At 73.1% G+C, this 115343-nt stretch carries 96 protein-coding genes (2 of these 96 running past the window's edge); 47 read left to right on the forward strand and 49 right to left on the reverse strand.

Annotated features, from left to right (window positions below; all coding sequences use genetic code 11):
• The 4 genes from ACQEUR_RS13715 to ACQEUR_RS13730 form a co-directional block, all read left to right on the forward strand.
• A protein-coding gene (locus tag ACQEUR_RS13715) for an NUDIX hydrolase (RefSeq protein WP_433030442.1) crosses the window boundary here: on the forward strand, positions 1-395 show its 3' portion. 130 nt of this gene lie to the left of the window's left edge; 395 of the gene's 525 nt are visible here — the last part of the coding sequence; the start codon falls outside the window, past its left edge; it ends in the stop codon at positions 393-395.
• The gene (locus ACQEUR_RS13720; protein WP_433030129.1) at positions 392-1276 is read left to right on the forward strand and encodes a nucleotidyltransferase family protein; all 885 of its coding nucleotides are present in this window, start codon (positions 392-394) and stop codon (positions 1274-1276) included. Before ACQEUR_RS13715 ends, ACQEUR_RS13720 begins: the two co-directional genes overlap by 4 nt.
• A 145-nt stretch (positions 1277-1421) precedes the next feature.
• Positions 1422-1709 (forward strand): Lrp/AsnC family transcriptional regulator, encoded by a 288-nt coding sequence (locus ACQEUR_RS13725; protein ID WP_433030131.1) that lies wholly within the window; start codon positions 1422-1424, stop codon positions 1707-1709.
• Positions 1710-1755: 46 nt separating this feature from the next.
• Positions 1756-2616 (forward strand): alpha/beta hydrolase family protein, encoded by an 861-nt coding sequence (locus tag ACQEUR_RS13730; protein WP_433030133.1) that lies wholly within the window; start codon positions 1756-1758, stop codon positions 2614-2616.
• A 112-nt stretch (positions 2617-2728) separates the two neighbouring features.
• Here ACQEUR_RS13730 and ACQEUR_RS13735 read toward each other — a convergent pair whose 3' ends face one another.
• The 4 genes from ACQEUR_RS13735 to ACQEUR_RS13750 all read right to left on the reverse strand — a co-directional run bounded on the left by ACQEUR_RS13735 (position 2729) and on the right by ACQEUR_RS13750 (position 6134).
• On the reverse strand, positions 2729-3376 hold the full coding sequence (locus ACQEUR_RS13735; RefSeq protein WP_433030135.1) for a DUF4142 domain-containing protein: 648 nt from the start codon (positions 3374-3376) through the stop codon (positions 2729-2731).
• A gap of 126 nt (positions 3377-3502) precedes the next feature.
• Positions 3503-4561, reverse strand: coding sequence for an anthranilate phosphoribosyltransferase (gene trpD / locus ACQEUR_RS13740; protein ID WP_433030137.1), 1059 nt, complete (start codon positions 4559-4561; stop codon positions 3503-3505).
• An 83-nt stretch (positions 4562-4644) separates the two neighbouring features.
• The gene (locus ACQEUR_RS13745) at positions 4645-5055 is read right to left on the reverse strand and encodes a hypothetical protein (protein ID WP_433030139.1); all 411 of its coding nucleotides are present in this window, start codon (positions 5053-5055) and stop codon (positions 4645-4647) included.
• 125 nt (positions 5056-5180) lie between these two features.
• The gene (locus ACQEUR_RS13750) at positions 5181-6134 is read right to left on the reverse strand and encodes a cytochrome c oxidase assembly protein (protein WP_433030141.1); all 954 of its coding nucleotides are present in this window, start codon (positions 6132-6134) and stop codon (positions 5181-5183) included.
• A gap of 109 nt (positions 6135-6243) precedes the next feature.
• Between ACQEUR_RS13750 and ctaE the strand changes: the two genes are divergently transcribed.
• The 5 genes from ctaE (at position 6244) to ACQEUR_RS13775 (ending at position 12374) form a co-directional block, all read left to right on the forward strand.
• Entirely contained in the window at positions 6244-6843 is a 600-nt protein-coding gene (ctaE, locus tag ACQEUR_RS13755; protein WP_433030143.1) for an aa3-type cytochrome oxidase subunit III, read from the forward strand.
• 75 nt (positions 6844-6918) lie between these two features.
• Complete coding sequence (gene qcrC / locus ACQEUR_RS13760; protein WP_433030144.1) at positions 6919-7767, forward strand: cytochrome bc1 complex diheme cytochrome c subunit; 849 nt, start codon at positions 6919-6921, stop codon at positions 7765-7767.
• A complete protein-coding gene (qcrA, locus tag ACQEUR_RS13765; RefSeq protein ID WP_433030146.1) occupies positions 7764-8882 on the forward strand; it encodes a cytochrome bc1 complex Rieske iron-sulfur subunit in 1119 nt (372 codons plus the stop codon). The genes qcrC and qcrA overlap by 4 nt, the downstream gene beginning before the upstream one ends.
• Complete coding sequence (gene qcrB / locus ACQEUR_RS13770) at positions 8879-10501, forward strand: cytochrome bc1 complex cytochrome b subunit (protein ID WP_433030147.1); 1623 nt, start codon at positions 8879-8881, stop codon at positions 10499-10501. Before qcrA ends, qcrB begins: the two co-directional genes overlap by 4 nt.
• A gap of 319 nt (positions 10502-10820) precedes the next feature.
• A complete protein-coding gene (locus ACQEUR_RS13775) occupies positions 10821-12374 on the forward strand; it encodes a PLP-dependent aminotransferase family protein (RefSeq protein ID WP_433030149.1) in 1554 nt (517 codons plus the stop codon).
• 66 nt (positions 12375-12440) lie between these two features.
• Here ACQEUR_RS13775 and ACQEUR_RS13780 read toward each other — a convergent pair whose 3' ends face one another.
• Together ACQEUR_RS13780 and ctaC are read right to left on the reverse strand one after the other, a co-directional pair.
• Positions 12441-12866: a cytochrome c oxidase subunit 4 gene (locus tag ACQEUR_RS13780; protein ID WP_433030151.1), complete on the reverse strand. Its 426-nt coding sequence runs from the start codon at positions 12864-12866 to the stop codon at positions 12441-12443.
• Between the two features lie 10 nt (positions 12867-12876).
• A complete protein-coding gene (ctaC, locus tag ACQEUR_RS13785) occupies positions 12877-13848 on the reverse strand; it encodes an aa3-type cytochrome oxidase subunit II (RefSeq protein WP_433030153.1) in 972 nt (323 codons plus the stop codon).
• 167 nt (positions 13849-14015) lie between these two features.
• Between ctaC and ACQEUR_RS13790 the strand changes: the two genes are divergently transcribed.
• Both ACQEUR_RS13790 and ACQEUR_RS13795 read left to right on the forward strand, forming a co-directional pair.
• Entirely contained in the window at positions 14016-15194 is a 1179-nt protein-coding gene (locus tag ACQEUR_RS13790) for a cysteine desulfurase family protein (protein ID WP_433030155.1), read from the forward strand.
• A gap of 109 nt (positions 15195-15303) precedes the next feature.
• Positions 15304-15591, forward strand: coding sequence for a sulfurtransferase TusA family protein (locus tag ACQEUR_RS13795; protein ID WP_433030444.1), 288 nt, complete (start codon positions 15304-15306; stop codon positions 15589-15591).
• 34 nt (positions 15592-15625) lie between these two features.
• Here the strand turns inward: ACQEUR_RS13795 and ACQEUR_RS13800 are convergent, their stop codons facing one another.
• From ACQEUR_RS13800 to ACQEUR_RS13810, 3 genes are all read right to left on the reverse strand, one after another.
• A complete protein-coding gene (locus ACQEUR_RS13800) occupies positions 15626-16603 on the reverse strand; it encodes a carbohydrate kinase family protein (protein ID WP_433030157.1) in 978 nt (325 codons plus the stop codon).
• A 228-nt stretch (positions 16604-16831) separates the two neighbouring features.
• A complete protein-coding gene (gene erpA / locus ACQEUR_RS13805; RefSeq protein WP_433030159.1) occupies positions 16832-17200 on the reverse strand; it encodes an iron-sulfur cluster insertion protein ErpA in 369 nt (122 codons plus the stop codon).
• A gap of 211 nt (positions 17201-17411) precedes the next feature.
• Entirely contained in the window at positions 17412-18551 is a 1140-nt protein-coding gene (locus ACQEUR_RS13810; RefSeq protein ID WP_433030161.1) for a glycerate kinase family protein, read from the reverse strand.
• A gap of 69 nt (positions 18552-18620) precedes the next feature.
• Here ACQEUR_RS13810 and nadA point away from each other — a divergent pair, with 69 nt between their 5' ends.
• From nadA to ACQEUR_RS13825, 3 genes are all read left to right on the forward strand, one after another.
• Positions 18621-19790: a quinolinate synthase NadA gene (nadA, locus tag ACQEUR_RS13815; RefSeq protein ID WP_433030163.1), complete on the forward strand. Its 1170-nt coding sequence runs from the start codon at positions 18621-18623 to the stop codon at positions 19788-19790.
• Between the two features lie 231 nt (positions 19791-20021).
• Positions 20022-21377, forward strand: a complete 1356-nt coding sequence (murA, locus tag ACQEUR_RS13820) for a UDP-N-acetylglucosamine 1-carboxyvinyltransferase (protein WP_433030165.1) — start codon at positions 20022-20024, stop codon at positions 21375-21377.
• Positions 21378-21502: 125 nt separating this feature from the next.
• Positions 21503-22123, forward strand: a complete 621-nt coding sequence (locus ACQEUR_RS13825; RefSeq protein ID WP_433030167.1) for a DUF3043 domain-containing protein — start codon at positions 21503-21505, stop codon at positions 22121-22123.
• A 77-nt stretch (positions 22124-22200) separates the two neighbouring features.
• Here the strand turns inward: ACQEUR_RS13825 and ACQEUR_RS13830 are convergent, their stop codons facing one another.
• The 3 genes from ACQEUR_RS13830 to ACQEUR_RS13840 are packed head-to-tail and all read right to left on the reverse strand — an operon-like array spanning position 22201 to position 24888.
• On the reverse strand, positions 22201-23232 hold the full coding sequence (locus ACQEUR_RS13830) for an ABC transporter ATP-binding protein (RefSeq protein WP_433030169.1): 1032 nt from the start codon (positions 23230-23232) through the stop codon (positions 22201-22203).
• Positions 23229-24041, reverse strand: a complete 813-nt coding sequence (locus tag ACQEUR_RS13835) for an ABC transporter permease (RefSeq protein WP_433030171.1) — start codon at positions 24039-24041, stop codon at positions 23229-23231. Before ACQEUR_RS13835 ends, ACQEUR_RS13830 begins: the two co-directional genes overlap by 4 nt.
• On the reverse strand, positions 24034-24888 hold the full coding sequence (locus tag ACQEUR_RS13840) for an ABC transporter permease (protein ID WP_433030173.1): 855 nt from the start codon (positions 24886-24888) through the stop codon (positions 24034-24036). Before ACQEUR_RS13840 ends, ACQEUR_RS13835 begins: the two co-directional genes overlap by 8 nt.
• A gap of 2556 nt (positions 24889-27444) precedes the next feature.
• On the opposite strand from ACQEUR_RS13840, the gene ACQEUR_RS13845 reads away from it, so the two are divergent.
• Both ACQEUR_RS13845 and ACQEUR_RS13850 read left to right on the forward strand, forming a co-directional pair.
• Positions 27445-29400 (forward strand): WG repeat-containing protein, encoded by a 1956-nt coding sequence (locus ACQEUR_RS13845; protein ID WP_433030175.1) that lies wholly within the window; start codon positions 27445-27447, stop codon positions 29398-29400.
• A 64-nt stretch (positions 29401-29464) separates the two neighbouring features.
• On the forward strand, positions 29465-30463 hold the full coding sequence (locus ACQEUR_RS13850) for an aldo/keto reductase family protein (RefSeq protein WP_433030177.1): 999 nt from the start codon (positions 29465-29467) through the stop codon (positions 30461-30463).
• Between the two features lie 137 nt (positions 30464-30600).
• Here ACQEUR_RS13850 and ACQEUR_RS13855 read toward each other — a convergent pair whose 3' ends face one another.
• Positions 30601-31398, reverse strand: a complete 798-nt coding sequence (locus ACQEUR_RS13855; RefSeq protein WP_433030179.1) for a site-2 protease family protein — start codon at positions 31396-31398, stop codon at positions 30601-30603.
• A 5-nt stretch (positions 31399-31403) separates the two neighbouring features.
• The gene (locus tag ACQEUR_RS13860; RefSeq protein WP_433030180.1) at positions 31404-31604 is read right to left on the reverse strand and encodes a hypothetical protein; all 201 of its coding nucleotides are present in this window, start codon (positions 31602-31604) and stop codon (positions 31404-31406) included.
• A 147-nt stretch (positions 31605-31751) separates the two neighbouring features.
• Between ACQEUR_RS13860 and ACQEUR_RS13865 the strand changes: the two genes are divergently transcribed.
• From ACQEUR_RS13865 to ACQEUR_RS13875, 3 genes are all read left to right on the forward strand, one after another.
• The gene (locus ACQEUR_RS13865) at positions 31752-33911 is read left to right on the forward strand and encodes a bifunctional adenosylcobinamide kinase/adenosylcobinamide-phosphate guanylyltransferase (protein ID WP_433030182.1); all 2160 of its coding nucleotides are present in this window, start codon (positions 31752-31754) and stop codon (positions 33909-33911) included.
• Positions 33904-34674 carry an adenosylcobinamide-GDP ribazoletransferase gene (locus ACQEUR_RS13870; RefSeq protein ID WP_433030184.1) on the forward strand — a complete coding sequence of 257 codons (771 nt, stop codon included), beginning with the start codon at positions 33904-33906 and terminating at the stop codon, positions 34672-34674. The genes ACQEUR_RS13865 and ACQEUR_RS13870 overlap by 8 nt, the downstream gene beginning before the upstream one ends.
• Positions 34675-34739: 65 nt before the next feature.
• The gene (locus ACQEUR_RS13875; protein WP_433030186.1) at positions 34740-36029 is read left to right on the forward strand and encodes a DUF2314 domain-containing protein; all 1290 of its coding nucleotides are present in this window, start codon (positions 34740-34742) and stop codon (positions 36027-36029) included.
• A gap of 55 nt (positions 36030-36084) precedes the next feature.
• Here ACQEUR_RS13875 and gcvT read toward each other — a convergent pair whose 3' ends face one another.
• The gene (gene gcvT, locus ACQEUR_RS13880) at positions 36085-37266 is read right to left on the reverse strand and encodes a glycine cleavage system aminomethyltransferase GcvT (RefSeq protein ID WP_433030188.1); all 1182 of its coding nucleotides are present in this window, start codon (positions 37264-37266) and stop codon (positions 36085-36087) included.
• 162 nt (positions 37267-37428) lie between these two features.
• Here gcvT and ACQEUR_RS13885 point away from each other — a divergent pair, with 162 nt between their 5' ends.
• Entirely contained in the window at positions 37429-39060 is a 1632-nt protein-coding gene (locus ACQEUR_RS13885) for a leucyl aminopeptidase (protein ID WP_433030190.1), read from the forward strand.
• Between the two features lie 70 nt (positions 39061-39130).
• Here ACQEUR_RS13885 and ACQEUR_RS13890 read toward each other — a convergent pair whose 3' ends face one another.
• Positions 39131-39463 carry a hypothetical protein gene (locus ACQEUR_RS13890; RefSeq protein WP_433030192.1) on the reverse strand — a complete coding sequence of 111 codons (333 nt, stop codon included), beginning with the start codon at positions 39461-39463 and terminating at the stop codon, positions 39131-39133.
• Positions 39464-39727: 264 nt separating this feature from the next.
• Here ACQEUR_RS13890 and lpdA point away from each other — a divergent pair, with 264 nt between their 5' ends.
• The 3 genes from lpdA (at position 39728) to ACQEUR_RS13905 (ending at position 44096) form a co-directional block, all read left to right on the forward strand.
• The gene (gene lpdA, locus ACQEUR_RS13895; protein ID WP_433030194.1) at positions 39728-41116 is read left to right on the forward strand and encodes a dihydrolipoyl dehydrogenase; all 1389 of its coding nucleotides are present in this window, start codon (positions 39728-39730) and stop codon (positions 41114-41116) included.
• A gap of 71 nt (positions 41117-41187) precedes the next feature.
• Positions 41188-43068: a 2-oxoglutarate dehydrogenase, E2 component, dihydrolipoamide succinyltransferase gene (sucB, locus tag ACQEUR_RS13900; protein ID WP_433030196.1), complete on the forward strand. Its 1881-nt coding sequence runs from the start codon at positions 41188-41190 to the stop codon at positions 43066-43068.
• A 131-nt stretch (positions 43069-43199) separates the two neighbouring features.
• Positions 43200-44096 carry a TIGR01777 family oxidoreductase gene (locus ACQEUR_RS13905; RefSeq protein ID WP_433030198.1) on the forward strand — a complete coding sequence of 299 codons (897 nt, stop codon included), beginning with the start codon at positions 43200-43202 and terminating at the stop codon, positions 44094-44096.
• A 53-nt stretch (positions 44097-44149) separates the two neighbouring features.
• Here ACQEUR_RS13905 and ACQEUR_RS13910 read toward each other — a convergent pair whose 3' ends face one another.
• A complete protein-coding gene (locus tag ACQEUR_RS13910) occupies positions 44150-45352 on the reverse strand; it encodes an extracellular catalytic domain type 1 short-chain-length polyhydroxyalkanoate depolymerase (RefSeq protein WP_433030200.1) in 1203 nt (400 codons plus the stop codon).
• A gap of 425 nt (positions 45353-45777) precedes the next feature.
• Between ACQEUR_RS13910 and ACQEUR_RS13915 the strand changes: the two genes are divergently transcribed.
• Complete coding sequence (locus ACQEUR_RS13915) at positions 45778-46215, forward strand: hypothetical protein (protein ID WP_433030202.1); 438 nt, start codon at positions 45778-45780, stop codon at positions 46213-46215.
• A gap of 119 nt (positions 46216-46334) precedes the next feature.
• Here the strand turns inward: ACQEUR_RS13915 and ACQEUR_RS13920 are convergent, their stop codons facing one another.
• On the reverse strand, positions 46335-46727 hold the full coding sequence (locus ACQEUR_RS13920; protein ID WP_433030204.1) for an SCO5389 family protein: 393 nt from the start codon (positions 46725-46727) through the stop codon (positions 46335-46337).
• 50 nt (positions 46728-46777) lie between these two features.
• Complete coding sequence (locus tag ACQEUR_RS13925; RefSeq protein WP_433030206.1) at positions 46778-47800, reverse strand: ATP-binding protein; 1023 nt, start codon at positions 47798-47800, stop codon at positions 46778-46780.
• Between the two features lie 117 nt (positions 47801-47917).
• On the opposite strand from ACQEUR_RS13925, the gene ACQEUR_RS13930 reads away from it, so the two are divergent.
• Positions 47918-49747 (forward strand): DUF2079 domain-containing protein, encoded by a 1830-nt coding sequence (locus ACQEUR_RS13930; RefSeq protein WP_433030208.1) that lies wholly within the window; start codon positions 47918-47920, stop codon positions 49745-49747.
• Positions 49748-49854: 107 nt separating this feature from the next.
• On the opposite strand, the gene ACQEUR_RS13935 is transcribed toward ACQEUR_RS13930, so the two are convergent.
• Positions 49855-50355, reverse strand: coding sequence for a hypothetical protein (locus ACQEUR_RS13935; protein WP_433030210.1), 501 nt, complete (start codon positions 50353-50355; stop codon positions 49855-49857).
• A 92-nt stretch (positions 50356-50447) separates the two neighbouring features.
• On the opposite strand from ACQEUR_RS13935, the gene lipB reads away from it, so the two are divergent.
• Positions 50448-51101 carry a lipoyl(octanoyl) transferase LipB gene (lipB, locus tag ACQEUR_RS13940; RefSeq protein WP_433030212.1) on the forward strand — a complete coding sequence of 218 codons (654 nt, stop codon included), beginning with the start codon at positions 50448-50450 and terminating at the stop codon, positions 51099-51101.
• 67 nt (positions 51102-51168) lie between these two features.
• On the opposite strand, the gene aspS is transcribed toward lipB, so the two are convergent.
• Positions 51169-52476, reverse strand: a complete 1308-nt coding sequence (gene aspS / locus ACQEUR_RS13945) for an aspartate--tRNA(Asn) ligase (protein WP_433030214.1) — start codon at positions 52474-52476, stop codon at positions 51169-51171.
• 504 nt (positions 52477-52980) lie between these two features.
• Between aspS and ACQEUR_RS13950 the strand changes: the two genes are divergently transcribed.
• Positions 52981-54054 carry a lipoyl synthase gene (locus tag ACQEUR_RS13950; protein ID WP_433030216.1) on the forward strand — a complete coding sequence of 358 codons (1074 nt, stop codon included), beginning with the start codon at positions 52981-52983 and terminating at the stop codon, positions 54052-54054.
• A gap of 40 nt (positions 54055-54094) precedes the next feature.
• Here ACQEUR_RS13950 and ACQEUR_RS13955 read toward each other — a convergent pair whose 3' ends face one another.
• The gene (locus ACQEUR_RS13955) at positions 54095-54994 is read right to left on the reverse strand and encodes a MerR family transcriptional regulator (protein ID WP_433030218.1); all 900 of its coding nucleotides are present in this window, start codon (positions 54992-54994) and stop codon (positions 54095-54097) included.
• 405 nt (positions 54995-55399) lie between these two features.
• On the opposite strand from ACQEUR_RS13955, the gene ACQEUR_RS13960 reads away from it, so the two are divergent.
• Positions 55400-56878 carry an NAD(P)/FAD-dependent oxidoreductase gene (locus ACQEUR_RS13960; protein WP_433030220.1) on the forward strand — a complete coding sequence of 493 codons (1479 nt, stop codon included), beginning with the start codon at positions 55400-55402 and terminating at the stop codon, positions 56876-56878.
• 63 nt (positions 56879-56941) lie between these two features.
• Here the strand turns inward: ACQEUR_RS13960 and ACQEUR_RS13965 are convergent, their stop codons facing one another.
• The gene (locus ACQEUR_RS13965) at positions 56942-59848 is read right to left on the reverse strand and encodes a helix-turn-helix transcriptional regulator (RefSeq protein ID WP_433030222.1); all 2907 of its coding nucleotides are present in this window, start codon (positions 59846-59848) and stop codon (positions 56942-56944) included.
• Between the two features lie 65 nt (positions 59849-59913).
• Positions 59914-60108 (reverse strand): hypothetical protein, encoded by a 195-nt coding sequence (locus ACQEUR_RS13970; RefSeq protein WP_433030224.1) that lies wholly within the window; start codon positions 60106-60108, stop codon positions 59914-59916.
• A 271-nt stretch (positions 60109-60379) separates the two neighbouring features.
• On the opposite strand from ACQEUR_RS13970, the gene ACQEUR_RS13975 reads away from it, so the two are divergent.
• On the forward strand, positions 60380-61072 hold the full coding sequence (locus ACQEUR_RS13975; RefSeq protein WP_433030226.1) for a DUF4191 domain-containing protein: 693 nt from the start codon (positions 60380-60382) through the stop codon (positions 61070-61072).
• Between the two features lie 57 nt (positions 61073-61129).
• On the opposite strand, the gene ACQEUR_RS13980 is transcribed toward ACQEUR_RS13975, so the two are convergent.
• From ACQEUR_RS13980 to ACQEUR_RS13990, 3 genes are all read right to left on the reverse strand, one after another.
• Positions 61130-61369 (reverse strand): hypothetical protein, encoded by a 240-nt coding sequence (locus ACQEUR_RS13980; protein ID WP_433030227.1) that lies wholly within the window; start codon positions 61367-61369, stop codon positions 61130-61132.
• Positions 61370-61371: 2 nt separating this feature from the next.
• On the reverse strand, positions 61372-62439 hold the full coding sequence (locus ACQEUR_RS13985) for a LacI family DNA-binding transcriptional regulator (protein ID WP_433030229.1): 1068 nt from the start codon (positions 62437-62439) through the stop codon (positions 61372-61374).
• 219 nt (positions 62440-62658) lie between these two features.
• Positions 62659-63072 (reverse strand): RDD family protein, encoded by a 414-nt coding sequence (locus ACQEUR_RS13990; RefSeq protein ID WP_433030446.1) that lies wholly within the window; start codon positions 63070-63072, stop codon positions 62659-62661.
• Positions 63073-63366: 294 nt separating this feature from the next.
• Here ACQEUR_RS13990 and glnA point away from each other — a divergent pair, with 294 nt between their 5' ends.
• The 3 genes from glnA (at position 63367) to ACQEUR_RS14005 (ending at position 66526) form a co-directional block, all read left to right on the forward strand.
• Positions 63367-64791, forward strand: a complete 1425-nt coding sequence (glnA, locus tag ACQEUR_RS13995; RefSeq protein WP_433030231.1) for a type I glutamate--ammonia ligase — start codon at positions 63367-63369, stop codon at positions 64789-64791.
• Positions 64792-64952: 161 nt separating this feature from the next.
• On the forward strand, positions 64953-65375 hold the full coding sequence (locus ACQEUR_RS14000; RefSeq protein WP_433030233.1) for a PadR family transcriptional regulator: 423 nt from the start codon (positions 64953-64955) through the stop codon (positions 65373-65375).
• Entirely contained in the window at positions 65372-66526 is a 1155-nt protein-coding gene (locus ACQEUR_RS14005; RefSeq protein ID WP_433030235.1) for a GlsB/YeaQ/YmgE family stress response membrane protein, read from the forward strand. Before ACQEUR_RS14000 ends, ACQEUR_RS14005 begins: the two co-directional genes overlap by 4 nt.
• A 142-nt stretch (positions 66527-66668) precedes the next feature.
• Here ACQEUR_RS14005 and ACQEUR_RS14010 read toward each other — a convergent pair whose 3' ends face one another.
• The 4 genes from ACQEUR_RS14010 to ACQEUR_RS14025 form a co-directional block, all read right to left on the reverse strand.
• Positions 66669-68207, reverse strand: a complete 1539-nt coding sequence (locus ACQEUR_RS14010; protein WP_433030237.1) for a pyridoxal phosphate-dependent decarboxylase family protein — start codon at positions 68205-68207, stop codon at positions 66669-66671.
• 206 nt (positions 68208-68413) lie between these two features.
• Positions 68414-70147, reverse strand: coding sequence for a hypothetical protein (locus ACQEUR_RS14015; protein ID WP_433030239.1), 1734 nt, complete (start codon positions 70145-70147; stop codon positions 68414-68416).
• On the reverse strand, positions 70140-73250 hold the full coding sequence (locus ACQEUR_RS14020) for a bifunctional [glutamine synthetase] adenylyltransferase/[glutamine synthetase]-adenylyl-L-tyrosine phosphorylase (RefSeq protein WP_433030241.1): 3111 nt from the start codon (positions 73248-73250) through the stop codon (positions 70140-70142). The genes ACQEUR_RS14015 and ACQEUR_RS14020 overlap by 8 nt, the downstream gene beginning before the upstream one ends.
• 13 nt (positions 73251-73263) lie before the next feature.
• A complete protein-coding gene (locus ACQEUR_RS14025; protein WP_433030243.1) occupies positions 73264-74043 on the reverse strand; it encodes a type 1 glutamine amidotransferase in 780 nt (259 codons plus the stop codon).
• A gap of 156 nt (positions 74044-74199) precedes the next feature.
• On the opposite strand from ACQEUR_RS14025, the gene ACQEUR_RS14030 reads away from it, so the two are divergent.
• Entirely contained in the window at positions 74200-75075 is an 876-nt protein-coding gene (locus ACQEUR_RS14030; protein WP_433030448.1) for a S66 peptidase family protein, read from the forward strand.
• Positions 75076-75082: 7 nt separating this feature from the next.
• On the opposite strand, the gene ACQEUR_RS14035 is transcribed toward ACQEUR_RS14030, so the two are convergent.
• A complete protein-coding gene (locus ACQEUR_RS14035; protein ID WP_433030245.1) occupies positions 75083-76645 on the reverse strand; it encodes a N,N-dimethylformamidase beta subunit family domain-containing protein in 1563 nt (520 codons plus the stop codon).
• A gap of 337 nt (positions 76646-76982) precedes the next feature.
• Here ACQEUR_RS14035 and ACQEUR_RS14040 point away from each other — a divergent pair, with 337 nt between their 5' ends.
• Positions 76983-77534: a hypothetical protein gene (locus ACQEUR_RS14040; protein WP_433030247.1), complete on the forward strand. Its 552-nt coding sequence runs from the start codon at positions 76983-76985 to the stop codon at positions 77532-77534.
• 62 nt (positions 77535-77596) lie between these two features.
• On the opposite strand, the gene ACQEUR_RS14045 is transcribed toward ACQEUR_RS14040, so the two are convergent.
• Entirely contained in the window at positions 77597-78022 is a 426-nt protein-coding gene (locus ACQEUR_RS14045; RefSeq protein ID WP_433030249.1) for a DUF350 domain-containing protein, read from the reverse strand.
• 150 nt (positions 78023-78172) lie between these two features.
• Positions 78173-79525, reverse strand: a complete 1353-nt coding sequence (locus ACQEUR_RS14050) for a glutamine synthetase family protein (protein ID WP_433030250.1) — start codon at positions 79523-79525, stop codon at positions 78173-78175.
• Between the two features lie 256 nt (positions 79526-79781).
• Between ACQEUR_RS14050 and ACQEUR_RS14055 the strand changes: the two genes are divergently transcribed.
• Together ACQEUR_RS14055 and panB are read left to right on the forward strand one after the other, a co-directional pair.
• Positions 79782-81599: an NAD+ synthase gene (locus tag ACQEUR_RS14055; protein WP_433030252.1), complete on the forward strand. Its 1818-nt coding sequence runs from the start codon at positions 79782-79784 to the stop codon at positions 81597-81599.
• A gap of 113 nt (positions 81600-81712) precedes the next feature.
• The gene (panB, locus tag ACQEUR_RS14060) at positions 81713-82570 is read left to right on the forward strand and encodes a 3-methyl-2-oxobutanoate hydroxymethyltransferase (protein WP_433030254.1); all 858 of its coding nucleotides are present in this window, start codon (positions 81713-81715) and stop codon (positions 82568-82570) included.
• Positions 82571-82688: 118 nt separating this feature from the next.
• Here panB and npdG read toward each other — a convergent pair whose 3' ends face one another.
• The 4 genes from npdG to ACQEUR_RS14080 all read right to left on the reverse strand — a co-directional run bounded on the left by npdG (position 82689) and on the right by ACQEUR_RS14080 (position 86154).
• The gene (gene npdG / locus ACQEUR_RS14065; protein WP_433030256.1) at positions 82689-83387 is read right to left on the reverse strand and encodes an NADPH-dependent F420 reductase; all 699 of its coding nucleotides are present in this window, start codon (positions 83385-83387) and stop codon (positions 82689-82691) included.
• Between the two features lie 86 nt (positions 83388-83473).
• Positions 83474-84958, reverse strand: a complete 1485-nt coding sequence (locus ACQEUR_RS14070; RefSeq protein ID WP_433030258.1) for an RNB domain-containing ribonuclease — start codon at positions 84956-84958, stop codon at positions 83474-83476.
• Between the two features lie 214 nt (positions 84959-85172).
• Positions 85173-85862, reverse strand: coding sequence for a histone H1 (locus ACQEUR_RS14075; RefSeq protein WP_433030260.1), 690 nt, complete (start codon positions 85860-85862; stop codon positions 85173-85175).
• Positions 85863-85950: 88 nt separating this feature from the next.
• On the reverse strand, positions 85951-86154 hold the full coding sequence (locus ACQEUR_RS14080; protein WP_433030262.1) for a hypothetical protein: 204 nt from the start codon (positions 86152-86154) through the stop codon (positions 85951-85953).
• A gap of 156 nt (positions 86155-86310) precedes the next feature.
• Here ACQEUR_RS14080 and ACQEUR_RS14085 point away from each other — a divergent pair, with 156 nt between their 5' ends.
• Both ACQEUR_RS14085 and ACQEUR_RS14090 read left to right on the forward strand, forming a co-directional pair.
• Positions 86311-86955, forward strand: a complete 645-nt coding sequence (locus ACQEUR_RS14085; protein ID WP_433030264.1) for a hypothetical protein — start codon at positions 86311-86313, stop codon at positions 86953-86955.
• A gap of 33 nt (positions 86956-86988) precedes the next feature.
• Positions 86989-87498, forward strand: a complete 510-nt coding sequence (locus tag ACQEUR_RS14090) for an NUDIX hydrolase (protein WP_433030266.1) — start codon at positions 86989-86991, stop codon at positions 87496-87498.
• 42 nt (positions 87499-87540) lie between these two features.
• On the opposite strand, the gene ACQEUR_RS14095 is transcribed toward ACQEUR_RS14090, so the two are convergent.
• The gene (locus tag ACQEUR_RS14095) at positions 87541-87909 is read right to left on the reverse strand and encodes a DUF6968 family protein (protein ID WP_433030268.1); all 369 of its coding nucleotides are present in this window, start codon (positions 87907-87909) and stop codon (positions 87541-87543) included.
• Between the two features lie 17 nt (positions 87910-87926).
• A complete protein-coding gene (locus tag ACQEUR_RS14100) occupies positions 87927-91058 on the reverse strand; it encodes an NACHT domain-containing protein (RefSeq protein ID WP_433030270.1) in 3132 nt (1043 codons plus the stop codon).
• Positions 91059-91183: 125 nt separating this feature from the next.
• On the opposite strand from ACQEUR_RS14100, the gene ACQEUR_RS14105 reads away from it, so the two are divergent.
• Both ACQEUR_RS14105 and ACQEUR_RS14110 read left to right on the forward strand, forming a co-directional pair.
• The gene (locus ACQEUR_RS14105; protein WP_433030272.1) at positions 91184-92029 is read left to right on the forward strand and encodes an MOSC domain-containing protein; all 846 of its coding nucleotides are present in this window, start codon (positions 91184-91186) and stop codon (positions 92027-92029) included.
• Between the two features lie 136 nt (positions 92030-92165).
• Complete coding sequence (locus ACQEUR_RS14110) at positions 92166-93152, forward strand: alpha/beta hydrolase (RefSeq protein WP_433030274.1); 987 nt, start codon at positions 92166-92168, stop codon at positions 93150-93152.
• Between the two features lie 54 nt (positions 93153-93206).
• Here ACQEUR_RS14110 and ACQEUR_RS14115 read toward each other — a convergent pair whose 3' ends face one another.
• Positions 93207-94574: a lanthionine synthetase C family protein gene (locus tag ACQEUR_RS14115; protein WP_433030276.1), complete on the reverse strand. Its 1368-nt coding sequence runs from the start codon at positions 94572-94574 to the stop codon at positions 93207-93209.
• Entirely contained in the window at positions 94571-97705 is a 3135-nt protein-coding gene (locus tag ACQEUR_RS14120; RefSeq protein WP_433030278.1) for a lantibiotic dehydratase, read from the reverse strand. The genes ACQEUR_RS14115 and ACQEUR_RS14120 overlap by 4 nt, the downstream gene beginning before the upstream one ends.
• Before the next feature lie 195 nt (positions 97706-97900).
• On the opposite strand from ACQEUR_RS14120, the gene ACQEUR_RS14125 reads away from it, so the two are divergent.
• Positions 97901-98071 carry a hypothetical protein gene (locus ACQEUR_RS14125; protein ID WP_433030280.1) on the forward strand — a complete coding sequence of 57 codons (171 nt, stop codon included), beginning with the start codon at positions 97901-97903 and terminating at the stop codon, positions 98069-98071.
• Between the two features lie 195 nt (positions 98072-98266).
• A complete protein-coding gene (locus ACQEUR_RS14130; RefSeq protein WP_433030282.1) occupies positions 98267-100255 on the forward strand; it encodes an ABC transporter ATP-binding protein in 1989 nt (662 codons plus the stop codon).
• A 31-nt stretch (positions 100256-100286) separates the two neighbouring features.
• Here the strand turns inward: ACQEUR_RS14130 and ACQEUR_RS14135 are convergent, their stop codons facing one another.
• The 4 genes from ACQEUR_RS14135 to ACQEUR_RS14150 all read right to left on the reverse strand — a co-directional run bounded on the left by ACQEUR_RS14135 (position 100287) and on the right by ACQEUR_RS14150 (position 105219).
• Positions 100287-101135 carry an ArsR/SmtB family transcription factor gene (locus ACQEUR_RS14135; RefSeq protein WP_433030284.1) on the reverse strand — a complete coding sequence of 283 codons (849 nt, stop codon included), beginning with the start codon at positions 101133-101135 and terminating at the stop codon, positions 100287-100289.
• Positions 101136-102232: 1097 nt separating this feature from the next.
• Positions 102233-102970, reverse strand: a complete 738-nt coding sequence (locus tag ACQEUR_RS14140; protein WP_433030286.1) for a response regulator — start codon at positions 102968-102970, stop codon at positions 102233-102235.
• The gene (locus ACQEUR_RS14145) at positions 102967-104103 is read right to left on the reverse strand and encodes a sensor histidine kinase (protein WP_433030288.1); all 1137 of its coding nucleotides are present in this window, start codon (positions 104101-104103) and stop codon (positions 102967-102969) included. Before ACQEUR_RS14145 ends, ACQEUR_RS14140 begins: the two co-directional genes overlap by 4 nt.
• A gap of 384 nt (positions 104104-104487) precedes the next feature.
• The gene (locus ACQEUR_RS14150; RefSeq protein ID WP_433030290.1) at positions 104488-105219 is read right to left on the reverse strand and encodes a class I SAM-dependent methyltransferase; all 732 of its coding nucleotides are present in this window, start codon (positions 105217-105219) and stop codon (positions 104488-104490) included.
• Positions 105220-105710: 491 nt separating this feature from the next.
• On the opposite strand from ACQEUR_RS14150, the gene ACQEUR_RS14155 reads away from it, so the two are divergent.
• Together ACQEUR_RS14155 and ACQEUR_RS14160 are read left to right on the forward strand one after the other, a co-directional pair.
• Complete coding sequence (locus ACQEUR_RS14155) at positions 105711-106697, forward strand: MerR family transcriptional regulator (RefSeq protein ID WP_433030292.1); 987 nt, start codon at positions 105711-105713, stop codon at positions 106695-106697.
• Between the two features lie 225 nt (positions 106698-106922).
• Positions 106923-107561: a YdeI/OmpD-associated family protein gene (locus ACQEUR_RS14160; RefSeq protein ID WP_433030294.1), complete on the forward strand. Its 639-nt coding sequence runs from the start codon at positions 106923-106925 to the stop codon at positions 107559-107561.
• Positions 107562-107594: 33 nt separating this feature from the next.
• On the opposite strand, the gene ACQEUR_RS14165 is transcribed toward ACQEUR_RS14160, so the two are convergent.
• Positions 107595-108212, reverse strand: coding sequence for a VOC family protein (locus tag ACQEUR_RS14165; RefSeq protein ID WP_433030296.1), 618 nt, complete (start codon positions 108210-108212; stop codon positions 107595-107597).
• 129 nt (positions 108213-108341) lie between these two features.
• Between ACQEUR_RS14165 and ACQEUR_RS14170 the strand changes: the two genes are divergently transcribed.
• On the forward strand, positions 108342-109058 hold the full coding sequence (locus ACQEUR_RS14170) for an SDR family NAD(P)-dependent oxidoreductase (protein ID WP_433030298.1): 717 nt from the start codon (positions 108342-108344) through the stop codon (positions 109056-109058).
• A 222-nt stretch (positions 109059-109280) separates the two neighbouring features.
• Positions 109281-111278: a BTAD domain-containing putative transcriptional regulator gene (locus ACQEUR_RS14175; protein ID WP_433030300.1), complete on the forward strand. Its 1998-nt coding sequence runs from the start codon at positions 109281-109283 to the stop codon at positions 111276-111278.
• 159 nt (positions 111279-111437) lie between these two features.
• Here ACQEUR_RS14175 and ACQEUR_RS14180 read toward each other — a convergent pair whose 3' ends face one another.
• A complete protein-coding gene (locus tag ACQEUR_RS14180) occupies positions 111438-111692 on the reverse strand; it encodes a mersacidin/lichenicidin family type 2 lantibiotic (RefSeq protein WP_433030302.1) in 255 nt (84 codons plus the stop codon).
• 81 nt (positions 111693-111773) lie between these two features.
• Positions 111774-115040 carry a type 2 lanthipeptide synthetase LanM family protein gene (locus tag ACQEUR_RS14185; protein WP_433030304.1) on the reverse strand — a complete coding sequence of 1089 codons (3267 nt, stop codon included), beginning with the start codon at positions 115038-115040 and terminating at the stop codon, positions 111774-111776.
• A gap of 171 nt (positions 115041-115211) precedes the next feature.
• Here ACQEUR_RS14185 and ACQEUR_RS14190 point away from each other — a divergent pair, with 171 nt between their 5' ends.
• Positions 115212-115343, forward strand: the 5' portion of a protein-coding gene (locus ACQEUR_RS14190) for a M14 family zinc carboxypeptidase (protein WP_433030306.1). 2364 nt of this gene lie beyond the right edge of the window; the window shows 132 of its 2496 coding nt (coding positions 1-132); the start codon lies at positions 115212-115214; its stop codon lies off the right edge, out of view.

Here is a 115343-nt window from a genome sequence, read left to right on the forward strand (position 1 = left end):
ACGCCGAGGCGGCGGAGCCCGGCCGGCTGCTGCTGCTGCGCCAACCCCCCGGCCGCGGCTGGACGCTCCCGGCCGGCCTGCTGCAACGCGGTGAGAGCCCGGTGGTCGGCGCGGCCCGCGAGCTGCACGAGGAGAGCGGCATCGACCTGCCGCCGGAGCGGCTACGGCCGGCCGTGCCGAACGCGGTCGTGCACCTCAAGGGCTGGGTGGACATGGTCTTCGAGGTCTCCGTCCCGGCGTCGACCACCGAACTCGTCGTCGACGGCGCCGAGGTGTACGAGGCCGCCTGGCACCGGCTGGACGAGCTGCCCCGGCTCTCCACCGCGACCGCCCGGCTCCTCGCCCACTACGGGATCGGTCCGCTCGCCGACACCGGCCCGGACCGGTCGACGTGACCGCCGGCCGCGGCCCGACCGCCGGCCCCACTCCGGCCCGCGGTGGGATCTGCGCGGTCGTACTGGCCGCCGGGGAGGGCCGCCGGCTGCGCCCGCTCACCGAGCATCTGCCCAAGGCGCTCTGCCCGGTGGGGAACGTGGCGCTGCTGGACCGGGCGCTCGACCGGCTCCGCGGGCTCGGCTTCGCCGGCCCGGCGACGGTGGCGGTGAACGCCTGTTACCTGGGTGACCAGGTGGTCCGGCACGTCGGTGCCCGGGCGTGGCTCTCGGTGGAGCCCGGGGACCCGCTCGGCACCTCCGGCGGGCTGGCGCACCTGCGGGACTGGATCGACGGCCGCGACGTACTGGTCGGCAACGCGGACGCCTACCTGAGCGACCCCGCCCTACCGCCCGGCCCGGACATCGCCGCCCTGCTCGCCGGATGGGACGGCCGGACGGTACGGCTGCTCGGCCGGCCGGCCCAGGACCCGGCGGAGCCGGACACCTTCGGAGGACACCGCTTCGCCGGCTTCTCGTTGCTGCCCTGGGCCCGGGTACGCGACCTGCCGGTGGAGGTGTCCGAGCTGGTCCGGACGGTGTGGCGCCCGGCGGAGGCGGCCGGCGAACTGGAGGTGGTCGACTACCGGGGCACCTTCCTCGACACCGGCACCCCCGGCGACTACCTGGCGGCCAACCTGCACGCCGCGGGCGGCGGCAGCCTGGTGCACCGCACCGCGACGGTGACCGGCCGGTACGAGCGCGCGGTGATCGGCGCCGGTGCCCTGGTACGCGGTTCGGTCGGCCGGGTCGTGGTCTGGCCCGGCGGCGTGGTCGAGGCGGAGGAGCGGCTGACCGACGCGGTGCGGGTGGGCCGCACGCTGACCGTGGCGGCGGCGAACTGATCCCGGCGGCGGCGGTACGTGTCAGGCCGGGGCGGTGCGACCTCTAGCATGAGCGGGGCGCCCCGGCGCCCGGACGAGCACCGGCCCGGAGCCCGTACGGCGGCCGGGCGACCGGCGGCCCAACGTCGACGAGAGGAGTCCACCGGTGATCACCGCGATCGTCCTGATCGACTGCGCCACCGACTCGATCCCCGAGGTGGCCGAGGCGCTGGCCGCGCTGCCCGGCGTCAGCGAGGTCTACTCGGTCGCCGGGCACGTGGACCTGATCGCCATGGTCCGGGTACGCGAGTTCGACCAGATCGCCGAGGTGATCGCCGGGGGCATCTCCAAGGTGCCCGGGGTGCTCGGCACCGAGTCGCACATCGCCTTCCGGGCGTACTCGCAGCACGACCTGGAGCAGGCGTTCGCGATCGGCCTCGCCGACTCCGACTGAGCGCGCCTGTCTACCCACCGGTAACCGCCGCCGGTACGCTCGCCGGATGACCGCGACGCCCGGCTACCAGCAGTCCTTCGTGGAGCGCGGCGACGACCGGATCGGACTGCGGAGCTATCCGGAGCCGACCGGGACGCCGGAGGCGCCGCTGGTGCTGCTCTGGCCGGCGATGGGCGTCCGGGCCGGCTACTACCAGCCGTTCGTCGCCGAGCTGCGGGCCGCCGGCCTCGCCGTGGTCGTGGTCGACCTGCGCGGCACCGGGGCGAGCACCCCGCCGGCGAGCCGGGTCTCCCGGTACGGCTATCCGGAGCTGGTCGGCGATGTCGGCGCGGTGCTGGAGAGCCTGAAGGACCGGATCGGGGACCGCACCACGCTGCTGCTCGGGCACTCGCTCGGCGGGCAGGCCGCCCTGCTGCACCTCGCGCTGGGCGGGCAGCCGGTCGACGGGCTGGTGCTGGTGGCCGCCGGGATGCCGCACTGGCGGTCCTATCCGGGATGGCGGCGCCACCTGGTACGGCCGGCCGCGGAGTTCATCCGTGGCGTGGCGGCCGTGCTGGGCAGTTGGCCCGGCTGGGGCTTCGGCGGCCGGCAGGCGCGCGGGGTGATGCGGGACTGGGCGTACACCATCCGGACCGGCCGGTTCCCCCGGCTGGACGGCGTCGACGCCGAGGCCGCGGTGCGGACGGTACGCACGCCCGTGCTGGCGATCAGCGTCGAGCACGACCAGCTCACCCCGGAGCAGACCCTCGACCGCCTCTGCGCCAAGCTGACCGCCGCCGCGGTGCGGCGGGAGCGGTACACGGCGGCCGAGGCGGGCCTCCGGCTGGACCATTTCACCTGGGTACGGGCATCGGCCCCGATCGCCGCCCGGGTCGCGTCGTTCGCCGCGCGACTCCGCGCCGGCTGACCCGTCGGCCGGCGGGGCCGGGCGCGCCATGATCCTCGGTCCGCCACCGGTGGATCACGGTCCGGATCCATCGGTGCACGGCTGACGATCATGACGCCCCCGCCGGAGCGCCCTAGCTACGGGTCGGGCCGGGCGTGCCCGCCGTACCGCTGGGTGCCGGGGCGGAGCTGCCCCCCGGACTCGGCGCCACGGTCGTGCCACCCGGGATCGGCACACCCAGGTTCTGGGCCAGCGCCACCAGCGCATGGTGATGCGCCTGGAGCACCGGCGCCGCCTGCTGGGCGACCTGCTTGGCCGACGGGTCCGAGCCCTGCGTCAGTTCGGCCTGTACGAGCTGCATCGCCTGCGTGTGCGCGGTCAACTGGGCCGTCACCCACTGTGTGTCGAAGTCGGCACCGTTGACGTTCTGCAGCTGGTTCATGACCGCCTGTTGCTCGTTGGTCGGCTTGTTCGGCAGGGCCAGATTGGCCGACGAGGCCACACTCTGCACCCGCTGGTCCAGTTGGGTGTGGTCCGTGACCAACCGCGTGGCGAGCTGCTTCAGCTCCTGGTTCGCCGACTTCTGCTGGGCCAGGTTGCTGGTGGCGATCTCCGCGAGGTTCGACTGGTGGATCGACTGCAGGAACTGCTTGTCCTGCGCGGACAACGCCGCCGACGGTGTCGCGGACGGCGCCGCGACGGCGCTGTACGCGGCTCCGGCGGGTACGAGCCCGATCACCACCATCGAGACCAGCACACCCAGGCGTTTGACGCCCAACATGTTGTTCCCCCCTCTGTCGTTGAACTTCGGGGGTACCCGGTTGACCGGCGGACACTCGGGCCGGTGGGGTCCGGCGGCAGCGACGGGCCGCGACCCTCGGTTTGTCCGCCGGCCGGCGGGGAAGACCTACTCGGCGGCCTTCGCCGCCTGGGAGACGTCGATCCAGGTGTCGAGGACCCGCGCCGCGGCGCCGGAGTCGATGGACTCGGCCGCCCGGCGCAGACCGGCGCTCAGCTCCGGCAGCAGGTCGCCGGCGAGGCCGCTCTGCGCGACCAGCGCCGCCGCCGCGTTGACCAGCACCGCGTCCCGGACCGGTCCGGGCTCACCGGCGAGCAGCCGGCGGGTCACGTCGGCGTTGAACGCCGGGTCACCGCCGCGCAGGTCGCCGGGGGCCGACCGGGGCAGCCCGAGATCGGTGGTGTCGACCGTGGTCTCGGTGACCCGGCCCTGATGGGCGATCCACAGCCGGGTCGGCGCGGCCGTGCTGAACTCGTCGAGCCCGTCCTCGCCCCGCATCACCAGCACCGAGTCGCCGCGACCGGCGAAGACCTCGGCCACCACCTCGGCCATCCGGGGATCGAAACAGCCCACCGCACCGGCCCGGGGCCGGCCCGGGTTGGTCAACGGACCGAGGAAGTTGAAGACGGTCGGCACGCCGAGCTCCCGCCGGGGCACCGCGGTGTGCCGCATCCCGGGGTGGAACCGGGCGGCGAAGCAGAACCCGATGCCGGCCTCGGTGACGCACCGGGCGACCCCGGCCGGACCGAGGTCGAGCGGGATGCCCAGGTACTCCAGCAGGTCGGCGGCGCCACAGGACGAGGAGGCGGCCCGGTTGCCGTGCTTGACGACCCGTACCCCGGCGCCGGCCACCACCATCGCCGTCATCGTCGAGATGTTCACCGTGTGGGCGCGGTCACCGCCGGTGCCCACCACGTCGACGGCGCTGGCCCGCAGCGCGTCCGGCAGCTCCACCAGGGTGGCCTTGCCGAGCATCGCCTCGACCAGCCCGGCCAGCTCCGCCGGGGTCTCCCCCTTGGCCCGCAGCGCCATGGCGAAGCCGGCGATCTGGGCCGGGGTCGCCACCCCGGACATGATCTCCCCCATCGCCCAGGCGGTGTCGGCGGTGGAGAGCTCCTCGGCGCGCAACAGCGCGGTGAGGAGATTGGGCCAGGTCCGTTCCCCCATGCTGGCCTCCCGAGCGGGGCGGGTGCGGTGTGCGGATGCGGCGGTGGTGCGGCGGAGGGGCCGGACGGCGCCGGCCCGTCCGGTCAGCGCAGGGCGCTCGCGCCGTTGGCCCGGGCGTGCAGCAGCGCGGCCACGGTCCGGCCGGTGGTCACCGGGTCGAGCGGATGCACCAGAGTGGCGTCGACCTGCGCGTACGCGGCGAGCCACCGGTCCGCGGCCCGGGCGATCACCACGCAGGTCGGCGGCGCGTCCTCCCGCTCGTCCTTGATCTGCCGGGCGATGCCCAGACCGCCGCCGGGGCTGGCCTCACCGTCGAGCAGCAGCAGGTCGATCTCGTAGTCGTCGACCAGCCGGACGCACTCGGCGTAGTCGGACGCCTCGACGAACTCGACGGTCAGGTCGCCGGCCGGCCGGGTGCCGACGGCGAGCCGCATCCGGTCCCGGACCTCCGGGTCGTCGCTGTAGAGCAGGACGGTGTACTGACGATCGGTCATCGGTCGCTGGCTCCCACCTCGTAGCTGCCCGCCGATCGTACCGGTCCCCACCGCCGCCCTCCCGGCCCGCCCGCCCCCGGGTCCACCCCGGCCCGCATCCCGGGACGACCGGTCCGGCCGGCGGGTCAGGCGGAGGTGCCGGCCGCGCGTTCCCGGGCCTCCTGGCGGTCCAGCTCGCGGTCCACCCGCCGGGCCTCCCGCTCGGACTGGCGGATCCACTGCACCACCAGTACCGCGATCATGGTGATGCTGACGAACTCGCCGCCGGCCCAGAGGATCCCGCCGGCGACCTTCTGGTCGTTCCAGGGGTCGGCCCAGTCCAGCGCCAGCGACGGGTACCAGTCGCCGCCGAACAGGGTGGTGCTCTGCATGATCGTGAGCCCCAGCACGGTGTGGAACGGCACCGAGAGCACCATCAGCAGGGCGCGGGCCGGGTACGGCCACCGGCCCGGCAGCGGGTCCAGCCCGACCAGGGGCCAGAAGAAGAGGCAGCCGGTGAGGATGAAGTGCGCGTGCACCATCTCGTGCGCGAACGGGTGCTCCAGGGTCACCCGGTAGAGCCCGGTGAAATACAACACGAACGGGTTCACCACGAAGATCGCGTACGCGAGGAGCGGAAACGAGAAGACCCGCGCCACCCGGCTGTGCACCACGGCGAGCAGCCGGCGGCGGGGGGCGCCGGTGAGCGTACGCAGGGCCAGCGTGACCGGCGCGCCCAGCGCCAGGAAGATCGGCGCCACCATGGAGAGCACCATGTGCTGGACCATGTGCACCGACAGCAGGGTGGTGTCGTAGGCGCCCAGCCCGCTCAGCGTCACCGACGCGATCCCGCCGAGTCCGGGGCCGAGGAAGAGCAGGGTGCGGGCCACCGGCCAGTGGTCGCCGCGGACCCGCAGCCGGTGCACGCCGTAGAGGTAGCAGGCGGCGGCGATCACCAGACCGACGGCCAGCCAGCTGTTCAGCGTGCTCTCGGTGAAGATCGACGAGACGGTGAACGGCGGCGGCGCCGAGCCGGTGGCGGTCAGGGCGGCCGGCGCCGTGGCCGGGGCGGACGTGACAACGGGATCGACCTGGAGCACGCTTTTCAGGCTAGGCCAGGTGAACCGGGCGGGGCACGCGACCCCGTCCGACGAGGCAGTTGGGCCACCCCGACGATGGCCGATGCGGCTCGCGGGCAATAATGACGGCGTGACTGCGGCCTCAGCCATTGACAAGAGCCGGATCCACTCGCTGACCCGACCGAACATGGTCAGTGTGGGCACGATCGTGTGGCTCTCCAGCGAACTCATGTTCTTCGCGGCGCTGTTCGCGATGTACTTCTCCATCCGGGCGGCGGCGCCCGACCAGTGGGAGAAGCACACCGAGGTGCTCAACGTGCCGTACGCGACCACCTTCACGGTGATCCTGGTGCTCTCCTCGGTCACCTGCCAGCTCGGGGTGTTCGCCGCCGAGCGGGGGGACGTGCACTCGCTCCGCCGCTGGTTCACCGTCACCTTCGTGATGGGCCTGGTCTTCGTGCTCGGCCAGCTGAACGAGTACCGGGAGCTCGTGCACCACGGCGTGAAGATCAACGAGGACGGGTACGGGTCGGTGTTCTACCTGACCACCGGCTTCCACGCGCTGCACGTGACCGGCGGTCTGATCGCCTTCATCATCTTCATGATCCGGACCACGATGGGCCGGTTCACCCCGGCGCAGGCCACCTCCGCGATCGTCGTGTCCTACTACTGGCACTTCGTCGATGTGGTCTGGATCGCCCTTTACGGCATGATCTACTGGCTTCAGTGATCTTGGCGCTGTCACGTTCCGCCCCGCTGCCCCGTCCCTGACACAAGGTCGAGAAACCGTTTAAGGACACAGGCCATGACTTCTGACACCCCCGGCGGCGACCGCTCACGCGGTCTGCTCTCGCGGCTGCGCCGCGCGCGGTCGACGCCGCGCGGCAAGGCCCGTCGACGGCTGGGCGCCACGGTCCGGCTGCTGGCCGCGCTGATCCTGGCCGGCGGCGCCTACACCGTCTTCGCGCCGGGCCTCCAGGCGCAGGACACCCCCCAGCTGAGCGGGGGCGCGCAGGAGGGCAAGGCGCTCTTCGACACCAGCTGCGTGAGCTGTCACGGCCGCAACGCCCAGGGCATCGAGGGGCGCGGGCCGAGCCTGATCGGCGTCGGCGCGGCCTCGGTCGAGTTCCAGGTCACCACGGGTCGGATGCCGCTGGCCCGGCAGGAGGCCCAGGCCGAGCGGAAGCCTCCGGTCTTCAACGACGACCAGGCCCGGCAGCTCGGCGAGTACGTCCAGGAGCTGGGCGGCGGCCCGCAGGTGCCGGCCGGCGACGACCTGCACTCCCAGGGCGACGTCGCGGAGGGCGGCCGGCTCTTCCGGATCAACTGCTCCTCCTGCCACGCCTTCGGCGGCGGCGGCGGTGCGCTCTCCTCGGGCAAGTTCGCCCCCAACCTGCGGCCCGCCAGCGACCGGCAGATCTACGCCGCGATGCTGACCGGCCCGCAGAACATGCCCGTCTTCGGCGACAACCAGCTCCGGCCCGACCAGAAGGCCGACATCATCGCGTACGTCCAGGAGACCCTGGCCAAGGACAAGGACCCGGGCGGTCTCAACCTCGGTCGCTACGGCCCGTCGACGGAGGGTCTGGCGGTCTTCCTGATCGGCATCGTGGCGCTGGTCTTCGCCTCGCTGTGGATTGCGGGTAAGTCATGAGCACGGCACACGAAACGGAACACGACCGGCAGGAACGGGCCCATGGGAAGACCCGGGAGCCCCTCGACGTCAACGACCCCAACATCTCGGACTTCGACATCGTCCGGGAGGGCGCCCGCCGGGACGACATCGAGATCGTCCACTACGAGGCGCAGTTCCCGGTGCCGGGCACCCGGGCCGAGCGCCGGCTGACCCGGACCATCGCGTTGATGTTCCTCCTGGTGGGTCTCTTCTCGACGGCCTTCCTGGCGGCCTACATCTGGTGGCCCTGGAAGTACGAGCCCGGCAACGGCGCGCCCAAGTACTACACCCCGATCCTCGGGCTGACCCTCGGGCTCGCGCTGCTCCTGATCGGCTTCGGCATCCTCGCCTGGGGCAAGAAGCTGCTGCCCAAGGAGGTCTCGATCCAGGCCCGCCACGACGAGCCGGCCTCCGACGAGGAGCGCAAAATCACCGGCGGGACGCTGACCTACCTGTCCGACGAGCTGGGGATCCGGCGCCGGCCGCTGCTGGGCATCTCGCTGCTCGCCGGCCTGGCTCCGGTGGGCGCGGTCGCCGCGGCGCCGCTGATCGGCGGCCTGATCCAGCAGCCGCACAAGAACAACCAGATGTTCACCACCGCCTGGAAGCCGGTCAGCGAGGGCGGCAACACCCATCTCGTCAAGCTGACCCACCACGACGGCACCCCGGTACGCCCCGAGGACGTCAGCCCCGGCGGCATGATCACCGTCTTCCCCGGCGTCCCGGACGGCGCCACCAACAAGCACGCCGACGCCCCGGCACTGCTGATCCACCTGCGGGACGAGGACGCGCGGCGGGCACGCGAGGCGAACGCCCGGGCCGGCAAGCCCGACTTCATGTGGGGCAACCACATCGCGTACTCCAAGATCTGCACGCACGCCGGCTGCCCGGCCAGCCTCTACGAGCAGCAGACCAACCGGCTGCTCTGCCCGTGCCACCAGTCGCAGTTTCTCATCACCGACAATGCCCGGCCGGTCTTCGGCCCCGCTAGCCGGCGCCTGCCGCAACTGCCCCTCACGGTCGAGGGCGGCTTCTTCGCGGCGAGATCCGACTTCACCGAGACCGTCGGGCCAGACTTCTGGGAGCGGCCGTGAAGCGGCGTAGGTTCGACATGGCGGCGGTGCCGGGCAAGGCGGCCCGCGAGGTCGACGACCGGCTCGGGGTCAACACCCCGCTGCGTTCCCTGCTCAACAAGGTCTTCCCGGACCACTGGTCGTTCCTGCTGGGCGAGATCGCACTCTTCTCGTTCGTCGTCCTGCTGCTGACCGGCGTCTACCTGACGCTCTTCTTCGAGCCGGCGCTGACCGAGGTCACCTACAACGGCAGCTACGCGCCGCTGCGCGGCACCCACATGTCCGCGGCGTACGCCTCGACCCTGGACATCTCGTTCGACGTCCGCGGCGGCCTGATCATGCGGCAGATGCACCACTGGGCGGCGCTGCTGTTCATGGCCGCGATCGTCGTGCACATGATGCGGGTCTTCTTCACCGGCGCGTTCCGCAAGCCGCGTGAGCTGAACTGGATGATCGGCTTCCTGCTCTTCTGGGTCGGCTTCCTCGCCGGTTTCACCGGCTACTCGATCCCGGACGACGGGCTCTCCGGCACCGGCCTGCGGATCGCCTCGGCCATCATCCTCTCCATTCCGGTGATCGGCTCCTGGGCGTCGGCGGCGGTCTTCGGCGGCGAGTTCCCCGGCGACATCATCATCAGCCGGTTCTTCATCGCGCACGTGCTGCTGATCCCCGCCCTGCTGGTCGCCCTGATCAGCGCCCACCTCGGCCTGGTCTTCAAGCAGAAGCACACCCAGTGGCCCGGCCCCGGCCGGACCAACTCGAACGTGGTCGGCGAGCGGATGTTCCCGCGCTACGCGCTCAAGCAGGGTGGCTTCTTCATGATCGTCTTCGGCGTCATCGCGCTGCTGGGCGGTCTCTTCCAGATCAACCCGATCTGGCTGTTCGGCCCGTACGAGGCGGGTGTGGTCTCCGCCGCGAGCCAGCCCGACTGGTACGTGATGTTCCTCGACGGCTCGACCCGGCTCATGCCGCCGTGGCAGATCAACATCCCGATCGGCGACGGCTACGTGATCCCGCCGCTGTTCTGGCCGACGGTGGTGCTGCCCGGCATCCTGACCATGGTGCCGCTGTTCTACCCGTTCATCGAGGCCCGGCGGAACAAGGACCGGGAGATGCACAACCTGTTGCAGCGTCCCCGCGACGTGCCCGGCCGGACGGCTCTCGGTGCGATGGCGGTGTCGTTCTTCCTGGTGCTGACCCTCTCCGGCGCCAACGACGTGATCGCGGACAAGTTCTTCATCAGCCTGAACGCGATGACCTGGGCCGGCCGGATCGGCCTGATCATCGTGCCGCCGCTGGCGTACTACATCACCTACCGGATCTGCCTCGGTCTCCAGCAGCACGACCGGGAGGTCCTCGCGCACGGCGTGGAGACCGGCATCATCCGGCGGCTGCCGGACGGTCGGTTCGTCGAGGTGCACCAGCCGCTCGCCGCCCCCGGTGAGGACGGCCACGGCGAGCTGGAGTACGTCGGCTGGGTGGTCCCGAAGAAGATGAACCGGCTCGGCGCGCTGGGCCCGGCCATCAAGGGCTTCTTCTACCCGATCGAGAAGCCGGTGGAGGCGCCGGTCTCGCCCGGCCATCCGCCGGTCGAGCCGCGTGCCGAGCGCGAGGAGATCGGCAGCGGCGGCAGCCGCTGACCCACCCGCGACAGCAAGGGGCGTGGCGCCCGCCGGAGTTCCGGCGGGCGCCACGCTCTTTTCCGGCCCAGCGGGCCGCGAAGCCCCGCCCCGCCTTCGGGTAGAGCGGGGAGCCGGGGTGGCCCTCCCTCGGCCGGCACGGAACCGCTGAGCGGGCATGGGGCCGGACCCCACGCACTCGCCGCGGTCCACTGGGAGCCGGGTCCGGCGGACCGCCGCCGCCCGGACGAGGCGGGGCCAGCGGATGCCGCACCCGTACGAACTCCGGAAGGACCTGCGGGAGGTGTAACGGCCGGGGCCGCGCTGCGACAATGGCCCGATGGGCAGGGGGAAGGCCGGAGCGGATCACCGGGCCATGGACCCGGAGGTGGGACACCGGGTGACGACCCCGGGCTCGGACTTCCTGCAACTGGAGATCGGCGCCGCGCCGGTCGGCGGGCGCGCAGACTGGCTCGCCGCCCAACTCCGGCTGGCGATCGCCGACGGCCGGGTCCCGGTGGGCAGCCGGCTGCCGGCCAGCCGGGTCCTGGCCGGCGAACTCGGCGTGTCCCGGGGCGTCGTCACCGAGGCCTACCAGCGGCTGGTCGAGGACGGCCACGTGGCCGGGCGGGGGCGCGGCGGAACGGTGGTGCTCGCCGCCGGCCTGCCGACCGCACCCCGGTCCCGCCCGCCCGGACCCGTCGCCGGCCCCGCACCGGCCCCGGCCGGCTTCCCCGCGACCCCGTCCGGCCCGGGGATGCTGTTCGGCACCGCACCGGGTACGGACATCTTCGAGGCACTCCGCGCGGCGCCGGCCCGGATCGACCTCTCCCCCGGCGTACCGGACCTCGCCGCGTTCCCACGGGCCGCCTGGCTGCGCGCCGAGCGCACCGTCCTCGACGCGCTGGCGCCCGCCGACCTCGGGTACGGCGACCCGCGCGGCGCAGCCGCACTGCGCAGCGCCGCCGCCGACTGGCTGGCCCGGTTCCGCGGCATCCGCGCCGACCCGGACGAGTTGCTGATCGTCGCCGGTGTCTCCCAGGCACTCGCCCTGCTGGCCCGGGTGCTCGTCCGGGACGGGATCCGGCAGGTGGCGGTGGAGGACCCGGGATCGCTCGGCGCCCGCCAGCACCTGCGGAACTGGGGGCTCGACACGCCACCGGTCCCGGTCGATCCGGCGGGGTTGCGGGTGGACGAGTTGGCCCGCGGCGGCGCACCGGCGGTGATGGTGACGCCGGCCCACCAGTTCCCGACCGGGGTGGTGCTCGGCGGCGACCGGCGCCGCGCGCTGATCCGCTGGGCGGAGGCGGGCGGACTGGTGGTCGAGGACGACTACGACGCCGAGCACCGGTACGACCGGCCGCCGGTGCCCGCGCTGCGCGCCGTACTGCCGGAGGGGGTCTGCTACACCGGGAGCGTCTCCAAGCTGCTCGCCCCGGCGCTGCGGATCGGCTGGATGCTCGCGCCGAGCAGATACCGGGACGACCTGGTGGCCGCCAAGCGGGACGCGGACCTCGGCAACGCGGTGCTGCCACAGCTGGTGCTGGCGGAGCTGATGCGCTCCGGCGGGATGGAACGCCACCTACGGCTGCTGCGCCGACGGCACGTCCGGCGCCGGGACACCATGATCAGGGCGATCGCGACCCACCTGCCCGGCACCGTCGTGCACGGTGCCGCGGCCGGCCTGCACCTGATGGTGACCCTCACCGCCGACCTCGCCGACGTCGACCTCGCGGCCGCCGCCCTGGCGCGGGGGGTGAAGGTGCAGCCGCTGTCCTGGCACTGCCAACGCCCGTACCGGCCGGGGCTCGTCCTCGGCTACGCCGCCACCGCCGCCGGGGAGATCGAGGAGGGCGTCGCGGCGATCGGCGCCGCGCTGCGCGGGTTGCGCTGACCGCCACGACGCGACGACCCGCCGCCGGATCGGCAGCGGGTCGTCGAGGAGCCGGTACGGCCCCGGTCAGTGCTCGGCGGTGCGCCGGGTGCCGGAGTAGTACTCGAAGAGCAGGCCGCAGGCGCCGAAGATCACCGCGACCATGCCGGTGGCGATCAGCCACCACTGCCAGAAGACCAGCCCGAGCCCGGCCACCGTGGCGGCCAGGGCCAGGCCGAACGGCCAGTAGCTGCCCGGGCTGAAGAAGCCGACCTCGCCCGCCCCGTCGGCGATCTCCGCGTCCGCGCGGTCCTCCGGACGCGGCTCGATCCGGCGGGAGACGAACCAGAAGAAGCCGCCGCACATCGAGGTGAGCAGGAAGGACAGCGCCAGGGCGACGGTGCCGACCCACTCGATGTCGCCACTGTCGTACCAGGTCCACCAGCCGTAGACGATGCCCGCGAGCAGCAGGAAGATCGAGACGATGCCGAACAGACGCCACTCAGTCTTCATGTCCGGTGCCTCAGCTTCCCGCGCCGGCGGCGCTCGCGTTACCGAAGTTGTTGGTGTTCCGCCGGGTCTGGAACGGCCTCGTCGTCTGGGCCAGCGGCTCCTCGCCGATGGCGACCAGCGCGTCCTGGGTCGACTGGCCGGCCCGCTTGGCCGCGATGAACCGGTCGTAGCGGTCCGGGGAGACCACCCGCAGCTCGAAGTTCATCATCGAGTGGTACGTGCCGCACAGCTCCGCGCAGCGGCCGACGTACGCGCCCTCGGAGTTCAGGGCGGAGACCTCGAAGACGTTGCGGACGTTGCCGGGGAAGACGTCGCGCTTGAAGAGCAGCTCGGGCACCCAGAACGAGTGCACGACGTCCTTGCTGGTCTCCTCGAACCGGATGGTCCGGTCGGTCGGCAGGACCAGGATCGGGATCACCTCGGTGGTGCCCAGCGTCGAGGCCAGCGTCGTCGCGTCCGCGCCCGGCCGGTCCCGGTAGTTGAACTGCCAGTTCCACTTGAAGGCGACGACCTCGACCGTCACGTCGGGGTTGGGCCGCAGCTTGTTGACCCCGGTCTGCACGATCGCCGTGTAGTAGAAGAGCACGGAGACGATCAGGATCGGCGCGATGGTGTAGAGGAACTCCATCGGCATGTTGAACCGGGTCTGCACGGGCAGCGACTCGCCGCGCTTGCGGTAGCGGATCACGCACCAGAAGATCAGGCCCCAGACGAAGACGCCGACCGCCAGCGCGGCGATCGCGGAGCCGATCCACAGGTCGTACATCCGGTGGGACTCCGGCGAGATCCCGCCCTGCGGCCAGCCGAAACCGTCGACCGCCTTGCCGACGTCACAGCCGGTCAGCAGGACGAGCAGCACCGCGCCACCGAGCCCGAGCCCGGCCAGCCGGCCGGCCGGAGGCCGCGGGCCACGCCCGACGGCATCACGGGGAGTGCTGTGCCGTACGACCGAGGGCCGTACCTCCGAACCCCTTGCGACCACCTGGTCCTGCCTCCCTAGCGCGCCGCGGTGTCCGCTTTGTCGACACCGGCGGCAAAGGCGTCACCGACGGTCGCAGATTACTCGACCGGGACCGGCTGGACGGCCTTGGGGTCGGCGTCACCGGCCGCCGGGACACCCCTCGATCCGTCTCACGCTACCGTTTCCGAGTGGGCGGACCAGCGGATACCCCGGACGGCGGCGCGACGCCGGCATACTTCGACGCGGCCACGGCGGTCCCGCTGCACCCCGTGGCCCGGCAGGCCATGATCGCCGCACTGGGTGACGGCTGGGCCGATCCGGGCCGGCTCTACACGCAGGCCCGCCGGGCCCGCCAGCTCCTCGACGCGGCGCGGGCGGTCACCGCCGAGATTCTCCGGGTACGCCCCGACGAGCTCTCCTTCACGCCCAGCGGTACGGCGGCGGCGCACGCCGCGGTGCTGGGCGGCCTGGCCGGGCGCCGCCGGGTGGGCGCCACCCTGGTGCACTCGGCGATCGAGCACTCCGCGGTGCTGCACGCCGCGCAGCGGCACGCGGCCTCCGGCGGTGCCGTGACGTCCGTGCCGGTGGACCGGTCCGGTCGGCTCGACCTGGCCGCCTGGTCGGCCGCGGTCGGCGCCCCCGGGGTGGCGCTGGCCGCACTGATCAGCGCCAGCCACGAGGTCGGCACGACCCAGCCGGTGGCCGGGGCGGCCCGGGTCTGCGCGGCGGCCGGAGTTCCGCTGTACGTCGACGCGGCCCAGTCCGTGGGCCGGACGCCGCTGCCGGAGGGCTGGTCGGTGCTGTCGGCGAGTGCCCGCAAGTGGGGTGGGCCGCCCGGGGTGGGGCTGCTGGTGGTGCGCAAGGGCACCCGCTGGGAGTCGCCCTACCCGGCCGACGAGCGGGAGGCCGGCCGTACCCCCGGAATGCCGGACCTGCCGGCGGTCGTGGCGGCGGCGGCCGCGCTGCGGGCGGTGAGCGCCGAGGCGGACGCCGAGGCCGCCCGGCTCTCCGCGCTGGTCGACCGGATCCGGGCGACCGTGTCGACGACGGTGCCGGACGTGGAGGTGGTCGGCGATCCGGTCGACCGGCTGCCGCACCTGGTCACCTTCTCCTGCCTGTACGTCGACGGCGAGGCGCTGCTGCACGCGCTGGACCGGCGCGGCTTCGCGGTCTCCTCCGGTTCCTCCTGCACCTCCTCCACGCTGCGCCCCTCGCACGTGCTGGAGGCGATGGGGGTGCTCTCGCACGGCAACGTCCGGGTCTCGTTGCACCGGGACAGCACCGGCGCCGAGGTGGACCGGTTCCTGGCCGAGTTGCCGGGGATCGTCGCCGACCTGCGCGCGGAGGCCGGCGTGGTCGGCCTCTGACCCGGCCGGCGCCGCGGCGCGACCGACCCGGGCGGCGGGGCGGTTGGCCGCAGGGCGGTCGAGGCCGGACAATCGCCGGATGGGTTCCACCGGTGGGAAGGACGTACGCGTGCCCGGGCTACGCGACCACGACCAAGGCCAGGACGAGAGCGGTGAGCCGCGGACCGGCACGCCGGACGAGGTCGTCGACTGCCTCGGCCAGCGCTGCCCGCTGCCCGTCATCGCGGCGGCCCGGCGGCTGACCGGGCTGCCGGTCGGCGGGATGCTCCGGGTGCTCGCCGACGATCCGGCGGCGGCGATCGACATTCCCGCCTGGTGCCGGATGCGGGGTCAGGAGCTGGTCGGCACCTCGACCGTCGACGGCTCCCCCGCGTACGACATCCGCCGGGCGCACTGAGTCCGGCGGAGGTCGTAGGCGGGGCCGCTCCGGCTCAGCCGGCGAGGTGCGGCCGGACGTCCTCGGCCGCCGCGTCGCCGTAGGACTCGGCGAGGCGCTTGACGAACAGGTCGCCGCGGACCTCGTACTCCTGGGTGCCGACCGTCTCCAGCACCAGCGTGGCGAGGAGCGAGCCGACCTGGGCCGACCGCTCCAGGTCGAGTCCCCAGGAGAGTCCGGCGAGGAAGCCGGCCCGGAAGCCGTCGCCGACGCCCGTCGGGTCGGAGGCCTGGATCTCGCGGGCGATCGGCACCCGGAACGGCTCGACGTCCCGGCCGGCGATCTCCACGCCGTCCTTGCCCAGCGTGGTGACCCGGACCTTGACCCGCTCCAGCAGTTGGGCGTCGGTCAGGCCGGCCTTGCTCTGCAGCAGCGACTTCTCGTAGTCGTTGGTCATCAGGTAGTCGGCGCCGTCGATCAGCCCGACCACGTCGGCGCCGTCCATCCGGGCGAGCTGCTGGGACGGGTCGGCGACGAAGGCGTACCCCCGGGTGCGGCACTCCTCGGAGTGGCGCAGCATCGCGGCCGGGTCGTTGGCGCCCACCACGACCAGGTCGAGGCCTCCGACGCGGTCGGCGACCGGGGCGAGTTCGATGTTGCGCGCCTCGCTCATCGCGCCGGCGTAGAACGAGGCGATCTGGCACATCTCGGTGTCGGTGGTGCAGACGAACCGGGCGGTGTGCGCCACCTCGCTGACGTGCACGGACTGGCAGTCGACGCCGTGCCGCTCCAACCAGGAGCGGTAGTCCTCGAAGTCGGCGCCGACCGCGCCCAGCAGCACCGGGCTGAGGCCGAGCTGGGCCATGCCGAAGGCGATGTTGGCGGCCACCCCGCCCCGCCGGAGCACCAACTCGTCGACGAGGAAGGAGAGCGAGACCTTGTGCAGCTGGTCGGCGATGAATTGATCGGCGAACCGGCCCGGGAAGTGCATCAGGTGGTCGGTGGCGATCGAGCCGGTGACGGCGATCTTCATGTCGGCCCTCGGGGTTATGAGACGGAAGCGCGGCCGGGTCAGCCTACCGGTCCGTCCATCCGCCCGTCGCCGATCGATCGGGTACCTGCCACCGGGGCGTCACCTCGTGGCCGCCCGGAACGCGGAAGAGCGGGCCACCCGGACGTGGGGACGTGACGATGATCGTCGCGTCCGCCGCGTCCGGGCGACCCGCTCAGCCGAAGGAATCGCCCGAACCGGGATCGCCGGTCAGTGGAACGAGTCGCCGCACGCGCAGGAGTTCTGCGCGTTCGGGTTGTCGATCGTGAAGCCCTGGGCGTCGATCCGGTCGGCAAAGTCGATCTTGGCGCCGGCAAGGTAGGGCGCGCTCATCCGGTCGACGACGACCTCCACGCCACCGAAGTCGTTGACGACGTCACCGTCGAGCGAGCGCTCGTCGAAGAAGAGCTGGTAACGCAGGCCGGAGCAGCCACCCGGCTGCACCGCGACCCGCAGCCGCAGGTCGTCGCGGCCCTCCTGCTCGATCAGCGCCTTCACCTTCTCTGCCGCGACGTCGGTGAGGACGATGGTGCTCGGGGCGGTGCCCGCGGTCGACTCGGTCTGCGCTGGCGTTGTCACGTGAAAATCTCCCCTGCGCCGGGTGCGATGTATATCCGTTCTGGCCAACGCTAGTCCGCCGGCCAGCCATTCCCAATCTGCCTGCCCGAATCCGGGCCTGAATCTGATTGTAGGTCGATGCCGGGCGGGTCACCCGGGCTCGGGCAACTCCCACGGGATGGCGAGGATCACCCGCCCGGCCGGCGGGGGCTCCCCGACGGCGTGCGGAGGGTCACCGGCTCCACTGGCCGGCCAGCCGGGCGGCGAGCGCCCGCAGCCCGTCGGCCGGGTTCGCCATGGCCCGCGCCACGCCGCCGTGCGGCTCACCGCCGAAGTGGTCGACCAGGCTGTGCGTCTCGGTCACCCCGGCCGCCGCCGCCTCCCGCCGCCCGGCGCTGACCCGGCCGGCCAGCACCACGCAGGGCAGCCCCCGGTCCCGTGCCGCGCCGGCCACCCCGGCCACCACCTTGCCGCGCAGCGACTGGTGGTCGAACGAACCCTCGCCGGTGATCACCAGATCCGCCGCCTCCACCGCGGCCTCCAGGTCGATCAGCCGGCTTACCAGGCCGATGCCCGACTCGCAGTGACCGCCCAGGGCGAGCACCGCCGCCCCCAGGCCACCGGCCGCGCCGGCACCCGGCAGTCCGGCCAGTCCGGGCGGACAGGACGGCAGGGACCGCTCCAGCACCCCGGCGAAACGTTCGAGCGCGGCGTCGAGCAGCAGCACGTCCTCGCGGGAGGCGCCCTTCTGCGGCCCGTACACGTTCGACGCCCCGGTCAGGCCGGTGAGCGGGTTGTCCACGTCCGTGGCGGCGACCAGCTCCACCCCGCGGGTCTGCGGCGGCCCGGCCAGCCCGTCCGCCGCGAGCAGCGCGGCACCTCCGTACGGCAGGGCCAGCCCGGTCCCGTCCACCGGCGCGGCGTTCAACGCGGCCAGCAGCCCCGCCCCGCCGTCGTTGACGGCCGACCCGCCCAGCCCGATCACCACCCGCCGGACGCCGGACTCCACCGCCGCCGCGACCAGCGCGCCCAACCCGTACGAGGTGGTCCGCTTCGGGTCCCGCTCGTCCGGTGCCAACAGGTGCAGGCCGCACGCCTGGGCGCTCTCCACGTACCCGGTGGTGCCGTCGGCGGTCAGCAGGATCTCGCCGTCGACCGCCCGGCCCAGCGGATCGACGGTGCGCACCGGCACCCGACGGCCCGGTACCGCGGTGGCCAGCACCTCGACGAAGCCCGGTCCACCGTCGGAGAGCGGCCGCACCACCAGCTCGTCGCCGGGGGCGCTCTCCCGCCAGCCCGCGACCACCGCGGCGGCCACCTCGGGTGCGGAGAGGGTGCCGGCGAACTTGTCCGGACAGATCAGGATCCGCATGGTCGGCAAGTGTGGCAGCCCACATCCGTGCGCCCGGAAAGCGGTCCCCGCTGTGCGAGCATGGGAATCGTGACTTCGACGTGGGTAGAGCCGTCCAGCACCGCAACCGCCCTCCTGCTGCTCGGCCGGGGCGCCGATCCGTCCAGCGAGCGGGGCGTCGACTGCCCCGGCGAGCTGCCCCCGCCCAGCGACCCGAACCTGGTCGCCCGGGCGACGGCGGCCAAGGCGAAGCTGGGCCAGCGGGTGTTCGTGCTGGGCCACCACTACCAGCGCGACGAGGTCATCCAGTTCGCCGACGTGACCGGCGACTCGTTCAAGCTCGCCCGGGAGGCCGCCGCCCGGCCGGACGCGGAGTACATCGTCTTCTGCGGCGTGCACTTCATGGCCGAGAGCGCCGACATCCTCACCGGCGACGCCCAGCGGGTGATCCTGCCCGACCTGGCCGCCGGCTGTTCGATGGCGGACATGGCGGCGCTGCCGCAGGTCGAGAACGCCTGGGAGACCCTCGCCGAGCTGGGTGTGGCCGACTCCACCGTGCCGGTGACGTACATGAACTCCTCGGCCGACATCAAGGGCTTCGTCGGGCGCAACGGCGGGGTGGTCTGCACCTCCTCCAACGCGGAGCGGGCCCTGAGCTGGGCGTTCGAGCGTGGCCAGCGGGTGCTCTTCCTGCCCGACCAGCACCTGGGCCGCAACACCGCCGTGCTGAAGATGGGGCTGGACGCGGACGACTGCGTGCTCTACGACCCGCACAAGCCCGGCGGCGGGCTGACCGCGAAGCAGCTGCGGGAGGCGAAGATGATCCTGTGGCGCGGGCACTGCTCGGTGCACGGCCGCTTCACGCTCAGCAGCGTGCAGGAGGTCCGGATGCGGGTGCCCGGGGTGAACGTGCTGGTGCACCCGGAGTGCCGCTACGACGTGGTCACCGCCGCCGACCAGGTCGGCTCCACCGAATACATCATCTCGACCATCGAGGCGGCGCCGGCCGGTTCGGCGTGGGCGATCGGCACCGAGCTCAACCTGGTCCGCCGGCTGGGCAACGCCCACCCGGACAAGCAGATCATGTTCCTCGACCGGACCGTCTGCTACTGCTCGACGATGAACCGGATCGACCTGCCGCACCTGGTCTGGGCGCTGGAGGAGCTGGTCGCCGGCCGGGTGCCCAACCAGATCACCGTGGACCCCGCGACCGCACACCACGCCCGGGTCGCGCTGGACCAGATGCTCGCGCTTCCTTGATCGACAAGCGTCACCGTGCGTGTTCGTCGCCGTACGGATTCGTGCCCCGCTCCCCGTTTCGCGCCATCCGACGCCCAGTGAGCGGTCTTTCCCCGTAACGGAGCGCTATGCTGCCCGGGGCCGTGAGGAGAGCCAGCCGCGAGATGCGGTTGCGCCACGGGGCAAGCGGCGGCGTGGACCTGGGTATGTAGTCCATCTTGATTCAGCAGCATCAACCCGCTGGAGGTTGCGTTGACCGACGACGTCCTGGTCGTACACGGGGGTACGCCCCTGAACGGGCAGATCCGGGTGCGTGGCGCCAAGAATCTCGTGTCCAAGGCGATGGTCGCCGCCCTGCTCGGTGACGAACCGAGCCGGCTGTTCGACGTGCCTCGGATCCGCGACGTGGAGGTGGTCCGCGGCCTGCTCGAACTGCACGGCGTCAAGGTCACCGACGGCGCCGAGAACGGCGAGCTGGTCTTCGACCCGGCCAACGTCGAGGGCGCCAGCACCGACGAGATCAACGTGCACGCCGGGTCGAGCCGGATCCCGATCCTGCTCTGCGGGCCGCTGCTGCACCGCCTCGGGCACGCGTTCATCCCGGACCTGGGCGGCTGCCACATCGGCCCCCGGCCGATCGACTTCCACATCCAGGCGCTGCGGCAGTTCGGTGCGGTGGTCGACAAGACCCCGGAGGGCATGCACCTGACCGCGCCGACCGGGCTGCACGGGACGAAGTTCGAGCTGCCGTACCCGAGCGTGGGCGCGACCGAGCAGGTGCTGCTGACCGCCGTACTCGCCGAGGGCGTCACCGAGCTGCGCAACGCGGCCGTCGAGCCGGAGATCATCGACCTGATCTGCATCCTGCAGAAGATGGGCGCGATCATCAAGGTGCACACCGACCGGGTGATCGAGGTGCAGGGCGTGGCCCGGCTGGGCGGCTACACCCACCGGCCGATCCCGGACCGGATCGAGGCGGCGAGCTGGGCCGCCGCGGCGCTGGCGACCGGCGGCCGGGTCGAGGTGCTCGGCGCCGAGCAGGCCGACATGATGACCTTCCTCAACGTGTTCCGCTCGGTCGGCGGCGCGTACGAGGTCACCGACACCCGGCCGCCCCGGGTGGGCAGCCCGGGCCAGGAGGGCGGCATCCGGTTCTGGCACCCGGGCGGTGAGCTGCGGGCGGTGGCGCTGGAGACCGACGTACACCCGGGTTTCATGACCGACTGGCAGCAGCCGCTGGTGGTCGCGCTGACCCAGGCCCGGGGCCTGTCGATCGTGCACGAGACGGTCTACGAGCAGCGGCTCGGCTACACCGACGCGCTGAACAAGATGGGCGCCACCATCCAGGTCTACCGGGACTGCCTGGGCGGCACCCCGTGCCGCTTCGGCCGGCGCAACTTCAAGCACTCGGCGGTGATCGCCGGGCCGTCCAAGCTGCACGCCGCGGACCTGGTGATCCCGGACCTGCGGGCCGGGTTCAGCCACCTGATCGCCGCGCTCGCCGCCGAGGGCACCTCCCGGGTCTACGGGGTGGACCTGATCAACCGTGGCTACGAGGACTTCGAGGCCAAGCTCTCCGCGCTCGGCGCGCACGCCGAGCGCCCGTAACCGCAGCGGATGTCGCCGGGCCGGGCCCGGCGAACCGGACCTCCGGCGACACCGCGCGCGGAACCGTCGATACCGCCCCGCACCGCGATGTGCGGGGCGGGGCGGGGGTTGGCTACCCTTCACCCGTGCCGTCGCTGTTTCGCCGCAAGTCCGCCAACCTCGTCGAGGACGCCGTCTCCGAGGTGAAGCCCGAGTCTGCCGCCACCGGGGACTCCGGGTCCGCCCGTCCTCGGGGCTACACCCCGAGCAAGAAGGAGCTCGGCGTGCAGACGCCGAAGCGGCCCAACCCGGCCCGCCGGCCGGTCGGTGAGGTCAAGCCCCTCAACAAGCAGGAGGCCCGGGAGCAGCGCCGGGCCCGCCGGGCCGAGGCGGCGGCCGAGTTCCGCCGCGAGGGTGGCCCGCGGGACCGGGGACCGGAGCGGGCGCTGGCCCGGGACGTGGTGGACTCCCGCCGTACGGTCGGCACCTGGTTCTTCGCCGGCGCGCTGATCGTGCTGATCGGCTCGTCCGCGGCCATGCCGGCCCCGGTGCGGCTCGCCTCCAACCTGCTCTGGGCCCTGCTGGCCGTCGGCGTCGTGATCGACTCGGTGTTGATCTCCCGACGGATCAAGAAGCTGGTCCGGGAGCGGTTCCCGAAGAGCGACCAGCGGATGGGCTCGCTCTACCTCTACGCGATCATGCGGTCGATCACCTTCCGCCGGATGCGCGCCCCGGTCCCCCGGGTCAACCTCGGCGACGCCATCTGAGCTGAGGGCGTACGCGGCCAAGGCCAGGATCACCGCGATCAGCACGGCAACCCCCGGGGCCGGCGGGGCGGGATGAGTCACGGCCCGGCGGCCACCGCCGGATCCGCGTCCGGCGCCCGGGGTGCGACCGGTCCCGGCTCCCGGTAGAGCCGGGTCACCACGCCCTCGATGTCCGGCTCGACGATGGAGATGTCCCGCAGCGTCACCAGGCCGGCCAGCCGGGCCACCACCTCGGAGGCGGTCAGCGACTCGCAGGCGAAGACGAGCCGGCGCCCCTGCGCCTCGGTACGCAGCAGCGGCGCACCGGCCAGCACGGGCGGCTCGGCCAGCGGCTCCTCAAGGTCGGCCACCACCAGCCGGCGCGAGCCGTACCGGGCGTGCAGCGCCTCGATCGAGCCGTCGTGCACCACCCGGCCGTGGTCGATCACCACCAGCCGCCGGCAGAGCCGTTCGATGTCGGCGAGGTCGTGCGTGGTGAGCAGCAGCGTCGTGTCACCGGTCCGGCCGAGTTCGGCGAGGAAGGACCGGACGGCCTGCCGGCTCACCACGTCCAGCCCGATCGTCGGTTCGTCCAGGAAGAGCACCTCCGGCCCGTGCAGCAGCGCGGCGGTCAGCTCGCCGCGCATCCGCTGCCCGAGGGAGAGCTGCCGGACCGGCACGTCCAGGAAGCCGTCCAGGTCGAGCAGGTCCCGGCAGCGGCGCAGCCGGGCGGCGTGCGCCGCGGCGGGGACCCGGTAGACGTGCCGGAGCAGGTCGAACGAGTCCCGCAACGGAAGGTCCCACCAGAGCTGCGAGCGCTGGCCGAAGACGACGCCGATCCGCAGCGCCAACCGGGTGCGCCGGGCCACCGGTGGCAGCCCGCAGACGCGTACCTCGCCCGCCGACGGGGTCAACACGCCGGTGAGCATCTTCAGCGTGGTGGACTTGCCGGCGCCGTTCGGCCCGATGTAGCCGATCATCTCGCCCCGGCGTACGGTCAGGTCGATCCCGTCCACGGCGGTCACCACCCGCTTCACCCGGCGCAGCCGGCCGGCCCGGACCCGGACCACGAACTCCTTGCACAGGCCGTGCGCCTCGATCACCGGCTCGTCCGGCGGGGTCGCGTTCACGAGCCGCTGCTGCGGTAGTGCCGGACCCCGACCCGCCAGGCGAGCGCGGCGAGCGCCGCCGCCGGCAGCGCCACGCCGGGCGCCACCCACCCCACCCAGCCCGGCAGGCCGAGCGGGTCGGCCCGGCCGAGCAGCGCCAGCGCCGGGTAGTAGGCGACGAAACCGAACCCCAGGCCGTACGCGAAGAGACCACGGAACCATCCGCCGTAGACGGTCATCGGGTACGAGGTGAAGTCCCGCCCGCCGTAGGTGAAGGCGGCACCGACCTCGCCGGAGTCGATCCACCAGAACGCCAGCGAGGCGGTGGCCACGAAGATCGATCCGAAGAAGACCGCCCCGGCCAGCGGGGCCAGTACGGCCAGCAGCACCCGCCCGGGCGTCCAGGTCGGCTCCGCCACGGCCAGCGCGGCGACCAGCACCCCCGCCCCGAAGATCGCCCGGGACGCCTTGCGCAGCGGCAGGTCCATCAGCAGCAGTTGGGGCAGCGCGCCGAGCGGGCGGACCAGTACGGCGTCGAGCAGCCCGGTGCGCACGTACTGCCGGACCCGCTCGATGCTCCCCACCGTCAGGTCGGCGGTGGCGAAGGCGGCCGCCGAGAGGCCGACCATGACCATCGCCTCGCTCCGGTCGAAGCCGCCGAGCCGGGCGGTCACCCCGAACAGCACCAGCACGGTGAGCACGTCGAAGACGGTGGCGCCGACGTTGCCGACGAGGTCGACCAGAAAGGACGTCCGGTAGGACGCCTGCGACCGGGCCTGCCCGCGCAGCAGCGCCAGGTACGCCGGCAGCACTCCGAGCCGCTCAGCCACCCTGCACCACCAGTCGTCGCTCGGCCCTGCGCTGGACCGTACGGCAGGCCAGCAGCACCAGCCCGGCCCAGAACAGCTGTACGGCGACCATGCCGGACTGGACCGCCGGGCCGGTCCGCTCGACGGCCACGTCCAGCGGCGTCTGCAGCAGGCTCGGGAACGGGGTGAGCAGCCAGAGCGGCACGGCGATCCAGTCCGGGAGGAAGCGGAGCGGAAAGTAGAGCCCGGCCAGCACCCCGGAGCCGAGCGTCCACAGGATCATCGGCCCCCGTACGTCCTGCAGCCAGTAGGCCGTCGCGTTGACCAGGTAACGGCAGCCGAAGCAGATCAGCACCGCCAGCACCACGGAGACCGCGAAGAGCGGCACCGTCGACCAGCGGGTCGGCAACCGCAGGTCGAAGAAGACCAGGCCGGTCAGCACCGGCGGGACGAACCGGGTGAGCAGCGCGTACCCGGCCCGGCCCAGGTCGGCGGCGAGGTAGCTGACCACCGGGTGCACCGGACGGAGCAGGTCGCTGACCACGTCGCCGGTGCGGATCCGGTCGGCCAGGTCCGTCCAACCCCAGAGCAACACCACCGCGAGCAGTCCCTGTCCGACCCAGACGAAGGTGACGAGCTGGGCCCGGTCGTAGCCCGCGGCGAGGCCCCCGGCGCCGGCGGCCACGGCGAGCAGTACGTAGCAGCGGAGGAAGCCGAAGACCGTGTTGGTGAAGGCACCGGCGACAGTTGCTTGGCGATAGGTAGAGTACCGACGAAACCCCGATTCGGTTATGGCGGTAAATGTCCGAAACCACGGGATAATGTTTCGGCGGATGGGTGGTGGCACAGTGGCGGTGACGGAGCCCACGCCGTTACCCTCCTTCCGCGACCACGCTGCACCCGAGCCGGGTGACTTTACCCGGCCTGCCCGGCTGCCCAGCGAGATTTTCGACGAGGTGACACCCCGTGAGTGAGCGACGCGAGCCGGCTGCCCCGGCCGCGCCGCGCGCGCCGCAGCGTCCGGGTTGGCCGGTCACCGAGTGTGCCGGAGCGGCGGCATGACCGGGGGACGGTACCCCGACCGGTGGGGCGAGACGGGCGAACCCTCCTGGGTACGCGAGCCGACCTCGGAATGGCAGCCGCAGTTCCCCGGTCAGCGCTACCCCGGCGACATCGGTCCGCAACGGCCCCGGCCGGCCCGCCCGACCGGCCGGGCGTCGGTGCCGACGGGCCGGGCGAGTGTGTCCGCACCGGATCCGGCGCCCCGGCCGAGCGGCACCGGAAGCCCGCCACCGGCACAGTCCACCGGCCCGAAGCCCCGCGGCGGCCAGGGTGGCCCGGCCGAGCGTCGGGACCGGCGTCCCACCCGGCGGGACGGTTGGGTCGATGACTGGGCCGAGGCACCGGAGGACCTGGACGAGGCACCCGAGGCGCTCCCCCGGCCCTCGAACGGCCGGATCGGACAGCCCACCGCGTACCGCTCCGGCGGGTCCGCGCAGCTGGGTCGAGACGAGCGGCGGCCGACCGGCGGCACCGAGTCGGGGCGGCGGACCGAGCGTGGCGCGGCGGCGGGCGGGCCCGATCCGGGCCGGAGTCCACAGGAGCACGATTCCCGGCGGGCCGGACCGCCGCAGGACCGGCCCAGGCCGGGGACGCGCCCGGGACCGCCGCCACCGGAGCGGCGCGGCCGGTGGCTCACCGGTCCACCGGCGGAGGAGACCCAGCCGCTGCCCGACCGCCGCGCGGCGGCCGCCGAGGGGGGCACCGGACGGGCCCGTGACGGACGGGGTCGGGTGGGACCGGCTGGGCCGCTCGACGGGCCCGGCGGGCGGGACCGGACCGAGGGCTGGGCCGCCCGTTCCGGTGGCCAGCCACCGCACGGTTCCGGGCGGGACGTTCCGCCCGGGCGTACCCCCGCACGTGGTCGACCGGACCGCGCGGTGGAGCCCACGTCCCCGGCGCCGCGCCCCATCTCCGGGCCGCCGGCGGTGCCCGGCTGGGCGGCGGGCCACCGCGGCCCGGCGCCGCGCGGCCAGGAGCCGCCGCGCGACGGCCGCCGCTTCCCCGACCTGGCGCCCGGCCGGCCGTCGGGTCGCGACCCCCGCCCGGCGCCGGAGCAGCCCGGCTATGCCGGACCACCGCCCCGCACCGAGCGCCCCGGCCGGGTCCCGCCCGGCGCCGACCGCCAACCGGCCGACCTGCCCACCGGGTACGGGCGTCCGGACCGGATACCCGGCGCGGACCGGACCCCGCGACGGCCAGCCGAACCGGACGACTTCCCGGTACGGCGGGACCGCGGCGGCTCCTTCGCTCCGGTGCCCGGACCGGGTGGGCCCGGGGGACGGGTGCCACCGACGTCCCCGCCCCGTCCCGGGGAACCGCCCCGCGCCGGAGAACCGCCCCGTCCCGCCGGGCCGCACCGCGCCGCCGAGCAGCCACGGCCGGTCGAGCCGCCCCGACGCGTCGAGCCACGCCCGGCCGAGCCGGTACGCAGGATCGAGCAGTCGCGTCCGATCGAGCCCCGGCCGGCCGACCCGCCGCGCCCGGTGGAACAGCCGCGCCCGGTCGACGCGGCACGCCCGGCCGAGGCGGCGCCCCGCCGGGCCGACGCACCGCGTCCGGCCGAACCGGCACGCCCGGTCCAACCGGCACGCCCGGCCGAACCGCCACGTCCGGTCCAACCGGCACGCCCGGCCGAACCGGCACGCCCGATGGAGTCGGCACGCCCGATGGAGTCGGCACGCCCCGCGGCGGACGCGGCCCGGCCGGCGGCATCGGCACGCCCGGCCGAGCCGGCACGCCCGGCCGAGCCGGCACGCCTGGCCGAGCCGGCACGCCCGGCCGAGCCGGCACGCCCGGCCGACCTGGCGGGGACCCGGCCGGCGGCCGGACCTCCGTCCTGGGTGGAGCCGCCCCCGGCCAGCCCGGCCCCCGAGCCGCGCCAGCCCGCGCCGCCGACCGTCGCGCGCCCCGAGCAGACCCGCCCGGCCGGCGGAGTCCGCGACCGCGCCTCCGGCTGGCTGACGCCGCATTCGTCACCGGATCCGGGCGCCGGACCGGCGAAACCGGCCACCTCCTCCGGCGCCCCGCAGCCGGCGCCCGGCCCGCCCCCGTCACGCCCCCACCCACCACCGGACTACGCCTGGAGTTCCTTCCTGCCCCGACGCCCCCCGCCGTACCGCCCAGGAGCGCACCCGGAGAGCCGGACAGCGCCTCGACCGAGCCAGCCCCGGTCCCGACCGGGCCGGTCGAGGTCCCACCCGGCCCATCCGTCGAACCGTCGGCCGCCGCCCCGGCCCTCGATTCCGTCATCGAACCCGCCTCGCCCGCACCGTCGTCCGGTCCTCCGATCGAACCGGCGTCCGCCGGCCCCGAACCGGCATCCGCACGAGCGGCCGATCTAAGTGAGATCTCCGTACCCTCCATGCCAACCGGACCTGTCGCGGACCGGACCCATGCGGGATCCCGGCCGGAAACCACCCCCACCACTCCCACCACGCCCTCCGCCAGGGAGGTCGCCCCGGAGCCAGCCGAACCGGGTACCGCGACGGCGCCCGAGGACGGCGCGACGCGGCCGGCGGAGCCACCGGCCAGCCCGCCGCCGACGGAGCCGAGCGGCGGAACGCCGGCGGAGCCGCCCACCGGCGGAACGACGCCGGCAACGACCCCGGGCGGCCCGACCGTCGATCGTGCCGCCGCCGAACCGGCGCCGCCCAGCACGGTGGACACGCCGAACGATGCCGCGGCGCAACCAGCCGACCCGGGCGCGGCCGACCCCGGCGCCGCCCGCCCGATCTCCGCGCCACCCGCCGACAGCCCCACCTCCGGGCCGCCGGCCGACAGCGCCACCACGGGGCCGCCAGCGGAGAGCCCCACCTCGGGTCCGCCGGCGGACAGCCCCGTCTCCGGGCCCCCGGCGGTCGAGGCAAGCCCGGACACCGTGCTGCCGACCGGGCCGGCCGCCGGTGCGGCCACGGCGCTGAGCGCGCCGACCATGCTCACCCCGATCATCCGGCCGAGATCGGAGAAGGACGCCGAACCGGCGGCCGAGGAGGCCGAGGCCACACCGCCGCCGACGGATCCGGAACAGGTCCTCGCGTCGTACCAGTGGCGTTTCCACCACGAGACCCTGCGCGAGCTGGTCGAGGACCCCGACGAGCTGCGGGCCATCCGGGACCGGCTCACCGAGAAGCTGGAACCGGCCAAGGACAACGCCACCCGGGCCCGGCTGCTCAGCCTCCGGGCGGTCGTCTCCCGCATCCTCGGCGACCTGGGCAAGGCGCTCGCCGACGGCAAGCTGGCGCTGGGACACGCCGAGGCGACCGGTCAGCTGCGGCGGATCGCGATCGCCCAGGCCCGGCTGGCCCACGTACTCCAGTGGCGGGGTGACTTCACCGAGGCGGACCGGCTGTTCGAGGAGGCCAACTCCTCGGAGCTGCCGGACCGGCTGCGCGCCACCATGCACGAGCACGCCGGGCGCTCCTGCTACGACCAGGGCCGCTACATGGAGGCGTGCAACCACTTCGAGAAGGCGCTGGAGCTGCGCAAGGTCGAGGACCCGGATCTGATCGCCCGCACCGAACTCGCGCTGGACGCGGTGTTCAGCAAGGTGGCGCAGAACGGCTGGGGACCGTACCCGCGCGAGCGGGACGAGATCCTCCAGGTGCACCGGCCACCAGTGCCGAAGTTCAGCGAGAAGGTCCAGCGCTGGGGCTACGCCGACCCGGACGGCAAACTGGCGATCGCGCCGAGCTACGCCGACGTGCAGCCGTTCCACGACGGGGCGGCCTGGGTACGCCGCCCCGACACCCGCACCTGGGAACTGATCGACGAGTCGGGCGGGCTGCTCATCAAGGCCTCGTCGGGCTACCTGGGCGTCGGCTCCTTCTCCGACGGGCTGGCCTGGGTCTCCCGGGACGGCAACGGCGCCTGGCTCGCCATCGACAAGTCGAACAAGGTCGTCATCCCGGCCGGTTTCGAGGACGTACGCCCGTTCCGGCGGGGTGTCGCCGCGGTACGCCGGGGCGGCTGGGGCGCGGTGGACCGGACCGGGCGGGTGGTCCTGCCCACCCGGTACACCGGCTTCACCACCGCGCTGACCGACGGCCGCTACGTCGACGGCTTCACCGACGAGGGACTGGCCATCGTCGACCTCGGTGGTCGCAAGGGGGTCGTGGACCGGTCCGGGCAGGTGCTCATCCCACCGGCGCATCCGGCCCTGGTCATCCATCCCGTCGCGTTCCTGGTCGGCAACGGTAGCGGCCAGTGGGGCGCCCTCGACCGCCGCGGCGAGCTGTTGATCGAGATGGCGCACCCGAGCCGGAACGACGTGATCGAGGAGATCGACCGGCTGCTCGCGGACACCAAACCCGTACTGTGATCTTCATTCCTCGTCGGGCCGGCCAACCTGCTCCGCCACCGGGGCGACGACTAGGGTCAAGGGTATGGAATTCCGACACCTTGGCCGTTCCGGCCTGCTGATCAGCGAGATCTCGTACGGCAACTGGATCACCCACGGCTCCCAGATCGAGGAGGACGCCGCGACGGCCTGCGTCCGCGCGGCCCTGGACGTCGGCATCACCACCTTCGACACCGCCGACGTCTACGCCGGCACGAAGGCCGAAGCGGTACTCGGCCGCGCCCTGCGGGGCGAGCGCCGGGAGGGGCTGGAGATCCTCACTAAGGTCTACTGGCCGACCGGGCCGGGGCGCAACGACCGCGGCCTGTCCCGGAAGCACATCATGGAGTCGATCAACGGCTCGCTGAAGCGGCTGGAGACCGACTACGTCGACCTCTACCAGGCGCACCGGTACGACTACGAGACGCCGCTGGAGGAGACCATGGAGGCGTTCGCCGACGTGGTCCACTCCGGCAAGGCCCTCTACATCGGTGTCTCCGAGTGGAAGGCGTCGCAGATCCGGGAGGCGCACGCGCTGGCCCGCGAACTGAAGATCCACCTCGTCTCCAACCAGCCGCAGTACTCGATGCTGTGGCGGGTCATCGAGGAGGAGGTCGTACCGACCAGCGAGGAGCTGGGGGTCAGCCAGATCGTCTTCTCCCCCATCGCCCAGGGCGTGTTGACCGGCAAGTACCTGCCAGGCCAGGCACCGCCGGAGGGCTCGCGGGCCACCGACGAGAAGTCCGGGGCCGCCTTCATCGCCCGGTTCATGAGCGACGAGGTGCTGACCCGGGTGCAGCAGCTCAAGCCGCTCGCCGAGCAGGCCGGCCTGACCATGGCGCAGCTGGCCGTCGCGTGGGTGCTGCAGAACCAGAACGTCGCCTCGGCGATCATCGGCGCCTCGCGTCCGGAGCAGGTGAACGACAACGCCAAGGCCGCCGGGGTCAAGCTCGACGCCGCGCTGCTCAAGGCGATCGACGAGATCGTCGACCCGATCACCGAGCGGGACCCGGCCAAGACCGAGAGCCCGGCCAAGCGTCCCTGATCCCGGTCCTCGACGACCCCGGTCCCCGACGCCGCCGCCCGCCGACTCCGTAGCCCGGAGCCGGCGGGCGGTTCCGTTGCCGGGCCGTCGGCGTGGGTGAGAACCGGGCCGCGTCCAGCTCCGGTGGAGCGGGGCGCTCAGCCCTGCCAGAACCTGATCAGCCGCAGGCCGTCTGCGTAGAGGTAGGCGGGCAGGCCGATCACGTCGCCGACGGCGAAGACGCCGTCGAAGAACCAGCCGCCGATCCGGGGATTCCACAGCAGGGCGAAGAGCAGCAGGAACCCGTACGGCGCCATCAGGTCGTAGCCCCGTCGCCACTGCGGGGAGAGCCAGGGCTGGAGGATGTTGCCGCCGTCCAGGCCGGGCACCGGCAGCAGGTTGAGCACGCTCGCGGTCAGCTGGAGGAAGGCGAGCAGCGCGACCCCGGCCCAGAACTCGGGATGCGCGAAGACGTCCACCCCGACGGCGAACGGCACCACCAGGATCAGCGCGAAGAGCACGTTGGTCGCCGGCCCCGCGAGGCTGACCAGCGAGTGCCGCAACCGGCCGGGAATCTCGTGCCGGTCCACCCAGACCGCCCCGCCGGGCAGGCCGATGCCGCCGAGCAGCACCACCACCACGGGCAGGATGATCGAGAGCAACGGGTGGCTGTACTTCAGCGGGTTCAGGGTCAGGTAGCCCCGGTGCGCGACTCCCCGGTCGCCGGCCCGGAACGCCACCACGGCGTGCGCGTACTCGTGCAGGCAGAGCGAGACGAGCCAGCCGGAGACGACGAAGAGGAAGACGTCGAGCCGGACGTTGCCGAAGCCGTTCCAGGCCATCACGCCGCTGGTCACGAAGAGCGCGACCAGGGCCAGGAAGATGGGGCTGGGCCGGAACGCCTCCCGGGGCACCCCGAGCAGCAACCGGTCCCGCCCCCGCTGGTCGAAGCTCATCCCGGTCACTCGGCGCCGGAGAGCAGGCTCATCCGGTACTCCACCCGGTCGTCCTCGACCAGCACCACCGAGGCGACGCCGTTGGCGGCGAGTTCGCGCCAGGTCTGGCCGATCCAGGACTCGGCGTCGGCCTGGCTGCTGAACGCCTCGGCCGGCCCGCTCACCGGGCTGCCGTCCGCGCCCTCGTACCGCCAGCTCCACGGCATGTCCCGTCTCCCCTCGCCGTCTTCCCGCGCCGACAACCTCCGCCAGCCTAGTCGGCCGGCCCACCCGCACCGGCGGGGAGCGGCCCGAGGTGCCGGGCGGGCGCACCTGTCGACGGGAAGCGCGGCCGAGCGCTCTAAGGTACGGGCATGGCAGTTGACGGGTGGAGCAGGGTCCTCGTGCTGGGCGGGACCCGGTCCGGCAAGTCCGAGTTCGCCGAGGCGTTGGTCGCGGACCTGCCGGCTGTCCGTTATGTCGCGACAGCCGCAATCGGCGCGGAGGACGCCGAGTGGGTCGCCCGGATTGAGGCGCACAAGGTGCGCCGGCCGGCCGGCTGGACGACGGAGGAGGCCAACGCCGATCCTTCCCGGCTCGCGGAGTTGATCAGCAACGCCGAACCGGGCGAGACGCTGCTCGTCGACGACCTCGGCGGCTGGGTTACCATCCTGCTCGACCCGGCGCACCAGCCCGCGGACGACGTCGCCACCGTCGGTGAACTCGCCGACGCGGTCCGGAACTGCCCCGCCCGCCTCGTGCTGGTCAGTCCGGAGGTGGGGCTGTCGCTGGTGCCCACCACGCCACTCGGGCGGGCGTTCGCCGACGCGATCGGCACCACCAACCAGGCGCTCGCGCAGGTGTGTGACACGGTGGTCCTGGTGGTGGCCGGGCAGCCGAGCTGGCTGAAGGCCGATCCCCGGCGCGGCGCCGCGCCGGCCGGCTCCGACCGCGCCGAGCACGGGGCCGAGGGAGCCGGATCCGCCACGCCGCCCGCACCGGCCGCCGCCGTACCGGCCCAGGCCGGCCCCGAGCGACAGGCCGCGGCGGCGGGCCCGACGCCCTGGGCGGGGCTGCTCGGCGCGGCGACCGCCACCCCCGCACCGCCCGAGGTGCTGCAACCGGAGACCACCGGACCCGCCACGACCTCCCCGGCCGACACCACCGCCGGTACGACCTGGGCCGCGCCGACGATGGCGCTGCCGATGGTGGCGACCGGGCTGGTCATCCAGCCCGGCATGGACCTGCCGATGCCGGACGAGTACGCCGGCCAGGCAGCCCTCGACCGGCTCGCCACGCTCGACCTGCCCGGCGCCGGGCTCGGCAACCTGGACCGGGTGGTCGGGTTCGCCGCCGCCACCCAGGGCACGGAGCGGCCGGCGCCCTGGCGCTCGGTACGGGTGCTGCTGCTCCACGGCGACCACGCCGGCGGCGCCTCGGCCGGTACGCCCGACGGCGACTCCGCCCGCCGGGCCGCCCAGGCCCGCGCCGGCGCCGGTCCGCTCGCCCGGCTGGCCGCCGAGGCCGGCGCCACCCTCCAGGTGGTCGAGGCGCCCACCGCCGCCCCGATGGAGGGTGGTCCGGCCCTGTCCACGGACGAGGTCGAGGCGGCGCTGCGGTACGGCTGGCGGCTGGCCGAGGAGGCGGCGGACGTCGGCGTACGGCTGATCGTGCTGGGCGCCTGCGGAGCCGGCGCGGAAGCGGCGGCCGCGGCCGTGCTCGCGGTCACCGCCGGGGCCGAGCCCGCGGCGGTGCTCGGCCGGGTGGTCACCCCCGGCGGTCAGGTGGACGACGAGGCCTGGATGCGGCGCTGCGCGGCGGTCCGGGACGCACTCCAGCGGACCCGGCGCAGTGCCCGGGAGGGGCGGGACGTGCTGGCGGAGCTGGGCGGCGGCGACATCGCGATCGCCACCGGCGTCCTGCTCGGCGCCACCGCCCGACGCACCCCGGTACTGCTCGACGGCCCCGTCGGCGTGGCGGCCGGCCTGGTCAGCCGGGACTTCGCCGGTCAGGCCCGGCACTGGTGCCTGCTCCCGGACCACGGCAACCACCCGGCCGTCCGGCTCGCCGCCGACGTGCTCGGGCTGACCCCGCTGGTGGACCTGCGGCTGGATCTCGGCGAGGGCGCCACCGCGCTGGCCACGCTCTCCCTGCTGCGGTCGGCGCTGACCCTGGCCGGCGCGCTGCCGGTGCATCCCACGCTGGCCGACCCGGCCGCCGCGTCCCCCGCCGACGCCGGGCCGACCGGGCCGGGCTCCGGGACGCCCGGGCCGCAGACGCCCGCACCGGAGGCGCCCGCACCGGCGACGCCTGCGCCGGCGACGCCCGCGCCGGCGACGCCCGCGCCGGCGACGCCCGCCCCGGAGGCGCCGGAGGGCGACGACGAGGAGTTCGTCGAACCGCCGCCGGCCGGTCCCGGACCGGCGACACCGGCCCGCCCGGCCGCCCCGGACGACACCGCCCCGGACGGAGCCACCCCGGACGACACCGCCGCCAGCCGGTCCGGTGGCGCCGCCGTACCGCCCGGTGCCTGAGGGCCGGCTCCGGGCCGGCGGTCGGCTCGCGCTGACCACCTTCACCGTCGCGCCCCTGGAGGGCGGCCGGGTGGACCGGTCGACGGCGGGCGTCGCCATGGGCCTGGCGCCGGCCGTCGGCGCCCTGCTCGGGCTGCTGCTCGCGGCCGTGCTCGGCGGGGCCGCCACGCTCGCTCCGCCGCTGGTCGCCGCCGGCCTGACGGTGGCGGTGGCCGCCCTGCTCACCCGGGGCCTGCACCTCGACGGGCTGGCCGACACCGTGGACGCGCTCGGCTCCTACCGGTCCGGGCCGGCCGCCCTGAAGATCATGCGGCAGCCCGACGTCGGCCCGTTCGGCGTCGCCGCGCTGGTCCTCGTACTCCTGCTCCAGGCGGCGTCCCTCGCGGCGCTGGCGGAGCGGTCGTGGCCCGCGCTGCTCACCGGCGTGGCGGCCGGGGCGGCGACCGGCCGGCTCGCGGTGAGCTGGTCCTGCCGGCGCGGCGTGCCCGCCGCCCGCCCGGACGGGCTCGGCGCGCTGGTCGCCGGGACCGTCGGCCCGGCGGTGCTGGTGGTGGCGACGGTCGCCGTCGCGCTCCTGGCGGTGCCCGCGGTGCCGGGCCGGCCGTGGCAGGGGCCGGTCGCCGTCGCCGCCGCGCTCGCCGGCGCGCTCCTGCTGCTGCGCCACGTGGTACGCCGGCTCGGCGGCATCACCGGAGACGTGCTCGGCGCCGTCGTCGAACTCGGCACCACGCTGTTCTACCTGGGTGTCATGCTGACCGGCTGACCGGGCACGACCAACGCGGGTAGCGTTCGCGAAGAGGACGCGAGGCGGTCGAGCAGGGGAGCACAATGATCATCACGGACGACTTCCTGCCCGTGCCGGTCCCGGAGTCGCTGACCGCCACCTATCTGGTGCCCACCACCGGTGAGCTGGAGACCTCACCGGCGCGGGCGGTGGCGGCGCTCGGCGGCCGGGTCTCCGGCCCGGTGCACGATCTTGCCCGGCAGATGCTGGACAGTCCGCTCATGTCGGTGGACACCCGCCCGATATCCGAGTTCCCGCACCTGCCCCCCGACCTGCTCACCGCGTTCGGCGCCAGCGAGGCCCAGCTGGCCCGGCTCGCCGCCGCCACCGAACTGGTGGTCGTCCAGGCCAGCTACCGGCCCGGTTGGCCACCCGCACACGAGTGGGCGGCCCGTACGGTCGCGAGCGCGCTGGCCGAGGCGGCCGGCACCGATCTGGTGGACGTCTTCGCGCTCCAGTTCCTCGACCCGGCCGCCGCCCTGCGCTCGCTGCCCGACGCCGAGGGGCGGGTACGCCTCATCGACTGGGTCCTCGTGCCGTACTCCTCCGACGACGGCGGGCTCTGGTTCACCACCAAGGGACTGCGCCGGTTCGGGCTGCTGGAGTTGCAGGCCCAGGGGGTGCCCGCACACCTGACCCGGGCCTGGGGCGCGGTGATGACCGGGGTGGCCCGCCGGCTGCTGCGGGCCTGGACCGACGAGCTGACCGACAGCGAGGTGCCGGCCTTCGTCCAGCTTCCCGTGCTCACCTCGGTGACCGGGCACGACATCGCGGTGGCGTACGGCAATCCGCAGCAGCACGACACCACGAAGCCGGCCGCCCTGCGGCTGGAGCTCGACCCGGCCACCGATCCGGACGCCGACTCGTTCCTGACCCTGCTGCCGCCCGCCGGCCACCCGGGCCCGGCCGGACGGTACTTCGCCGCGGTCTGCGCCGCCCTGTTCGGCGCGACCCAGTCCGACGTCCGGTACGCCCGACCCGACGACGCGATGGCCACGGCGATCACCACCGCCCGGGACGGCCTGCCCGGGATCCGGGAACGGTTCCTCGCCGGCACCCTGCCCGGCGGGGTGCAGCTCCTGGTGAAGTACGGCCTGCCGACCGACGAGGGGCCCGAGTTCGTCTGGGCCGGGGTCACCTCGTGGGCGACCCCGGAGCGGATCGTCGGCGCCAGCGCCAGCGACGCCGCCGCCGACCCGGCGGTCCGGATCGGCCAGCCGGTCGTGGTGGACGTCGTCGACGTCGTCGACTGGGCCCTGCTCGACGGCGGCGGCGTGATCGAGGGCGGCTGGACGCAGGCCGTGCTCGACGCCGGCGACCGCTCCCAGCGCTGACCCCGCCGCGTGGGCGGCTGACCCCGCCGCGCGGGCTGACCCGCCGGGCGGGCGGCTACTTCACGGAGGGCTGCACGAAGGGCGGCCGGACCACCCGCATCGCCGCCCGCCGCCCCCGGATGTCGACCTCGACCCGGTCGCCCTGCCCCAGCCCGGCCGCGCCGTCCAGGAGCGCCAGCGCGATGCCGACCTTGCGGGACGGGGAGAACGTGCCGCTGGTCACCGTGCCGGCCACCGCGTCGGCGGCGTAGACCGTCATGCCGGGCCGCGGGATGCCCCGGTCCAGCGCCTCCAGCCCCCACAGGGTCCGCCGCGCCCCGCCGGCCTTCTCGGCGAGCAGGGCGTCCCGGCCCCAGAACGCCGGCTTGTCCCAGCCGACCGCCCAGCCCAGCCGGGCCTGCACCGGGGTGATCTCCAACGACAGGTCCTGTCCGTGCAGCGGATAGCCCATCTCGGTGCGCAGCGTGTCCCGGGCACCCAGCCCGCAGGCCCGGATCCCGTACGGTTCGCCGGCCGCCAGCAGCGCGTCCCACACCACCGTGGCCGCCCGCGCCGGCACCACCAGTTCGTAGCCGTGCTCGCCGGTGTATCCGGTCCGGCACACCACCAGCGACACCGGCCCGGCGGCACCGGCGAACTCGGCGGTCGAGAAGCTCAGCTCGGCGGTGGAGAAGCTCATGTAGTCGTGCCCGGTCGGCAGCCCGAGCGCGCCGAGCACCTCGGCCGAGCGCGGCCCCTGCACCGCCAGTACGGCGTACGCCTCGTGCTCGTCGGTCACCGTGATCCCGGCCGGGGCGGCGGCCCGCAGCCGGCGTACCACCTCGGCGGTGTTCGCCGCGTTCGGCACCAGGAAGACGTGCTCGTCGCCGTAGAGGTAGGCGATGATGTCGTCGACCACCCCGCCGGTGGCGTCGTCGCAGCAGAGCGTGTACTGCGCCCGGCCCGGCCCGATCCGGCCCAGGTCGTTGCTGAGGCGGGCGTTGACGAAGTCCGCCGCTCCCGGGCCGGTGATCCGCGCCTTGCCCAGGTGCGACACGTCGAAGACCCCGACGGCGGTACGCACCGCGGTGTGCTCGGCGAGCACTCCGCCGCCGGCGTACTCCAGCGGCATCGACCAACCCCCGAAGGGGGCGAACTTGGCGCCCAGCGCGACGTGCCGCTCGTGCAGCGGTGAGCGGCGGGGCTGGTCGGCGGGAGGTTCCGGGGTCGGGCCGGTCACCTGGGTCGCGTCGGTCATGGGTCGCAACCTACCGGTGGTCAGCGGCCTGGTTAGCATCGGCGGGACCCTCCGGCGGACCGTCGGCGGGACAGCCCATCTTCCGGCGGGTAGGTTGCGCCGGAGACCATAACCGCCGGCCCGCGCACGACGCGGCCGGCCATGCCCGCCCGGAGCCGCCGAGTGACATCGCCCAGCACCACTCTCAGCCTGGTCGACACCGACCCCGCAGAACTCGCCGTCGACGCCATCGTGATCGGGTTGCACAGCCAGAACCCGGGCACGGTGGAGCAGACCGGGGCCGCGAGCGGGCCGGAGACCGGCGCCCGGGATCCCGGGCGTGGCGTCGACCTCGCCGAGACGCTGCTCCTCGCGACCGGCGCGGAGAGCATCGCCGCCGCGTTCGACGGCCGCCTGACCGCGACCCTGGCGTTGCTGGGCGCCACCGGCGGCCCGGGAGAGGTGATCAAGCTCGCCACCCTGGGCACCGTCACCGCCCCGCTGGTCGTGGCCGTGGGCCTGGGCCCCGAGCCGTCCGGAGCGGCACCGGCGCCGGAGACGCTGCGCCGGGCCGCCGCCTCCGCCGTCCGGGCACTCGCCGGATGCGAGCGGGTCGCGCTCACCCTGCCGCTGCCGGACGACGAGGACGCGCCGGCGGCGTTGCGGGCCACCGCCGAGGGCGCCCTGCTCGGCGCGTACCGGTTCGCCGGGTACAAGACCCGGCCGCAGCCCAGCCGCCGGTCCCCGGTGGAGTCGGTCGCGGTGCACGTCCCGGACGCGAACGACGCGCGGGCCCGCGCCGAGATCACCCGGGCCGCGGTGGTGGCGGGCGCCGTCGGCCGGACCCGGGACTGGGTCAACACCCCGCCCAACGAGCTGCGCCCGCCGTCGTTCGCCGACTCCGTGGCGGCGGCGGCCCGGGAGGCCGGGCTGACCGTGGAGGTCCTGGACGAGCAGGCGCTCGCCGCCGGTGGCTACGGCGGCATCCTCGCGGTCGGGCTGGGCTCGGCGGCGCCGCCCCGGCTGGTGAAGCTCTCCTACCAGCCCGCCTCGGCCGGCCCGGACGCGGCGGCGCGGCGGATCGCGCTGGTCGGCAAGGGCATCACCTTCGACACCGGTGGCGTCTCGATCAAGCCGGCCCAGGGCATGTGGGAGATGAAGTCCGACATGGCGGGCGCGGCGGCGGTCGCCGCCGCCATGCTGGCGGTGGCCGAGCTGAAGCCCTCGGTCGCGGTGAGCGGCTACCTGCCGATGGCCGAGAACATGCCCTCGGGCTCCTCCTACCGGCCCGGCGACGTGGTGACGATGTACAACGGCAAGCGGGTCGAGGTGCTCAACACCGACGCCGAGGGGCGGATGGTCCTCGGCGACGCGATGGCCCGGGCATGCGAGGACGGCTGCGACTACCTGATCGAGACCTCGACGCTGACCGGTGGCCAGGTGGTCGCGCTCGGCAAGCGGATGGCCGGGGTGATGGGCAGCGCCGAGTTCTGCCAGCGGGTGCAGGCGGCCGGCGAGGCGACCGGCGAGCCGGCCTGGCCGATGCCGCTGCCGGACGACGTACGCAAGGGGATGGACTCGGAGGTCGCCGACATCTCCCAGGTGAACGCGTCGATGGACCGGGCCGGCCACATGCTCCAGGGCGGCGTCTTCCTGCGCGAGTTCGTCGCGGACGACGTGCCGTGGGCGCACATCGACATCGCCGGGCCGAGCTACCACTCCGGCGAGCCGACCGGCCACTGGTCGAAGGGGGGCACCGGGGTTCCGGTGCGTACCCTGCTGGAGCTGGTCGACGACATCGCGGCGAACGGCTGAGGACGGCCGGGCCGGCCCCGGGCCGCCCCGGTCTGCCGGCCGGCCCCGGGCCGCCCCGGTCCGGCCGGGTTCAGTCGGTCCGGCCGGTCATCCGCTTGCGCCGCTCGTTGTAGTCGCGCATCCGCTGCGGGTAGCCGACCAGCCGCACGTCGTAGACCGGGATCGCCATCCGGTGGGCGAAGCGTCGGGCGCCCTCCGGGCCCTCGACCCGGCGGCGGGTCCACTCCCCGTCGTGCGCGATCAGCATCACCGTGGTCTCGGTCACCGTCGTCCGGGGTTCGATGAAGGCCTCGACACCCCGCTTCGAGCGCACGAACTCCTCGAGATGGTCAAGATCGGCACGGTTGGCCGGACGGTCTCCCGCCCCGACGACCGTCTTCTTTCGCCGGCGAAACCAGCCCACCCCGATCTGCTCCTCCCCGGACGTCCGCTCCGCCCGTAACTGGCGTATCCGGCAAGCGTACGTCCCGAGGACGTGTCGTTGGGCACCTCGGTACGCGGTCCGCTTCCACTAGTGACAAGATGACCGAGGTGGACGCTTGCCGGCCCAACTGGTAATCCGGAGGGGTCCACGCCCCCTCCGGGCGGAGAGCGTCGACCGGAAGTGGCGGTATGCCCGGTTGACCGGCATCACCCTCGTAGCAGCGACGCGACCTGGGAGTTAACTGTGAGCGAGCCGAACGGCGGAACCTTCGATGTGGTCATCCTCGGGGGTGGCAGCGGCGGGTACGCGGCGGCACTGCGCGCCGCGCAGCTGGACCTGTCGGTCGCGATCGTCGAGAAGGGGAAGCTCGGCGGGACCTGCCTGCACAACGGCTGCATCCCCACCAAGGCGCTGCTGCACGCCGCCGAGATCGCCGACCAGACCCGCGAGTCGGAGCAGTTCGGCATCAAGGCGGAGCTGGTCGGCATCGACATGTCGGGCGTCAACGCGTACAAGGACGGCGTGATCTCCCGGCTCTACAAGGGCCTGCAGGGGCTGCTGAAGAACCCGAAGATCACCATCGTCGAGGGCGCCGGCAGGCTGGTCTCCCCGGACACCGTCGAGGTGGACGGGCGCCGCTACACCGGCCGCAACGTCATCCTGGCCACCGGCTCGTACGCGCGTACCCTGCCGGGGCTGGAGATCGACGGCGAGCGGGTGATCAGCAGCGACCACGCGCTCACCCTGGACCGGGTGCCCAACTCGGCGATCGTGCTCGGCGGCGGCGTCATCGGGGTCGAGTTCGCCAGCGTCTGGCGCTCCTTCGGTGTCGACGTGACGATCATCGAGGCGCTGCCCCGGCTGGTGGCCGCCGAGGACGAGGAGTCGTCCAAGGCGCTGGAGCGGGCGTTCCGCAAGCGCGGCATCAACTTCAAGACCGGCAAGCGCTTCGAGCAGGTCGAGCACACCGACTCCGGCGTCAAGGTCACGATCGAGGGCGGCGAGACCTTCGAGGCGGAGCTGCTGCTGGTCGCCGTCGGGCGCGGCCCGACCACCGCCGACCTCGGGTACGAGGAGCAGGGCGTCAAGCTCGACCGTGGTTTCGTGCTGACCGACGAGCGGCTGCGCACCGGGGTGCCGAACGTCTACGCGGTCGGCGACATCGTGCCCGGCCTGCAACTGGCACACCGCGGCTTCCAGCAGGGCATCTTCGTCGCCGAGGAGATCGCCGGGCGCAACCCGGCCGTGATCGACGAGAACGGCATCCCCCGGGTCACCTACTCCGACCCGGAGCTGGCCTCCGTCGGGCTCACCGAGGCCCGGGCCAAGGAGCAGTACGGCGCCGACAAGATCAAGACCTACAACTACAACCTCGGTGGCAACGGCAAGAGCCAGATCCTCAAGACCGCCGGATTCGTCAAGCTCGTCCGGGTGGAGGACGGCCCGGTGGTCGGCGTGCACATGGTCGGTGCCCGGGTGGGCGAGCTGGTCGGCGAGGCGCAGCTCATCTTCAACTGGGAGGCGTACCCGGCCGAGGTGGCGCAGCTCGTCCACGCCCACCCCACCCAGAGCGAGGCGCTCGGTGAGGCGCACCTGGCCCTGGCCGGCAAGCCGCTGCACGCACACGCCTGACCACAGTTTCCCCGCGGCGCCCGGCGGCAACCGGGCCAGGATCGCACCAGGCCACGAAGGAGTCTTGAAAGATGCCGGTATCGGTCACCATGCCCCGGCTGGGCGAGAGCGTCACCGAGGGCACCGTCACCCGCTGGCTGAAGCAGGAGGGTGAGCGGGTCGAGGTCGACGAGCCATTGCTGGAGGTGTCCACCGACAAGGTGGACACGGAGATTCCGTCCCCGGCGGCCGGCGTGCTGACCCGGATCGTGGTGAGCGAGGACGAGACCGCCGAGGTCGGCAGCGAGCTGGCGGTCATCGACGGCGACGGTGAGGCGACCGGCGGGGGCGAACCCGCGGAACAGCCCGAGGCGGAGCCCGAGGCCGAGGCCGAGGCGGAGCCGGAAGCGGCACAGCCCGAGCCCGAGTCGGCGCCGGCGGAGGAGACCGAGCCCGAGACGGCCGCGCCGGGTGGCCAGGAGCGCCCGGCCGAGCCGGCGCAGGGCGGGTCGGCCGAGGGTGGCACGGTCCTGAAGATGCCCGCGCTGGGCGAGAGCGTCACCGAGGGTACGGTGACCCGCTGGCTCAAGGAGATCGGCGAGCAGGTCGAGGCGGACGAGCCGCTGGTCGAGGTCTCCACCGACAAGGTGGACACCGAGATTCCCTCCCCGGCCGCCGGCACGCTGCTGGAGATCCTGGTCGGGCAGGACGAGACCGCCCCGGTCGGTGCCGACCTGGCGGTGATCGGCGCCGCCGGTGCCGCGCCCGCCCAGCCGTCGGAGCAGCAGCCCGCCCCGCAGGAGCCGGCCCGGCAGGAGCCCGCGCCGCAGCAGCCGGCCCGCGCCGAGCGGGCCGAGCCCGCGCCGGCCCCGAAAGCGGCCGAGCCGGCCCAGGCCGGTGCCGGCTACCAGAGCCCGGCCCCGGAGACGGAGCGCTCCGAGCAGCCGGTGCGGACCGAGCGGGCCGCCCAGTCCGCGCCCGCGCCGCAGGCCACGCCGGCCGCCCCGCAGGGCGGTGCCGAGAACGGCGCCGGCTACGTCACCCCGCTGGTCCGCAAGCTCGCCACCGAGCAGGGCGTCGACCTCGGCACGCTCAGCGGCACCGGGGTCGGTGGCCGGATCCGCAAGCAGGACGTGCTCGCGGCGGCCGAGCGGGCCAAGGCGGAGCGCGAGAAGGCGGCCCGACCGGCGCCCGAGGCGGCACCGGCGACGCCCGCACAGCCGGCCGCCCGGCCGCAGCCGAGCCCGATGCGGGGCAGCACCCAGAAGATGTCCCGGATCCGCTCGGTCATCGCCAAGCGGATGCAGCAGTCGCTGCACGAGTCGGCCCAGCTCACCACCGTGGTCGAGGTGGACGTCACCAAGGTCGCCCAGCTCCGGGCGCGGGCCAAGGACGCGTTCGCGCAGCGGCACGGGGTCAAGCTCTCCTTCCTGCCGTTCTTCGCCCTGGCCGCGGTGGAGGCGTTGCAGACCCACCCGGTGGTCAACGCCGGGATGGACCTGGAGGCCGGGACGATCACCTACCCGGAGGCGGAGCACCTCGGCATCGCCGTGGACACCGAGCGCGGCCTGATGGTGCCGGTCATCCACAACGCCGGCGACCTCAACCTGGCGGGGCTCGCCCGGCGGATCGCCGATCTGGCCGAGCGGACCCGGACCAACAAGATCAGCCCGGACGAGATCGCGGGTGCGACCTTCACGCTGACCAACACCGGCAGCCGGGGGGCGCTCTTCGACACCCCGATCGTGCCGGCGCCGCAGTCGGCGATGCTGGGCACCGGCGCGGTGGTCAAGCGCCCGGTCGTGATCACCGATCCGCAGCTCGGCGAGGTCATCGTGCCGCGGTCGATGGTCTACCTCGCGCTCTCCTACGACCACCGGCTGATCGACGGTGCGGACGCCGCCCGGTTCCTCACCGCCATCAAGCAGCGCCTGGAGGCGGGCCAGTTCGAGGCCGAGCTCGGCCTGGCCTGACCACGAACGCACGCCGCAGGGGCGCGCCGGAGCACTGCTCCGGCGCGCCCCACGCCGTTGCGGCGCCCCCGGCCCGGACAGTCGCGGCATCCCGTCCGGCGGCCACCGCCCGGTTGGGCGAAGATGACGGGATGCGCATCCTCTTCGCCGGTTCGTCCGGCTTCCTCGGAACTCGGCTGACGGAGCGGCTCAGGGCGGAGGGCCACGACGTCGTACGGCTGGTCCGCCGGGCGGCCCGCAGCACCGACGAGGTCCGGTGGGACCCGGCCGCCGGGCAACTGGACCCGGCCGTGGTCTCCGGCGCGGACGCGGTGATCAACCTGGCCGGCGCGAACATCGCCGAGCGGCGCTGGACGAGCGAGTTCAAGGAGGTGCTGCGGGCCAGCCGGGTGGACACCACGGGAACCCTGGCCCGCGCCATCGCCGGGCTGCCGGCGGAACAGCGGCCGAAGGTGCTGCTCAACGGCTCGGCGATCGGCTGGTACGGCGACACCGGCGACCGGGCGGTCGAGGAGGACGCGCCGGCCGGCGAGGGCCACATGGCCGACATGTGCCGGGTCTGGGAGGCGGCGACCGGCCCCGCCGAGCAGGCCGGCGTCCGGGTGGTACGGCTGCGCAGTGGGCTGCCGCTCGACCGGGAGGGCGGGTTCCTCAAGCCGCAACTGCTCCCGTACCGGCTGGGTATCGGTGGCAAATTCGCCGGCGGCCGGCAGTGGATCGCCTGGATGTCGATGGCGGACTGGCTGGCCGCGGCGATCCTGCTGCTGGACCGCCAGGACATCGCCGGCCCGGTGAACCTGGTCGGCCCGGCGCCGGTGACCAACGCGGAGTTCACCCGGGAACTGGGCCAGGCGCTGCACCGACCGGCCGTGCTGCCCGTACCGGGGGTCGCGCTGCGGATCCTGCTCGGCGAGCTGGCCAGCGAGGCGCTGCGCAGCTCCCGCGTGCTACCGGGGGTGCTCCAGCGGGTCGGGTTCCGCTACCAGCACCCCGACCTGGCGAGCGCGCTGCGGGCCGCCCTGGCCTGACGGCCGGCGCCGGCCCCGCCGAGATGCGGGGCCGGCACCGGCCGGGGGTGCGCTCAGCAGCCGACCACCCAGTGACCGGGGGCGGTCTCCCGCAGCGCCGAGGTGGCGAAGGTGTTGTACAGGCCCATCAGCTGCCCGGAACCGGTCGCGTAGGCGTAGCCGAGGGACTGGTAGGCCCGCCCGGCCTGGACGTGCGCGTAGTTGGTCGCCGTGACGCAGACCGGCTCCTCGCCGGGATCACCCGGGTCGCCGGGGTCGCCCGGATCGCCGGGGCCGCCGCCGGAACCGAGCCCGAAGAAGAGCGCGTCCCGGTACGCCGAGCAGATGGTGTCCAGGAAGTACGCGGCCGCGGTGCCGCACTGGTCGGCGCCGGAGCCGGGGTCGACCGGAGTGCCGTGTCCCATGCCGGCGACGCGGTACAGCCGCACCTGGTCGGCGCCGTACGTCTCCAGGGTGGTGCCGCCGGGCAGGGACGAGGTGCCGGTCGGGCTCTGCGAGACGCCGAGCGCGTTGGTCCACTGGTCCCGGGACTCGGTCGCGTTCGCCGTCCCGACCGTGTAGTCGGCGGTGCCGTGCCAGATCGCGACCTTCGGGCGGGCGCCGGAGTAGCCGGGGTACGCGTTGCGAACCAGGTCGCCCCACTGCGCCGGGCTGCGGTCGACGCCCGGGTTCATGCAGCTGAACGCGTTGACCATGCTGGTGGCGCAGCGGTAGGGGATGCCGGCGACGATGGAGCCGGCCGCGAAGGTGTCCGGATAGGTGGCGAGCATCGCGGCGACCATGGCGCCGCCGGCGGAGAGGCCGCTGACGTAGACCCGGTTGGCGGCGATGCCGTAGCTGGACCGGGCGTGGTCGACCATCTGCTTGATCGACAGGGCCTCGCCCTGACCCCGGGCGGTGTCGGCGGTCTCGAACCAGTTGAAGCAGGAGGTGGAGTTGTTCGCCGACTTCTGCTCCGGCACGATCAGCGCGAATCCCCACTGGTCGGCGTACTTGCGCCAACCGGAGTTGCTGAAGTAGCCGTTGGCGTTCTGGGCACAGCCGTGCAGCAGTACCACGGCGGGCGCCCCGCTCGGCAGACCGTCGGGTCGGTAGGCGTACATGGTGAGGTTGCCGGGGTTGGAACCGAACCCGCTGACCTGGGTCAGCGTGGCGGCCTGGGCGGGCGCGGCGGCGGTGAGCACCGTCGCCGCGGCCAGCAGGGGTACGAGGGCGGCCCGCGCGAGGCGGGCCAGGAGATGGGAGCTGCGGCGCATGGTCGGCCTCCGGACGACGGTGGGGGTTGGGCCAGACGGTGTGGGCTGGGCCACTCCCGAAGTTGCCGAGACGTTACGACCGGACGACGAACCGGCGACATGGTGCACGGTCACATATTTACCGATGTGGTCATGACGCCCCGGCCCATGGGCCGGTGCCGGGGCAGGGGCGGTAGTGCCAGGTCCGACGGGGCGAGGAACCTCCGGGGACACGGACCAGGCAGCGTGCCGTCGGACGAGTCACCCCGCTCCGGCTCCGCCGCCACCCCGAATAGAGGGATGTTCACGACATCCAGCCTGCAGCCGGGCAGAAACTGTCAAGGTGATGTCACGCGTCGTACGGACGGGTGCACCGGCCACTCCGCCCGTCGTACCCGGGGGATCCCGGCCGGGGCGTGAGTGGCCTCATCCAGGCTGGAGACCCGATGATCGACCAGGAGAGCGGTGGCCGGGACGGCGGTGCGGAACCCCCGCCGCGCTCTCGGGTCGGCGGCATGGTCCTGCTCGTCGTCCTGTCGGCCAGCGCGGTGTCGGCCGCCGTGCCGAGCCCGCCGGTCGCGGCCGCGGACCGGGTCGTCCCGGTGAGCGCACCGACGCCCGGGACACCCGGCAGAGTCACCTTCGAGGTGCTCCCCCGGCCCACCCCGCCGCCAACGGCGCAACCGACCCCGCCGCCGACGGCGCAACCCAACTGGCCCCCGACGCCCGGCCCGGGCCCGACCGGCGGACAACTGCCGGTGACCGGGGGCGATCCGGTGCCGGGGTGGCTGCCCGGCCTCGGCGCGCTGCTGGTGCTCGTCGGCGCGCTGGTCGTCTTCGTCGCCCGCCGCCTTCCCCGCCGGCGCGGCGGCACCTCCGGATAACCCGCCGGCGCCTCGCGGAGCAGCCCCGCCGCGCGCGCCGCCGCCGGGCGCGCCGCCGGGACGTTAGGAAGGGCCCCTTCCTATACAAAAAGCGATAACAAGGGGCCCTTCCTTACCCCTCAGCAGTCGCGCAGTTCCGGCGACTGGTTGCGGATCTGCGCCAGCGGTGAGACGAACCGCCGGTACGTCGTACCGCCCACCGCCGCGAGCTTGAACGCGGCCACCCGGTGGCAGTTCTGGAAGGCCAGCTTCACTCCGAAGTGGCGCTCCAGCCCGCCCCGGATGGCGTCGCTGGCCAGCGCCCGGAGCAGCTGACCCCGTTCGGCCTCGCTCGGCGGCGGCACCGCGTGGTCGGCGTGGCCGGCCCCGGTCGAGTGTGCCCGGGCGGCGACGTCGGAGACGACCGCCCAGGCGTAGGGCAGGGACCGCCGGACGCAGTCGACGAACTCGTCGTCGTCGACCTGGCCGGCTTCGGCCCGCTCCAGCAGAGCGGTGGGGACGTCCAGGGACATGTTTCCTCCTCCTGTAGGGCGTGACGTACGGATCAGCGGAGCCGTACGGATCAGCGGACCAGCGGTTGCGGTCCGAAGACGAAATCGGGGTCGACCTGACCCGCGAGGTCCTCGCCGACGCGGTCGTTCGCCCAGGCCGACGCGTTGCGCAGGTGGAACTCCACCGCGTGCCGGTGGTAGGTCGCCCAGTCCTTGGCCTGTGCGTCGAGCGTCGCGTGGAGCAGTTCCAGCGCCGCCCGGTTGGCCGGCTCCAGCGTGCTGATCGGCTCCGGGGCGCCCCGCTCGGCGGCCTTCACGTAGCGGGACCGGCCGAACCAGGTGAGCAGGTCGGGTCCGACGTGCTCGCGCAGGAACGCGACGTCGGACGCGTCGTCGACCTTGTTCCCGACCACGTGCACCCGCACGCCGTAGTCGCGGGCGTACCCGACGTACTGCCGGTAGACGCCGACGCTGCGCAGCGTGGGCTCGCAGACCAGGAAGGTCGCGTCGAACCGGGTGAAGAGCCCGGAGGCGAACGAGTCCGCCCCGGCGGTCATGTCGACCACCACGTACTCCCCCGGGCCGTCGACCAGGTGGTTGAGCAGCAGCTCCACCGCACCGACCTTGGAGTGGTAGCAGGCCACCCCGAGATCCTCGGTGGCGAACGGGCCGGTCACCGCCAGCGGTACCCCGCCCACCTCGCGGACGAGTTCCCGGTGGATCGGGCTGGTCCCGGTGACCGACAGCAGCCGGGAGCCGCGTCCGGGCGGGGTGGTCTTGACCATCGCGGCCGCCGAGGAGATCCGGGGGTTGTCGCCCCGCAGGTACTCCTTGATCATGTCGAGCCGGTCGCCGAGCGCGGGAAGCAGCACCGCCTCGTGCTCGGTGGCGCCGAGGGCGGCGGCGAGGTGCTGGTTGATGTCGGCGTCGATGGCGAGCAGCGCCGGCCGCTCGCCGCCGACGGAGGCGACGGAGCTGGCTGAGCCGGCAGGGCCGGGAGCCGGGCGGGCCGTCGCCGCGGCGAGATGCCGGGCGAAGAGGGCGGCCAGGGTGGTCTTGCCACTGCCGCCCTTGCCGACGAAAGAGACTTTCACGGTACGCGTCCTCCTGCGGACATTCGGTGTTAATCCAATTGGAAATCATTTCCACTGAGATCGTCAAGGGTGCCCGGTTCCTCGGCGTGTCGGCGCCGGGTTGGTAACCTCCGCCCCGTGCCGCTCTCCCCACCCGCGCTCGCCGAACCGGCCCCGCAGCCGTCGACCACGACCCGCCGCCGGCCGGACCGCCGGGTCGACCTGCTCGTCGCGGCCCTCGCGATCGCCGGTGCGTTCTGGGTCACCAGTGGACTCTGGCTCGACCCCAACGGCCGGGCGATCACGGTCAACTCCAGCGACCAGGCGCTCTTCGAGTGGCTGCTCGCCTACGGCGGGCACGCCCTCACCCACGGTCAGAACCCGTTCTTCACGGACCTGCTGAACGTCCCGGACGGCGTCAACCTCGCCGTCAACACCTCGATCACCGTGTACGCCGCGCTCTTCGCCCCGCTCACCTACCTGGTCGGGGCGCCCGCGACCTTCCTGGTGGTGCTCACCGCCAACCTCGCCGGCAGCGCGTACGCCTGGTACTGGCTGCTCTCCCGGCACCTCGGCCGCGGCGTGCCCGCCGCCGTGCTCGGCGGCCTGTTCATCGGGTTCGCGCCGGGGCTGGTGGCGCACGCCAACGCCCACCTCAACTGGAGCGCCGGCTGGGTGCCCGCGGTGCTGGTCTGGGGCGTGCTGCGGCTGCGCCGGCCGGGCCGGTGGCTGCCGGGCGGGCTGGTGCTCGGCGTGCTGGTCGCGGTCGCGTTCTCGGTCGCCGCCGAAGGGCTCTTCTTCACCGCGCTGGCCTGCGGGGTGTTCCTCGGCACCTGGGCGACGGACCGGGGACGGCGGGCCGAGGCGAGGGCGGCGCTGCCGGACTTCCTGCGCGGGCTGGCGGTCACCGCGGTGGTGGCGTTCGCCCTGCTCGCGTACCCCCTCTGGCTGCACTTCCTCGGCCCGCAGGGCTTCCACGGCACCGGCTTCGACCCGGTGGTCCACGCCGAGGACATCGCCGCGTACGGCGCGTACCCGCAGCGGAGCCTGGCCGGGCTCGCCGGGCTGGACAGTTCGCTGGCGCCGAACCCGACGGAGGAGAACTCCTTCCTCGGGCTCCCCCTGCTGGTGCTCGCCGTGGCCTGCCTCCGGCTGCTCTGGCGCCGCACCGAACCGGGCCGCCGGGCCACCCTGCGGGCGCTCGGGGTGACCGCGCTGGTCTTCGCCGTGCTCTCCTGGGGCCCCCGGGTGAAGATCTTCGGGGAGCACACCGACATCCCGCTGCCGTACGCCCTGCTCGGGCACCTGCCGGTGTTCAACGCGGCGCTGCCGTCCCGGCTGGCCCTAGTGGTGGCCCCGCTGCTCGGGCTGCTCCTCGCGCACGCCGTCGACCTGCTCCGGGCCGCCCCGCCGACCAGGCGGGCCCGCACCGGCTGGATCGCCGGCTTCGCGGTGGCCCTCCTGCCGCTGGTGCCGGTCCCGCTGCTGACCGTCGAGCGGGAGCCGGTCCCGCGGTTCATCACCTCCGGCCTCTGGCGGGAGTACGTCTCACCGCGAGGCGTGCTGACCCCGCTGCCGCTCACCCTCGACCTGGCCCCGGACGGGCAGCGCTGGCAGGCGTACGCCCTGACGCACCGGCAGGGCGAGTTCGCCATCCCGTCCGGTTTCTTCCTCGGCCCCGGCGGCCCGGACGGGCGCGGCCGGATCGGTCCGGTGCCCCGGGCCACCGACGCGCTGCTGCTGGAGGTGGCCGAGACCGGCGAGCGACCGGTCGTCACCGACGCCGACCGGGCCGCCGCCCGGGCCGACCTGCGGTACTGGCGGGTCGAGGTGGTGGTGCTCGCCACCGAGGTGCACGGCGCGAAGTTCCCGATCCACACCGAGGCCCTGCTCGACGTCGCCACCGACCTGCTCGGCCCACCCGAACGCGTCTCCGACGTCTGGCTCTGGCGGATCCCACCGGTGTAAGGAAGGGCCCCCTGTTATCGCTTTTGGTAGAGGAAGGGCCCCCGCTTAACCATCCCCGCCCGTACCGGACGGACGCGCTCGTCACGGCAGGGTGCGTCGCCGGTCGCTCAGTGCGCGGCGAGCATGCCGAGCAGGTAGGCGGCGGCGACCAGGCCGAGCATGCTCACCGCGACCCGTCGGAACCGGCGTTGCAGCGCGGGAAGCTCGGCAGGCAGGGCAAAGACGCGCCTTGGCCAGCCTCGCCAGGAGACCCACCAGAAGAGCCCGGTGGCGAGGCCCAGCAGCGTCGCCTTGGCGCCGACCAGCATCCACCAGCTCGCCGGTCGGCTCTCCGCCAGGAACACCAGCGCCAGCCCGCTGAGCCAGAGCAGCCCGATCAGGGCGGTCACCGGCCACCGGTTGCCGTGCGCCAGCACCCGCTGCGCGCCCTCGACCCGCTGCCCGTCCGCGACCCGGGCCACGTCGGTCGTCCGCCGGGCGAGATCGCCGGCCGTCAGCATCCGGCCCAGCCGGGGTTGCAGCACGAAGAGGCTGTACGCCATCGAGCCCAGCCACAACGAGCCGACCCCGGCGTGCACCAGCAGGATCCCGAGCGGAAGTGCTGTCATCGGGGCATCATGCCCGCCGACCGCCGTCGGGCCGGCGGTGACTCCGACCACGTACCGGACCGCGGGGCGGGCGGCGAACTATGCTGGGCGACGTGACCAGCACAGTTGCGCAGCTCACCGGCGTACGGCTCGGGGTCTGTGATTATCTCGCGGCGTGGGACGAGCAGCGCCGGGTGCACGAGGCGGTCGTCGCGGGCGAACAGCCCGACACCGTGCTCCTGCTGGAGCACCCGAGCGTCTACACGGCCGGCAAGCGGACCGAGCCGTGGGACCGGCCGGCGGACGGCACGCCCGTGATCGACGTGGACCGGGGCGGCAAGATCACCTGGCACGGACCGGGGCAACTGGTCGGCTATCCCATCGTCAAGCTGCCGGGCGCCGACGCCGGGCAGCCGGTGGACGTGGTCGCCTTCGTCCGCCGCACCGAGCAGATGCTGATCGACGTCTGCGCCGAACTGGGCCTGACGACCGTCCGGGTCGAGGGCCGCAGCGGCGCCTGGGTGCGCGCCGACGAGCGCGGGCCGGACCGCAAGGTGGCCGCCCTCGGCCTCCGGGTGGCCCGGGGCGTCACCCAGCACGGCTTCTCGATCAACTGCGACTGCGACCTGGCCGCGTTCGACCGGATCGTGCCGTGCGGCCTGCGGGATGCCGGCACCACCTCGCTGACCGCCGAGCTCGGTCGCCCGGTCACCGTGGCCGAGGTGCTGCCGATCGTCGAACGGCACCTGCCGACTCTGCTCGGTTAGCCGCCCCGGTTACCGGTTAAAAAGGGGCCCTTCCTCTACCGAAAACGATAAGAAGGGGCCCTTCCTTTCACGGGGTCAGCCGGTGGAGGTCGCGGGGGAACGCGGTGACCTCCCGGACGTTGGCCACGCCGACCAGGCGGGCCACCAGCCGTTCCAGCCCGATCGCGAAGCCGCCGTGTGGCGGCATCCCGTGCCGGAACGCCTCCAGATAGGACTCGTACGGCCCGATCGGCTCGCCCCGGGCGGCGAGCGCGGCCCGGTAGTCGGCGTACCGGTGCAGCCGCTGCCCGCCGGTTACCAGCTCGACCCCCCGGAACAACAGGTCGAACCCGTTCGAGTACGCCTCGCGCGGCCCGCCCGACGGAGGTCCCTCGGTGGCCGGGTGGGTGTAGAACGGGCGTTTGGCCATCGGATAGCCGGTGACGAAGAGGAAGTCGGAGCCGTGCTCGGCCCGGGCCCACTCCCCCAGGGCGCGTTCGTGCGCCGGGGCCAGGTCCGGTTCGTCGGCCGGTGCCGCGGCGATGGTCAGCGCCTCGGCGAAGTGCACCGCGGGGATCTCGGCCGGGACCACCGGCAGCGCCACGCCGAGCGTGTCGAGGGCCCCGGCCGCCCGGCTCGGAAGCTGTCCGAGCATCCCGGCCAGCACCCCGCGCAGCATCCGCATCACGTCCCGGTGGTCGGTGACGAAGCCGAACTCGACGTCGAGCGAGGTGTACTGGGCCAGGTGCCGGGTGGTGTCGTGCGGCTCGGCCCGGAACACCGGCCCCACCTCGTAGACCCGTTCGAGGACCCCGACCAGCATCTGCTTGTAGAACTGCGGGGACTGGGCCAGGTACCCGGGCCGGCCGAAATAGTCGATGGCGAAGACGCCGGCCCCGCTCTCGGTGGCCGACGCCACGATCTTCGGGGTCTGCACCTCGACGAAGCCGAGCCCGTCCAGGGTGGAGCGGAAGCCGGCCACCAGGGCGGCGGAGATCCGCAGCGCCGCCGAGCGGGTGGGATGGCGCAACGCCGCCGTGGCGTGGTCCAGCTGGGTCGGCAGGGCGGCGGTCAGCTCCGGCCGGTACAGGTCGAACGGGGGCGGTACGGCGGGGTCGCCGAGCGGGCGTACGGTCGGGTCGACCAGCTCGACCCCGGCGGGTGCGGCGGGGTTCGCCACCACCCGGGCGGTGACCTCGACCACCGACTCCTCGGTCAGCTCGGCCAGCCGGGCCCGCGGCTCGGCGGCGGTAACCACGACCTGGGCCAGTCCGGCGGCGTCCCGGAGGATCAGGAAGGTCACGGACTTGAGCTGCCGGCGGCGGTGTACCCAGCCGGCGACCGTCACGGTCGCACCGACCCGTTCCGGCAGCGACGTGGAGAGTGTGCGGGGCATCTGCGGCACTCCTCGGTGGTTCGCGGACGCGCACCGGGCGGTCCGCCCGTCGCGCGTCGAGGTGACCCGGGGAGTGTGGGCGAGCCGGAACTCGCGGTGCCACCACACCTTCGCCGTCGTCCGTGACCGGATCGGCGGCCTCGTTCACGACCCGTGTCGCCGGGTCGGGCGGCCGGCTCTACTGGGCTCCCGGGAGGGTGCCGTTCTGCCGGCAGCTCGGGAGGGTCTTCGCGCCCCGGCCGGAGATCACCTTCCAGCGGCGGTGACTCTCTGGACTCCGGTGGTCGGGGCGGTACTCGGCTCCGTCGTCGCTCTGCCGAGAACGCTAACCGGGGCCGGCGCCGTCCGACACCGAATTTCCGGGAGCCCGCGGGGCGGGATCCCCCGGGCCGGCGACCGGGTCGAGCCGGGCGGCGGGCTGGGTGAGTGGCGTCACGCGGTCCGCCGAGTGAGTCCGGTCGCCTCCGGGTGAACGGGAGACGTCCGGCGCGTAGGCTCGGATTCGTGACCATCGAGCACTCCGCGCCCCCCGCCGCCATCGCCGCCGGCGGGCCGGGCGTCGTGACCGCACAGAGCAGTCGGGCCGGCACGGCCGTCGCGCCGGAGGGACGGCGGCTGCTGCGGGTCGAGGCCCGCAACGCCGCGACCCCGATCGAGCGGAAACCGCCCTGGATCAAGGTCAAGGCGAAGATGGGTCCCGAATACACCCAGCTGCGGGGTCTGGTCTCCCGGGAGGGGCTGCACACCGTCTGCCAGGAGGCCGGCTGCCCCAACATCTACGAGTGCTGGGAGGACCGGGAGGCGACCTTCCTCATCGGCGGTGACCAGTGCACCCGCCGGTGCGACTTCTGCCAGATCGACACCGGCAAGCCCGCCGAGTTCGACGCCGACGAGCCGCGCCGGGTCGCCGAGTCGGTCGCCACGATGGGGCTGCGCTACGCCACGGTCACCGGGGTGGCCCGGGACGACCTGCCGGACGGCGGCGCCTGGCTCTACGCCGAGACGGTCCGCCAGATCCACGCGCTGACCTGGCGGAGTCCGGCGGACGGCGCCGACGCCGGTGACGCGCTGAGCGGGCTCGCCAGCTGCGGCGTGGAACTGCTCATCCCCGACTTCAACGGCAACCCCACGCAGCTCGCCGAGGTCTTCGGCGCCCGCCCGGAGGTGCTCGCGCACAACGTGGAGACCGTGCCGCGGATCTTCAAGCGGATCCGGCCGGCGTTCCGCTACGAGCGGTCGCTCGACGTCATCACCCAGGCCCGGTCGGCCGGGCTGGTGACCAAGTCCAACCTGATCCTCGGGCTGGGCGAGGAGCGCGCCGAGATCTCCCAGGCGCTGCGCGACCTACACGCGGCCGGCTGCGAGCTGATCACCGTCACGCAGTACCTCCGGCCGACGCCCCGGCACCACCCGGTGGAGCGCTGGGTGCGTCCGGAGGAGTTCGTCGAGCTGCGCGAGGAGGCCGAGCAGATCGGCTTCGCCGGTGTGATGAGCGGCCCCCTGGTGCGCTCGTCGTACCGGGCCGGCCGGCTGTACCAGCAGGCCGTCGAGGCGCGCAGCGGCGTCACGGCCGGCTAGGCCGTGTTTTAGGTAGCGGGTGAGTCTTGGGCGGATAGCTCTACTTCCAGATGTCTTCACGGGCGTGTGCGATGAACAGGTCCATACAGCGCAGGCGGGCTGGGGAGAAGTCGTAGGGCATCTTGCCGACGGCTTCAAGTACGCTCATCTCCCGCCTGGCAGAGCTGAGGTCGGCCCCGTCCTCGCCGTGACCGGCGGTAGCAGGGTGCAAAGTGTCCCAGGCGTCGAAGAGGGCATCGTCGTCCTTATCCAGGCCGGACTCCTCGATGACGGCCTGCAGGGCGCTTTCGAAGGCGTGCCGCTCGGCGGCCACTTGAGCCACCCGTGGATCATCGACGGCGATGCTGTCATCGAGTGCCTCCTCGGCGGCATCGATGCGGTCGGAATCCTCCCGCAGAGTGGGATGCGTGGCCAGGGCGACGAAGCGGGTGGCCTGGACGGCCGCGCCGAGCGGGCCGAAGATCCGCTCAGTGACCAGCAGAGTGTCCAGGTCCGCCTGACGCAGGGAGCCTTCGGGCAGGCTCTTGAGGCGTTCGGTGACGAAGTCGGAGAGCAGGCCCATCCGGCTGCCTTCGGTGCGCATCCGCTGCACGGCGGTCCGTTGCCGCCGCAATTCCGCCTCCTGCTCGGCGAGGGTTTCCTCCAACCGCTCCAGGATGCCCGCGATACCGTCTCCGCTGTCCGCACCGCCGGAAGCCGTGCCGGTGGTAAAGGCGTCACGGATGTCGTCCAGGGCGATCCCGGCGTCGGCCATCTTGCGAATCCACAGCAGGCGGATCATGTCCTCGTACCCGTAGCGGCGGCGGTTGTCACCGCCCCGCTCAGGCTCGGGGAGCAGACCGATCTCGTGGTAATGGCGAATCGCCCGTGGCGTGCTGCCGGCGAAGGCCGCCGCGTCACCGATCTTGACCTGGCGGGGTGGCAGGAAAGACGGATGCATGAGCAGGGACCTTTCCTCAAGGGATCGGGACGTAGGTCCACTGGACCACATGCCGCTACGGAAGGTGCAACCCGAACGGCAGATCCCGCCACCGCACACCGTCTACCAGCCGCCGACAGCCAGGCCACTCGCGACTTATGCCCACCGCAGGCAGCAACGACTCCAGCACCGACCACTGCTCATCAGAAAGATCGCCTCGCCCCACATCTTGATCATCATCGTGCAGGGCGCGCACAGGAATCCGAACCTGAAACACGGCCTAGCTCCGCCGGGTCACCTCCGGCGGCCCGCCGCACCCACCACATCACCCGTACGCCTGAACCGGCACGGTCGACCGTGTTAGCCTCCTGCCGATCCGGCCGGCTGGTGGTTGCCGCGAAGACGTCGAAGGTGATGAATAGAAGCATGACACCACCACCCCACACCGTGGTCATCGGCGCCGGTCCGGCGGGGCTCACCGCCGCGTACGAGCTGACCAGGCGCAACGCCAGCGTCGAGGTGTTCGAGTCGGACGACGTGGTGGGTGGGATCAGCCGTACCGTCGAGCGGGACGGGTGGCGCTTCGACATCGGCGGGCACCGCTTCTTCACCAAGGTGCCGCAGGTCGAGGCGCTGTGGCACGAGATCCTGCCCGACGAGGACTTCCTGCTCCGGCCCCGGATGAGCCGGATCTACTACGGCGGGAAGCTCTTCGACTATCCGCTGAAGGCCGGCAACGCGCTGCGCAACCTGGGCGTCGTCGAGGCGCTGCGCTGTGTGGGGTCCTACCTGCGGTCCCGTGCCTTCCCGCCCCGGGACCAGTCGCACCTCGCCGGCTGGGTCACCGCCCGGTTCGGCCGGCGGCTCTACACGCACTTCTTCAAGACCTACAACGAGAAGCTCTGGGGAGTGCCCGCCACCGAACTCTCCGCCGACTGGGCGGCCCAGCGGATCAAGAACCTCTCGCTCTCGAACGCCGTCCTCAACGCGCTGCTCCCCCGGCGCAACCAGAAGGACATCACCAGCCTGATCGAGGAGTTCAACTACCCGAAGTACGGCCCGGGCATGATGTGGGAACGCTGTGCCGAGCACGTGGAGAAGCGCGGCGGCACGGTCACGCTGAACACCGAGGTTCGCGCCGTACACCGCGCGGACGGCCGGGCGGTCGCGGTCACGGTACGCGGCCCGGACGGCGACCGGCGGGTCTGCGCGGACCACGTCATCTCGTCGATGCCCATCTCCCACCTGGTCCTGGCGATGGACCCGCCGGCCCCGCCGTCGGTCACCGCCGCCGCGAACGGGCTCTTCTACCGGGACTTCCTCACCGTCGCGCTGGTGGTCCCCGAGGAGTTCAGCTTCCCGGACAACTGGATCTACATCCACGCCCCGGAGGTGCAGGTCGGCCGGATCCAGAACTTCGGCTCCTGGTCGCCCTACCTGGTGAAGAACGGCCGTACCTGCCTCGGGCTGGAATACTTCCTCAACCTCGGCGACGAGTTGTGGAACTCCCCCGACACCGACCTGGTCGCCCTCGGCACCGCCGAGCTGGAGCGACTCGGTCTGGTCCGGCCCGGCGCGGTCGAGGCCGGCTACGTGGTGCGGATGCCGAGGGCGTACCCGTTCTACGACTTCGCCTACCGGGACAACGTCGCCACCATCCGGTCCTGGTTGGACGCCGAGGTGCCCAACGTGCATCCGATCGGGCGCAACGGCATGCACCGCTACAACAACGCGGACCACTCGATGATGACCGCGATGCTGTCCGTGTCGAACATCCTCGACGGCACCGACCACGACGTCTGGGAGGTCAACGTCGAGGAGGAGTACCACGAGGAGAGGACTCCCGGCGAGCACGGCACCGGCCGGGCCGCCCCGGTGCTGCCCCGGCGGGCCACACCGGGCTGAGCCCCGGGCGGCGCGCCCGTCACCGGCCGGAACGCGGGTCGGCCGGTCGGCGTCCTCGACGGCTCAGTGGTCCCCGTCGAGCAGGCCCAGCCGGTGGGCGACCGACGCCGCCTCGGTGCGGTTGCTGACGTCCAGCTTCGCGATGATCCGCGAGACGTGCACGCTGGCGGTCTTGGGCGAGATGTAGAGCCGCTGGGCGATCCCGCTGTTGCTGTGCCCCTCGGCGACCAGCCGCAGCACCTCCCGCTCCCGCGCGGTCAACGGATCCGGTCCGGACACCGAGCCCGCCGTACGCAGGCCGATCCGCCGGCCCAGGGTCGCGGCCCGCTCGGCCAGCGGTACGGCGGCCAGCGTCCCGGCGATCGCGGACGCCTCCTCGACCGCACCGCCGGCCCGCGTCCGGTCCCCCGCCGCGGCCGCCGCCTCGGCCAGCGACAGCAGGGCCCGCCCCAGCGGGTACGGCTGCCCGTCCGTCCGGCACGCCGCCACCGCCGCCTGCCAGCGTGGCAGCGCCTCGGCCGGCCCGGCCAGGCTGGCCGACACCTGCGCGGCACCGGCCCGCTCGGCGGGGTAGCGGGCGGTGAGCCCCTCCGCCGCCGCCCGCACCCGCGCCCGTACGGACTCGTCGCCGGTGGCGAGCGCGACCCGGGCGGCGGCGACCAGCGCCGGCCAGCCGTACCGCGGATCGTTGTCGAGCCGACGGTCGAGCAGCGCGCGGGCGGCGGGGAGCGCGGCGGTGGTGTCCCCGGTGGCGAGCGCCGCCTCGACCCGCAGTTCGTAGAGCGGCAGCTCCAGCGTGAGGTACGGCCGGCGGAGGAAGCCCAGCGCCCGGCCGACCAGGTCCTCGGCGCCCGGCTGTCCCCGGGCCAGCCGCAGCCAGGCCCGCAGCTGCAACCAGTGGTAGCTGGTGATGCCCGGCAGGTCGAGCCGGGACGCCTCGCCGCAGAGCTCGTCGGCCTCGTCCCAGCGGCCGAGCGCGATCAGCGCCTCGGCCTGGTTGGAGAGCAGGAACGCACCGGTGGAACGGCTGATCCCCACCCGCCGGGCCTCCGCGTAGCCGGTCGCCGCCGCCTCGGCCGACTCGGCGTACCGGCCGATCTCGCAGAGCGCGTCGGAGGTGACCACGAGGGCCCTCACCACGGTCTCCGAATCACCGGCCGCCCGGGCCAGCTCCTCGGCCCGGCGCAGGTCGGCGAGACCGACGTCGGGGGCCATCTTGCGGCTGCACACCCAGCCCGCCGCCAGGGTGGCGGCGACCAGGGCGTCCGGCTGTCCCAAGACCTTTGCCGCCGCCATCGCCTCCGCGGCCATCCGGGCCCCCTCGACCCGGTCGATCCGGGCCACCCGGAAGGCGATGTCGGCGAGCAGCCGGGCCCGTCGCGGATCGTCGTCCACCCCGGCCGCCAGGGTGTACGCCCGGCGCAGGTCCTCGGCGCCGTCGCCCTTGCCGAGAATCCGCAGCAGCCGACCGCGCAGCAGCAGCACCTGGGCGGCCCGGACCGGCTCCGCCGCGCTGTCCATCTCGGCCAGGGTCGCCCGGGTCAGGGCCAGCGCCCGGCTGTATTCGCCGGCGGTCGAGGCCGCCGTCAGGTTCGCCTCCAGCAGCGCCAGGTGGTCCAGGCCGAGCCGCTGCGCCGCGTCCGGCACCTGCTCCCAGAGTTCGAGCGCCCGCTCCAGCAACCGGCCCTGTTCGGCGTACGCGTAGCGGGACCCGGCCGCCTCGGCGGCCGCCCAGGCGGCGGTGAGCGCCCTCGGGTAGTCGTGCGCGGCGTACCAGTGGTGGGCCAGCTCGGCCGGGGCCCGGCCGTCGGCGACCAGCGCCGGCGCCGCCTCGATGGCGGCGGCGTACCGGGCGTGCAGCCGGGCGTGCTCGCCGGGGAGCAGGTCCTCGTGCACGGCCTCCCGGACCAGCGCGTGCCGGAACTCGTAGCCGCCGTCGGGATCGACGACGACGAGCTGCGCGGCGACGGCGGCGCGCAACGCCCCCTCCAGCTCCGCCTCGGGCACGCCGGCCACCTCGGCCAGCAGGTCGTGGGCGATGCGGGTACCGCCGGCCCCGGCGATCCGCAGCACCCGCTGGGCGGACTCGGGTAGCCGGTCCACCCGGGCCAACAGCAGGTCGCGGAGCGTCTCCGGCAGGTCGGCGCAGCCGACCGGGTCGCTGACCGCGGCAAGTTCCTCGACGAAGAACGGGTTGCCCTGGGTACGGCCGTGGATGTTGTCGACCGCCCGGACGCTCGGCTCGAACCCGAGCAGGTCGGCGAGGATCCGCCCGGTGCCCTCCCGGTCGAGCCGGTCCAGCTCCAGCCGGTCCACCCCCCGGGCGCGGTCCAGCTCGGCCAGGAACGCGCGGAGCGGGTGTCCCCGGTGCAGCTCGTCGGAGCGGTACGTGCCGACCAGCAGCAGCCGCTCCGGCCGTACCGCCCGGACGAGAAAGGCGATGAGGTCCCGGGTGGAGCGGTCGGCCCAGTGCAGGTCCTCCAGCAGCAGCACCAGTGGCCGGTCGGCGGCGAGCCGGGAGAAGAGCCCGGCGACCAGCTCGAACAGGTAACCCTGGTGCGAGTCCAGGACGAGCCCCGGGCCGGGCCCGGTCGTCGGGTCACCGGCGCCGACCGTCCCGCGCCCGGTCAGCCGGGCCAGCTCCGGCAGGAGCCGGGCGAACTCCTGCTCGTAGCCGGCGAACGCGGCCGTCCCGTCCCGACGCAGCAGTTGCCGCAGCGCCGCAGCGAACGGCGCGAACGGCAGGCCCTGCTCGCCGAGTTCGAGACACTGGCCGACCAGCACCTGGTTGCCCTCGTCGACCGCGTACCGGGCGAACTCCTCGACCAGCCGGGTCTTGCCCACCCCGGCCTCGCCGCCCACGAGCACCGCGAGGGGCTCGTCGGCGCGTACCCGTTTCAGGGCGTCGCGCAGGGCGGCCAGTTCGGACTGGCGCCCGACGAGGACGCTGCTGGCGGAGCGAGTGGTCACGAGATCGAGGATGCCACGCTGCGGCGCGGTGCCGGCGCCTCCGGCACCGCCGTCGGCGGGCCCGGTCACGGCATGGCCGGGGCCCGGGACGCGGCGGTGCCGCACCGCCGTCCGCGTCCAAACCGCGTCCGGGCCGGCTCCGCCCGGCGTACGGCCCGGGCCAGCCGGTCGGCGTCGGCCTCGGCCCGCAGCTCCTCGGCGTGGCTGTGGTGCAGGGCGAGCAGGAAGTGCGGGTCGGTGCTGAACATGGTCGACTCCATCCGGATCCGGTTTCCTCGGGCTGGCGGTCTCGGCGTTGGCGGGTCTCTCCGCGTCCGGTTCCACCCGCTGGCGCTGCCTCCGCTGATGTCGACTCTTCGCCCGAAGGCACCCCGTCCGCATGGGTGCGTCGCCTCATCTCCCGGTGCCGCACCGCCTTACGTCGCGGCTGAGGAGGGCCGGCACCGGCGTAAGGTCCTTACCGCAGGCCTGCCCGAGCCGCCTGGCCGGCCGGGAGTCCGACCGCTGCACGCCTCCCACTAGACTTCTCGCATGGCTAAGCCGCAGGAGAAGGTGTCGTTCGGCCAACGGCTGAAGCAGATCGGGATGGTCTTCTCGTTCACCGCGAAACGCGACAAGTGGTTCGTGCCGCTCGCCGCCGTCGCGGTGCTGATCCCGGTCGCGCTCACCGTGGTCGCGGTCATGCAGTGGGGCTGGCTGTGGCTGCCGATCGGCATCCTGGTCGCGCTGCTCGCGGTGCTGATCGTGCTGAACCTGCGCTCCAACCGGGCGATGATGAACGCCGCCGAGGGACAGCCGGGCGCGGCGGCGTCGATCCTGGAGACCATGCGCGGCGACTGGCGGGTCACCCCGGCGGTCAGCTCGACCACCCAGATGGACATGGTGCACCTGGTCGTGGGCCGGCCGGGGGTGATCCTGCTCGCCGAGGGCAACCCGCAGCGGATCCGCAGCCTGCTCGGCCAGGAGAAGCGCCGGCTGTCCAAGGTGATCGGCACCGCGCCGCTCTACGACTACCTGATCGGGCCGGGCGAGGACGAGCTGCCGATCCGCAAGCTGCGGACGACGCTGATGCGGCTGCCGCGCAACCTGAGCGGCAAGGACGTGAACGCCCTCGACAAGCGGCTCAAGGCGCTCTCCGCGGCCCGCCCGCAGATGCCGAAGGGCGCCATCCCGAAGAACATGCGCCCGTCCAAGGGCGCCTTCCGGCAGATGCGCGGCCGCTAACCCAACCTGTAAGGAAGGGCCCCTTCTTATCGCTTTCGGTATAGGAAGGGGCCCCTCCTAACGCCCGGCGCCGGTGTCACCCCGGGCAGAGCGGGGTGGTCGGGCGGACGCCGCCGGGCGGGCCGGTTCGAGCCGGTCGGCGACCAGCCGCAACGCCGCCGCGGTGGCCCGGCGTACCGCGTGGAGCGCGGCCCCGGACCGCCGGACCGGATCCGGCCGGATCGGCGCGTCCGGACGGGCGGACCGCAGGTGCCGCTCGGTGGCGCCCAGCGCGAGGTGGTAACCCAGGGGGTCCATGGTCACGTCCTTTCGACAGGGCCGGTCGAGGATCGAACGACCAGTTCGGTGGGGAGGAGCACCTGACGGGCGGTCGGGTCCTCGGGCGGGTCGAGCAGCAGCCGGCCGGCGATCAGTCCCTTCTCCATCGCGGGTTGGCGGATGGTGGTGAGTCCCGCCGGGGCCGCCTCCGGGATGTCGTCGAAGCCGGTCACCGAGACGTCGCGGCCGGGACGCAGGCCGCGCTCGGCCAGGGCGTCGAGGACACCGAGGGCGAGCAGGTCGGTCACCGCCAGCACCGCGGTCGGCCGGTCGGCCCGGTCCAGCGCGTACGCCGCCGCGCGCGCCCCCTCGGCCCGGCCGTTCGCGCTGGCGTTGACGAGCAGCAGGTCGGACCAGCCGACGCCGACCCCGGCCAGACCGTCGAGGAAGCCCCGCAGCCGCTCCCGGGTGACGTCGTACCGGATCTCCGCCAGGCCGGCGAGGGTCACCGGCCCGACCCGGCGCTCGGCGACCAGGAAGTCGGAGACGACGGCGACCCGGCGGTGGCCCAGCCCGGCGAGGTGCACGGCGGCCGCCCGGGCCGCCCCGACCTCGTCGATGCCCACGTACATGGCGTCGGGGGCGTCCCGCGCCGGTCTCTCCGCCGCGACCACCGGCACGCCACGGGACCGGGTCGCGGCGAGCGCGGCGTGCCAGGCGGGTACGCAGTAGACGCAGAAGCCGTCGACGGCCGCGTTCCGTACCACCTCGACCGCGGTCTCCTCGTCGGCCTCGGAGAGCGGCACCAGCAGGAGGCCGCTGGCGTGCCGCTCGGCCGCCTCGGCGAGGCCCCGCAGGAACCGCACCGCGTACGGGTCGGTGAACGCCTGGGAGAGCGCCGGGGTGAAGAGCACCCCGATCGCCCCCACCCGTCCCCGCCGCAGCGAGCGCGCGGTCGGGTTCGGTCCCGGGTAGCCCAGCGACCGCGCCGCCTCGTGGATCCGCTGGCGCAGGGCGGGTGACAGCTGGTCCGGCCGGCTGTACGCGTTCGACACCGTGCTGCGGGAGACGCCCACCGCGTCCGCCACGGTCTGCAGGGTCGGCTTCACGAATCCCGCCTTCTGTATCGATCCAGTGCCCTTCTGAATCGATACAGTACGCCAGCGCGTGCAGGTACGCCATCCGGATCGGACGATCGATTCCGCGACCTGAGCCGGTGCCCGCCAGGAGGCCAGGAGGTCCGGAGGCCAGGAGGTCCGGAGGCCAGGAGGGCCGGCTCAGCAGCGCCGTCCCGGGCGGGTCAGCCCGGGGTGTGCACGTTCGGGCGGTCAGCGCCCCGTGGCCGAGGGCTGGGCCGGACGCGGCGGGGCGGCCACCACGACGGAGCCGACCGCCCGGTCGTGCCACCCGCGACGGTGGCGATCCATGATCAGCGCCGGCACCACCAGGCCGAGCAGGGCGCCCCGCAGCAGCGCGCGGATCACCCCGATCCGCCCGCCGTCGGTGAAGGAGACGCACCTGATCCGGGCCAGCCGCATCCCCGGGGTCTGCCCGAAGAGGCCGACGAAGAAGCCGTACTCGGCGATCAGGGTCACGACCGGCGACCAGCCGTCGCGTACCGGATCACCGAAGAAGCTGGCCACCAGGATGCTGAGCGCCCAGTCGACGACGAGGGCGCCGAAGCGGCGCGCCAGGGTCGGCGGTTCGAAGCGCGGATCGGCCGCCGGCGCCACCGGAGCCACACTGTCGTCCTGTCTCGCCACGGGGAGTCAGGGTATCCGCGGGTCGGCGCGGCCCTCCCGGCGCCCCGCCGCAGGTGGAGGGCCGACCGCGGTCCAGCGCGGCGGGCGCGCGACAACGCGGGTCACGCGGTCGGGTCGGCGGTACCATGCCCGGTAGAGGATCCGCGGTCACCAGCGGAGATCACGCTCCGCAGACGACGTAACACGGCAGAAACATCAGAGACACGCTCGGGCAATCGCTTGGCCATAGCGTCGCCACCAGCCTAGCCATCAGTGGACGTGCCAGGAGGACGTGTGTTCGCCAACCCCGAGGAACTCCTGCGATACCTCAAGAACGAGGACGTGAAGTTCGTCGACGTACGTTTCTGTGACCTGCCCGGCGTGATGCAGCACTTCAACCTGCCGGTCGAGTCGTTCGACGATGCGGTCTTCACCGACGGTCTCGCCTTCGACGGATCCTCGATCCGTGGTTTCCAGGCGATCCACGAGTCGGACATGCTGCTGCTCCCCGACGTCGCCACGGCCTTCATCGACCCCTTCCGGACGCAGAAGACGCTGGCCCTCAACTTCTTCATCCACGACCCGTTCACCCGCGAGCCCTACTCGCGGGACCCCCGGAACGTGGCGAAGAAGGCGGAGGCGTACCTCGCCGCGAGCGGCATCGCGGACACCGCCTACTTCGGAGCGGAGGCGGAGTTCTACATCTTCGACTCGATCCGGCACGAGACCTCGGCGCACCAGGCCTTCTACTACATCGACTCGATCGAGGGCGCCTGGAACACCGGCCGCGAGGAGGAGGGCGGCAACCGGGGCTACAAGACCGCCTACAAGGGTGGCTACTTCCCGGTCCCGCCGGTCGACCACTACGCCGACCTGCGCGACGGCATCGTGCGCCGGCTGATCGACTCCGGTTTCACCGTGGAGCGTTCGCACCACGAGGTGGGCACCGCCGGCCAGGCCGAGATCAACTACAGGTTCTCCACCTTGCTGCACGCCGGTGACCAGCTCCAGCTCTTCAAGTACATCGTGAAGAACGAGGCGTGGGCGGCGGGCAAGACGGCCACCTTCATGCCCAAGCCGCTCTTCGGCGACAACGGTTCCGGCATGCACACCCACCAGAGCCTCTGGCTGAACGGCGAGCCGCTGTTCTACGACGAGACCGGCTACGCGGGGCTCTCCGACACCGCGCGCTGGTACATCGGCGGCCTGCTGCACCACGCCCCGTCGCTGCTGGCCTTCACCAACCCGACGGTCAACTCGTACCGCCGGCTGGTGCCGGGCTTCGAGGCGCCGGTCAACCTGGTCTACTCGCAGCGCAACCGGTCGGCCTGTACCCGCATCCCGGTGACCGGCAGCAACGCCAAGGCGAAGCGGGTCGAGTTCCGGGTGCCGGACCCGTCGGCCAACGTCTACCTCGCCTTCTCGGCGATGATGCTGGCCGGCCTGGACGGCATCAAGAGCAAGATCGAGCCGCCGGAGCCGATCGACAAGGACCTCTACGACCTCCCGCCGGAGGAGTGGGGCTCGGTCAAGCAGGTCCCCGGCTCGCTGCCCGCGGTGCTCGACTCGCTGGAGGCCGACCACGACTTCCTGCTGGAGGGTGGCGTCTTCACCCCCGACCTGATCTCCACCTGGGTCGACTACAAGCGGACCAACGAGGTCGACCCGGTCCGGCTGCGGCCGACCCCGCACGAGTTCGCCATGTACTACGACTGCTGAACGCCTCCACGCCTCACCGGTTCGGGCCGGTCCGCCAGCACGGCGGGCCGGCCCGGCCGCATTCCGGGCACCTCTCCTCGGGAAGTCGGCGTCTCCTCCGGTCCCTCGACGCGCCGATAGCTTCGGTACCGATATAGCGTTGTAGACGATATATTGACGCGATGACCACACCCAGCCCGTTGCGGGAACCGACGTTCCTGATCCTCACCGCACTCGCCCGGGAGCCGATGCACGGGTACGGCATCGTCAACGAGGTTGCCGCGCTCTCCGAGGGGCGGCTCGCGCTGCGTCCCGGCACGCTCTACGGCGCCCTGGACCGGCTCACCGAGGAGGGGCTCGTCGCGCCCGACCGCGAGGAGGTCGTCGGCGGCCGGCTCCGCCGCTACTACCGGCTGACGGAGGCCGGGGACGCGTCGCTGGCCGCCGAGACCGAACGGTTGCGCCGCAACGTCGAGGCCGCCAGCCAACGGCTGCGGGCCCGCGCCCGCCCCGCCGCCCGACCCGACGGCGCCACCCGGGGTTTCCTCCCCCGCCCGACCCCGACCGTCCGCCCCGTCTCCCGACCGGCCGGAGGCCCGGCATGACCGAGCCCACCACGCCCACCACGCCCACCGAGCCCAACGAGCCGGACGCACCCACCGCGCCGAACGCAGCCGACGCTGCGACGACACCGGCCGCACCGACGTCGCCACCGAATCCGGACGGCGGCGGGATACCGCTGGAGCGCCGCTACCGGCGATTGCTGCGCGCCTACCCGGCCGGCTACCGCGCCGGCCGAGGCGAGGAGATCGTCGGTACGTACCTCGATCTGGTGGACCCGCAGCGGCGCTGGCCCTCCGCGGAAGACGCCTTCGACATGCTGCGTGCCGGGCTGCGGCAGCGGCTGCGCGAGTACGGCGCCCTGGGTCTCGCCGCCGGCCTGCCGACCGCCGCGACGATCGCGCTGGGCACCCTGATGGCGCTGGCGGCGTTCCTGCTGCCTCAGGTCGAGTTCGCGAACCCGCGTTTCGCGCGGGTGGAATCGGTGGGTCCGGTCCAGACCCTCGGTGCGCTGATCTGGGCCGGCTGGCTGCTCGTGGGGCTGGTCGCGGCGGCGCTGCCGGGGCGCTGGGCCCGGCGGACCGCGGCCGGTACGGTGCTGCTGACCCTCCTCCTGCCGCCGGTGTCCGCGCTCACCGGCCTGCCCCGGCCGCCGCTCTTCGTGCTCGTCCCCGCTCTCGCGCTCGGCCTGACGGCGCTGGCGCTGCCCGCGGATCCAGGGTGGATCCAGCGGATCACTCCGCTGCTCGGGGCGGGGGTCGGGGTGGCCGTGTCCGAGGGATTCCGGTACGCCCAGGGCAGCGGACGGTGGTTCACCTCGTACCTCTCCACGCCGGAGACCCTGGCCATGGCCGGTGGGCCGGTGGTGGCGCTCGCCCTGGTCGTCGGCATCGGCCGGGCGCTGCGGGGTGACGACAGCGGCCTGTGGGCAACCCTGCTGTTGATGACCCCGGCCGGCCTGCTCTGCGTGGAGCCGCTCGCCCGTGGTTCCTGGGGTGCCCGGGGCGGCGGCCCGACCTGGTGGATGTACGCCGCGACGGCCGCGCTGGTCGTCCTGGCGGGGGCCGCGGTGCTGGCCGCCGCGATCGCCGGGCGGGCCGTCCGGCACCGGGCGGTCCGGAGGCGGACGCACTCCCACCCGTGCCCGACCTGTGGGCAGCACACCATGACACCGCCACCGCCGGTCGCCGGCTGACCGGCCCCTGGCCGGGCACGGGCCGACCGCCCCCTGGTCGGGCACGGGGCCGATCAGGTGACGGACGGGACGTGGGACGGATCGGGGGCGTGATCGTGGTGATCAGGGAGCCGGCATTCCGGCGCGCCGAGCGGTTCCCTGATCACCTCGGCGGGGGCGGTGGACCGAGGCGGGCGGTCAACTCGCGTACCACCTCGACCAGCAGGTCGATGTCCGCCTCGGTGGTCCGCCAGTTCACGATCGCCGGGCGCAGGGCGACCCGTCCGTCGTAGACGGTGGTGCCGGCGTAGACCCGGCCGTCGTCGAGCAGGGCCGCACCGAGCCGACGGTTGAGGTCGTCGAGTTCGTCCGGGGGCACGTGCCCCGGACGGGCCCGGAAACAGACGATGCAGAGCGGCACCTCGGCCAGCCGTTCCAGGTCGGGTGCCTCGTCGACCAGCCGGGCGAGCCGCTGGGCCAGGTCGAGCTGCCGCTCCACCATCGACCGGTGGCCGTCCCGGCCGTACGCGGCCAGGGTCGCCCAGATCGGCATCGACCGGGCCCGCCGGGACGACTCCGGGCCGTGCAGCGCGTAGTCCATGTCCCGGGCGGCGGGCGCGGCCGGCTGGACCGAGCGGGCCGACCCGGGGCGCTGCCCGGCCGACCCTCCCCCGTCGGCCCAGAGCGGGCTGCCCGGCCCCGGCAGGTACGTGGTGCCCGGCATGCCGAACGCCGCCGGCAGCCGGGACGGCTCACGCAGGAACGCGAAGCCGCTCTCGTACGGCACGTTGAGCCACTTGTGCCCGTCACACGCGATCGAGTCGGCCCGCTCGACGCCCCGCAACAGTCCGGCGGTACGCGGGGACAGCGCGGCGAAGAGCCCGAACGCGCCGTCGACGTGCAGCCACGCGCCGTACCGCTCGGCGAGGTCGGCCAGGGCGTCGATCGGGTCGAAGTCGCCGGCGTTGACCTCGCCGGCGTTGGCGATCAGCACGGCCGGCCCGGCCAGCTCGGCGAGCCGCCGCTCGATCGCCGGCAGATCGACCCGGCCCACCCGGTCGCGGGCGTACACCTCCACGGTGTCGCGTCCGTGGCCGAGCATCTGCAACGCCTTGCGGGCGCTCGCGTGCACGTACCCGCCGGAGAGCACCGGCATCCGGGGCAGCGCGGCGAGCCCGTCGGCCGCCACGTCCACGTCGTGCTGCTCGGCCCACCAGTGCGTCGCCACGGACAGGGACGTGAAGTTGGCGAAGGTGGCGCTGGCGACCAGCGCCCCGCCGTACGAGTCGGGGAGGCCGAACAGCTCGCGCAGCCAGCGCAGCGCGATCGTCTCCAGTTCGGCGGCGAGCGGTGAGGAGGCCCGGAAGCCGGCGTTCTGGTCCAGCAGCGAGGCGGTCCAGTCGGCGGCGAGAGCGGCCGGGGTGGCCCCGCCGATGACGAAGTGGAAGAAGCGCGGGCCGGCCGAGTGGGTCGCCGCGGCGGTGCCGACCCGCAGCAGCCGGTGCAGGGCGGCGGCCGTCCCCTCGCCCTTCTCCGGGAGCCCGCCGTCCTCGGTCAGGGCGGAGAGCTCGGCGAGCAGCGGTTCGGTTGCCGGGTCGTACACCGGGCGGTCGGCGAGCGAGTCCAGGTACGGGCCCGCGGCCGCGTACACCTGCTCCAGCGCCGCCCCGGCCGCGTCCCGGTCGTGCAACGGATCCCCCACGCCGACCCCCCTTCTTCGCGCTCTGCGATCCCCTGCCACCCTGCCAGCCCCGGCCGGTCCCAGCAGCGGGCCAATTCCCAACCCGTGGCCGTGCCCCGCGCCGCCGAGGGGGCTGGCTGCCGATGATCAGGGAGTCGGACCCGCGACCCGCCGTACGACACGCGGAACCGTTCCCTGATCACCGGGGTCGGGTGGGGGCACTCGGGTCAGGTGGGGCACTGGGGGCCGGGGTCGGTGAGGGTGGCGGTGAGGCGGTAGCGGCCGGGATGGGTGGTGCGCAGGACGGTCCATTCGGCGTGCGGGGCCAGGCAGGCTCCCGGCCCCTCGACCCGCAGCCAACGGGACCAGCGGAGGCGGACCAGGGTCTCCCCGGGCGTGGGCACGTCGACGGTCAGTTCCGCCGGGGTGGCGCGGACGAGTTGCGGAGCCGGTGCGGGGGTGCCGGGAGCGGGGGGAGCGTCCGGCGGATCGCCGCCGTCCGGCGTCGTGGACGGGGCCAGGGCGTCCACGATGGAGGGTGGGCCCGCCACGGCGTACAGGGTCCAGTCCGGGTGCTGCCAGACCGGTGTCAGATACGGCAGGCCGCCCCGGACCAGGTCCGCCTCCCGCCGGCCGACCCAGGACGGCTTCGCGCCGGCCAGCGCCACGTACCCGACGCCGTTGTGCCGCAACCACCGGCCGTACGAGTCGGCGTCGACGCTGCCGTCCAGGAAGAGCCGGTTGTGCGCCTGGTCGGCCTGGCGCAGCCAGCCCCGGGCCAGCGGCGAGGCCTGCGGCACGTACGCCGCCTCCCAGTAGTTGGCGGTCGGCACCACCTCGATCCGGCCGGGCGGCCGGCGGGCCAGCTCGGCCAGCAGTGGCCGGAAGTAGTCGCGGGACGCGGTCGGGTCCCCGGCCGCCCGCAGGTCGCCGACCAGTACCGGCGGTTCCACGACCGCGACCAGCGCCAACGCACCGGCCAGGGCGGCCCCGGCGACCCGGGGTGACCAGCGCCGGGCCAGCCCGACCGGCAGCGCCGCGTAGCCGACCAGCACCGGCAGCGCGAACATCGCGGCGAGCCGGGTCGCGTTGAGCCCGACTGGCGTCCGGACCGCGAACGCCAGCAGCACGCCCAGGGTGGCCAGGACCGCGCCGATCCGCACCGCGCGCCGGGACACCAGCACCGCGACGAGCGCGCTCGCGACCGCCGCCGTGACGGTGTCGGTGAGGCTGATGTTCATCCAGCCGCCCGCGCCGAACACCAGCCCCAGCCCGGCCACCGGCACCGCGGCCCCCACCGCCAGCACCGCGCCGTCGCCGACGCCGCGTGCACGCCTCAGGTGTGAATAGGGGGCCCTTCCTCTACCGAAAGCGATAAGAAGGGGCCCTTCCTTACCCAGCAGGGCGACGCCGGCGAGGCCGACGAAGAGTCCGGCGACCGGGCTGGCCGCGCCGGCCAGCACCGCCGCGACCCCGGCCCCGACCCGGCGCGGCGCCGGCCGGGCGGCGGTGAGCGCCAGCAGGGCGAGCAGTCCGAACGCCACCCCGACCGCGTAGGTGATCCGGCCGGAGGCGAGGTTGCCGGCCACGCAGAACGCCCCGACCAGCCCGCCGAGCAGCGGCCGGCGGGCCCCGGTACGCCGCATCAGCAGGGCCAGCGCCGCTGCCGACCCGACCAGCGCGATCGCGCCCGCCAGCCGGGGCCCGAGCGTGTCGCCGCCCAGCCAGCTCATCAGCGCCGGGGTGAGCAGGCTGTACCCGTGCGGCGAGACGCCCCCGTACCAGCCGAGGTCCAGCGGCGCGAAACCGTACCGGGCGAAGAAGTCGGCGCGGGCGACCTGCGCGGACAGGTCGGTGCCGAGCGGGGGCGCCAGCAGGAACGCGACGGCGAGCAGGCCGGCCAGGCCGACCGCCCCGAGCACCGGGTCGACCGGGCGGCGGGCCGGGCGCCGGTCAGGCATTGAGCACGCGCTCCGCCGCCGTCCGGGAGCGCCGGGCGGTGCGCAGGTAGTCGTCCAGGAACTCGCCGGGATCGTGGCCGCCGAGCAACCGGACCACCCCGGCCAGCTCGACACCGTGCCGGGGCAACTGGTCGCCGGTCCGGCCCCGCACCAGCATCAGCGCGTTGCGCACCTGGGCGGCCAGGGTCCAACCCGCGGCCATCGCCTCGGCGTCGGCGGCGTCGACCAGCCCGGCCGCGCGGGCGGCGGCCAGCGCGTCGAGGGTACGGGTGTGGCGCAGCTCGGGCCGCGCGCCGGCGTACCGGAGCTGGAGCAGTTGCACGGCCCATTCCACGTCGGCCAGCCCGCCCCGGCCGAGCTTGGTGTTGGTGGCCGGATCGGCGCCCCGGGGCAGCCGCTCGTTCTCCACCCGGGCCTTGATCCGCCGGATCTCGACCACCTGCTCACGGGTGAGGCCCCGGTCGGGATAGCGCACCGGATCGGCGACGGCCTCGAACTCCGCACCGAGGTCGGCGTCACCGCAGACGTACCGGGCCCGGAGCAGGGCCTGCGCCTCCCAGACCTTCGACCAGCGGGCGTAGTACTGCGCGTAGGCGCCGAGGCTGCGTACCAGCGGCCCCTGTCGGCCCTCCGGGCGCAGGTCGGCGTCGACCCCGAGCGGCGGGTCGGGCGCCGGCATGCCGAGCAGCCGGCGCAGTTCCTCGGCGATCGCCCGGGCCGCCGCGCTGGCCGCGTCCTCGGCGACCCCGGGCGGCGGATCGTAGACGAAGAGCACGTCGGCGTCGGAGAGGTAGTTCATCTCGTACCCGCCGAGCCGGCCCATCCCGATGATCGCGAAGCGGAGCCCGGGCAGTTCCGGCTGGGTCTCCCGGGCCACCCGCAGCGCCGCCCCGAGGGTCGCGTCGGTGACGGCGGAGAGCGCCGAGCCGACGGCGGTGACGTCGAACGGGGCGGCCCCGGCGGTCGCACCGGACGGGGCGACGGCACCGGGGGCAGCGGCCGGCGCCAACGGGCCGGCCCGGTGCAGCAGGTCGGCACAGGCCACCCGGATCAGCTCGCGGCTGCGCAGCGCGCGTACCGCCCGGATCCCCTCGGTCGGGTCGGCCGGTCGCGGCCCCGGGCCGCCGAGGTGCCGGCCGGCGGCGGCGGCCAGGCCGTCCCGCAGCACGCCGGCACCGCGCGGGGTCAGCTCGGCGTCCTCGGCGAGCAGCCGCAGCGCCTCCGGATCGCGGGCCAGCAGGTCCGCGACGTAGCGGGAGAGCGCCAGGGTACGGGCCAGCCGGCGGGCCACCGGCCCCTCGTCGCGCAGTAGTCGCAGGTACCACGGGGTGCCGCCCAGCTTGTCGGAGACCTGGCGGTAGCTGAGCAGCCCCCGGTCGGGCTCCGGCGCGTCGGCGAACTCCTGCAGCAGCACCGGCAGCAGGGTGCGCTGGATCGCCGCCGTCCGGGTCACCCCGCCGGTGAGCGCCTCGATGTGCCGCAGCGCCCGGACCGGGTCGGCGAAACCGAGGATCTCCAAACGTTCCCGGGCCGCCTCCGGGGTCAACCGCAGCCCCTTGGCGGGCACCCGGGCGACCGCCTCCAGCAGCGGCCGGTAGAGCAGCTTGACGTGCAGCCGGCGTACCTCGCTGGCGTGCGCGACCCAGTCGGCGCGGAACGCCTCGACGGCGCCCCGGCCCGGCAGCGCCGTGTAGCCGAGGGCGTGCGCCAGCCAGCGCAGCGCGGCGGGTTCCGCCGGCACGGTGTGGGTACGCCGCAGGTGCTGCAACTGGAGCCGGTGCTCGACGCCGCGCAGGAACCGGTACCCGCGCAGCAGCGCCTCGCCGTCGGCCCGGCCCACGTAGCCGCCGACGACCAGGGCACGTAGCGCGGGGATGGTGCCCGGGGCCCGCAGCGACTCGTCCACCCGGCCGTGCACGAGCTGGAGCAGCTGTACGGCGAACTCGATGTCGCGCAGCCCGCCCGGACCGCGCTTGATCTCCCGTTCCAGCTCCCGGGGCGGGATGTTGTCGATGATCCGGCGGCGCATCGCCCGGACGTCCTCGACCGCCTCCGGGCGCTCGGCCGCCCGCCACACCAGCGGGGCGAGCTGGTCGATCCACTCCCGGGCCAGCCCGGTGTCCCCGGCGGCCGGGCGGGCCTTGAGCAGCGCCTGGAACTCCCACGTCCGGGCCCAGCGCCGGTAGTAGGCGAGGTGGCTGCCGAGGGTGCGCACCAGCGGGCCACGGTTGCCCTCCGGGCGCAGCGCCGCGTCCACCGGCCAGGCGACCAGCCCGCAGATCTGGATCAGCCGGGTCGCGACCTGGGTGGCGGCGGTCAGGTCCTCGTCGGCGGCGGCCACGAAGATCACGTCCACGTCCGAGACGTAGTTCAGCTCACCACCGCCGCACTTGCCCATCGCCACCACCGCCAGCCGGGGCGGCGGCGTACCGTCCGGCAGCTCGCCGAGCGCGATGTCGTACGCGGCGGCCAGGGTGGCGTCGGCCAGCGCGGAGAGCGCCGCCATGGTCTGTTCCAGGCCCCGGCCGCCGCTCAGGTCGCCCGCCGCGATCCGCAGCAGTCCCAGCCGGTACGCCTGGCGCAGCGCGGCCACCCCCGGCAGCCGGCCACCCGCCCCGGAGCCGTCCGCCGGCTCGCCCGGACCGTCCGGATCCGGGTGCAGCAGCCCCTCGGCGTTCGGCGGCAGCCCGTCGGCGCCGGTACGCAGGGTCCGCCAGTGGTCCGGGTTGGCCATCAGGTGGTCGCCGAGCGCCGACGAGGCCCCGAGGATCGCGACCATCCTGCGGCGCAGCCCCGGATCGGTCCGCAGGGCGGCGAGCAGTGCCGAGGAGTCCCCGAGGCCCACCGCCGCGCCGCCCGCCGACCGCCGTTCCGCCTCGACGATGCGGTGCAGCTGGCGCAGCGCGAGGTCGGGGTCGGCGGCCCGGGAGAGCGCGCTGAGCAGCTCGCCGGCCGTCTCGTCGGCCGGTTCCTGGACCCCGGTGTCCCACAGTCCCAGCCCGTCCGGGCCGAGCAGGTCGGCGGCCCGGACGGCGCTGTTGCCGTCGCCCACGCCGAAGCCGTACCGGGCGAGGCGGGCGGGCGCGCTGGTCGGTCTGCTCATCCCGGTGCGGTCCTCACTGCCCGAGCAGCGGCAGGGTACGCCGGGGTTCCGGGTCGTCGAGCTGCCCGAGAGCCAGCGCGGCGAACCGGGCGGCGAAGGGCTGCCAGACCTCCTCCAGGTCGGGCAGCACCTCGGCGCAGGCGGCCACCACCAGCTCCGGGTCGTAGTCCAGCTCGGTCAGCACCGCCGAGTCCGACGCCCAGTCGGCGATCATGGCGGCGTCGCACTCGATGTGGAACTGCAGCCCCCAGGCCCGGTCGCCGAGCCGGAACGCCTGGTGCGGGTAGCGGGTCGAGGCGGCCAGCAGCACGGCGCCCCGGGGCAGCTCGGTGATCTCGTCCACGTGCCACTGGAGCACGTCGGGGATCATCGGCACGTACCGGAACAGCGGGTCGCCGTCGGCCGCGTCCCGCTTGCCCACCACGGTCGGGCCGATCTCCGGCCCGGCGGCGCTCCGCTCGACCAGCCCGGCGTGCGCGGTGGCCAGCAGCTGGGCGCCGAGGCAGATGGCCAGGGTGGGTACCCGGTACCGGACGGCCTTGCGGAGCAGTCCCTCCAGCGCCCGGAACCAGGGCGCGCCCGGCGTGCCGTCGGGCGCCGGGTACGGGTTCTGGTAGCCGCCGAGCACCACCAGCGCGGCGTACCCGGTCAGGTCGTCGGGCAGGACGTCGCCGGCGTACGGCCGGAGCACCTCCAGCCGGAGGCCGGCCTCGGTCAGCCACTCCCCCAGCCGGCGTGCGTCGTCCGTGGGGTCGTTCTCGATCACCAGCGCGGTCGCGGTTGCGGTTGCCACGATGTCGAGGCTAGCCGGTGGCCCGGACACCCCCGGATAGGCTCTGGGCCGGCAGCGGAGGCGAGGGCTCTCGGCCGCCAGCGAGCGGAGCGAGGAGGTGCGGTGTCCGACGACCAGGCCGTACGCCCGCCGGCGCTGCGTCCCGGGGACACGGTGATGCTGGTGTCGCCCTCCGGGCCGACCAGGCCGGAGCGGGTGGCCCGGGGCATGGAGCTGCTCACCGGCTGGGGACTGCGTCCGGTGCTGGCGCCCAACGCGTACGCCCGGCGCGGCTACCTGGCCGGGGACGACGCGCTGCGGGCCGCCGACCTGAACGCCGCCTTCGCCGACCCCGACGTGCGGGGCGTGCTCTGCACCCGGGGCGGCTACGGCGCGCAGCGGGTCGTCGACGCGATCGACATGTCGGCGGTGCGGCGCGACCCCAAGGTGGTCGCCGGTTTCTCCGACATCACCGCACTCCAGCTCGCGCTCTGGCGCGGCGCCCGGCTGGCCAGCGTGCACGGCCCGGGTGCCGCCTGGCTGGACGAGCGCACCCCGCCGGCCTCGGCCGAGTCGCTGCGCGCCGCGCTGATGGGCACCGACCCGGTGGTGGTGTCCCGGGTCCCGACCGAGGAGACCGCTGCGGTCACCGTCGCCGGCACCGCCGCCGGTCCGCTGATCGGCGGGAACCTCTGCCTGGTGGTGGCGTCGCTGGGCACCCCGGACATGCCGGACCTGACCGGGGCGATCCTGTTGATCGAGGACGTCGGGGAGCCGCCGTACAAGGTCGACCGGATGGTGACCCAGCTGCGCCGGGCCGGGGTGCTGGCCGGCCTGGCCGGGGTGGCGGTGGGGCAGTTCACCGACTGTGCGGACGGCTGGGCGGTGGGCGTGGCCGACGTCCTCGCCGACCGGCTGGGCGATCTCGGCGTACCGGTGCTCGGCGGGCTGCCGATCGGGCACGGGGTCGGCCAGCTCACCGTGCCGGTGGGGGTGCCGGCGAGACTGGACGTCGCCGGCGGCACGCTGACCGTCTCCCCCGCCGTGCGCTGACCGGCCACTACGCCGGTACGCCGAACACCCGGTCGAGCAGGTTGCGGGTGGCGCGCTGGAGCCGGGCGTCGACGAACCCCTCGGCGTACAGCCCGGCTGTCCAGCCCAGCGACCCGGCGGCGAAGACCCAGGCTCCGGAGGGCGCCCGGTAGAGCGTGCTGTGCTGGGTGTGCGCCTCGCCGAGCCGGGTGTACGGCGAGGCGGCGAGCACGGCCCGCTCGGTTGCCCGGGGAGTACGGACGCCCGGCATCACCTGGTCGGCCTCGCCCGCCACGATCCGGGGTATCCCGTCGCCGTCGCGCAGCCCCGTCCCCGCCCAGAACCAGTGCCGGCTGTTCCGTATCACCAGGGGCGCGGCGCCGTCGACCATGCTGACGTACTGCGCGCCGATCAGTTCCTGCTCGGGGCTGCCGGCGGAGCGCCACTGGGTCATCAGCGGGACGGGGCGACCGCGGCTGACCCTGGTCTTGGCGCAGTCGACCACCCGGTCGTCGGGTCGCCGGTCCGAGGTGCCGTACCGGATCCGCCAGTAGCAGTTGTTGGCGCCGAGGAAGACCAGAGCGGTGCCGCTGTCCCGGGCCGCCGCCACCACCCGGCGCATCTCGATCGTCCAGTACTCGTCGTGCCCGCAGAAGATCACCGCCCGGTACCGGCGCGGGTCGATCCGGCCGGTGTCCAGGTCCTCGTTGGTGGCGTAGGTGACGTCGTCGCCGTACCCCTCGATCCACCGTGTGAAGCCGAGGTCGTGTTGGGCCGCGGTGGGGATTCCGCTGTCCCGGTACGGGCGGTCGTGGCTGACCGCGCGCGACCGGGGTCCGGTGGTCTTCCGGCCCGACGCCTCGAAGCCGTAGTACAGGCTCGCTCCGGTGCGTCCGTCGTGCGGCCACATGTTGTACGCCTGGTAGGTGCTGGTCGGGATCACCACCAGGCCGGCGCTGGACTGCGCGGGGTTCCGCACCACGAACGGGACCCACCGGCACCAGCCGTCGGCGTTGGTCAGCAGCGCCAGGTGGTAGCCGCTGACCCAGGACCGGTCCACCCGCAGCCGCCAGCCGGGCTCCCAGTCGCAGCGCACCATCCGGCTCTCCGGGTCCACCGTCGGCGCGGCCTGGGTCCGCCCGGCCAGCCAGGGGCTCGCGGCGACGAGCCGCCCGCCGGCGCCGTCGTAGTGCCCCACCCGATACACCTCGATCCGGTACCGCTGTGCCGGGGCGACGGAGACGTGGAAGTCGAGGTCGCCGCCGATCTCGACGCTGGTCGAGGAGGCGTAACCGGCGATCTGACCGTGTTCGTCGTCCCCGAACCGGCGACCGTCGATGCTGAAGCCGGCGGTGCCCGCTCGGGCGTTCTCCCGGGCCACCTCGGAGGTTCCGGTGCCCGACACCCACCGGGCCACGGCAACGGCCACTCCCGGTCCCGCGTCGCCCCGGTAGTAGGGGTCGCGCGGCGGGGCCGGCGTACGCCTCGACTCCCACTGGTACCCGGCGCCTCCCGCCGCGGCCAGCGCGCCGCCGGCGCCGAGTACACCCAGGGTCCGGCGTCGGGACCAGCCCGGTGATCCATCCGTCATGTCGCTTCTCCCCCGTGACGAGCGCAGCACCCATCGCTGTCCAATGTGGACAGTGGTGGCACGCATGTGTTGCGTTGTCCGGACCGGCGTGGGGCCCGTCCGCGTTTGCCTATGTCACGTCCGGGGGGTGCGCCCGGTTGCACCGCCGGGTGCAAAGTCGGCCAGCCGATACCAGGGAGGTCCAGCCGGCGTCGGCTCGGCACGAGCACGACGGCATTCCGATCCTCCGGCCGGAGCTTCCGATTCTCAGCCCGCTGACAGCCCCCGCACGGGTACGGCCCAGCGCGATGCAGCACGGTCGATCCGTCGTCACATGTGTTCCAGGAAGGAGACGCAGATGAGCAGGTTGCTGTCGCGCAAGAGGGTGCTCGGCGGTCTGGCCGCCGCGGGGATGCTCGCGGTGGGCCTCGCCGCCCCGACCGCGGCTTCCGCCGAGGAGACGCCGTCGCCGGCCCCGTCCACGTCCGGCTCGGCGAAGCCCGACGGCGATACCGCCGGGGACCGCGACCGGCCCGGGGCGGAGCACCGGAACAGGCTGGCCGAGGAACTCGCCACCGAACTGGGCGTCCCGCAGGACAGGATCGAGGACGCGCTCACCAAGATCAAGGAACGAATGCGGGCCGAGGCGAAGGAGCGGCCCGACGCCGGGAAGGACGACGACCGGAAGGGCGCGCTGAAGGAACGGCAGGGCGCCGGAACGGCCGCCGAGCGGGAGGCCGCGTTCACGGCGCGGATCGACCAGGCGGTGAAGGACGGCAAACTCAGCCAGGAGCAGGCCGATGCCATTCTCGCCGCGGTGAAGGCGGGCGTGCTGCCGGGCAGGGCCGGCCCGGGGGTCGGCCCCGCCGGTGCTCCCGAGGACAAGCCGGACGCGCCGACCGAGAAGTAGCCACCCGGCCGGGTGGGTGGCGCGGGCGCAGACCCGCGCCGCCTACCCGGGCGCGGTCGACCTCAGGCGATGCAGGCGCAGACGATCAGCGCGGCGCCGAAGTGGGTCGCCGCGCTGACCCGGGCGGCCGGATGCGGCTGCTCGGAGCAGATCACCTCGCCGAGCTTGCCGGGGGTGAGCCAGTCGAGCACCAGGAAGGCCAGCGCCATGATCCCGATGCCGACCAGACCGAACAGGGCGGTGGAGGCGAGGCCCTTGGTGAAGGACGTGTAACTGGTCAGGATCGCGGTGAAGACGATCCCGGCGATGCCGAGCTGGTTGGCCAGCAGCAGCAGCGCGGCGTTGCTGTTGCGCTGCACCCAGATGAGGTCACGCAACCGGCCGGGGGTGAGCAGGTCCACCAGCCCGAACCCGGCCGCCATCAGCGCGATGCCCAGCGCTCCGAAGACGATACTCTGCCAGGCTCCCTGGAACAGATCCTCCACCACCGACTGTCTCCCATCGCGTCCATCGACGCCGCTGGGTCAGCGGCGTCGTCAGGACGATAGCCCGCGGGCGCAAGCCGTCCGCGGCCCCGACAGGTTAAGCGGGGGCCCCTCCTCTACCGAAAGCGATAAGAAGGGGCCCTTCCTTACACCTCAGAGCAGGCCGAGGTAGCGCTGCCGCTCGTACGGGGTGACCTCGCGGCGGTACTGCTCCCACTCGGCGCGCTTGTTGCGCAGGAAGAAGTCGAAGACGTGCTCGCCCAGGACCTCGGCGACCAGCTCCGAGCCGGACATCACGTCGATCGCCTCGGCCAGGTTCTCCGGCAGCGACTCGTACCCCATCGCCTTGCGCTCGGCGTTGGAGAGCGACCAGACGTCGTCCTCGGCCCCCGGCGGCAGCTCGTAGCCCTCCTCGATCCCCTTCAGCCCGGCCCCGAGCAGCACCGCGAAGGAGAGGTACGGGTTGGTCGCCGAGTCCGGCGAGCGGACCTCGACCCGGGCGGAGTTCGGCTTGCCGTACGCCGGCACCCGGACCAGGGCGGAGCGGTTGAGGTGCCCCCAGCAGACGTACGCCGGCGACTCGGTGATCCGGTCCGGCAGCGCCTGCGGGAAGAGCCGCTTGTACGAGTTGACCCACTGGTTGGTGACCGCCGTGTACTCCCGGGCGTGGGTGAGCAGCCCGGCGATGAAGGCCTTGCCGACCTTGGAGAGCTTCATCGGGTCACCGGCGTCGTGGAAGGCGTTGCGCTCGCCCTCGAAGAGGGAGAGGTGGGTGTGCATCCCGCTGCCCGGCTGGTCGGTGAAGGGCTTGGGCATGAAGCTGGCCCGTACGCCGGTGGAGAGTGCGACCTCCTTGACCATGTGCCGGAAGGTCATGATGTTGTCGGCCGTGGTGAGGGCGTCGGCGTAGCGCAGGTCGATCTCCTGCTGGCCGGGCGCGACCTCGTGGTGGCTGAACTCGACCGAGATGCCGATCCGTTCCAGGGCCAGCACCGCCTGCCGGCGGAAGTCCCGGGCCACCGCGTGGGTGGTGTGCTCGAAGTAGCCGCCGGAGTCGACCGGGATCGGCAGCGAGCCGTCGTTGGGGCCGTTCTCCAGCAGGAAGAACTCGATCTCGGGGTGGGTGTAGAAGGTGAAGCCCTTCTCCGCCGCCTTGGACAGCGCCCGCCGCAGCACGTGGCGGGGGTCGGCCCAGGAGGGGCTGCCGTCGGGCAGCAGGATGTCGCAAAACATCCTGGCGCTCTCTCCGCTGACCCCGCCCTCGAAGGGGAAGACCTGGAACGTCGTCGGGTCGGGCATCGCCACCATGTCGGACTCGAAGACCCGGGCGAAGCCCTCGATGGCGGATCCGTCGAAGCCGATTCCCTCGTCGAAGGCCGCCTCCAGCTCCGCGGGGGCCACGGAGACGCTCTTGAGCGTGCCGAGCACGTCGGTGAACCACAACCGGACAAAACGGATGTCACGCTCTTCCAGCGTACGGAGCACGAACTCCTGCTGACGGTCCACTTCAACCCCTCGCACACTCTGTTCGGACCGGCCCAGCCGGCGTCCGGCCTAGCGGTCCAGTCTTCACCGGTTCCGTTTCGTCGACGTTACGTGACCGAGACCGGAACCGATGTACGGGGTGACGCAGCGTGTCCGCTTGACGGATTTGATCCGCAAAAATACGGTACGGCCGATTCTCCAAGATCCCGGTGCGGCCGGACCCGGGGTGCGGCCGGCGCGCGGAATGGGAGACGGTCCGCTGGGGCAAGATGGGGGCATGCCGACCCTGCGCCTAGCCCTCGCCCAGGTAAACCCGACCGTCGGGGACCTCGCCGGCAACGCGTCGATCGTCCTTGAACGGTCCCGCGCCGCCGCTGCCGCCGGCGCGCACCTCGTGGCGTTCCCCGAGATGATGCTCACCGGTTACCCCGTCGAGGACCTGGTCTTCCGGGACTCCTTCGTCGCCGCCTCCCGGGCCGCCCTCGACCGGCTCGCCGCCGACCTCGCCGCGGACGGCCTCGGTGGCCTCGCGGTGCTCGTCGGCTACCTCGACGCCGACGGCCCGGCCAGCGCCGGGGCGGCGGCGGCATCGAGCCACGGTCCACGCAACGCGCTCGCCGTGCTGCACGGCGGCCGGGTCGCCGCCCGCTACTTCAAGCACCACCTGCCCAACTACGGCGTCTTCGACGAGGACCGCTACTTCGTCTCCGGCGACACCCTGACGGTCGTCCGGATCGGCGGGGTGGACGTGGCGCTGACCATCTGCGAGGACCTGTGGCAGCCCGGCGGGCCCTTCGCGGTCGCCCGCCGCGCCGGGGTAGGGCTGGTCGTCAACATCAACGGCTCGCCGTACGAGCTGAACAAGGACGACCTGCGCCTGCCGCTGGTCCGCCGCCGCGCCGCCGAGGCCGGCGCGGCGATCGCGTACGTCAACATGGTCGGCGGCCAGGACGAGCTGGTCTTCGACGGCGACTCGATGATCGTCGGCGCGGACGGCACGCTGCTGACCCGGGCCCCGCAGTTCGTCGAGCACCTGCTGCTGCACGACGTCGAGCTGCCCGGGGGGCCCGCCGAGACGCAGGCGCCGGCCGGCGACCGGGCCGGCACCACCCCGGCCGGGGTGGAGACCGCCCACCAGGATTCGGCCGGCACGCCGGACGACATGGCGATCACCCGGATCCACGTCAGCGACACCGTGCCCGCACCGGCCGGACCGGCGGCCAGCGGCGGCGTCACCGAGCCGGTCGTCGACGAGGGCGAGGTCTGGCAGGCGCTGGTGGTGGGGCTGCGGGACTACGTCGACAAGAACGGCTTCCGCTCGGTGGTGCTCGGCCTCTCCGGCGGCATCGACTCCGCGATCGTCGCCGCCATCGCGGTGGACGCGCTCGGCGCCGGGCGGGTCGTCGGGGTCTCGATGCCCAGCCAGTACTCCTCGGAGCACTCCCGGGACGACGCGGCCGAGCTGGCCAAGCGGACCGGGCTGGACTACCGGGTCGAGCCGGTCCAGCCGATGGTCGACAGCTTCCTGGCCAACCTCTCGCTGTCCGGGATGTCGGTGGAGAACCTCCAGGCCCGGGTCCGGGGGGTACTGCTGATGGCGCTGTCGAACCAGGAGGGGCACCTGGTGCTGACCACCGGCAACAAGAGCGAGCTGGCGGTCGGCTACTCCACCCTCTACGGCGACTCGGTCGGCGGCTTCAACCCGCTCAAGGACGTCTGGAAGAGCCTGGTGTGGAGGCTGGCGACCTGGCGCAACGCGGAGGCGGCCCGGCGCGGTGAGCCGGCGCCGATCCCGGAGAACTCGATCAGCAAGCCGCCGAGCGCCGAGCTGAGCCCGGGTCAGCTCGACACCGACACCCTCCCCGACTACTCCGTGCTCGACGCGATCCTGGCCGGCTACGTCGACGGTGACCAGGGCCGGGACGACCTGGTCGCGGAGGGCCACGACCCGGAGGTGGTGGACCGGGTGCTGCGGATGGTGGACGTCGCGGAATACAAGCGCCGGCAGTCCGCCCCGGGCCCGAAGATCTCGCACAAGTCCTTCGGCCGCGACCGCCGGCTGCCCATCACCAACCGGTGGCGGGAGCGGAGCTGACCCCCCGGCTGTGACAACCTGCACTCTTCTCTGCCGGTGCCGTCGCCCGCGGTGCGACGATCGGCAGTGACCCGGGGACCGTGAGCGCGGCCTCGAGGTGAGAGGAGACCAGGATGTCCGAGCAAGGGATCAACCCCGCTCCGGCGGAGGTGCCGACCCTCTACGGCGGGCCGGCGACCCGGCGGGTGCGTACCCGCGACCTGCTCGCCGCCAAGGAGCGCGGCGACCGGTGGCCGATGCTGACCTCGTACGACCAGTACACCGCCGCCATCTTCGAGCAGGCCGGGATCCCGGTGCTGCTGGTCGGCGACTCGGCCGCGAACAACGTCTTCGGTTACGAGACGACGGTGCCGGTCACCGTCGACGAACTGCTCCCGCTGGTCCGCGCGGTGGTACGCGCCACCAGCTACCCGCTGGTCGTCGCCGACCTGCCCTTCGGCTCGTACGAGGAGGGCCCGGCCCAGGCGCTGCGCACCGCCGTACGGTTCATGAAGGAGGGTGGCTGCCACGCGGTGAAGCTGGAAGGTGGCCGGTACGTCGCCGAGCAGATCCGGGCGATCACCGGGGCCGGCATCCCGCTGATGGCGCACATCGGCTTCACGCCGCAGCGGGAGCACGCGATCGGCGGCTACCGGGTGCAGGGGCGGGGCGAGGCCGCCGACGAGGTGGTGGCGGACGCGCACGCGGTCGCCGAGGCCGGCGCGTTCTCGGTGGTGCTGGAGATGGTCCCCGGCGAGGTGGCCAAGCGGATCACCCACGAGCTGCCGATCCCCACCATCGGAATCGGTGCCGGGCCGGACACCGACGCCCAGGTGCTGGTCTGGCAGGACATGGCCGGCCTGCGGTCCGGCCGGATGCCCCGCTTCGTCAAGCGCTACGCCGACCTGGCCGGCACCCTCACCGAAGCCACCCGCCAGTTCGCCGAAGAGGTCCGCGAGGGTGAGTTCCCCACCCCCCACCACACCTTCTAACCAAGATCCGCGTGATCAGGGAGCTTTTCGCGCGTGTCGACGGCGCGTCGCGGGTGCAGCTCCCTGATCACGCGGATCTTCAAAAGGGGCGAGGACGGGGGGCGGGCGGTGGCGCGGGTCAGAGGTCGGTGACCCGGATGCCGGCGTGCGCCCTGTACCGCTTGTTGATCGCGATCAGGTTGGCGGTGAACGCCTCGACCTGGTGCGCGTTGCGCAGCCGCCCGGCGTAGATGCCGCGCATCCCGGGGATCCGGGCCGCGAGCGCGGCGACCACCCCGACCAGCTCCCGGTCCTCGGTGCAGATCAGCACGTCCAGGTCGATCCGGTCGATCTCGGGATCGGCCAGCAGCGGCGCGCTGACGTGGTTGAACGCGGCGCAGACCCGGGAGTCCGGCAACAGCGCGGCAGCCTGCTGCACGGCGCTGCCCTCCTCGACCGGCAAAGGGTACGGACCCTGCTTGTCGAAGCCGAGCGGGTTGACACAGTCGATCACGATCTTGCCGGCCAGCGGTCCCCGCAACTCGGCGAGGGTGGCCCGGTGCCCGTCCCAGGGGACCGCGACGACCACCACGTCGGACCGGCTCGCCACGTCCGCGTTGGCGCCCCCGGACAGCGCGGCACCGGCCGGTATCCCGGGCAGCGCGCCGATCTCCTCCGCCGACGACACCGCCCGCTCCGCCGACCGGGAGCCGATGAGTACCCGCTGTCCCGCCCGGGCCAGCCGGTAGGCCAGCCCCCTGCCCTGGTCCCCCGTGCCGCCGATGATGCCGACGACCAACCCGGTCACGTCGGGCAGTCCGCTCGCGTCGTATGCCATACCGGCCATCCTCGCAAACGACCGGTCCGGGACCGGCTCGGCGGCTCGGCGGCTCGGCGGCTCGGCGGCTCGGCGACGAGTGGGACTCAGGCCCGTTCGAAGAGCACCGTGCGGCGGACCGGGTCGGCGGTGACCAGTCGCACCTGTACCCGCTCCCCCAGCGGCAGCTCGCCGGTGCAGCGCGCCCGTACCGGTGGCTCGTCCAGCGCCACCGTGCCGGCCGGGCGCCGGGTCGCCCGGGCCGGGGCCTCCGGGGCGGGCGTCGCCGGACCCGCCGGCGAGGTCGCCGAACGGGGTGCCGGAGCGGGCGGGTCCACGTCGACCACCGCCGCCTCGAACGTCTGGCCGAGCCGGTCCCGCAGCACGACCGCCTCGGTGAGTTCCACGGCGCTGCGGGTGGCGGTCGAGGCGACCCGGTCGGTCGAGGCCATCACCTCCGGCAACCTCGGCAGCGCGGCCCGGGCCCACTCCGGCACCGGGCGCCCCTCGTGCAGGGCGAGGCAGACCTCGGTGGCGTACCGGTCGGCGAGCCGGCGCAGCGGTGCCGTCACGTGCGCGTACGCGGCGGCGATCCCGCCGTGCTCCGGCTGCTCCGGGACGGCGCCGTCGAACGCGGTGTAGCCCGCGCCCCGCAACAGCTCCGCCGCGTGGTCGAGGAAGGCGGCACCGCGCGGTTGCGCCGGGTCGACGGCGGCCACCACCTGTCCCACGCTGGCGTCGGGCGGCCAGGGTACGCCCAGCCCGGCCGCCGCGACCTGGAGCCCCCGCACCGCCTCCGGCTTCGGCGCCGGCATCGTACGGAGCAGCCCGACCCGGCCGGCGAGCATGATGTCGGCGGCGGCCATCCCGGTGAGCAGGGAGATCTGGGCGTTGAAGTCCTCGACCGGCACCGGTGCCCGCAGCACGAGACGCCAGCCGTCGCCGTCGGGCTCGACCTCCTGCTCCGGCAACGGCAGGTTGATCGCCCCACGCCCCAGCCCGCGTGCGGTCAGCAGGGCGCCGATCTCGGGCAGCAGTGCGATCGGCTCGGCCAGCCGACCGGCGTCGGCGTCGGCCTGCACGCCCGCGTAGTCGAGCTTGGCGCGACTGCGTACCCGGGCCCGCTCCAGCCGTACCGAGACGGTGTCGCCGTCCGGGTCGAGGTCGATGGTCCAGACGACGGCGGCCCGGTCGAGTTCCGGAAGGAGGCTGGCCGCGCCCTCGCTGAGCGTCTCGGGGTGCAGCGGGATGTTCCCGTCCGGCAGGTAGAGGGTCTGCCCCCGCCGCCAGGTTTCCGCCTCCAGCTCGCCGCCGGGCCTGACGTGGGCCGCGACGTCGGCGATCGCGTAGTGCACCCGGTAGCCACCACCCGGCCGGCTCCGCAGACACAGCGCCTGGTCGAGGTCGCGGGAGGAGGCCGGGTCGATCGTGACGAACGGGATGTCCGTGCGGTCGGTGTCGGGACGGGGCGGGCCGGCCGCCGCCTCGTCGGCCTCGCGTTGCGCCGCGGGCGGGAACCGCGTGGGCAGTTCCAGCTCGCGGCGCAATGCGCTGAAATCGATACGGGGGGCGACTACGCGTCGGATCACCACCCGTCATTCCTACCAGTGCCGCCGTCCGGACCGGGTCAGCGCGCCGCGCGGATCCGGTCCGGCACCGGTCGGGGAGGCCGGACAGGCCCGCGTCCGGCACCGTGGCGGTGCCGGACGGCGATGCCCCGGCGCCCCCAGCCGGGATCGGCATCGTCGGCGTCCGACGGGTTTCCGGGCCGGAACGTCCCCGCTCCCGGGACGTCCCGGCCCGGACTCAGCCCGCCCGGCGGGTGGCCGGACGGCCGGCCTTGCGGGCCGGCGACGTGGCCGCCGTCCTACCTGCGGCGCCCTGCCTGCCCGGCGCCTTGCGCGCCGTCACCTTCTTGGCCGGCGTCGCCTTCGCCCGGGTCGCCGGCGTCGTACGTTTGGCCGTCGCGCGCTTCGCCGGGGCCTTCTTCGCGGTGGCCCGCTTGGCGGGCGCGTTCTTGGCGGTGGTCTTCTTCGCGGGGGCCTTCTTCGCCGGGGTCTTCCGGGCAGTGGCCTTCTTCGCCGTCGAGGTCGTCCGCTTCGCGGCCGAGGTGGCCCGCTTCGCCGTCGAGGTCACCCGCTTGGCCGCCGTGCCGGTCTTACGCGCCGGGGCGGTCTTCTTGGCCGCCCCGGCCGCACGCTTCGCCGGGCTGGTGGTGCGCTTGGCTCCCGCCCGGGTGGCCGGGGTCGTCCTGGTGGTGGCCTTCTTCGCGGGCGCCCGCTTGGCCGGTGCCTTCTTCGTCGCCGTCGCGCGTTTGGCCGGCGCCTTCTTCGCCGGCGCCTTCTTCGCGGCGCTCTTCTTCGCCGCCGACGTGGTCGTACTCCGCCGGGCCGAGGTGCTCTTGGCGGCACCTGCGGTACGGCTACCCGCCGTGGTCTTCTTCGCGGCAGCGCGTTTGGCTGTCGGACGGGCGGTGGCCTTCGTTGCTTCGGCCATCTGTGGTTCCTCCTTGCGGGACATGCTCTCGGGGGTCTCCTCGCGGAGCACCACGGAGTTCGTCGACGCGGGCTCTCGCCGCGCCGGTCTAGCGCTCCTCCCCGGCCCAGCGGGCGTCCTCGGCGTCCCACGCTTCGTTGCGCTGCTGCACCCGCTGCAGCGCCTGCTCCGCGTCGTTGGCCGAGGGATACGGACCGAGCACGTACCTCGCCGGACACACCTCGGCACCGGGCTCCACCCGGTGGTGCCGGGTGCACCAGAAGTACTGCGCATCGCTCCCGCTGTCGCTCATGGCATCACTGTGCACCGCAAACCGACAGGGCGCTACCGTTTCAGACAAAATGGCGGGGTGACTTCCACAGTAGAACGGATCGGATAAGCCCGCGCCGGAAACGTCGAACTGCGCCCGTACGGTGGAAAGCCTTTTGGGCGCAAGGGATTCACCGCCGTGAGCGGCGTTGCGACCCGCCGGGTCCGCCGGGCGCAGGGTGCGGAAAAAATCTGCCACCGGTACGCCCCGAAGCAGGGCTTCATCGCGCTGACCTGGCACTTCGCCGCCCCATCTTCGAGCACAATTCGCAGTGTGGGCACGATCCGGCGAACGCGCGAAACGGGACGGCACCTCCGTGTGCTGTCAATCCTGGGGCTGGCGATTCTGCCGCTGCTCGCCGCCAGTGCCGGGTACGTGGTCCTCGCTATGGTGCTGACGCCGACGATCGAGGAACGGGCGCATCGGGAAGCGGTACGACAGGCCGCGGTGCTCGGTGACGCGCTTGTGCGCGGAGCGGCGGACGAGGCGGCCGACATCGGCCGGAGCGCCGGCCGCGACCCGAACGTCGAGGTGCTGACCGTCGACGGCGCCGACCGGCGCGCGTCGCCCGGGGTGCGGCTGGTCTTCCGGGTGCACGTCGCGGTGTCCCGGCCCGCGATGGCCGGCCGGGCCAGCGCCGAGGTCGACGTCTGCTTCCGGCAGGTGCTCGACCGGCAGCGGGCGGACTTCTCCCGCACCGAGGTACCGTGTCCGGCCGTCGGTGCCCCGCCGACGCCGTCCCCGGAGGGCGAGCCGGTCCCAGGCGCCACTCCAGCCCGCTGAGACGCGCCGGGAACGCTGGTCTACCGTCTCCGCATGGCCATCCCGGATTACGTCCTCGGGCTGCGCAAGCTGGTCGGGCACGATCTGCTCTGGCTGCCCAGCGTCAGCGCCGTGGTACTCAACGACGCCGGCGAACTGCTCCTCGGCCAACGCGCGGACGACGGGCGCTGGTCGGTCATCAGCGGTTTCGTCGAGCCCGGCGAGCAACCGGCGCAGGCCCTGGTCCGCGAGGTGTTCGAGGAGACCGGCGTACGGGTCGAGCCGGAGCGGATGTCGAGCGTGCTGGCGCATCCGCACACCTATCCCAACGGCGACCGCTGCCAGTTCCTGAACATCGGCTTCCGGTGCCGCCTGCTCGGCGGCGTCGCCCGGGTCAACGACGACGAGTCGACCGCGGTCGGGTGGTTCCCGCTCGACGGGCTGCCGGAGGTCGACGAGCACTGCCGGGTGACCGTCGAGCACGCGCTCGCGCCGGCGGGGACCGGCACCTGGTTCGCGCCCGACTCCGCCGCCTTCTCCTGGGGGCGGGCGGGCGGAGGGTAGTCCCCCGCGCCGGCCTGCCGGCGCCCGGCGGACGGCAGCGGGTCAGGCGCCGACGCCCTCCGCGCCGGAGGACGGGATCCTGTCCAGTTCCGGGTCGACCTGGAGAGCCAGGTCGGGCTGCCCCAGCCAGTCCAGCCGGACCGACGCCGCGTCCGCCCGCTCCGCCAGCGTCAACCGCAGGCCGTACACGCAGAGCAGGAGTGCCTGCAGGGAGTCGACGCCGAAGGACGCCTGCACCGCCTCGTCGCCCAGGCCCAGGACCTGGCGGGGGCAGTACCAGTCCCCGCCCGGCAGGGGGTCCGGCAGCGGCTTGCCGATCTTCAAGACCACCGGCGTACGGCTGCCGTCCTCGGCGACGGCATCCACCAGCCGCTCGGCCACCACCTCGCCGAGTTCATAGCTGGTCGTCATGCGTCCCCCATCTCGTCTCACGCCGTCGCGCGCTCGTCCCGCTGACCCCGGACGGTCGGTCCGGCCCGGGCCACGACCGTCGCGCCGGCGCCCGTGCCGCGCTCGTCCCACCGCAGGATCGCCCGGTACGGGTTGGCCACGGCACGTTGCCGCCGGGCGGTCCAGGTGCTGAACAGCACGACCGCGCCGGTGAGGACCACCGTGACCGCTACGGTGGCGAGCCAGCCCAGCCAGCCGGCCACGGTCGGGAGGGCGACGACAACACTTCCGGCGGCGGTGGCGAAGCCGACGAATCCGAACACGGCGTACAGGTTGTCGTTGGACGGGTCGCTCTCCGCTCGGACGGCAACGGCCACCGTGATGGCGAAGCCGAGCAGGAGGAGCGCGGCGAACCAGGGAGGACCCCAGGCCCACCATCCGATCAGGGTGCCGACCGACCGGGTCAGGGCGAGACCGAGAGCGAAGATGCCGAGCAGGGCCGCGATCGTGACCACCGTGTTGCGCACGAACACCAGCGCCTTCGGCGACTCCGGCCGCTCGTTGAGTGCCCGCCAGTCACGGATGCCGGTGACGCCGCGGAAGCCCGACTGCCACAGCCGCTTCGCCAGCTCGACCAGGGCGGGCGTGGGGAGCTGGAGGAGCAGAAGCTCGGTCACCCCGTCCCTGGTCCGTGCGGTGATCACCTCGGTCGCCAGCCGGCGGGCGAGGTGTGGATCCGCCGACGCGACCGCGTCCAGTATCGATTCGACCTCGGACCGCACCAGTGGGCTCTCGACGCGGCGGCGCGGGTGGTCGGTCCGCCGGTCGGCCTCGACGAGCTGATGGTGCAGCGTGTCCGGCAGAGGACCGGTGGAGAAGGATTCCTCTCGCGCGCCGAGACCGAGGGCCAGCCGGGGATCGACGGTGCCGAGATCTTCGGGCGCCTGCGTCTCGGTGGACCGGTCGATCAGCCAGCCGAGCCGGCCCATGGTGACCGCCATGCCGCCGCGGCTCCCCGCCGGCACGAACGGTGCCCACAACCAGTCGTACCCCTCACGGCTCCCCGCGCGGTGGAACGGCGCCGGATCGAACCGGTTGAGCTCGCTCTCGACGTCGGGTGCGCTGATCAGCGTGGCCAGTCGCCAGGCAGCTCGGATCGCGACCGGCTGTTCGCTCCAGAGTTGTTCGGCGATCGCGACGGCGGCCGCCGGGGTACCGACGGCGGCCAGGTCGTCGATGGCCGTGACCGAGCCGGCGCGGGCCCGGCTCACCAGGACCGGGATCGCGAGTTCCCCGGTGGATCGCAGCGCCGCGTTCGCCGCCGGAGTCCGGGGCGCCAGTTCGTCCAGGATCTCGATCGCGGCGCGTTGGCGCGACTCCGCCAGTGCGACGATCGCGTCCTCGCCGCCCGGGCCGCCGCGCATCGCCTCGTCCCGGAGGCGGCTGAAGAGCGCGTGCCCGATCGGCCCCGGGTCGCCGGCCACCGCGCCCAACGCGACGAGGACGAGATGCCTGTCCGGCATGTCGGTGCCGAGCCGCACCACGAACTGGTTCACGATGCGGGTGGCCAGGTCCTCGTCGATCTGCCGAGCCTCGGCGACGCACTCCAGAGCCAGCAGGCGGTCCCGCGCGTCACCGGCGAGCATCTTCCGCACGAGCTCGGACGCGTCCCGGTTGGCGCCGGCGCACCACAGCTTGACGGTCTCGCGCCACCGACCCGGATTGTCGCGGTACAGCGCCAGCAACCGGTCCGGCGCGTCGGCCAGCTCCACCGCGGCCAGGTACTCCTGGAGGGTGAGGTGCGCGAACTCGTACAGGAGATTGGTGTCGTCGATGCGGATCAGCAGGCCGCTGCGGTCGACGATCTCGTTGATCATCTTCGGCAGGTCGGCCTCCGTCAGCCGGAACCGGGGCAGGAGGCGACTCATCGCCGCGTACAGCTCTTCCTCGCTGATCACCCGGCGGTCGCTGCCGGGCGACGTCGCGCCCTGGGCGGCGAGGGCGATGGCGCGCAGCGCCATCAGCTTGTGCCCCGCACGGTACCGGGCAAGGTCGCGGTGCCGGCCGAGATCCCGGTCCCGACGCAGCAGGTGCGTGACCGCCTGTTCGTAGAACTCCGCTCTGGAGTTGGTCAGCATGGGACCGGCACCCGGGTCCGCATCGTGCAGTGAAGTGATCATTGTCAGCATCAGTGGGCTTCGGGCCAGCCGCATGAGCGTCGGATTGGCCCGCAGCGCCGCCATCAGCTGCTCGATCAGCTCCCGTGGGTCGGCCGGACGGTTCCCGACCGCGTCGCCGCGGCCGTCCTCACCGACGGGTTCGCTCTGCTGGCTGAACCAGAGCCGCAGGAAGTGCCGGATCCCGGCGTCGTCGAAGCCGGCGACCAGGACGCGTCCGTCAAACACCGGGTGCAGGTCGTTGTCGTACACCGCGTCCCGACAGGTCACCACGATCTGGCAGGTCGGATGCTGTTCGGCGAACTCCTTGATGTCCAACGCGATCTCCGCGCGGCGCTCGGTCACGACCTCGTCGAGCCCGTCGAGGAACACACAGAGGCCGTTGGTGGCCAGGGCGGTCGCGACGACCTGCTCGGCGTTGTCCATCAGGGGCCGCGCCGGCCGACGTCGGCGTTTCCGCCGGGTGTCGCCCTCCTGGTCCTCGCGGGCCAGGGTCTCGACGATGAGCTGTTGGATGTTCCGGCCACCCCGGTTGTACCGCGCCAACTCGATCAGCACCGGCACCCGGTCGAGCGGGGGCCCGGTCTTCGCCCACTGCAGCATCGAGTGGCGCAGCAGCATCGACTTGCCCGCCCCGGCGGCACCGACGACCACCGTCCGCAGGCGGCCCTGGATCTCGCGGTAGACGTCGATCCGCTGACCGTCCTGCTCGTACTGCAACGGTACGTAGACATCGTCGAGGGTGATCGACACATCCTGGAGAAACCCGAGCTTCATCGTGTTGTACGTCCGAGCCACCCACGCCCGGTACCGGGTCCACTCGTCGCTGCGGATCTTCCTCGGCCGGCCGGACACCCGGCGCCAGAGCCGGGCGAGGCCCGCGTGCAGGCGATCGGCGAAGAACTGCTGCACCACGGCACCGACCAGGGCGAGGAAGAAGACCCCGACCGCGGCGTACTCCAGGCCGAAGGGCAGATGCGGCAGGCTCGGCACAGACGCACCTTTCGACACAACGCTACCGGACGGCACACACCGTATCGGGTCAGGTGGATGAACAGATTCGTCCCGGTGGCCGGTCCCTGTCGAACGTCCGGTCAGCGTCATGTCATCCTGGCCGGATGCGGGTAGCCTCGATTCACACGTACCCGGTGAAGGGGTGCCGCCGGATGGACCGCGACACGGCGCGGGTCGAGCCGTGGGGCCTTGACGGCGACCGGCGCTGGCTGATCGTGGACGAACACGGGCTCGGCCTGACCCAGCGCCAGCACCGGGAACTGGTGACGATGCGGGCGGTGTCCCGGCCGGGCGGGCTGACCCTGAACGCGCCGGGGCTGACCCCGCTCGATCTGGCCGAACCGACCGGCGGCGAGGCGATCCAGGTCCGGGTGTACCGAGGGCGGCCGCCCGCACCGGTACGCGCCGCCGGCCCCGAGGCGGACGACTGGCTCAACCGGCTGTTGGGGCGCACCGCCCGGCTGGTCTGGCTCGGTGACCCCACCGGCAACCTCGTTCCCTGGCCGGTTCCGGCCGGGGTCGGCGCCGAGCTGAGCTTCGCCGACGGCACCCCGCTGCTGCTGGCCAACACCGCGTCGCTGGACGCGTTCAACGACTGGCTACTGGAGTCGGGCAGCACCGAGGGTCCGCTGCCGATGAGCCAGTTCCGCCCCAACCTGGTGGTCAGCGGTGCCGCGCCGTGGGCCGAGGGCGCGTGGGTCGGCCGGCGGGTCAGGATCGGCGGGGCCGTGTTCCAGGGCGCCGCCGAGTGTGGCCGCTGTCTGATCGCGACGATCGACCAGGAGACCGGGGAGCGGGGGCGGGAGCCGCTACGGATGCTCGCCGCACGGCGCAACGTCGGCCAGAAGCTCCTCTTCGGTCTCCAGCTGACGGTGCGGGCCGAACCGGGCGGGCCTTCGCCCGAAAATCGTACGGTCAGCGTCGGCGACACCGTGGAGGTGCTGGGCTGACCGGCACGGTCCGCCCGGAACAGCAGCGGTCGCGGACCACTACACCATTCACCTGACCCGCATCCGTAGCGGGTGCAGGGTCCGGTACGGGTCAAGCCCCGATGTGCCGGACCACGCGGTGAATGATGCTTGCGCCATGACACGAACTGGTATTCGGATCGTGGCGATTCTGTTGTTGCTGCCGATGGTGGCAGCGATCGGTCCTCCGTCGACCGGCGGCACCGTCGCGCCACCCGGCTCGACGTCGGCGGTTGTCTCCGAGAAGCGGATCGGCGAACGCCTGGTCGACCTGACGATCGAATCGGCCGCGCTGGGCGGCCCGGCAACGGTGCGGTTGCTCACCCCGGACGGATGGGATGAGCGCCGCGCCGGCGACCGATGGCCGGTGCTCTACCTGCTGCACGGCATGTTCGGCACGCATGCGGACTGGACAACGCACAGCGATGTCGAGACCCTTCCGGCGCTGCGCGACGTGTTGGTGGTGATGCCGGACGGCGGATCCCCCGGCGGGTACTACACCAACTGGTGGAACGGCGGGCGGTACGGGGCGCCGGCGTGGGAGACGTTCCACCTCGACGAGGTACGCACCATGCTGGAACGGCACTACGGGGCGGGCACCCGCCGCGCCGTGGCCGGGGCGTCGATGGGTGGATACGGCGCGCTCGTCTACGCGGCACACCGGCCGGGCATGTTCCGCGCGGTGGCCAGCTACAGCGGCCCGGTCCACCTCCTGCATCCGGACTCGGTCGACGCGTGGCGCACCGCGTTCCAGGAGGCCCCGGAGTATCTCGACCTGTGGGGCGACCCGGTCGCGCAGCACGCGAACTGGCAGCGACACGACCCGTACCATCTCGCCGCTCGACTGCGGCACACCCCGGTCTTCCTGAGCTGCGGCGACGGGGAACCCGGCCCGCTGGACGGACCGGACACCACCCCGGTCGACCAGCAGACGGAGGCGTTCGACCTGGTCCTCAACACCTCACTCGCGGCCGAGCTGCGGAAACGGGAAATCCCCCTCTCCACACACTTCTATCCGGGCACTCACCAGCCGCCGTACTGGGAACGGGAGCTGCACCACTCACTGCCGATGCTGCTGGCTCCCCTCGACAGCGGCCGACACTGACCACAGCCGACCGGGATGGTCGGGTTCCCCGAGGCCGACCGGCGGGTGGCGCCGCTAGTTGTACATCAGCGCGGCATCCCAGGTGGTCACCGAGGGCCGGCCCGTCGCGAACGCGTGCAGCGCGAGGGCGATCCCCGCCGAACCGAGGAGGAATCCCGGCCGGTCGGCCACCACCGGGGGCATGCTCTCCTCCCGATAGCAGAACGCGCTGTCCGGGTCGAAGCCGCTGAGCACGCGCCGGGCCATGCGTTCGGCGCCCGCGGCCAGCTCGGCGTCCCCGGTGTCGAGGGCCATGCACTGCACGGTGTGCAGGATCCCGGCCCATCCGTGGCAGAGCGCGAAGTCGGTGACCAGCTCGGGGCGTGCCTCGGCGGCGCGAACCGCCGCGTTCGCGCCGGCGACGGCCTCCGCGACCCAGTCCGGCCGCGCGAAGACCTGACCGGCGACCTGCAACGCCCGCGCGACACCGAAGGTGCCGTAGCACCAGGCGTCGCGCATACGCCCGTCGGAGTAGGACACGACCGTGCCGTCCTGGACGCTCACCCCGGCCGGCCAGTACGGGCCGAACTCGTCCGTCGAGCGGTAGGCGAGAAGCAGCCGCGCGATGCCGTCGGCCGCTTCGGTCGTGCCGGGCACCGTGACGCCGTCGCGCTGGGCGAAGGCCAGCAGCGCCAGCGGGCCGGCGACGCCGTGTGCGATGCCCAGGTTGACGAGGCCGGGTTCGTCCGGCCACTTCCCGATCCGGTCCGGCGAGTACCAGGGCGACGTCGGCGTTCCGTCGACCGTGATACCGGGCGCCGTCGCCACCTCGGCGAAGAGGCCGAGGATGGCGTCGAGCCCGGCACGTCCAGTCCCGTACCGGAGGTGCCGCATGAGCTGCAACCGGCCGAGCCCGGTGAGCCCGGAGACGACGTCGTAGTCCGGGTTGGAGCTGACCGTGCCCCGCTCCTCGATGGCGGCCCGGATGCGGGCGATGCCCCTGTCGACATCGGGCGCGATGAGGTCGTCGAGTTGCCTGCCGAGGTTGCTGAAGTCATCCGTACGCGTCCCGGCGCAGGTGGCGACGAACGCGATCGACACGGCGTCCAGGTACAGGCCCAGCCCGCTCGCCGGGACTCCCTGCGGGTTCTGCAGCGCTTGGGAGAGGTAGTCGTGCACGATCTTCCGGTAGCGGTCGTCCGGTTCGTCGCCGGCCTGCCCCAGCTCGGCGTAGAGCGGTGCGACGCCGACGTAGCTGTCGGCCAGGCCCAGCGGAATCCAGGGCTGGGCATACGCCTGCCCGGTCGGCTCGGCGGCCGCCGCCGAGGCGAGGGCGAGTGCGGCCACCCGCTCCGGATCGTCGAGCCGGGCGGCGATCTCGGCCACGGCGGCCGCGGCCTCCTGCCGGAGCGTCTGACTGCCTGTGCTGGTCGTCGTCGTCATGCGAGGTGCCGGTCCTTGTCTAGTCGGGCCTGCGCGAACGCGCGCAGCACGGCGTAGGTGGAGCTTTCGACGTCCCTGTCCGTCCCCGTGTGCCGGTTGTGCGACAGGTGCAGCAGCGAGCTGAACTCCGTCCGCTGCGGGGCCAGCCGCCCGTCGGCGACCATGTCCCGGATCAGCCGCCCGTACGCGGCCACCCGGGGAGCGCGCCGCCGCCACGCGTCGCGCAGCCGCTCGCCACCGGGAACCGCGCGGAGCGCGGCCCAGTCGTCGGCCGGGTCGAGCAGCTCCAGCACGCGGCGGCGGTGCGCCTGGAAGACCTTGTGGTACCGGTCGTCCTTCGGGTACGCCTCGACCAGCCACGTGTTCCAGTCGTCCGGTGCGAGGGTGCGGACCAGGTCGAGGTGGTTGGCGGCGGCGAGCAGTTCCCGCGGTACGTCCAGTCGCCCGTCGAGCAGCAGCGTGGTGAGTTCGACCGCCAGCTCGGAGTCGGCCGTGAACGCGTGCTCGGCGGCCTCGATCGCGTCCGGGCCGCCGTACCTGCCGATCTCCGGGCGGTAGGTACCGAGGATCATCTCCTCGGCCAGGTGTGCCGCGCGCAGCCCGGACAGCCACGCGTGTGCGCTCGGGAGCAGTTTGCCGTTGAGGTCGCCGGGGTCGCCGTGGAACCGGATCCGCAGCGACAACCTGCCGTCCTCCGCGTACCGGAGGAAGAACCACCGGTCGCAGACCTCGCGGGCCCGGCCGACGAGTTCGGGCAGGTGCGCGGCGAGGATCTGGTTCTGCGCCGCGGCCGGGCAGAGGACGCTGAGGTAGAGCCATTCACCGCCGGGCGGGTACGCGGCGCAGGCCGCGGCTGCCCGGTACCGGTGTCCCTGCTGCCGCTCGCTCTCGGCCCGCTCTCCCTGTCGCTCCCCCGGCGGCCTGCCCTGTACGGCGAAGACGATCTCGTTGGCGTGCCCGGCGGACCAGCCCCGGCCGTACTCGCCGCCCGCGGGTTCCTCGTGGATGGCCGTGCCCGGCTTGCGGTCGAGTTCGGCGCGCACCATGCGCAGGTCGGCCTCGCGGCGGACATCCGCGCGGAGGCGGTGGTCGGCGGAGGTCAGGCAGACGACGTCGGGGACCCGCCAGCGGTCCTTCCACTCCTGCCACCGTGCGCGCCACCGTTCCCAGCTCAGGTCGCTGCCGAGCAGCGAGGCGTCCGGGATCCAGCGCGCACTGGACAGCACCACCCGGCCGTACCGGACGCGCGGCAGGTACGGCAGCGCGCTGGCCGCCGCACCCCAGTACCAGGGCATGATGGGCGGCGCCCACTGGGCACCGATGTCGAGCAGCAGCCGGGCCGCCGGCGGCAGCATCGCGGGGTTCAGCGCGTGCGGCGCGAACGGCACGAGTTCGGTGCCGGTACGGGTGCAGTGCACCTCCATGCGGTCGTGGTGTGCCGCGATGGCCAGGTCGTCGAGCGTGCTCACCGTCGTCCCGGGTCCCGGGAAGCCGAGCCCACCGCCGATGGAGATCGCCCTGCCGGCGAGCAGCGGGGTGCGCAGCACGTTGAACGACCGCGAGGCGCCCGGGGGCACGCAGACCTGGGCCGGCACCGCCGCCGTACCGTCCGGCGCCGCGGTGTGGAGGTCGTGGAGCCGGCGCGCGACGGGGTCGGCCAGCTCGCCGACGGCGTCGAGGAACCGGCCGAACATGGCGCCGGGCCGGTTGCCGGTGTTCGTCAGCACCATGCGGTAGTTCCCGGTACGCAGGGCTTCGTCGTCGTCGGCCAGCACCTCGGCCAGCACCTCGGCGCTCTCGGAAGGTCCCGGCCTGCCGTCCCGGCGGGCCAGCCGTGCCACCAGCGCCTCGTCCAGCAGCACCTCACGCTGTCCCGTGAACGCGGCCTCCTGCGCCAGGGCGACGAGTGCGCGGTCGCGTCGCTTCGACCCGTCCGCGTCGTGGTGGTGGCCCTCGTAGTGGTCCGGCAGCCCCAGGCCGGTGATCGGGTCGAGCAGTTCGCGGAGCGGCACCAGCCGGCCCGCGCCGTAGCGTTCGACGGCGGCGATCCGGTAGGGGGCCATCGCCGACGCCGCGTCGGTCGTGGCGTCCTGTAGCCGCCACGCGATCGCGACCGCCGCCGCCACGTCGGCGCCGAGCTCTCGCGGGAGCGTGATGTCGGCATCCACCCGCAGGTCGACCTGGAGGACGTTCTCCGCGCCGTGCAGCGAGCTGGCGCGCGAGGTCGTGTCCCGCCACGAGTCCCGGCCGCCGCCGATGCCGGTGCCGGCGTACTCGCGGATCCGCTCGTCGAGCTCGGTCAGCTCGCCCCGGACGGGATGCTCGGGCGGCAGCCGGTCCAGGATGTGGCGCAGCGAGTCCACCGTGGTCACCGCCGGCAGCAGGTCGGTCAACAGGAACTCGCTCTCCACCAGCCCGGCGATCGCCCGGGCGATGACCGCGGGCTCGACGTCCGGGAACTCCGACCGCAGTACGGCGAGCAGGTCCGGATACCGGATCGGGGTACGCGCCGACGCCATGGCGAGGGCGGTGGCCCGGGTTCGCCGGACCGTGCGCTCCAGGTCGCGGTTCTTCGCCTGCGCGTCGTCGACCGGCAGGTAGGCGAGGACGAAACGGCCGTCCCGCACCTCGCTGAGCTCGTTGGCGACCAGTGCGAGGGTGGGCAGCACCACGGGGTCGGTGCGCAGCGTACGCACCAGCCCGGCGAGCCAGCCGTAGTCGGCGTACGCGAACTTGGTGTGCTCGGTGCCGATCCGGATCTTGGGTTCGTCGCCCAGCTCGACGCGGCAGACCCCGGCGAGCAGGCCGAACGGGGTGGTGCGGTGCGTCGCCCGGGAGAGGTAGCTCATCGTCGCGAAACACGCCCGCCGCAGCTTCGCGGGCTTGAGCCGGCGTGCCTCGGTCACGTCCCGCAAGGTTCTCGCCAGCGACGGGCTGGAGACGGTGATCGCTTCGGCGAGCACCGAATCGGCCGCCACCGCACGGAGAAACGTGAGGACGGCGTCCTGGTCGTCGGGATCATCCGGGGGCACCGGCATCGGATAATGCGCCGGCAAACTGGCCAGCCTGCCGATCGACACCTCCGCGGTCACCAGTTCGTCGCCGGTCCCGTATGCACCCGTAGCCGTCACCGCGTCAGCCTTTCGCTCGCCCGACAACAACTGGCTACACGACGCGAACCCCGCGGGTCAACACTTTACCGGCTATTCGGCGGGCGCCGAATTATGGCGCGGGTGCCTGGCACGCGGCTAGGCTCCGTTCCCGGAGGAGAACCATGCCGGCACCTCCGTTAATTGACCGAACCCGACACGAGAAGGGTAGTGACAATGGGCGAGTTCGACCTCGATTTGCAAACGACCAGCGTCTCGGCGGAAGGCACGGGAGCGGGCCCGGACTCCATCACGTTCTGGACGTGCTTCGCGACCTGCATGAACACCTGCGCCTACACCTGCGGCACGGTCACCCTGCAGTACGAGTGCCCCCGCTGCGCGGGCTAGTCGATCCACCTCGCCCCGTCCGGCTGACGAGATCGGGCCGGACCGGGCAGCGGTACACGATTCGCTGAACACGTGGACCGCGATTCTGTTTCGCCGTGTTAGACCCACGGCCGGCCGCCCTGGTGGCTTCCTGCCATTCAGGCTAATCGCAGGTTCTTGCCAGATTGATGGTGTGGTTGCGCCAGGAGGCCGGCCGTGGCAAAAAACGCAGTGACCGAAGAATCCGCGCCAGAAGAGCGCGCGACAAAGGATGAGACGGCGAAAGACGCGCTGTTCGGCAAAGGCGTCCGACTGGCCCCGGAGGACTGGCGCCAGGCACGTTCCGCGGACAAGGCCGCGATGGTTCGCCGGCTGCCGCACGTGGTGGCGTTGGTGTTGCGGTGGTCCTGGTCGGTGGACCGGGTCGCGCTGGTGCTCGTGGTGGGCTGCCAGCTCCTGTCGGGCATCGTCATGGCCGTCAGCCTGCTCGCCATGCGCGACCTGTTCACCGGGCTCATCGCTGGTGGCCGGGGACTGCCCGCGCTCCTGCCGCCCCTCCTGGTCGTCGTCGCCGCGTCCGTGTGCGGTGGTACGTGCAGGTCGGTCAGTCTGCGGTTCTCCGGGCGCCTGGCCCCCCGGGTGGCTCACGCGGCCCAGAGCGAGCTGCTCGGCAAGGTGGCGTACGCACGACTCAGCGCGGTCGAGGACCCGGAGGTCAACGACCTGGTCGCGGCGGGGCGGCGCGGTGTCGACGCCCTCAAACGGGTGATCGACAGCAGTGTGCAACTGTGCAGCGGTCTGATCTCCGTGGTGACCGTGGCCTCGGTCCTGGTGGTGCTCGACCCGCGACTGCTGCCGCTGCTCTTCCTCCCCCTGGTGCCACGGGCGTGGGCGTCGCTGCACATCGCCGGCCGGTGGCACGCCTCGATGCGCCGCCGGCAACCCCTGCTGCGGCAACTGGACATGCTGGCGCGGCTGCTCACCACCCGGGAGGCCGCGGAGGAGCTGCGCGCGCACCGGGTGCAACGCTTCCTGCTCGGCCACCACGACCGGCTCTCGCTCGAGTCGGTGGCCGAGGAGATCTCGCTGGCGAACCGCGAGGCGCAGGTACAGATGGTCACGAGCGCCGCGGCCGGTGGGGCGATGATGCTGACCTACGGCCTGCTGATCTTTGCCGCCGTCGAGGGGCAGCTCCCGCTCGCCTTCGCCGCCACGGCCGCGCTCGCCATCCGGACGGCGACGATGAGCGTCGGCGCGCTCCTCATCCAGGGCCAGCAGCTGTTCGAGGACACGCTCTACGTCTCCGACTGGGAGGAGGCGTGCCAGCGCGCCGAGGAGCTGTCCGACAGTGGCGGCGGGCGGCGGGTCACCGCCGCACCCGCCACCATCACCACAACGGGCCTGACCTTCCGCTATCCCAGCTCCCCCGCGCCCGTGCTGCGCGACGTCGACTTCACGATCCGGCGCGGTGAGGTCGTCGCCCTGGTCGGGGCCAACGGGTCCGGGAAGTCGACCCTGGTCAAGCTGCTCAGCGGGCTCTACCTGCCCACCGGCGGCACCGTCGAGTGGGACGGGGTGCCCACGGGTGAGCTGGACCGGGCCACGCTCTCCGAACACGTGGCGCTGGTCGCGCAGAAGCCCGTCGAGTGGCCGTTCACCGCCTCGGCCAACGTGGTCATCGGCCGGTCGCGAACGGGCACCGACCCGGGTCGCCGGGGGGCAGCGGCCGAGGCGACCGGGGCGGATCAGGTGGTCGAGAAGCTCCGGGACGGCTGGGACGCGCTGCTCGCACAGGAATTCTGGGGCGGTACCAACCTCTCCGGCGGCCAGTGGCAGCGCATCGGCCTGGCGCGGGCCTGGTACCGGGACGCGCCGCTGCTGGTCCTCGACGAGCCGACGTCCGCGTTGGACCCGCGAACGGAGATCGACATCTTCGACCGGACCATGGACCTGGCCAGGCAGGGGTCGATGGTCGTCCTGGTGACGCACCGGCTCGCCTCGCTCTCCAGAGTGGACCGGATCTACGTCTTCGAGCAGGGCGAGATCGTCGAACACGGACACCACGACCAGCTGATGCAGGCGAACGAGCGGTACGCCGACATGTATCGCATGCAGGCGGCACAGTTCGCCCGCCGTCCCGACCGGGACCGTTCCCTCGCCGGCCGTCGGCACCAGCCACGGCTGGCGGACCTCACGACCGATTGACGAGGTCCGGCCCCGGGCGACCACCGACCCGCTACGACGCGGCGGCGTTGTTGGGCAGACTGGCCCAGTCCATCGACTCGTCCATCAGCCGGACCAGCGCCGCACCCACGGAGTTGAGTTCGTAGAGCACGTGTCGACCCACTCGACGCCGGCTCACCAGTCCCGCTTCGGTCAGGGTGGCCAGGTGCTCGGACACCGTGCTGGGAGCGAGGCTGAGCTCGTCCGCGAGTCCCGCCGTCGTGTTCGGGGAACCCACCGCTTTCAGCACCATCGACCGGCCTCGCCCGATGAGTACGCCGAGCTTGCCCGGGGCGCTGGCCTCGGCGGGGCGGGCCGTCGTAGCGCCGGTGTCGCAGACCGCCTCGGCGAGGGTCGCCACTCCCCTGGCCTGGTAGACGATCACGGCGTTGCCCGCGTCGTCCGTCAACGTCGCGGGATCGTCGGTGTAGAAAATCAACGGCATGACGTACGTGTGGCCACGACGGTCGGGTCCGGCGTCACCGCGACGACGACACTCCGCTCCGGGGCGCGCCGACACCTGGGACAGCAGCACGGCCGGTCCCTCGGTCGCCAGCGTCCTCGCCCGATGCAGCAGCTCGTCGTCGAGCAGGACGCCCATCCGGTCCCAGACCGGCGCCAGCGCCAACTCCCAGTACGCGGCGAACCCGTCGGCCAGCCAGTCCAGCGCTGCGGTCGGATCGTCACCCATCCCCGGCGGCGACTGTCGTGTGACGTGTTCCGCCGTCCACTCGGCGAGCACCGGGTCGGTGCCGGACCGCAGGGCGGCGAGTTCCTTCCGCAGGCCGAGCCCGGTGGGGACCGTCGAGGGCCGCACGAGCGCCGGCCAGGGAGCGGGGTGCTGCGCCTGCCACCACCGCACGGACGCGAACTTCGGACTGCGGCGGAGAATCCGGTATGCCCGTTGCGACCAGCGCGTGTAGGGCCAGGGGGCCCGGTCGCCATAGCGTCGGAGAATCGACAGGCTGGAAAGCGTCTCCCACAGCTGGCTGGTGGTTATCCGCACTCCGGCGCTGTCGACATGAAATGGCTCATCCGACATGTGCGGTGCCCGGCAAAGGCGCGGCACAAGCGGCTCGATAAAGAGCGTACCGGTTACCCGTCGACGGACCGCGATGCAGACAAATTGCACGAGGTGAGGTCACGGGAACACGGCGGAGGAATTTCCGGTCGGCGGGCAGCAACCGTTCGCCGGCCCATTTCATTTTCTTCTCAGGTCTGCTCAGGGAGCCGGTCATGACTCTGCTGTCTGCCACAGGAAACCCCCGTATCACATGGCGTAGACACAACCTACCTGCACGGTCGGGAATCGACCGCAGCACAGCACGAACCGGGTCCGTGGTGGAGTACCTGCCTGCGCTTCGCACGACCGTAGCATGGCGGCTACGGACGTGCGCGCCGCAGAGAATCCGTCCCTCCGGCCCTCGACCACGTCGGCGCTGGTCAGTACGTATTCAGCGGGAGATAGAGCGTGCTGCCGTAGCGGTCCGCTGTCCACCTGGGACTGACCGGTTGGCAGAACTGTGGTGTGTCGTCCGAGCGGGTCCCGCCCTCGAATGGGGACTGCTGGCCGATCTAATGCGGCCGGGGACGGCCGAGCGGCTGATGCCGAAACACAGAGTGGCGGCGCCGACCGGGGTTGGACTCGTCGAACCGCTCGAAGCCGCCCCGCCGGACGGTCCGGCCGACCCGAGGCCGGACCGGGTAGCGGCCGGGCAGGCCAGCCGGTGCCCCCGGTCCATGCGGGCTCTGGGCGGTGACCCGGAGTACCTTGCACAGTTCCAGGACGCCTGCGACGAATAGGCGATCCTGGCCGGGTGGCGACGACCTGACCTTGGGCATGCGATGAGCGTCCTGCAACGGGAGTGGACTCCCGAGCGGCGAAGGCCGAGTCGCGATGCAGGCGCCGTTGCTATCCCGCTGCCCACCCGCGAGGTCCGGTTCACGGATCGTCGTAAGTCAGGAGTTTGTTCTTGGCTGCTGTGGGCCAAGGTTCGTCGCTTCAGCCGGAAGCCCTGAGGCGGTCGCGCAGGTTGGTTGGTCAAAATCGGTGGGCATGCCGGCGTCGCGGGCCAGGAGGGCTGCTTGGACGCGGTTGGTGACGTTCAGGGCTGCGAGGATGCGGCTGACGTGGGCCTTGACGGTGCTCTCGCGCATGTGCAGGCGGGTGGCGATGTCGGCGTTGGTGTCGCCGCGGGCGAGCAGGGCCAGGACGTCGCGTTCGCGAGGGGTGAGGCGGTGCAGCCGGGCCCGTGCGGCGGCCGTCCGCGTCTGGTTGGCGTGGTGATAGCGGTCGATCAGGCGACGTGCGGCGCTGGGGTGCAGTATCGCCGAGCCGGCGGCGACCAGATGGACGGCTCGCAGGATTTCGGCCGGGTCGGTGTCCTTGAGCAGGAAGCCGTCGGCTCCGGCCATCAGGGAGTCATAGACGTACTCGTCGACGTCGAAGGTGGTCAAGGTGATCACTTTCGGCGGGTGGGGCAGGGCGCGCAGGTGGGTGGTGGGGGAGATGCCGTCCATGTGGGGCATGCGTACGTCGACCAGGGCGACGTCGATGCGGTGGGTGGTGGCCAGTTCGACGGCGTGCAGGCCGTCGCGGGCCTGCGCGACGACGTCGATGGCGTCGTCGCCGTCGAGCAGGTCGGTCAGGCCCATGCGGACCAGGGCGTCGTCGTCGGCGATCAGGACGCGGATCACGGGTGCGAGGAGTTCTGCTCGATGCCTACCGGGTGGGGCAGGGTAGCTGTCAGCCGCCAGGTCCCGGCGCCGGCGGGTCCGACGTGCAGATGCCCGCCGAGCGCGGTGACGCGTTCGCGCATGCCCACCAGGCCGTAGCCGGACTCGGCCAGATCTGTGGCGGCTGTGCCGGGGGTGTTGGTGACGTCCACCGTGGTGGTGGGTGCGGTGTAATGCAGGCGGATGCGTACCGGCGCACCATGGGCATGTTTGCGGGTGTTGGAGAGCGCTTCCTGCACGATGCGGTAGATGGCGAGGCGGTGCGCGGTCGGAGCCTGTTCAGGATCGCCGTTGACGTGGAGGTCGACGTGCTGCCCGGTCGTGCGGGCCTGTTCTACGAGTTCGTTGACGTCGCGCAGAACAGGCGCGGGAGGGCCGTATGCGGAGTCTGTCTCGTGGATTGCGCCGAGAACATCTCGCAGGTCGGTCAGGGCCTGGGTGGAGGTGGTGCGCAGCAGCATCAGCCGGTCGGCGATCTGCGCAGGCAGGGTGTCGGCCTTGGTGGTGAGCACGCCGGTGTGCAGGGCGATCAGGCTCAGGCGGTGCGCGAGCACGTCGTGCATCTCTGCCGCGATCCGGGACCGCTCGGCCGCGCGGGCGGCTTGCTGGCGAAGTTCCCGTTCGGTACGTAGGTGCTCAACCTGGGCGTGGAGCGCTGCGGTCAGGCGGCGGCGGCTGCCCATCCACAACCCCCCCACCACTGCCAGCAACAGAAACAGCGTAGAACCGTACTGCTGCGGTTCCCACAGGGAGTTCACCGGCTGGGTGAACAGATTGGCGAATAGCGCGGTCCCCGCGCAGCCGATCGCGATCAGGGCACGACGCTGGATGGCCAGGTCGAACAGGGCGAGCATGAAAAGGAGAAGCATGGGCCATCCCCATGCCGCGGCCGCGGCTGTGGTCAGGACGGCGGCCACGGGCCACGGCAGCCGGCGCATCAGCAGGGCCGCGCCGCACAGCACGGCCGCCGCGGTGGGCACTGTCAGGTAGCGGAAGCCGGTGGAATAGGCGGTGTTGTGCACGGCGAGCAGGGTCAGCAGCGCCACCAGTGTCCCGCGCCCGTACGTGCGGCCTCGGTGTCTGTTCTCAATCACCCGAGGAAGGGTAAGCGCTCGTCGGCGTGCGCCGGTGCGACTCCTACGCGGGGGGCGGCCGTCTGCGCGCGCGTCCTCATCCACAGCGCCGCTGCCGTCGCGGCGGCGGGGATGCCGCCGACGATGGGGGGCCCGCATGTGAAGACGTGTTGCAGGACGGTGGCAGCTCGTAGCCAGCGCCGACCTGCGCACAGGCCCACAGGGCGGCGGCCGTGGCGCGGTAAGGTGCGATGCGCCAGGCAGCAGCAGGGATACGGCGGCCGACACCCGCGGTGTGCAGGCGATCCCCGGGCAGACGCCCGGCGCGAAGCGACAGAGAGTCGCCGACTATCACGGTGCGGGCCGCGATGGAGACCACCAGCAGCACATGGGTGGAGACGGCGTTCACCGGTCGGCGTCCACGAAGTTGCAACTGGTGGGTGGCACGGGGGATGGCAGGGACGGACGCCGCAGCCGCCACACCCGAGCCGGGGGCACGTTGCCCCAGACCGTTTCGCAGCCGGTGCCGTAGCGACGCTGGTAGTCGCTCATGATTTCATCGACCGCTTGGTGGCGGCGCGCTTCAGCCCGAGAGGCGAACAGGATCCGCGTCGGGCGGGTGCCCAGGTAGGCGAAGTAGGTCAGGGTGCCCTCGGCATGCAGCAGCTGCAGATACCGATCCATGATCGTCTCGACCTGGTGGGGCGTGAAGTTGGTCAACGGCAGGCCGGAAACGATGACGTCGTAACATCGGCTGAGCTTGAGGTGCTCGACGTAGCCCTCGTGGACGTGGACTTGTTCAGGCCGGCCGGCCAGGAGCGGGTGAGCGTGCACCAGGTGACGCAGCCGTTCGGCGAAGCGCGGATTGGCGTCGACGATGTCGAGGTGACTGCCCGGCGCCAGCTGCGCAATCAGGGCGCGGGTGACCGCCCCGGTGCCCGCACCGGCCTCCAAGACGCTCAGCGACCGGTGCCCCTGAACGCCTACGGCTGCGGTGAGCGCGCGCGCCAGGATTCTGCCGCTGGGCGCGACTGCGCCGACGGTACGCAGATCACGAGCGGCCTCGGTAAGAAACGTCCAGCCATCGGAGCGGTGCCGTGCGAAAATCCGATCGGCCCGGGTCGTGGAGTCATTCATGATCTCGACGCTAGGAAGCGGCACGCACCTACGGACCCGCCGATGTGCGAGCGTCCACCCCTACTTTCGTCGGTGCAGGCGGACAGGCATGACCTGATCGACGCCCGCCACATGTACGTCCGCGCGGCAAAGGCCCAGTCAGAGCCTGTTCGAGATGGGCTGATCAAGCAGGTGAAGGGTCGGCAGGCTTGGCGTCGGGCGGTTGAGTGGACGAGATTTGCCGACCGCCGGCAGTGCGCCGCGATCCGCGCGTCGGTCTGCAGGGTGCGCGCGGACCTGCCGACGAGCGCAGGCCGGCGGTACGCTCGTCACCGTCCGTAAGCCGGTCCCGCTGCCGGCCGCGCTCATGTGCACGCTCGTGCCGATGACCGGTACGTGATCTTGGAATGGCCCGGTCGACCTGGCCTGGGCCGTCTCCCGAGATTGCCAGGCGACCTGATTAGGGGCTTGTATCTCAAGCCGCTTGAGATCGCATAGTGGGCGTCGTGGTCATGAACGAGCTGTACCCCATCGGGGATGTCGCCCGGCGGACCGGCCTGAGCGTCAGCGCCGTCCGGTACTACGCGGACGCCGGTGTCGTCACGCCGGCCGCCAGCACCCCGGCCGGCCACCGCCTGTACGACGTGTCGGCCATCGCCCGGCTGGAACTGGTCCGGACGCTACGGGAACTCGACGCCGGCCTGGACGAGATCCGGCGGGTGCTGGCCGGTGAGGCGACGCTGCGCGAACTGGCCGCCACCCACCTGGCCCTGCTGGCACGGCAGGAGGCACGGCTGCGCAGCCGTCGCGCGGTGCTGTCGGCCATCCTGCGGCAGGACTCCACGGCCGAGCAGGTCACGCTGATGCACAAGCTGGTCGGCATGCCGGACGAGGAACGCGACCGGCTGATCGACGAGTTCTGGACCGAGGTCTCCACCGGCTGGGAGCCGCCGGAGCGGATGGTCGAGTGGTGGCGGGCGGCCCGGCCGGAGCTGCCCGAGCATCCCACCGCGGCCCAGCTGGAGGCGTGGATCGAGCTGGCCGAGCTGGTCCGGGACACCGAGGTCCGGCAGGCCGTACGCGGTGAGCTGTACGAGGCGTGCACCACCGGGGCCGGGCCGCTGATGACCTCGTCGCCGATGCTGGACGCACTGGAAGCGGCCACGCCGATCGGCCAGGCGGCGATGGACGCGGCGCGGGAGCGGGTGCCGCCGGACTCGCCCAGGGGGCGGGAGATCGCCGACCGGTGGATCGGATGGCTGACCGGCATCTTCGCGACACCGGACAGCCCCGGGATGCCGGACACGCCCGAATTCCGGATCCAGACGGCCGACCACATGCTGGCGGGCGCGGAATGGGACCGCACCCCGCCGGATCCGGAAGGACCGTTCGACCGGTACATGGCGCTGGTCACCGCCGTGAACAACGTGCCGCCGGAGCAGTTCCCGTACGAGTGGCTGGCCGCGGCACTGCGCGCGTCCGCCCTACCGGCTCCCTGATTGGCGATATGCGGCTCGGCCGGTTGGCCTACCTAGTCAACGCGGCGCATCGGGCGGATTCCTGCGCACTGCGGAAGTGACCGGCGAACATGAGGTCGCTTCGGATCCATCCCCGCTGGCCGGCCAGCCCTTCAGTGAGCAACCCGGTCGACGCCTGCACCGAGCACGGCCGCCGGGGACAGGCGGGCGCAGCCCCGGCAGGACGGCTTGGATTAGCCTGCCGTCATGGCGAAAGCTGAACTGGACGAGCTGATCGTCGCAGACGCCGAGGGGCTGCGCGCGTGGTTGTCGGATCACCACAGCACGTCAGCCGGGGTATGGCTCGCCCTGACCAAAAAGGGCGGCACAGTCACGACGCTGACCTGGCAGCAGGCAGTTGACGAGGCCCTGTGTTTCGGCTGGATTGACGGGCAGGCCCGCAAGCGTGACGGAGAGACCTCGTGGATCCGGTTCACCCCGCGCACGCCCCGCAGTTCCTGGTCACAACGGAACGTGGCCCACGTGGCCCGGCTGGAGGCGCAGGGGCGGATGCTGCCCTCGGGCCGCGCCGCAGTGGAAGCCGCGAAGGCAGACGGCCGGTGGGCGGCCGCCTACGCCCCACCTTCGGAAGCTGAGGTGCCGGCCGACCTCGTGGCCGCGATCGCCGCCGAGCCGGCCGCTCAGGCCATGTTCGAGGTCCTTACCAAGACCAACCGCTACGCTCTGATCCACCGCGTCAACTCCGTCAAGCGGGCACAGACGCGCGAGCGGAAGATCGGCGAGTTCGTCGCGATGCTGGCCCGTCACGAGACGATCTACCCGCAGAAGACCAAGCCTCCCGACCCGCCGAAGTCGACACCAGCTCGGCATCCGGATCCGCGGTGAAGCGCGCGATCGTGATGAGCGGAGCGACGGCGGTCAGCTCAGCACGATTGGCCGGTCCGGACCTTGCAGCGTGACGACCAGTTGGGATTGCCGTCCCAGCCCGACCAGCAGGTCGACGTCGAGGGCGGCCAGGCTCTTCCGGACCGGACCGGGATCGGGGTGTTGGGCCTGCAGGGACCGCAGCGGCAGCGTCGGCAGCGCACCCGTGGTGGGGTGCGCTGTGGTGCCCCAGTCGATGAGAAACGGCACGAGCCCGTCGGCCGGGTCATCGGCACCGGGGGTCAGGCGCCACGTCAGGAGGTTCCCGTCCGAGGTGCGACGCGACATCGTCCTGGGCGGTCCCGGGTCGTAGCCGCGGGCGATCACGGCCGCCACGGCGTGGTCGAGATCCGGCGGTCGAATCGACCAGGTGACCACCCGGGAGGCGGTCAGGCCGTCGATGCCGAACGGGCGTGGCTGGACCGGGTCGGGTTGATCGGGGTCCGGACCGATGATCTCAAGGTACGCGGCGCCGCCCAGGCCGACGAGATGGTTCGCGGTGCCGAGACCGACGTGGCTACCGCCCCTCACCGGACGGACGCCGGTCAGCCGTTCGAACCCCGCTACCGCGCCGGCGAGATCCGGCACCGCGAACACGATGTGGTCAAGCACGTAGGGTTCCTTCCCGCAGACGCCGGAAACCGTGATCCGCACAACCGTACTCATCTGCCGAAGAGCGAATGGCCGGTCTCGCAGGTTCCTGTTGACCTCAATCAGAGTTCAGGTGCTCCACTGTCGGCCATGAATTTTGACGGCCTGCGCGTCGCCATCACCGGCGCCGCACGTGACACGGGACGACTGTTGGCCGAGGTCTTCGCCGAGCGCGGTGCGCAGATCTTCCTCTCGGCCCGCGACCTGGCGGCGGCCGAGCGTGTTGCGGGTGCGATCAGCCAGCGGGGGCCGGGTCGGGCTGATGCGTTTCGCTGCGACCTCGCCGTAGCGGATTCGGTGCGTGCGTTCGCCGCAGCCGTGGCCGACCGGACCGAGTACCTCGACGTGCTGATCAACAATGGTGCCGTATACATCGAAAGTGACGACCTGGGAGACGCCTCGGACGACAAGATCGAAAGCGTGATGGCTGCGGGCGGGACCGGCACCGTGCTGTTGACCAAACACCTGCTGCCGCTGCTGCGGGCATCGTCGCGGCCCGACATCGTCAACATGATTTCCGCTTGCGGCGAGGTGGGGCACCGCCGTTCTGGCGCGCATCCAACGTTCTACGCCGCCAAGCATGCCCACGCCGGGCTCGCTGAGATCCTGTCGCACCGGCTCCGGCCAGAAGGGATTCGAGTGATTTCACTATTTCCGCCGGACTTCGTTCAGGACGGGCCGCACCAGGTGAACGGCGACCTCACCGCGCGGTCGGTCATCGACTGCGTGCTCTTCGCGGTCGGCCAACCACGAGACTGTTTCATTCGCGAGTTCCACTTCGAGCAGATACAGCGGCCACACCCCTGAGCGCGACGCGGCGGCCATGCTCGCCGCGATCAGCCGCAGCACAGGCCAGCCGTCACCGACCAACCTCCAGGTCTGGCGGGCGGTCGGCCGACGACTCGGAGCCGGTGCGGCTCGGCCAGTCCAGGTCGCCCTCGCAGTCCGCCCACTCATCGACGTATGGGGATCTGCATAGGTTCCCTTTCCAGACTCGTCGCCAGCCGTCCCGTACTAGGGAGACTGTCGATGGCCGATGGAACGCGTTTTTTCGTACAGGGTCCACTGCGCTGCACGACCGGTGGCCGGGAGGTCAACCTGGGCCCGCTGCGCCAGCAGGCCGTCCTGGCCGTCCTGCTCTTCGCCCGGGACCAGGTGGTCACCCCGGCGGAGATCGTCGAAGCCGTCTGGGGCGGCACGCCACCGGCGAGCGGGCGGCAGCTCGTCCCGTCCTACGTCTACCGGCTGCGGCGGATGCTGGGCGCGGACGGCCCACGACTGATCGAGAGTTCCCGGCACGGCTACCTGCTCCGTTCCACCGGCGTCCACCTCGACTCCGTCGCCTTCGAACGGGCCGTCGGCCTGGCCGAGGAGGAACGCGCGGCGGGCAACCTGCGGCGCGCCGCCACCATGCTCGGCGAGGCGCTGGGCACCTGGTCGGGCGAGCCGTTGGCCGGGCTGCCCGGTCCGTTCGCCGACGCGCAGCGACGGTTCCTCGCCGAGCGCCGGCTGGCCGTGCTGGAGCAGCGGATCGGCATGGAGTTGGAGTTCGGGCAGCACGCCGGTGCGGTGCCGGAGCTGCAGCGGCTGACCCGTCGCCACCCCCATCGGGAACACCTGACCGGGCTGTACATGATTGCGCTGCACCGGTCGGGCCGCCAGGCGGAGGCGCTGGAGGCGTACCAGTGCCTGCGGATCGCCCTCGTGGAGCAGTTGGGCATCGAGCCGGGCGACGCCGTCCGGTCTCTGCACCAGGCGATCCTGCGCGACGATCCCGCCCTCCGACCGGCCCGGCCGGCCGCGGCCGAGCCACAGGCACGGCCGCCGACCCGGACCGCCCAGTGCGACCTGCCCCGCATCGGGGGGAGGTTGGTCGGGCGGGAGGCCGAACTGACCCTTCTCGTCGCGCGGGACGCCACGGCCGTGCCCGACGATGTGGCCCGGCTGCAGGTCATCACCGGGATGCCCGGGGTCGGCAAGACGACGCTCGGGCTGCGTGCCGCGCGGATGCTCGCCATCCGGTACCCGGACGCCCAGCTCTACCTCGACCTGCGCGGCCACGCGCGGGAGGGTGATCCGCTGACCCCGGCGGACGCGGCCCTGCACCTGCTCCGGGGGCTGGGGGTGGCCGAGTCGGACATCCCGGACGGCCCGGCGGCCCGGCTGACCCGCTGGCGGGCCGAGATCAGCCAGCGGCGGGCCGTGCTGCTCCTCGATGACGTGCTCGACTCCGAGCAGGTCGCTCCGCTGTTGACGGCGAGCCCCGACTGTCACGTCCTGGTGACCAGCCGACACCGGATGGCCGGGTTGGAGCCCGACCGCACCCTGCCGCTGGGCCCGTTGGCGCGGCGACCGGCCGAGGAACTGTTCACCTCGATCGTCGGGGAGGCACGGGTGGCGGCGGAACCCGACGCGGCCGCGGCGGCGGTGGCACGCTGCGAGGGCCTGCCCCTGGCGATCAGGGTGCTGGCCGACCGGCTCAACGAGCGGCTCTGCTGGCGGATCGCGGCGGTCGTCCCGCGCCTAAATCCGAACGCGGGCCGGCTCGCCGAACTGCGGGTCGGCCGGCGACGGGTGGATGCGGTGCTGCGTACCTCGTTCAACCGGCTCACCCCGCGGCAGTTGTGCCTGCTGCGGGCGGTGGCGCTGCTGCCGACCACCGAGGTGGACAGCGGGGTCGCCGCGGCGGCCGTCGGCGGTGCCGAGCCGGCCGCCTCGACCGAGCTGGAGTTGCTCGCCGAGGCCAGTCTGCTGACCCCGGTCGTACCCGGCCTGTACCGGCTGCACGGGCTGCTCCGCGAGGCGCTGCGGGAGACGGTCCCGCCGACCGACGCGGACGACCTGGAGCCGACCGTGGTTCGCCGGGCTGCCGCCTATCACCTCTCCTGCCACCGCACCGGCGGCTACCCGGCCGAGCTGGAGCAGCGCCACACCGGGGCGGCCCCCGGATCCTCCCGCACCCGTGCCTGGGCCGAGTACGCCCGCGCGGCGTTCGACGCGCTACCGGAGGTGGCCGCCGAGGCGTAGCGCGCTGTCCCCTGGGGAAGTGCGGCCGTGCCGGACGGTCGTCCCGGCGCTCCGTAGAGCTGGGATGCGCCGCCCGGTGGCGGCACGGCGGCCGCACGCGGACGGGCCCGGAGGAGTCGGCCGCGCCGACCCTCCGAGCCCGGGGCACGGCGGCGTGGGTCAGCCGCAGCAGCCCGCGGTGTTCGCCGCGCAGGTGCCGTTGCAGAAGGTGCTGTTCAGGGTGAAGCAGCCGGCCGCCCAGGTGATCCCGCAGGGCAGGCTCGTGCTGGCCGTGCCGGCGGCCCCGCCGGTGACGTCGAGATCCGCGTCGGTGAGCTCGATCGCGCCGGCCGGGTGAGCGGGCAGCCCGGCACGCTGCTCGTCGGTGAGCGACGCCCGGTAAACCGGGTCCCGCCACGCCTTGATGATGTCCATGCCCGTCCTCCTGGTGCATAAAAATGGATCCGGGGCCGGTCGGCCCTCGCATTTCCCACGCTATTCGGGCGGGATGGCGATTCAATGGTCAGCGCATGGAATGCTCTTTTCGCCGCCGTGCGGGTCCTCGAACAGAAGGAGGGACGGAATTCGCTCCGGTGCGGCGAGCCGGAGCAGTCCGTAACCCACTCCCGCCAGACCGGGAAACAGTCCCGGCGTTTCCAGCCCCTTCGGAACGCCGCACCGGACCCCGGACGAGGTCAGGTCCGCGAGCACGGACGATCCGGCCCGACGGGCCCGGGCGAACAGGCCGGCGTCGCCGGTCCGGCAGGCCGCGACGAGCAGTGTCTCGACGTTGCCGAGATCCCCGTGGCAGGACGAGTGGTTGCCGAGGCCGGCGCCGGAGTGCCCGGTGATCCCGGTACGCCGCACCGCGTCGACCGCGGTCGCCAGGTCCCGCCGCGTGCCGGCCTCCGGCAGGTAGTCCAGCAGGTCGGCCCGGGCCAGCCCGACACCGCCGGCACCGTGGCACCACGCGACCATGTTCTCCTCCGCCGGCACGAACGGGCGCTCGTCGCGCCAGTTGCCCAGTGCCGGGTCGAAGAGGGTGTTCTCGAAGCGCAGCGCCGCCCGGACGGTCTCACGGTGCCGGACACTCGCCGTGGCCCGGTCCAGCCGGGCCAGCGCGACGGCGATCCCGGCCGCGCCGTGCGAGAAACCGGCGAGCGGCAGCTCGTCTCCCAGGGTCGGCCAGCCCAGTCCGCCGCCGGCCGGGATCGCCCGGCGGACGAGCCGACCCGCCAGCCGGTCGGCGGCCTCCAGTGCGCCGCTGTCCGGCGCGACCGCGGCCAGCGAGAGCAGCGCGAGGATGCCGCCCGCGGCACCGCTGGTCACGTCGGTCGCGGTCGCCGGTTCCCGCGGCGCGTCCATCACCGGCACCAGCCGGCCAGCCGCGTCGAGCAGGTCGGTCCGCCGCCAGATGGCGCCGAGGTGGCTGAGGGCGTAGACGATGCCGCCGAGGTCGCCGAGCACGCCGAGTTGCCCACCCTCGGGTCCGGCGACGTCGGCGCGGCCCAGCGCGCCCACCTGCCCGGCCACCACGCCGGCGGCCCGCTCGGCGGCCCGCCGGTACCGGGCCTCGCCGGTCGCCTCGGCCAGCCGGCCGAGGAAGAGCGCGATCCCGGGCAGCCCGTTGAACAGGTCCAGGCCGGCCGGTAGTAGCTTCCACACCCGCTCCTGGAGCATGGTGAGCCCGAACCAGCAGATCTCGTCGCCCTCGGTGACGGCGATCTCAAGGAGCCGGTCCCCGATCCGGCTCGCCGCGGCCAGGAAGTCGTCGGCGGTGGCCGCCGGCGCCGGCGGGCCGGCGGTCGCCGGAGCGGCGGGGGCGGCGTACTCGGCGACGCCGAGTTCGAGCGCGGCCAGGGAACCCTCGACGAACCAGAGCTGCCGGGCCAGGTCCGCCTCGTCCAACGCGCGGATTCGCTCGGTGACCAGTTCCAGGCCGGCCCGGGGCAGGACATCGGGAACCGTGAGACCGTCGCCGGTACGCACGTGCACGCCGTCCACCGTGGTCGAGAAGTAAGGCACGTCTCCCCGCTCCACCTGCCGGGCCTCGGCCGCGATCAACTCCTCCCGGCCGGGCAGGTCCCGGTGGGCGGCCCAGAGGTTGCTGTAGAAGCGCTCCCGGTCGAGCGCGTCGCGGAGCAGGTCGGGGTGGTAGGACTCCAGCATCATCGCCAGGTAGTTGCGGGTCGGCCGGATGATCACCCGGATCTCGGCGCCGGCGAAGGCGTCCAGCGGACCGCCGGCCGCGAGCAGTTCGTCGCGGTGCCGCGCCAGGACCTGGTAGGTGCGCCGGTACCCGTCGACAAGCTCGGACCGGAACTCCAACGCGTCCACCGGTTCCCCGCGCAGCGACGGCAGGTTCTCCGCCCCGGACAGCTCGACGCGGCCCCGCCCGACGCTCATCGCGTCGGTGCCGGCGTCCCGCCACAGCGCGACCGCCGTCGGGCTGAGCTGGCCGCCGGCCCCGCTGAGCCCGCTCAGGTCGGAGATGCCGCCGCCGTCCTCGGTCCACACGGTGGGGTTGGGCAGCAGCCCGACGCCGAGCACGGACTGCCGCATCGCCCGGATGGCCGCCTCCGGCACCCCCTCGACCGGGGCCACGTCGTGCTGCCAGGGGTTGAACAGCGCCTCCAGGTCGACCAGCACCGGATCTTCCCCCGCGGCGATGACGTTCTCCAGGTGGAAGTCCGTCGCGTTCAACATCTGGAGCAGGGCCAGGTACGCACCCTGCCGCCGGTAGAAGCGGCTGAGTTCGGCCCGGTCGGCGCAGGGCCGGGCCACCGCGTACTCCATCCAGCCGTAGTCCGGCCGTTCCAGGATCCAGAGCGTACGCAGGCGCGGATGGTCGCCCCGGACGTTGAGCCAGTCCAGCAACCGCTGGAAACGTGCGTCCACCCGCAGGGACCGCGGCTTGTAGACCACCCGGTCGCCGCGGGCGAAGCCGACCAGCGCGACGGAGCGACCGCCCCGGTGGGTGTCGCCGGCCCCGAAGACCAGCTCGGTGACCGGGCCCAGCCCGGCCGGGTCGGCCAGCCGGGCGACGAGTGCGGCCACGTCGGCGACCAGCCGCTCGACGAACTCGGCGCGGACCTCCACCCAGTCGTCCAGGCGCCGGACCAGGTCCCGGGCGAGGACCGGGTACTCCCGAAGGAGGGCCAGGGCCTGGTCCGGGTCGCCAAGCCGGCGCACGAAGTCGGCGAACCGCTCCTGTGGGGACTCGCCGGAGAGTCCGTTGCGCATCCGGAGGATGTTGAGTTCGAGCACCGCGGTGCGCGAGACGAGCTGCACGATCTGGCCCAGCGGTGGAGCGCAGGCGGCCCGGGTCAGCAGCGCGGCGTCGATGTGCGGTGACGGATGGTTCCCGACGGCCCGGTCGACCCGGGTCCGCAGCCGGCGGACCGCCTCGTGGATCAGCGGCGCCGCCAGCACCGCGAAGGCCCCCTGCGCCTGGTCCGCGCCGGGCAGGTGCAGACCGGCCAGCGGTACCTCCCGAAACGCCCTTTCCAGGGCCGGCAGGTAGTCCGGGACGACACCGTGCCGGTCGCGCACCGACGCGGGTGACTCGGCCAGCAGGTGCTCCAACTCCGCCGCGTCCAGGCCGAGCCGGCTGAGGTAGTCCTCCCACGGCTGCCGACCCGGCGCGAAGGCCGGCTCCTCCCGCCACATCGCCAGCCGGGTGCGGCCGCGCGCGGTGTCGTCCGCGACCGGCCGGCCGGCTCGCTGCCGGTCCCGCAGTCCACAGGCGAGGAACCACGCCGGGTCGAGCGCGTCCACGGCCACCGAAGCACTTTTCATCGTTACCCCAAGAATCTCGCTGCGGCCACGCCGGAGACCGGCGCCAATCATCCGGATGAAACACTATTCATCCTCACTGCAATACCGATACATATCCGATGGCAAATGGTTGTCGCTTCATTGACGCATTCCGTACGTCGCGCCTACCGTTCGGCGATGACGCGCCCTGACAGTGAAGCGGCCTCTTTCACACCCACCAGACGCACCGTTGTCAAAGGACTGGCCGCCGGGGTGGCCGGCTATTTTCTGGTGCCCGCCGCATCCGCGGAGGCCGCCGCCCGGGAGCCG

The organism is Plantactinospora sp. CA-290183 (assembly GCF_050936375.1).
Lineage (GTDB): Bacteria > Actinomycetota > Actinomycetes > Mycobacteriales > Micromonosporaceae > Plantactinospora.

What these genes read in the sequence shown, in the direction of transcription:
- ACQEUR_RS13855 (WP_433030179.1), bottom strand. Translation starts at nt 31,398, where the DNA reads ATGAGCTTCGACCAGCGGGGGCGGGACCGGTTGCTGCTCGGGGTGCCC.
- panB (WP_433030254.1), top strand. Translation starts at nt 81,713, where the DNA reads ATGTCCGAGCAAGGGATCAACCCCGCTCCGGCGGAGGTGCCGACCCTC.
- ACQEUR_RS14160 (WP_433030294.1), top strand. Translation starts at nt 106,923, where the DNA reads ATGGCGAAAGCTGAACTGGACGAGCTGATCGTCGCAGACGCCGAGGGG.
- ACQEUR_RS13850 (WP_433030177.1), top strand. Translation starts at nt 29,465, where the DNA reads ATGGAATTCCGACACCTTGGCCGTTCCGGCCTGCTGATCAGCGAGATC.
- ACQEUR_RS13875 (WP_433030186.1), top strand. Translation starts at nt 34,740, where the DNA reads ATGATCATCACGGACGACTTCCTGCCCGTGCCGGTCCCGGAGTCGCTG.
- ACQEUR_RS14115 (WP_433030276.1), bottom strand. Translation starts at nt 94,574, where the DNA reads ATGACGACGACGACCAGCACAGGCAGTCAGACGCTCCGGCAGGAGGCC.
- ACQEUR_RS13780 (WP_433030151.1), bottom strand. Translation starts at nt 12,866, where the DNA reads ATGAAGACTGAGTGGCGTCTGTTCGGCATCGTCTCGATCTTCCTGCTG.
- ACQEUR_RS14035 (WP_433030245.1), bottom strand. Translation starts at nt 76,645, where the DNA reads ATGACGGATGGATCACCGGGCTGGTCCCGACGCCGGACCCTGGGTGTA.
- ACQEUR_RS14005 (WP_433030235.1), top strand. Translation starts at nt 65,372, where the DNA reads ATGACCGAGCCCACCACGCCCACCACGCCCACCGAGCCCAACGAGCCG.
- ACQEUR_RS13960 (WP_433030220.1), top strand. Translation starts at nt 55,400, where the DNA reads ATGACACCACCACCCCACACCGTGGTCATCGGCGCCGGTCCGGCGGGG.
- ACQEUR_RS14075 (WP_433030260.1), bottom strand. Translation starts at nt 85,862, where the DNA reads ATGGCCGAAGCAACGAAGGCCACCGCCCGTCCGACAGCCAAACGCGCT.
- ACQEUR_RS14030 (WP_433030448.1), top strand. Translation starts at nt 74,200, where the DNA reads ATGCTGGTGTCGCCCTCCGGGCCGACCAGGCCGGAGCGGGTGGCCCGG.
- ACQEUR_RS14150 (WP_433030290.1), bottom strand. Translation starts at nt 105,219, where the DNA reads ATGAATGACTCCACGACCCGGGCCGATCGGATTTTCGCACGGCACCGC.
- gcvT (WP_433030188.1), bottom strand. Translation starts at nt 37,266, where the DNA reads ATGACCGACGCGACCCAGGTGACCGGCCCGACCCCGGAACCTCCCGCC.
- ACQEUR_RS14095 (WP_433030268.1), bottom strand. Translation starts at nt 87,909, where the DNA reads ATGACGACCAGCTATGAACTCGGCGAGGTGGTGGCCGAGCGGCTGGTG.
- ACQEUR_RS14175 (WP_433030300.1), top strand. Translation starts at nt 109,281, where the DNA reads ATGGCCGATGGAACGCGTTTTTTCGTACAGGGTCCACTGCGCTGCACG.
- ACQEUR_RS13860 (WP_433030180.1), bottom strand. Translation starts at nt 31,604, where the DNA reads ATGCCGTGGAGCTGGCGGTACGAGGGCGCGGACGGCAGCCCGGTGAGC.
- ACQEUR_RS14105 (WP_433030272.1), top strand. Translation starts at nt 91,184, where the DNA reads ATGCGGGTAGCCTCGATTCACACGTACCCGGTGAAGGGGTGCCGCCGG.
- ACQEUR_RS13845 (WP_433030175.1), top strand. Translation starts at nt 27,445, where the DNA reads ATGCCAACCGGACCTGTCGCGGACCGGACCCATGCGGGATCCCGGCCG.
- ACQEUR_RS13730 (WP_433030133.1), top strand. Translation starts at nt 1,756, where the DNA reads ATGACCGCGACGCCCGGCTACCAGCAGTCCTTCGTGGAGCGCGGCGAC.
- ACQEUR_RS13910 (WP_433030200.1), bottom strand. Translation starts at nt 45,352, where the DNA reads ATGCGCCGCAGCTCCCATCTCCTGGCCCGCCTCGCGCGGGCCGCCCTC.
- ACQEUR_RS13810 (WP_433030161.1), bottom strand. Translation starts at nt 18,551, where the DNA reads ATGCGGATCCTGATCTGTCCGGACAAGTTCGCCGGCACCCTCTCCGCA.
- sucB (WP_433030196.1), top strand. Translation starts at nt 41,188, where the DNA reads ATGCCGGTATCGGTCACCATGCCCCGGCTGGGCGAGAGCGTCACCGAG.
- ACQEUR_RS14080 (WP_433030262.1), bottom strand. Translation starts at nt 86,154, where the DNA reads ATGAGCGACAGCGGGAGCGATGCGCAGTACTTCTGGTGCACCCGGCAC.
- ACQEUR_RS14155 (WP_433030292.1), top strand. Translation starts at nt 105,711, where the DNA reads ATGAACGAGCTGTACCCCATCGGGGATGTCGCCCGGCGGACCGGCCTG.
- ACQEUR_RS13735 (WP_433030135.1), bottom strand. Translation starts at nt 3,376, where the DNA reads ATGTTGGGCGTCAAACGCCTGGGTGTGCTGGTCTCGATGGTGGTGATC.
- qcrA (WP_433030146.1), top strand. Translation starts at nt 7,764, where the DNA reads ATGAGCACGGCACACGAAACGGAACACGACCGGCAGGAACGGGCCCAT.
- ACQEUR_RS13955 (WP_433030218.1), bottom strand. Translation starts at nt 54,994, where the DNA reads ATGCATCCGTCTTTCCTGCCACCCCGCCAGGTCAAGATCGGTGACGCG.
- ACQEUR_RS13980 (WP_433030227.1), bottom strand. Translation starts at nt 61,369, where the DNA reads ATGGACCCCCTGGGTTACCACCTCGCGCTGGGCGCCACCGAGCGGCAC.
- ACQEUR_RS14055 (WP_433030252.1), top strand. Translation starts at nt 79,782, where the DNA reads ATGCCGACCCTGCGCCTAGCCCTCGCCCAGGTAAACCCGACCGTCGGG.
- ACQEUR_RS13745 (WP_433030139.1), bottom strand. Translation starts at nt 5,055, where the DNA reads ATGACCGATCGTCAGTACACCGTCCTGCTCTACAGCGACGACCCGGAG.
- ACQEUR_RS13905 (WP_433030198.1), top strand. Translation starts at nt 43,200, where the DNA reads ATGCGCATCCTCTTCGCCGGTTCGTCCGGCTTCCTCGGAACTCGGCTG.
- ACQEUR_RS14180 (WP_433030302.1), bottom strand. Translation starts at nt 111,692, where the DNA reads ATGGACATCATCAAGGCGTGGCGGGACCCGGTTTACCGGGCGTCGCTC.
- ACQEUR_RS13920 (WP_433030204.1), bottom strand. Translation starts at nt 46,727, where the DNA reads ATGTCCCTGGACGTCCCCACCGCTCTGCTGGAGCGGGCCGAAGCCGGC.
- ACQEUR_RS14170 (WP_433030298.1), top strand. Translation starts at nt 108,342, where the DNA reads ATGAATTTTGACGGCCTGCGCGTCGCCATCACCGGCGCCGCACGTGAC.
- ACQEUR_RS14090 (WP_433030266.1), top strand. Translation starts at nt 86,989, where the DNA reads ATGGCCATCCCGGATTACGTCCTCGGGCTGCGCAAGCTGGTCGGGCAC.
- ACQEUR_RS13865 (WP_433030182.1), top strand. Translation starts at nt 31,752, where the DNA reads ATGGCAGTTGACGGGTGGAGCAGGGTCCTCGTGCTGGGCGGGACCCGG.
- ACQEUR_RS14040 (WP_433030247.1), top strand. Translation starts at nt 76,983, where the DNA reads ATGAGCAGGTTGCTGTCGCGCAAGAGGGTGCTCGGCGGTCTGGCCGCC.
- ACQEUR_RS13975 (WP_433030226.1), top strand. Translation starts at nt 60,380, where the DNA reads ATGGCTAAGCCGCAGGAGAAGGTGTCGTTCGGCCAACGGCTGAAGCAG.
- ACQEUR_RS14020 (WP_433030241.1), bottom strand. Translation starts at nt 73,250, where the DNA reads ATGAGCAGACCGACCAGCGCGCCCGCCCGCCTCGCCCGGTACGGCTTC.
- ACQEUR_RS14125 (WP_433030280.1), top strand. Translation starts at nt 97,901, where the DNA reads ATGGGCGAGTTCGACCTCGATTTGCAAACGACCAGCGTCTCGGCGGAA.
- ACQEUR_RS13915 (WP_433030202.1), top strand. Translation starts at nt 45,778, where the DNA reads ATGATCGACCAGGAGAGCGGTGGCCGGGACGGCGGTGCGGAACCCCCG.
- aspS (WP_433030214.1), bottom strand. Translation starts at nt 52,476, where the DNA reads ATGCCCCGCACACTCTCCACGTCGCTGCCGGAACGGGTCGGTGCGACC.
- ACQEUR_RS14110 (WP_433030274.1), top strand. Translation starts at nt 92,166, where the DNA reads ATGACACGAACTGGTATTCGGATCGTGGCGATTCTGTTGTTGCTGCCG.
- ACQEUR_RS14015 (WP_433030239.1), bottom strand. Translation starts at nt 70,147, where the DNA reads ATGCCTGACCGGCGCCCGGCCCGCCGCCCGGTCGACCCGGTGCTCGGG.
- ACQEUR_RS13970 (WP_433030224.1), bottom strand. Translation starts at nt 60,108, where the DNA reads ATGGAGTCGACCATGTTCAGCACCGACCCGCACTTCCTGCTCGCCCTG.
- npdG (WP_433030256.1), bottom strand. Translation starts at nt 83,387, where the DNA reads ATGGCATACGACGCGAGCGGACTGCCCGACGTGACCGGGTTGGTCGTC.
- trpD (WP_433030137.1), bottom strand. Translation starts at nt 4,561, where the DNA reads ATGGGGGAACGGACCTGGCCCAATCTCCTCACCGCGCTGTTGCGCGCC.
- ACQEUR_RS13800 (WP_433030157.1), bottom strand. Translation starts at nt 16,603, where the DNA reads ATGAAGATCGCCGTCACCGGCTCGATCGCCACCGACCACCTGATGCAC.
- ACQEUR_RS14000 (WP_433030233.1), top strand. Translation starts at nt 64,953, where the DNA reads ATGACCACACCCAGCCCGTTGCGGGAACCGACGTTCCTGATCCTCACC.
- ACQEUR_RS13775 (WP_433030149.1), top strand. Translation starts at nt 10,821, where the DNA reads ATGGGCAGGGGGAAGGCCGGAGCGGATCACCGGGCCATGGACCCGGAG.
- ACQEUR_RS13935 (WP_433030210.1), bottom strand. Translation starts at nt 50,355, where the DNA reads ATGACAGCACTTCCGCTCGGGATCCTGCTGGTGCACGCCGGGGTCGGC.
- qcrC (WP_433030144.1), top strand. Translation starts at nt 6,919, where the DNA reads ATGACTTCTGACACCCCCGGCGGCGACCGCTCACGCGGTCTGCTCTCG.